This window comes from Mesorhizobium sp. (genome assembly GCF_004963255.1).
Lineage (GTDB): Bacteria > Pseudomonadota > Alphaproteobacteria > Rhizobiales > Rhizobiaceae > Mesorhizobium.
Window position 1 is genome coordinate 1 of sequence record NZ_SUGA01000002.1, and the last position, 80,759, is coordinate 80,759.

An 80,759-nucleotide genomic window follows, 5' to 3' on the forward strand; every position below is an offset into this window, starting at 1 on the left:
GCTGCCGCTCCGGGTCAAGCGTAAGGTCAAGTCCAGACACAAGCCGATCTCCGATCCCAATACAGGATCGGCAACCTCACAGATCGCGACCACTCCCGAAAGGTGGTCAGGAAACACCGCTTACAAGATTCAAGCTGATCTGCCCACTCTGCTGACAACGCCCCCAGTGCAGATAGTTCGTTGCTCCTGGTCTCGAGGGACCGCTCAAAGTCCAGAAGCTTGCTTTCAAAGTTCGAAACGGATTCGAGCGCGGTGGGGAGATTTGGGTCAAGCAAGTCGCCGATTGAAAATCCGGCCAAGGGATCAGCGGCGATCGGTGCAAGCTCAAAATCCGAAAAGGCCTGCCTCTCAGCTCGGACCCTGTCAAGCACCTTTTCATTAATAGCAACCGGAACGCCTGAATATACTTTAATCGCTTTCGTCGCCAAATCGAAGAAGTCTTTGACGGTTCCCAATAATGTTTTCCAGAAGCTAAGCTTGTTATCCGACACCTAGCTCTCTCTTATTTCGCCACAAGCACCGAGAGCCGCGCCTCTGCGTGCTGCATGACCCTTCGCATAGCTAAGACAGCTTCATCCAACGTCTCGAGACCGAGCAACTGCAATGACGTCTGATCACGATAGGCTTCCCACCATGCCCGAATGCCGGAGGACGGCAAATCCACTGGGCAGTTCTGACGTTCCGCACAGTAGACGACATTAGCCCGATCTTCCTCAGATCTCAGCTCTTCGACACCTACTACCTGCCGGGCAGCGCAGATTGAGTTGCCGTTCTTATCAGTCGCCACACGGGTAGTAGCTTTCCCAATGGACTGATCCAAGTTGAAGCTGATTTTCACCATTTCCAGGAAATACGTCCCATCTCTGTCCTCAACAGGAACGAGCAAGTAGCTCTGAGAGTCGCTTGAAAATTTCTCAAGGTCAAACTCTAAAAACCCCTTATCTCCGTAGTAAAAATTGACGCTATGCTCCGAGACCCAATCAACACCACCACATTTGCTATCAACCGGCCCAAGTATATAGTCGCACGATACCTCCACAACGTTTTCTTCTAGAATGCTCTCAACTATCTTCGAGGGGTTCCCACCTTTTAAAACGTCGTAGAGCCCGCTATATGTGAAGCACGTATCAGCATCTTCGGTAAGCGGGATTTCCATCTTTCGGAAAGCAGACACGATTTCAATCTTAGATTTCTCTATAGATTTCTGATCGACGTAACGGGAAATTGCGGACACAATCGACTGATACTGCAAGAAGTACCAGGCCTTATTCGCATAGTCGCGCTTCAACCCTTGCTCTCGCCTCATAAACTCTTCAGTTAATTCCATGGACATAAGAATGTCAAAAGATAGCGATGAAACCCCCGATATAAAAGAGTATTTTGCCTTGTTGTACGAGGCGCTTATACCGATAACATCCTCCATAACTCCGGAAACATCTCCTTTGATACTTTCAATTTCATGTTGAATTTGTCTAATATATTCGGCCTTTAACTCAGGAGGCGCCGAACTGATGCGGCTAAGGCCCCTCGCGATGGTCTGAACACGCGCTTGCGAAGCGGTGAGCTTCCGTCTCACTTCTCGATTGGGAAGTTCACGCATCTCGTCGATGAGACTGCGCTCCATCTTTTCCATTTGCTCGGACAGCAGCAGAATGCTTCTTTGCAGGCTTTCTTGATTCTTCAAAACCTGATCGAGCTTTAGGTTTATGGCATCGAAGTTGAGTTTGATCCACTCGGAATTATCGCCGCCACCGCCGAGCGAACGTAGGAAAGAAATTACTCCTAATGCCTCCTGAACTTGTGCCAAAGCAGGTTTTGCGCTCGCTAGCGCGAATATAATGAACCAGGCCAGCACCAAGCAGCGAAGACGCACCTCTGTTCCTCCAACATCTGCACCGTACACACCAACCCAACATTCGCAAGTGCTAACTTAAGGCTCTTCGGCTCCGATTGAACCTCGATCCCCAAACCATAGTCGCCACGGAAGCCAATACTGATCGACCGACAGCGGGGGTTCAAAGTTTCCCGGTTTGTCCACACCTGCTCAGAACATGTGGAAAAGTTTGAAGTCTTTGATCCGCAAGATTGTCGGTTCGGCCTGTCACGCCGGAGGTCGCGGGTTCGAGCCCCGTCACTCGCGCCATTTTTCCTTTGTGGGATCAATCGGAAAATCAGGCTTGTGCAGCGCGCTTTGAGGCGCATTCCGGCTGTGTGCCTTGAATACCATTCGGCTATGGCCGCTGGCCAATTTCGGACGGCAATTCAAGGCTCTAAAAGGCCTGACGCCGCGCGAACATCGCGGCAGGTATGCCAACCGAGGGCCTTCTCGGAACCATTCCAACCTTGTCCCGTTCAGCCCTCGGGTAAAACGGGAGAGATCAGATGGCCGTGAGATGTCGGATTTCCATCGACGATGAGAGGGATGTCGACGAGCTTGCCTTCCAGGAACTGCCGCGGGTCGGCGAAAGCGTGTCGATACCGGTCGAGGGAACGAACAGGGATCTCCGCGTGCTCCGCGTCGTGCATATGCCCGGCAGCGAGCAAGGCGCAACCACGATGCTGGAACTGACCAGCAGGATTCTGTAGCGCTATCCGAGCCCGATCGAGGAAATCATTCGCCCAGGACGACGCCGGAAGCGACAATCTGGGCCGTCCGTTCGGTGAGCTTCTGCCGCTTCACGAGCGTGGGTTTTTCGTAAAATTTCTTCATCCTGCCGTTCCGGCGTTGCAAACCAGGAGGATGAACGCGCTCGCTTCAGGAGCGTTCCGAATGGCAAAGGTCAAGAGCGTCCAGCAGTGCCGACCCTACGCCGACTTCCAATCGTGCCGGTTACCGAAGAGATATTCATCGACTTCAGCAATCGTGGCTATTTCACGAAGGGGTCTATCTACCTCCGCGCCGTCAAGAGATCTAATTGCCTTTAGTGCCGCCAAGCTGCGAGCAAGATAGCGATGTCTGTCGGTCCGTCCGAGCGAGTCAAAGTCACGGCCATCGAACTTGGCGTCGCTGCGTGCCATGGCTTCAATCACAGGATTGATGGGGATCATGGCCTAACCTTCAATTGTTCGATAGGCGTTATTGTCAGGTTTCCCGCCGTCCTTCACAATATAATCGACCTCCATGCACAATCGGCGATGCAATCATCTGCCGACCTTAGAATCGTGATCCAGCCAATAAAAAACGCAAGCGCCATAAAGTAGACCATTGCTTATCCATCAAAGTTGCGAGATATTCATTCTGCATTTTTGGAGGGGTGGATATGGCAAGTTGCAAAGATCGTAACGGTGACACTTGGGAAATATACCAAGCATCCGATGGGTGGCGGTGGCGTAGAACAGCGTCGAATGGACGTATAGTTGGAGCTTCCAGTCAAGGCTACAATAATAGGGCCGATTGTATCGACAATGCTCGCAGGAATGGGATGAGCTGCAATCCCACCTGACATGGCCGGCCACGCCCGAGGTCAATCTTTGACTTCAGGATCCATGCACTAGCGCCTTGACATCTTACAATGTCGGCATTGACGGCGCGGGTCACCGAAATGCTGGCGACCGCGCAGGCAAAACGCACCGCCGACGACTCGATGCCTTTCGCCAAACTGCCGCCAATCCGCCGTTGAAAGCATCGCCTGCCCCGTGGTCTCGACCACCGGGCCGGCATTGACCGTGCCAAAATGCTCGGAACGGTTTTTCGTGTGAAGCAACGCGCCTTCCTCGCCGAGCGTCACGATGATGGTATTTCCCCGTGTTCGCAAATCGCTAAGCTTCGTCGACAATCCATCGCTGGGGATATTTCCGTGACTCTGGTCGCTATCACGAAATCTAAGGCATATGGCAAAATAGTTGCCTGCGCGGATACTCGAATATCCGGAGGAAGTAAATTAACAGAAGCAGGGTCAAAACTATTTCCACTTTCTATTTCCATTTATAACTCGAAAATGTCAATCATATATAGAAGAGCATTTGGGTTTGCGTTTGCAGGATCGACCCTTGTAGCTCATTCCGTATTTTCATTCAGCTCATCAGCGCTACAGGGCCTTCGTATAAATAAAGGAGGCAAAGTACCAAGCCTCGAGGAAATAGCCAAATTTGTCGCGGTTTATGCTAAGGAATTCATCCAAGAAATTGGGGAAGTCGCTCCTGGTCAAGTGAATACCGAAATCACGATCTTCGGGTTTTGTCCCGTAACTGAGCGAGCTCGCCTATTCAAGGCCGCGCCCGAATTCCAGGCAGATCATTTTGATATGCAATTTGGAGAACTGGATTTCCAGACTGATGGAATTTGTCATTTGCTCGGATCGAAGGAGGCAGCTGCCGACTTCGTTGCGTTAGCGAAAGGCGGACGAGAGCCCGCTGAAGCAATTCAGGAAATAATTCGTTCCGAGAAATTCGCAGGAGTAGGCGGAAGCGTTCAAGTTCTAACGGTCGACGGTAGCGGGGCTAGACACCTACCCGTTTTGTATCGAACCGAGGGCGGTGGAGCAGTGCTGAAACTGCTTGGCAAGAGGATTGAAGATTATGGAAATTTGGGAGGTTGCGATTTCAGGAATGAGGCGTGGGGTGTTCTAGATGAATGATCAAGTCACACCACCAACTTGATGACCTTCCGAGACTTTCGATCGGCAATTGCCGGATTATCGCGTTATGCCCTCGCCAACAGCGCCTTGACCTCCTTGAGGGTCGGCATGGATGGCGCGGTGCCAGGTCGGGTCACCGAAATGCCGGCGACCGCGCAGGCAAAGCGCACGGCCTCCAGCGGCTCGACGCCTTTTGCCAAAGCGGCGGCAAGACCGCCGTTGAAGGCATCGCCCGCGCCCGTCGTCTCGACCACCGGGCCGGCATTGACGGCGCCGACATGCTCGGAACGGTCCTTGGTGTGCAGAAGCGCGCCCTTTTCTCCCAGCGTCACGATGACGGCCCCGACGCCCTTGACCAGCAGCGCGTCGGCGGCGCGTCGGGCGTCGTCGACCGACGATACCTTGATGCCGGTCAGCCCTTCGGCCTCGGTCTCGTTGGGCGTGACATAGTCGCAGAGCGTGTAGATGCGGTCCGGCAGGCTTGCCGCCGGCGCGGGATTGAGAATGGTCGTCACCCCTGCCCCGTGCGCGATTTCCAGCGCCCTCAAGGCCGCGTCGATCGGCTGTTCGAGCTGAGTGACGAAGACGCCGGCTGAGCCGATCAGGCCGGCATGCGCCTCGATGTCGTCGGGCGAGATCAGCATTGCCGCGCCCGGGCTGACGATGATGGCATTGTTGCCGGTGCCTTCCTCGACGAAGATATAGGCAGCACCCGTGTAGCTGTCCGGCGTGTCGATCACGGCGCTCTTGACGCCAGCATCCCTCCAGGTCTGCTTGGCCATGTCGGCAAAGGCATCGACGCCAAGCCTGGTCAGGAAGGTGATGTCGGCGCCAAGCTTGCCGGCCGCCACCGCCTGGTTCGAGCCCTTGCCCCCCGGCCCGAGCTTGAAGGAATTGCCGAGGATCGTCTCGCCCATGCGCGGCTGGCGATCGGCGCGATAGGCGGTGTCGGCGACGAACACACCGAGGATGACAACAGGCTTGCCGGCGGCCATGTCCTTACTCCGCATCCGGCGGCACGACACCCTTGCGGAAGGCAAAGCAGCCATAGAAGCGGCGCTCGCCGGTCTGGATAACGCAATAGGCCTTCTTGGAGCGCTCGTAGAAAGCGTAGCGCTCGATCGAGATCATCGGCCAGGGCTTGCCCTCGGCCGCGTCGATCTCCTTCTGGACCTCCTTCTGCACCGGCGGGATCTCGTTCGGCTTGCCCACGATCTCCATGCGCGCCGCGGCATCGTTGACGAACGTATCCAGCGGATAGAGTGACAGCACCGCCTTCACCACATCGGCCGCCGTCGCATCGATGCGCAAGAGCTTGCCGAGCACGGTCTGCCGCGCCACCGAATCGGACGGGAAATTGGTGTCGGCGATGATCAGATCGTCGCCATGGCCCATCGCCCGCAGCGCCTGGAGCACGTCGGCATTGAGCAGCGGATTGATCCCTTTGAGCATGGTTTCCTCCCGGAAGTCTGTGTGCGGTCTGGAGCAATTCCAGGAAAGGCGGTTTTCCGTCCGGAATTGCGTAAAGATCTAAAGTCGCTTGCCGGTTTCGGCGTCGAAAAGGTGGACCTGGTCGAGACGCGGCTTTAGCTTGAGCGTGTCGCCCGGCTTGAAGTCGTGGCGCTCGCGAAACAGCGCCACCATCTCGCCCTCGCCGAAGCGCACGAACACCAGGGTTTCCGAGCCGGTCGGCTCGACGACCGAGATCTTGGCCTCGACGCCGTCGGGATGGATCTCCAGATGCTCCGGTCGCACGCCGTAGACGACGGCCTGACCGTCCTCGCCGGCACTGTTGGCGGGCATCGGGAACGCCGTGCCGGCGATGTCGACGACCGGCTTCTCGCCCTTGCTCACGGTGCCCCCTTTCTTGACAGTACCCTTGAGCAGGTTCATCGCCGGCGAGCCGATAAAGCCGGCGACAAACAGATTGGCGGGCCGGTCAAATAATTCGAGCGGCGCACCGATCTGCTCGATGCGACCGTCGCGCATCACCACGATCTTGTCGGCCATGGTCATGGCCTCGATCTGGTCGTGGGTGACATAGATCGTCGTCGTCTTCAGCCGCTGGTGCAACTCCTTGATCTCGGTGCGCATCTGGACGCGCAGCTTGGCGTCGAGGTTGGAAAGCGGCTCGTCGAACAGAAACACTTGCGGATTGCGCACGATGGCGCGGCCCATGGCGACGCGCTGGCGCTGGCCGCCGGAAAGCTGACGCGGATAGCGCTTGAGATAGGGCGCGAGGTCGAGGATGTCGGCGGCGCGCTTGACGCGTTCGGCGACGACGGCCGGATCGGTACCGCGCAGCTTCAGCGCGAAGGCCATGTTCTGCTCCACCGTCTTGTGCGGATAGAGCGCGTAATTCTGGAACACCATCGCGATGTCGCGCTTGGCCGGCGGCAGGTTGTTGACGACGCGGTCGCCGATCGAGATCGTCCCGCCGGAAACCGTTTCCAGCCCGGCCACCATCCTCAGCAGCGTGGACTTGCCGCATCCTGAAGGGCCGACCAGCACGACGAACTGCCCGTCGGCAATGTCGACGCTGACCTCGTGCAGGACCTTGACGGTCCCGAACGCCTTGGCCACACTGCTGATCGCGACTTGAGCCATCGTCTCCCCTTTATCTTTTGCGGTGAAGCTAGCCATTGCCAGCGGCAACGGCAAGTCGGTATCTTATAGATAAAAAGCCAATCTTGTTGACAAGGTAATCGATTACGCGAATAGTGGCGAGTGCCAATCCGACGCAGGCCTGTTACCCTGAAATCGGAACTCCGGCGACGCAGGGTGGGTCCCACGTCCCCGTATGATCGAGGAGAACCGTAGACGTTTGCACGTCCGAGAAATTGGCATTTCAATTCAATCGCTGTTGTTCTGGGAGGAACCTGTAGATGAGAGTCGACCTGTACGAAAAACTGATGCGCGCCGGTGCGAGCCGCCGCGATGTGCTGAAGGGTGCTGCCTCGATGGCCGCGATCGCCGCTGCGTCCGGCGCCGGGCTCGGCGCGCTGACGAGGCCGGCCGCGGCCGACGATAGTCTGCGTGCGAAAATCCTGCAGATCCCGGGCGTCGGCAAAGGCCAGCCGACGGATGCCGACTTCCAGAAGGTCGGCGAGCTCTGCCTGGAAGCGACAAAGGCGAACGTCAAGGAAGGCGAGTTCGCCGGCGTCGAGCTCACCTTCATGGGCCTCAACAACCAGAACCTGCACAACGTGCTGTTCCGTGGTTTCCTGAAGCCGTGGGAGGCCTATACGGGCGCCAAGATCAGCTGGATCGACCTCGCCCAGGCCGACTACAACGCCCGCCTGCAGCAATCGATCGCCACGGGCACCGTCGACTTCGACATCATCGAGATGGGCGCGCCCTTCGAAGGCGATGTCTGCGGCAAGGGCCTCACCTCCGAGATGCCCGACTGGGTCAAGAAGCAGATCGACTTCGACGACCTGGTCAACTATCTCAAGCCGCCGGTCGGCACGTGGAACGGCAAGCAGTATCGCGTGACCATCGACGGCGATGCGCATAATTTCAACTACCGCACCGACGTGTTCTCCGACTCCGAGCTGGCGGCAGCCTGGAAGGCGGACAGTGGCGACAAGGCGGGCCTGACGGAGTGGGGCGTGCCCAAGACCTGGCAGCAGGTCCAGGCCGTAACCAAGTTCCTGAAGGGCAAGAAATTCAAGGGCCAGGACGTCTATGGCTATCTCGACGCGCCCAAGCCCTGGGGCGGTTTCGGCTTCTATTTCCTCGGCAGCCGCGCCACCGCCTATGCCAAGCACCCCGACGACAAGGCCTGGCTGTTCGACGCCGACACGATGAAGCCGCGCGTCAACAATCCGGCCTGGGTGCGCGCCATCCAGGACGTCATCAACGCCCTGCCGTCCGAGCCCGCCGACCAGATCAACGCCGATCCGAACACGACCGCCTTCCAGCAGTTCCTGGCCGGCACCGGCTCGATGATCCCCTGGTGGGGCGACGTCGGTTCGAACGTGAAGACCAATGACTCGTCGGTCATCGGCGATGTCACCGGCTTCTCGATCCTGCCCGGCTCAGACGATGTCTACAACTCCAAGACCGGCAAGTGGGACAAGCTCGCCAGCGGCCCGAACTATGCGCCGAACTGCGCCTATCTCGGCTGGGGCGTCTATGTCATGGCACGCGTCGATGCCGACGAGAAGAAGAAGAAGGCCGCATGGTCAGCCGCAGCCCATCTCGGCGGCAAGGACCTGTCGATCTGGACGGCGATGTATCCGTCGGGCTTCCAGCCCTACCGCAACTCCCATTTCAACATTCCCGAATGGGTTGCGGCGGGCTATGACGAAGCCTTCATCACCTCCTATCTCAAGTCGGAAGGCGATAGTTACAACCATCCGAACGCGGCGATCGAGCCCCGCATCCCCGGCATCTTCCAGTATTACTCCGCTGCCGAGGACATCCTGGCCAACACCTTCGCCGGCAAGATGAAGGCGCAAGAAGGTGCGGATGCCATCGCTGCCGCCTGGGAAAAGCTGACCGACCAGATCGGCCGCGAAAACCAGATCAAGCTCTACAAAGCCTCGCTCGGCATGTAGGCTGGCTTATAGACGTCGCGGCCCGATGGCACATCGTCGTCGGGCCGCATCTTTACCGGCCCGACCGGTTTGATGCGCTAGAGCAATTCCAGGAAAAGTGTGAGCGGTTTTCCGTCTGGAATTGCGAAAAACCTGGAAGGCGAGAGGCGTGGCTGAGCACACTTCGACCGCGAATGCGTGGCCGGCAAATCCGGCCGACCTGATCCCGCAAGGCCGCAAGCGCCTCGGCTGGGGCCTGCTGGCCGCAGCCACGCTCGGCTTGCTGGCGATCATTGTCGTGCAGATCCTCTACAAGACCGAGATGTCCACGATCGGCTTCGACACTTGGCGGCCGGTGATCTATGCCTATATCCTGTGGGGTGCAGCACTTGGTGCCTGGCAGGTGCTGACGCGCGGCGAGGACGGGCAGCGCGCGCTGTTCCTTTTGCCGGCGCTGCTCTTCACCATCGCCATGGTGATCTTCCCGACGCTGTTCGGCTTCTACATCGCCTTGACCGACTGGAACCTAAGTTCGTTTGCCGGACGCAGGTTCAACGGCCTCGACAATTTCTGGCAGATGCTGGCCGACCCCTATTACCGCAACGCGCTGTTCAACATGGTGCTCTATGTGCTTGCGGTGCTGGTCGAATATGTCATCGCCTTCGGCCTGGCGCTGCTGCTCAACGCGCAGATCAAGGCGCGAAAGTTCTTCCGCGTCGTCTTCCTGCTGCCGCTGATGCTGTCGCCGGTGGCGGTGTCCTGGATGGTCGGCAAGTCGCTGATGGAGTACCGGTTCGGCCCGGCGGCGACGCTGGCGCGCCATCTCGGCTGGGACAATCCCGCCTTCTTCTCCGACCCGATCACCGCCCGCATCTCGATCATGATGCTGGATGCCTGGACGTTCATCCCGTTCATGATGATCATGCTGCTTGCCGGCCTGCAGGCGATGTCGCGCGAGGTGCTGGAGGCCGCCCGCGTCGACGGCGCGACCGCGTGGCAGACCTTCTGGCAGGTGACCTTCCCGCTGATGCTGCCGGTGTCGGTGACGGCGGTGATCCTGCGCATCATCTTCAAGCTGAAGCTCGCCGACATCATCATCACCCTGACCTCAGGCGGCCCCGGCGGCGCCACCGATTCCGTATCGAGCTTCATCTATCGCGAATATCGCGATCGCTCGAATGTCGGCTACGGCACCATGCTCGCCATGGCCTATCTCGTCATCATCGTCGTGTTCGTGACCTGGCTTCTAAAATTCGCCAGTCGCTTCGTGCGCAACGTCAACTGAGCGGCATCATGAGCGTCCAGACCACCGACTACACCGTTTCCGAAATCCGCTCGCCGGCGGCCTTCATCACCAGCCGCGTCTTCATCTATGGCGCGCTCGTCTTCTGGGCATTCGTGTGCCTGTTCCCGATCTACTGGACGATCACCACCTCGTTCAAATCGGCGGTCGACGTCACGCAAGGCCATCTCATCCCCTTCGTCGACTTCACGCCGGACTGGAAGGGCTGGCGCTCGCTCGGCCTGTCGCCGGATTCGATCTTCCAGACCTCGACCGTGCGCGACGAATTCTTCAAGCGCTTCATGAACTCGGTCATCACCTCGGTCGGCGCATCGGCTCTCGCCATCATCATCGGCAGCCTCGCCGCCTATGGCCTTGTCCGTTACCGCTACAAATTCGCCTGGTTCAGGAACGAGGACATCTCCTTCTTCTTCCTGTCGCAGCTCATCCTGCCGCCAGTCGTGCTGGCGCTCCCCTTCCTGGTGCTCTACCGCGAAGTGGCGCTCCTCGACACCCGCATCGGTCTCGTGCTCCTCTACACGCTGATGGTGCTGCCGATCGTCATCTGGATCATGCGCGACCAGTTCAACTCCATTCCCGTCGAATTGGAGGAAGCGGCTTTGGTCGACGGGCTGTCGATCTGGGGCGCGTTCTTCCGCATCGTCATGCCGATCGCCCTGCCCGGCATGGTCGCCGCCTTCATCCTGGCGATGGTGCTGTGCTGGAACGAGTATTTCTTCGCCGCGCTTCTGACGTCGACCGACGCCAAGACCATCCCCGTAATGGTGGCGAGCCAGACCGGCTCGCAAGGCATCAACTGGTGGTCGATGGCAGCCCTGGCCACCGCCGCGATCGCGCCGCTGGCGATCATCGGCATCGCGCTCGAACGCTACCTGATCATGGGCATGACGGCCGGCTCGGTGAAGTAGCGGGACCTTTCCTTCCCCTTTGTGGGAGAAGGAGAAGGTGCCTATCGCACCAGGATTGCCCTCAAATGATCAAGGATCATAGCGACGCCGATCTTGCCGAGGCTCGCCGAGGCCTCCGCCGCGTCTTTCGTGTACCAGCCGGTGTTGTCGGCCAAATGCTTCTCGTCCACGGCCTCGGGGCATAAGGCCAGCATCAACGAGGTTTCGCCTTTGCCGGCATGGTCGAACGGGTATTTGCCGTTCATCGCGGCCGGCATCAGCGGGTGCACCTGCACCCAGTTGAAGACATTCTCGCCCTGCGCATGGCCGGCATAGTAGTCGGCCATGCTGTTCGACCCCCACCAGCCCTCGCCGCGCTCCTTTTCCAGGAAACGGAAGATCGCCTGGCGGCCGGCAGTCTTGAAGGCGAGGTCGGTCGGCATGCCGGCGACGAAATTCTCGGTCTGATGATGGATGATGGCGTGGATGTTGCGGAAGCCGATGCGCAACAGCCCGTAGAACAATTCCTCGGCGAATGGCGAAAGCACCGGACCACCGACCTGCACCGAGCCGCTGCCTTCCGGCGCCGCCACCGCATAGCTTGCCGCGCCGTAATAGAAGGGCGGCAGGATGACGAGGTCCCTCTCCTTCTCGATCAGCTCCACCGTCTTGATGACGGCCAAAGTGTCCATCCCGACCGCCATGTGCTCGCCATGGTATTCGAGCACGCCGAGCGGCAGCACGACCGGCCAGTTCTCCTTGATCGCCTTGCGGATCTGGTGCGGCAGCATCAGCTCGTAGCGCATGCCCTACTCCATATTGGTGTGCCTGGCGCGCATCGCTTCCGGCGTCGCATTGGTCAGCGCCTGGAGCCTCAGCACCATGATCTCGAACAAGAGGAACAGCGCGCCTTCGAACAGCGAGCCCATCGGCAGCACCGAGCTTCTTGCCGCGCCCTGGTCGCTGGCCATGGTCTGGGCGGGAATGACCAGCGTGAAGTCGGCAAGCTTCGCCGCGCTGCCTGTCGGTTCGGCCGTCAGGAGCAGCACCTTTGCGCCGGCATCGCGGGCAACCCGCATCAAGGTCAGCACCGTGGTGGTTTCGCCCGGCCCTGAACTCGCCAGGAAGACGTCGCCCTGCCCGAGCGGCGGCGTGGTCATGTCGCCGACCACCGAGGCCGGCAAGCCGAGATGATAGAGCCGCATGGCAAAACCCTTCACCTGCAGCGCCTCGCGGCCGCAGCCATAGACGGCGATCCTGCCGGCGCCGGCCAACATGGCGCAGGCCGCGTCGATCCGCGCTTCATCCGTGCGCGCCAGCACCGCGCCAAGCTCGTCTAGCGCGGTCGCGAACATGCCGGATCCGGCTTTGCTCATGGAATGGCTCACCCTGTCTGCGTGATGTCGCGTGTCTCTACAGATTCGGCGGCGCGCTGGCCGCGAAAGGCTTGTTTTTGTTCATGCTACCATTGCGAAAATCGCTGTCCAACGAGCCTCGGCACTTTTGCTGGGCCACCGGCGTGATAGTGTCATGTCAGACAAATCGCTCCGGGACATCGTCAGACATGAAGACACGGCACTTCGACCGCATCGGCAATGGCGGCATCACCTTCACCGAACTCGGCTTCGGCACCGCGCCGCTCGGCAATCTTTATCGCGCCATCTCCGACGAGGACGCCAATGCCACCCTGGAGGCGGCATGGAAGGCTGGCTGCCGTTACTTCGACACGGCGCCGCTTTACGGCCTCGGCCTGTCGGAAACCCGCCTCAACCCTTTCCTGCGCGGCAGGAAGCGCGACGACTATGTGCTGTCGAGCAAGGTCGGCCGCCTCATGCGCGTCGCCCCGCCGGACCAGCGCACCGGCATCGGCAAGTTCTTCGAGACGCCGTCGCGCCGCGAAGTCTACGACTATTCCTATGACGGCGTCATGCGCTCCTTCGAGGCCTCGCTGGAGCGTCTTGGCGTCGACCGCATCGACATCCTCTTCGTGCACGACGTCGACATCTTTACCCATGGCAGCAAGGAAGCCTCGGATGCCCGCATCGCGGAGTTCATGTCGTCCGGCTATTACGGGCTGCTTTCGCTCCGCGACCAGGGCGTGATCAAGGCTTTCGGCGGCGGCATCAATGAGTGGCAGGTCGCGCAGACGCTGGCCGAGCGCGGCGATTTCGACCTGTTCCTGCTCGCCGGCCGCTACACGCTGCTCGAACAGGAAGCGCTGCAGTCATTCTTGCCGCTTTGCCAGAAGCGCGGCATCGGCATCGTGCTGGGCGGCCCCTACAATTCCGGCGTGCTGGCAACCGGGCCGAAGCCCGGCGCCTTCTACAATTACAGTGAGGCGCCGAAGGAGATCCTCGATCGCGTGGCGCGCATCGAGGAAGTCTGCAAGCGCCATGGCGTGCGCCTGATCGAGGCGGCGCTGCAATTCCCGCTGCAGCATCCGTCGGTGATGTCGGTGATCCCGGGCGGCCAACGGCCTGCCGAAGTCGAAAGCAATCGCGCGCTGCTCGACACCAAGATACCGGCGGCGCTGTGGGCGGATTTGAAACAGGAAGGCCTAATGCGCGCCGACGCGCCGACGGCCTGAGCAATTCCAGGAGAAAGTGCCGGCTGCCTCTCAGCCGAAAAAAGAAAAGCCGGGCAAGCCCGGCTTTTCTGCGCTTAAAGAAAAGGTCTTAGTTGACCGCGTCCTTGAGGCCCTTGCCGGCCGAGAACTTCGGCACGGTGCGCGCCGGAATCTTCACTTCCGCGCCGGTCTGCGGATTGCGGCCGGTCGAAGCAGCGCGTTTTGACACGGTGAAATTTCCGAAGCCGACAAGCCGGACATCGCCGCCCTTCTTCAGTTCGCCTGTGATCACGGAGAACACCGCATCGACGGCGGACTGCGCATCAGCCTTCGAAATGCTTGCGGCATCGGCGACAGCGGACACCAGTTCGTTCTTGTTCATCAAAATTCCCTTCCATGAGAAAACCGGAACTTACGACTCATCCGGCAGGAAACGGACTTTAGAAAGAAGCGTTCAGGAACCCAAGCCGAAAACCGCGGAATTCCGGGCTTTTTTGCATTTTTTCATGGCTTTTTCACATGAAAAAGCCGGGCTCAAGGCCCGGCTTTCTCTTTGTGCACTGCACCTTAACATTTGTTAGTGCGCGAGCGACTTTCCAGCATCGTCGCCGCTGTCGACCGGGGCCGGCGCATTAACCGGCTCGACCCACTCGATCGGCTCCGGCATCCGGGTGAGCGCGTGCGCGAGCACCTCGCCGACCCGCGAGACCGGAACGATCTCCATGCCGTTCTTCACATTGTCCGGAATGTCCGCCAAATCCTTGACGTTCTCTTCCGGGATCAGCACCTTCTTGATGCCGCCGCGCAATGCCGCGAGCAGCTTCTCCTTAAGGCCACCGATCGGCAGGATACGACCACGCAGCGTGATCTCGCCGGTCATCGCCACATCGGCCCGGACCGGGATACCCGTCAGCACCGACACGATGGCCGTGGCCATCGCGGCACCGGCGGACGGGCCGTCCTTCGGGGTCGCGCCTTCCGGCAAGTGGACGTGGATGTCGCGCTTGTCGAACAGCGGTGGCTCGATGCCGAAATCGAGCGCCCTGGAGCGGACATAGGAAGCCGCCGCCGAGATCGATTCCTTCATCACGTCGCGCAGATTGCCCGTCACCGTCATGCGACCCTTGCCAGGCATCATGACGCCTTCGATCGTCAGCAGCTCGCCGCCGACTTCCGTCCAGGCAAGACCCGTGACCACGCCGACCTGATCGTCGGCCTCGACCTGGCCGAAGCGGAAGCGCGGCACACCAAGATAATCGGCGAGGTTTTCCGCCGTGATCTTCACCGTCTTCTTCTTCGTCCGCAGGATCTCGGTCACCGCCTTGCGCCCGAGCTTCATCAGCTCGCGCTCCAGGCTGCGCACGCCGGCTTCCCGCGTGTAGGTCTGGATGATGCCGCGGATCGCGTCCTCGCCGACCGAGAATTCGTTCGGCTGCAGGGCATGATCACGGATCACCTTTGGCATCAGGTGACGCTTGGCGATCTCGATCTTCTCGTCCTCGGTATAACCGGCGATGCGGATGATCTCCATGCGGTCCATCAGGGGCGCAGGGATGTTCAGCGTGTTCGCCGTCGTCACGAACATCACGCTCGACAGGTCGTATTCGACCTCGAGGTAATGGTCCATGAACGTCGAGTTCTGCTCCGGATCGAGCACCTCGAGCAGGGCCGATGACGGATCGCCGCGGAAGTCCTGGCCCATCTTGTCGATCTCGTCGAGCAGGAAGAGCGGGTTGGACTTCTTGGCCTTCTTCATCGACTGGATGACCTTGCCGGGCATCGAGCCGATATAGGTCCGCCGGTGACCGCGGATCTCGGCCTCGTCACGCACGCCGCCGAGCGCCATGCGGATGAACTCGCGTCCGGTCGCCTTGGCGATCGACTTGCCGAGCGAGGTCTTGCCGACGCCGGGCGGTCCGACGAGGCACAGGATCGGCCCCTTCAGCTTCTTCTGCCGGCTCTGCACGGCAAGATACTCGACGATGCGCTCCTTGACCTTGTCGAGGCCGAAATGGTCGGCGTCGAGCACGTCCTGCGCATAGTTGAGGTCCTGCTTGACCTTGGAGTTCTTGCCCCACGGGATCGACAGCAGCCAGTCGAGATAGTTGCGCACCACTGTCGATTCGGCCGACATCGGCGACATCGACCGCAGCTTCTTCAACTCGGCTTCCGCCTTCTCGCGGGCCTCCTTGGAGAGCTTGGTCTTCTTGATGCGCGCCTCGATCTCGGCGGCCTCGTCGCGGCCGTCCTCACCCTCACCGAGCTCCTTCTGGATCGCCTTCATCTGCTCGTTGAGGTAATATTCGCGCTGCGTCTTCTCCATCTGGCGCTTGACGCGCGAACGGATGCGCTTTTCCACCTGGAGCACGGAGATCTCGGCTTCCATGAAGCCCATCGCCTTCTCCAGACGCTCCTTCACGGAAAGCGTCGCGAGCATCTCCTGCTTCTCGGGGATCTTGATGGCGAGATGCGAGGCGACCGTATCGGCGAGCTTGGAATAGTCGTCGATCTGGCTGGCCGCACCCACCACTTCGGGCGAGATCTTCTTGTTCAGCTTGACGTAATTCTCGAAGTCGGTGACGACCGAGCGGGCAAGCGCCTCGATTTCGACCTCTTCCTCTTCCGGCTCGGCGAGCGCGGTGGCGCGGGCCTCATGGAAATCGGCGCGGTCGGTGAACGAGACGATCTTGGCGCGCGAGGCGCCCTCGACCAGAACCTTCACGGTGCCGTCGGGCAGCTTCAGGAGCTGCAGCACATTGGCGAGCGTGCCGATGTCGAAGATCGCATCGGGCTCAGGATCGTCGTCGGCTGCATTCATCTGGGTGGCGAGCAGGATCTGCTTCTCCTGACCCATCACCTCTTCCAGCGCCTTGATCGACTTTTCACGGCCCACGAAGAGCGGAACGATCATATGCGGGAACACGACGATATCGCGCAGTGGGAGGACTGCGAAAACGCCGTCGCCGGAAGCCTTGGATATCTTGGCCATTGTCCAACCTTTCATGTCGCGGCCGCTTATTTTAGCCAACCGCGAATCTCATATTAACGACCGAGTGTCGTTCCGCCTACCACCGTTTGTGACGGGAGTTTTACAGCACAGAATTCGGCGCCTCGGCCTTCTGCTGTTAGGTGGATGCAGCCGGGGCAAAGATCAAGGGTTAACACGGTCGCTCGACCTGTTCCATCGCATATCCGCGCCCCGTTGACAGCAAAACGGCGCCACGCGGGCGCCGTTCCATGAAAATGACGGATCCAGTGCCATTTCAGGCGCTGACATTGCCCTTCTTTTCCTTCTGCTCGGAATAGATGTAGAGCGGCCTTGCGTTGCCGGACACCACCTCTTCCGAAATCACCACTTCGCGCACGCCTTCCAGCGCCGGAAGCTCGAACATCGTATCGAGCAGGATCGCTTCCATGATGGAGCGCAGGCCGCGCGCGCCGGTCTTGCGCTCGATCGCGCGCTTGGCGATCGCCGACAGCGCGTTCTCGTGGAAGGTCAGATCGACATTCTCCATCTCGAACAGCCGCTGATACTGCTTGACCAGCGCGTTCTTCGGCTCGGTCAGGATCTGGATCAGCGCCGGCTCGTCGAGGTCTTCCAGCGTCGCCAGGACCGGCAGACGGCCGACGAATTCCGGGATCAGGCCGAATTTCAGCAGATCCTCGGGCTCGACCTGGCGGAACAGGTCGCCGGTGCGGCGATCCTCCGGCGAGGCCACGGTCGCGCCGAAGCCGATCGAGGTCTTGCGGCCGCGATCCGAGATGATCTTGTCGAGGCCCGCGAAGGCGCCGCCGCAGATAAACAGGATGTTGGCGGTGTCGACCTGCAGGAACTCCTGCTGCGGATGCTTGCGGCCACCCTGCGGCGGCACCGAAGCGACCGTGCCTTCCATGATCTTCAGAAGCGCCTGCTGCACGCCCTCGCCCGACACGTCGCGGGTGATCGAGGGATTGTCCGACTTGCGCGAGATCTTGTCGATTTCATCGATATAGACGATGCCGCGCTGGGCGCGCTCGACATTGTAGTCGGCCGACTGCAACAGCTTCAGGATGATGTTCTCGACGTCCTCGCCGACATAGCCTGCCTCGGTCAGCGTCGTGGCGTCGGCCATGGTGAAGGGCACGTCGATGATGCGGGCGAGCGTCTGGGCAAGCAGCGTCTTGCCGCAGCCGGTCGGGCCGATCAAAAGGATGTTCGACTTCGCCAGCTCGACATCGTTGTTCTTGCCGGCATGCGCGAGGCGCTTGTAGTGGTTGTGCACCGCCACCGACAGCACGCGCTTGGCGTAGGGCTGGCCGATGACATAGTCGTCGAGGACCTTGAGGATCTCCTGCGGGGTCGGCACGCCCTCGCGCGACTTCACCATCGAGGTCTTGTTCTCCTCGCGGATGATGTCCATGCAGAGCTCGACGCACTCGTCGCAGATGAAGACGGTCGGTCCGGCGATCAGCTTGCGGACTTCGTGCTGGCTCTTGCCGCAAAACGAGCAGTAAAGCGTGTTCTTTGAATCACCACCGCCGTTGCTGACCTTGCTCATTTTTCTGTCCTTTCACCAACGCCCGCCGATGGTCTGGCTTTCAGTGACGTCTCACCAATCTATCGCGGGAATCCGCCCCCGCCAGTGTCCCGGCTCACACAGCGCATTCCGTACGAAACACGAAATCAGAAAACGCAGCAATGATTCGCAGCAACCCCATGCAAAGCTAAGCCGTCGAAAATCAACATAGCCTTAACGTAGGCAATCCCAACGCCTGAGGGAACAGCCAAATGTGGCCGAAATGCCGCAAGCCGCGCCAAAAGCGCGTTATGCTGTCATTTGCTGCCGAAATCAGGCTGAAGCCGTGGCTGTCTCGGCGGCCTCGCGGCTCGAGATGACCTTGTCGATCAGACCGAAATCCCGGGCTTCGTCCGCGGTCATGAAATGGTCGCGGTCGAGCGTCCGCTCGATCTCCTCATAGCTCTTGCCGGTATGCTTGACATAGACCTCGTTCAAGCGGCGCTTCAGCTTGATGATGTCCTGCGCATGACGTTCGATGTCCGACGCCTGACCCTGGAAGCCGCCGGACGGCTGATGGACCATGATCCGGGCGTTCGGCGTGGCGAAACGCATGTCCTTGTGGCCGGCGGTCAGAAGCAGCGACCCCATCGAGGCGGCCTGGCCGATGCAGAGCGTCGACACGGCCGGCTTGATGAACTGCATGGTGTCGTAGATCGCCATGCCCGACGTGACGACTCCGCCCGGCGAATTGATGTAGAGGTTGATTTCCTTCTTGGGGTTCTCCGCCTCGAGGAACAAAAGCTGTGCACAAACCAGCGTCGCCATCCCGTCCTCGACCGGACCGGTGATGAAGATGATGCGTTCCTTCAAGAGGCGCGAGAAAATGTCATAGGCGCGCTCGCCGCGATTGGTCTGCTCGACCACCATCGGAACGAGGTTCATGTAGGTTTCAACGGGGTTCTTCATGGACTACCCTTGTTGGAGATGGATTTCCGGCACCTTGTTATACGAGCAATGGCGCGGAATCGTTCTGGATCGGTTACGACCTAAATAGGATGCCGGCTCACCCTAGCGCAAGGCCGCCTCTCCTAGCCATCTGGTTAAGTCGAGTAAAGCGCGGCAGGCCCGGGAAATACCGCCGATTTGATCGCGCGAGACGGCTTCGGTCCTGGTTGGCCGCACGAAGCCATCCGCAAGGTAGCAATTCCTTAACCGCGCCGCTTAACGAAAAGCCTTGAAATCACTGTCCGACCCCGGACCTTCCGCTACAGTCCTGCGTTGTGAAGGCGTCCTTTTTCAACGGGGAATGTCATGATCCGCAAACACTCCGTATCGCTGGCGGCGGTCGCGATGCTTGCCAGCGTCTCAGGAACCGCCGCCGGCAGCCGCGCGCTCGAATGCTACGAGCCGCTCCGCAGGCCGGCGCTCTACGACGCCGTCTACGAAGATGTGATGCTGAGCCCCGGCGGGCAGGTGGTCGATTACGACGCGCCGATCTTCGGCACCTATCAAAGCGTGGACCAGATCGCGCCGCCGCGCGTCACCTATGAGACCGTCCCGGCGGTTACGCGCACGCTCTACCACACGGTCAAGGTCGATAATGGCGGCTATGCCTGGGAGTGGCGCCTCATCCATGGCCGCAAGGTGCTGTGCAAGGTATGGCGCAAAGCCCGCTATGCGCGCGTCGCCGAAACGGTCGTGGTCCAGCCGGAGCGCGTCCGGCGCGTCGTTCAGCCGGCGGAGTATGAAGCGGTTGCCCACGAAGTGCTGGTGCGGCCGCAGCAAGTCCGCATCCGGGAAATCCCGCCTTCATACGGCACGGTGGCGCGCCGGGTGGTGGTGCGGGAAGGTTCCACCAGCTGGCGTCGGGTGCACATTCCCCGGCACTGCCCGGATTAGGCGGCACTTGCCTGCGGGTTGCGACCGGCGGGCTGCGTTGCCGCGTACCGACCGCGCCTGTGGCTTAGCCCAGGTCGATGTCGAGAATGGCCATCGAGAAATTATAGTCGCCGTCGTCCTCATCCTTGAAGACGATGCCGAGGAATTCGTCGCCGACATAGACCTCGGCCGAGTCTTCCTTGCGCGGGCGCGCCTTGACCTGCAGCTTGGGGTTCTGGAAGACGCGCTTGAAATAGGCGTCCAGCTTTCTGATTTCGTCAGGCTTCAAAAGTCTTCTCCGAAATGTCGGCCTTGTTCGTGGGAACGCGCTTCTGACACGCCAACGATGGCCATGTAAAGGCAAGCCGGCAGGATAACATGGGAGAACAGTCAAGCGGAACCGGCGGCCCGTTTGGCCGCCGCCGGTAAGCCTCGGTCAGATGTCGAAGCTGACCACGTGGTCCATGCTCTGCGACGGCAGGAGCTGGTCCATCTGCCGTGAAGGCTGGTCGCAGCCGGTCTCGCCGACGACGCGCGCGGGCACACCGGCGACCGTCTTGTTGTGCGGCACGGGCGAAAGCACGACCGAGCCGGCCGCGATCTTGGAGCAATGGCCGATCTCGATATTGCCGAGGATCTTTGCGCCGGCGCCGATCAGCACGCCGCGGCGGATCTTCGGATGGCGGTCGCCATTGGCCTTGCCGGTGCCGCCCAGCGTCACCCCATGCAGGATCGACACGTCATCCTCGATGACGGCCGTCTGGCCGACGACAAGACCCGTGGCATGGTCGAGGAAGATGCCCTTGCCGATGCGGGCGGCCGGATTGATGTCGGTCTGGAACACCGAGGACGAGCGGCTCTGCAGATAGAGCGCGAAATCCCTGCGGCCATGGTTCCACAGCCAATGCGCCAGCCGGTGCGTCTGGATAGCGTGAAAACCCTTGAAATAGAGGACCGGCATGATGAAGCGGTCGCAGGCCGGGTCTCGGTCGTAATAGGCCTGGATGTCGACGCGAACCGTCGTGCTCCACTCCGGATCGTCGTCCAGCATCGCCTTGAAGGTCTGGCGGATGAGATCGGAGCCGATGTCCTGATGCGCCAGGCGCTCGGCAAGCCGGTGGATCACCGCTTCTTCCAGGCTCTCCTGGTTGAGGATGGTCGAATAGAGGAAGGCCGCAAGCAACGGATCGCGGTTCACCGCCTCCATCGCCTCGTCGCGGATCGACCGCCAGATCGGATCGACCGGCTGCACCATGCTGGGGCGGGCAATCGTAATGCTGTTCATCGACGGTCTCCGGCCTTGCTCATTCTCGGGCGGCACATATAAGCGAAATCATAGCACGGTTGAACTCAATTTTCCTTAGTGCTTTGTCAAATGGACCTGGTTCACGCAGATTCAAGCGGCGATGGAAAATGAACCCTTGATCGACGAGGCGCTGAAAAGCGAGCTTACGGCGTTCTATAGCGCCGAAGATCGCCACTATCACGGCCTGTCCCACATCGAGGCGATGCTGGCGCTGGCAAGCGAATACCGAGGCCTGCTCGATGATCCGCAGGCCGTCGAAGCCGCGATCTGGTTTCACGACGCCATTTATGACAGCCGCGCCAAGGACAATGAGGCAAAAAGCGCCCAACTGGCCGAGAAAAGGCTCGCCGGCCGCGTCGATCCTGGTCGCCTCGCCCGCATAGCGGCAATGATCAACGCCACCGCCACCCACCAGTTGCCGCCTTTGCGCGACGAGGACGCACTCAGCGATGCCGCTCTTCTGCTCGACATGGATCTGGCGATCCTCGGCGCCGAACCTGCGGTCTTCGATGCCTATGAGCAGGCGGTCCGGCTGGAATATGGCTGGGTGGAGGAACCGATGTGGCGCGCTGGCCGCTCAGCCGTGCTGAAGAGCTTCCTCGCCCGCCCGCACATCTTCTATACGGCAGAATTCCAGAATCGGTTCGAGCCCAAGGCGAGACAGAACATCGAGCGATCACTCGCGGCACTGGAAAGCGGGACTGCCTAATCCGGAAAGGCTTCCATCCGTCGCGCATAGGCGCTGAATCCGGCGCGTCCATAGACCGATTGCGCGGCTGGATGATCATAAGTGTCGGTGTGGAGCCAAAGCCGTTCCGGCCGATGCGACCACGCCGCGCGCAACGCCTGGTCGAGCAGGAACGGCCCAAGCCGCTTGCCTTGAAAAACTGGGACCAGCCCGAAGTGGACGAGCTCGATTGCCGCTTCGCCGACATTGTTGAACTCGCAGAAGCCACCGGCCTCCCCATCGATGCGCAGCACGTGGATATGCGTGGCATCGTCGGCGAGCAGCGTTTCGAGTTCCGCTTCCGCCATCCGCAGCCGCTGGTCCCATTGCACCGGCCCGCCGACCGCGCGGTAGAGATCGAGATAGCCGGAAGGATCGAGCCTTTCGCGCGCCACGATGGCGCCGGGCAAAGGTGACGTACGCGGCGCGCCCTGGGGCGGCCCGGACATCTCCATGTAGGTGACGAGAAGATCGACCATTGTCAGGCGGGGAGCGAGCGCGCTCAGAGCGGGTATTCGGCGTAGAACTCGAGCACGCGCTGCTTGAAGCTCTTGTCGCCGACGGCGAGCATATGGTCGCGTCCCTCGATGTAGAACGCCCTGGCATTGGGCATCAGCGCGGCGAGCTCGTCCGGCGAGCCGCCGATATCGTCCTTGGTGCCGACCGCGATCAGCGTCGGCTGGGCGATGCGCGCCATGTCGTCCTCGCTGAGCAGCTCGCGCGAAGTTGCGATGCACGCCGCGAGAGCGCGCCTGTCGCTGCGGGTCTGGTCTGCAAAGGCGCGGAAGGAGCGGCCGCGCGGATGCGTGTTTTGCGAAGGGTCTTCCGCCAACAGCGCCGCCGCGATCGGGTCCCAGTCGCCGACGCCGTCGACCATGCCGATGCCGAGGCCGCCGAACACCAGCGTCGCGACCTTCTGCGGGTCGGAGAGCGCCAGGAAGGCCGAAACCCGCGCGCCCATCGAATAGCCCATGACATGGGCGCGTTCGATGCCGAGGTGATCGAGCAGCGCGGCCGCATCGGAAGCCATCTTGGCCGGCGTGTAATCGGCCTCGTCATAACTCTTCGACGACGAGCCATGGCCGCGATTGTCGAAGGCAATCGCCCGGTAGCCCGCGTCGTTCAGCGTCTTGAACCAGCCCGGCGAGACCCAGTTGACATAGTGGCTGGAGGCAAAGCCATGGATCATCAGCACGGGGTCGCCCTGCCCCGAGGCCGGCTGGCGATCGAGATAGGCGAGTTCGAAACCGTCATGCGAAAGGAATTGCATCGGCAGAAACTGCTTTTCAGTTGGATCCGGCGCCGATGGCCGGATGGCGCAAAAGATCGCCTTCCTTGATGCCGTCCCTGGCGGCCGTGCCTGCCTTCAGCTCAAGCACGAAGCGCACGGGCTGTCCGGGTGAGATGATCGCCTCGGACTCGGGCTCGCCGCGCTTGATCGCCTTGATCCGGCCGTCCTCGCCGACAAACACGAGGTCGAGAGCCATCGGCGTGTTCTTCATCCAGAAATCCACCACATCGGTTCTGTCGAAGACGAACAACATGCCGTGATCGTCTGCCATCGTCCGGCGAAACATCAGGCCCGCCTCCCGCTCCGCGGAAGTGTCGGCGATCTCGACGGAGAAGGAACGCTCGCCCGAACCGGTCGCAACCACCAGCGGCGTCCGGTCGATGGGCAGCAGCATCGCATCCGCCGAACTCGGCTTCGCGGCCATGAAACAGGCGGCGAAAACGATCGCGGCGCAGAGCGCGCCCGCAGTCAGCCAATTGCGATGAGCCATGGGGTACCTCGTCCAGACGCTCGTCCTAAACCATGATCCGCGGAAGTGGAACCGGTTTTCGGACAGGATGATCGTGGCGTGGCGGCTCCGCGGCTGAGACGAACGACCAACACTCAATGCTCTCCAACGTCGCCTTTGATTGCCAACGGCTATCCCCAACAGAGAGAGCTTTGGCTCAACGGCTGAATTGTCCGGTCCACAATTGGGTCGTGGACGGCTTTCAGCCAGTCACCGATCCGGGAAAGATCCCCGTCCACCCGCATTTGACCGGCGGCCTGAAGGCAGTCGATAGCGGCGAGATAGTTGGGATCGGTGCTGCGCAAGGCGTTTAGCTTCCGCGAGGCGGCGATCGTTACTTCGATTGTCACATCTCCCCGTTCGCCTGCTAAAACCCCGGCACGAAACCACGGTTTCCCAGCGATGAGATCAAATCGGATGCCTTGGAAAAGGCCAGCGGCCAGTTCTGCTCCGTCACTGTAGCGTTCCACCAACGACACGTTCATCTCTTGCGGCAGCGGGGCAGTTGAAGCCTGCTCGCACATCAATGTGCCAATCATTTTGAACCAAGCCATGGTTCCAAGATGGAGCTTTGGCTTGGTCATCACTTCACCTCGAGCACAATCTTGCCTTGGATATGGCCCTTCGATGCCCGCTCGTGCGCTTTTCGCGCATCGGCAAGGGAATAGATGCTGTCGACAATGACCCGGATCGTCCCGTCATCGAGCAACCGCCCGACTTCCGACAACTGGCTCCCGCTCGAACGGACCTGAGTTGCAGAGACCGTAACGCCCAGCTTCTCCGCATCCTCGCCACCGGCAAAGCCCAGAGGGAATACGGGGAACAGGGCTCCACCCCGCTTCAGCACCTGCAGGAAGCGATTGCTGGCGGGCCCGCCCACGGCGTCGATGACAAGGTCGATATCCCGCACCGTGTCCTCCGGGGGAGCCTTTGTGTAGTCGATAAACTCGTCGGCGCCGAGATTGCGCAGAAGAGCCTCGTGCCTGGTTGACGCGACCGCGATGACATGAGCGCCTTTGAGCTTCGCGACCTGCACCGCGAAATGACCGACGCCGCCGGCGGCGCCATTCACGAGGACTGTCCTGCCGTCGAGCGGCACGGGCGCATGCCGACTGGGCTGGAGCGGGTTTGGCTCATCGTGGCCCAGTTCGACCATGAACTGCCATGCCGTGAGCAACGACATCGGCGCTCCGGCAGCGTGCACATGGTCAATTCCGGCCGGCTTGAGAGCGAGGTCCGCCGCCGGGACGCTGATGAACTCGGCGTAAGCTCTGCTGCCTCCCGCCATGCCGGACGGGAAGCGCACCATCGAGTAGACTTCGTCTCCGACGGAAAAACCCTTCACATCGCTGGCGATGGCGACGACGACGCCAGAGATGTCGGTTCCCAGGATCAAGGGGAATGACACTTGCGGCCGCCACTCGGGAGGCAGCGTCTTATACCCGTCGCGCAGATACCAATCGGGGGGATTGAGGCCGACCGCGTGGACACGCACAAGCACCTCGCCCGGCCCCACCTCCGGCTTCGGGGCGACCTCGTAAACCAGCACCTCGGGGCCACCGAACATATGCTGACGTATCGCTTTCATCATCTGGCTCATCGAGATTCTCCAAAGGCCGGCGTCGGCTGCTACACCGGCTAGTTAATCTCGTGAACGCAAGTTGTTAATTGCTGCGATTTTCGCTTTAATAATGCCATGAAGGAACAAATGTCGTTGGAGCGACTGACCGGCCTGATCGCGTTCGCGCGCGCTGGATCTATGGGCAGCTACACCGCCGCAGCGCGCTCCCTGTCGATCTCTCCCTCGGCCGTCAGCAAAAGCGTGCAGCGCCTCGAACGGCATCTTGGCATCTCGCTCTTCACCCGCACGACCCGCACACTGACGCTCACGCCGGAGGGGCGCGAACTGCATGAACGCGCGCTGCGGCTGCTACGCGATGTGGAAGAGATCGAGCAAGTCGCGATGACGGCGCGCTCGGAGCCGTCGGGCACCTTGCGGGTTGCCGCGTCCCTGCCGATCGGCGTTCACGTGATCGCACCCGCATTGCCGGCGTTTCGCAGAAGTCACCCAAAGGTGGCGGTCGATCTACGGCTCAATGACCAGATGGTGGATATCATCGAGGAAGGGATCGATGTCACCGTCCGGATCGGTGAACTTCCGGACACGCGCCTGTTGTCGCGGAAGCTGGCGCCGCATCGGCTCTGTTGCTTCGCATCGCCAGCCTATCTGGCAAGGCGTGGCACTCCGATGCATCCGAGCGAGCTCGAGGGACACGATCTCGTCAATCTCCGCTACCAGAGCACCGGCCAGACCTTCCGCTGGCCCTTTCGGGTCGGAGGCCAAGAGATTGAAATCGTTCCAACTGCCGGCATTGTCGTCGACGTCAGCGATGCTTTGATCGCGGCACTCGCGGCCGGCGGCGGCATTGGTATGAGCGCGTCATTCCTCACGGCATCCCATGTGGCGCGCGGCGAACTCGTTCCAGTGCTTTCCGCCTTCGCGGTGGAGCGCCATAACATCACGGCGCTCTGGCCCGAAAGCCGCCGCGCCAATCCCGCCTTGCGTGCATTCTTGATGCAACTGCGGGAAGCCTTTCAGGAACGAATGAACGCCGGCGCCGGTCTGTCGTTTTGAGGTCGGCGCCCAGATCCCGGCCTTGCTGCTAATGCGAGACCGACAAGGTGCCCATATCGGGGTGGATTTCGGCGGCCATAAGGCCTTTGTCGCCACGTCCGAAGCGCACCAGCACGACCTGGCCGGGCCGGAGCTCGGTTATGCCGTAGCGCCGCAAGGTTTCCATGTGGACGAAGATATCTTCGGTTCCCTCGCCCCGCGTCAGGAAGCCGAAACCCTTGGTGCGATTGAACCACTTGACCAACGCCCGCTCGAGGCCGCTCTCCGGGCTCACGGTAACATGGGTGCGCTGTTCCTGCTCTGCCGGATGGACGGCCGTCGAAGCATCCATGGACAGGACGCGGAAAGCCTGCAATCCGCGCTCGCCCTGTTTCACCAGGCAGACGACCCGCGCACCCTCGAGCGCCGTCTGGAAGCCGTCCTTTCGAAGACAAGTCACATGGAGGAGGATGTCACCCGAGACGCCGTCGTCCGGAAGGATGAAGCCGTAGCCCTTGGCCACGTCGAACCATTTGATAGCCCCGGCGATTTCGACAAGCTCGGCGGAGTCGCCGCCATTGTCCCGCTTCAAGGCGTCGTCAAGGCTTCCGTCCCGCCTCGTGAAAGAGGCTTTTTCCCCCATAAGAATGCCCCCTTTTTCAAATCGACTGCAACTGATTCTTGCCGAGAGATTAACACTGCGGCTTCCGGGGTGTGCAAGGGCTGACGTGCCTTTTTTCACCGTTCAGCACCGGAAAGGCTGAATTGTTGTTTGCCGGCGCTTCCCGAAGACGAATGGCGAGGCCCTAAAAACCGATCCCGCCGCCGCTATTGTCGGACGATTGCCCTTTCGCCGGGTGGCCCCTATGGTGCCTCACAACCCCAACAAGCCGAGGAAGCCGCCATGCGCTATCTGCACACAATGGTCCGCGTCGCCGATATCGACCAATCGCTCGATTTCTACTGCAACAAGCTCGGCCTGAAGGAGGTCCGCCGCTACGAAAACGAGCAGGGCCGCTACACGCTGATCTTCCTCGCCGCGCCCGAAGACGAGCAGAGTGGCATCAACGAGAAGGCGCCGCTGGTCGAGCTGACCTACAATTGGGACCCGGAGGACTACAAGGGCGGCCGCAATTTCGGCCACCTCGCCTATGAGGTCGACGACATCTACGCCACCTGCCAGAAGTTGATGGACAATGGCGTGACCATCAACCGTCCGCCGCGCGACGGCAACATGGCCTTCATCCGCTCGCCGGACGGCATCTCGATCGAGCTCTTGCAGAAAGGTCCGGCCAAGGCAAAGGCCGAACCTTGGGCGTCGATGGCGAATACGGGCGTCTGGTAAAACCCGGCGATCCGCGCCGATTTGACCGCCGCCGCTGGCGTTTCGCCAGATGCTGCCTATCTACCGGGAATTGGCGCCAGCCTCATTCAGGCTGGCGTTTCTTCATGCGCCAGGGGAATTTCATGCCGACCAGCCGCGCCGATGTCGCCACCGAACATGCCAGCCGCTATCTGCAGCAGCTCTGCAAGCACTGGTCGCACAAATTCCCGGTCGAGTTCGACCCGCGCCACGGCGCTATCCAGCTCTCGATCGGCCGCACCGTCATGGACGCCGACGATCAGGCGCTGCACATTGCTCTGGCCGCCGACGATGAAGCTTCGCTGGACCGGTTGGAGAGCGTGGTCGCCGACCATATCAAGCGCTTCGCCTTCCGCGAGGAATTGACTTTCGACTGGCAAAAGGCCGCCTGACAATCGGCGATCAGCCGTTGGCCTTACCGGCCATCTCGAGTAACGCCAACACGCTGCGCCAGTTTCGCGCCGTGCCAGGCACCTTCAAGGTGCGCGGGATCAGATTGGCAAACACCGATCTGCCGAGCCCGTCCGGCGCGTGCAGGTAAAGCACGTCGCCCTTGATCTCGAAGCGCTCGGGGCCGGTGCATTTGTCGGCGAGCCGCTGCGTCTCCTCGGCCGTCGGCTCGCGCTCCAGCGCATAGGCATGCAGCTTGGTCGGCTCCCCGACGATCTCGGGATAGGGATTGTCCTTCACCAGCCGCTCGAACCAGCCGGCATCGCGCACCATGATGCGCGAATTGAAACCCCATTTCTTCTCGAAGGCCGCCTCGATCTCCTTGGTGAGCGCTGCCGCATCCCCTTTCTTCGCCCGGAACACGACATTGCCGCTCTGTACATAGGTCGCGACATCGGTGAAGCCGAGGCCCTCGAAGAAGGCTTTGAGCTCCGCCATCTTGACGATGCGGTTGCCACCGACATTGAAGCCGGAAAACAACGCGACGAAGACCGTGCCTTGTTTTTCGCTCATATGATGAAGCCCGCCAGGGTCTCGTTGTCGGTGATATCCTGATACTGCACGCCCTCGGCGTCGAAATTGGCCTTCAGCAGGTCGAAATTGCGCCGGTCCTTGGTCTCGATGCCGATCAGCACCGAGCCGAAATTGCGCGCCGACTTCTTCAGATATTCGAAGCGGGCGATGTCGTCGTCGGGACCGAGCATTTCGAGGAAATCGCGCAATGCGCCAGGCCGCTGCGGGAAGCGGATGATGAAATACTTCTTCAGCCCCTCGAAGCGCAGCGCCCGCTCCTTCACGTCCGGCAGCCGCTCGAAGTCGAAATTGCCGCCGGATACGACCGCGACGATGGTCTTGCCCCTGATCTCCTTGCGCGAAAAATCCTTCAGCGCGTCGATAGCCAGCGCGCCGGCCGGCTCCAGCACGACGCCCTCGACATTGAGCATCTCGATCATGGTGGCGCAGAGCCGGTTCTCCGGAACCAGCCGCACGGCGTCGGCGGTGAAGTCCTTGAGGTGGCGCAACGGCTCGCGGCCGATCTCCGCCACCGCGGCGCCGTCGACGAAATTATCGACCTTGGCGAGCTTCACCCGCTTGCCGCTGGCCAAGCTTTCACGCAGGCTCGGCGCGCCGGCAGGCTCGCAGAACACGAAACGCGGGTCGCGATGCTGGTCGGCGAAATAGTGGGTCACGCCGGCGGCAAGGCCGCCGCCGCCCACCGGCAGCATGACGATGTCGGGCACGCGCCCGCCCGGCATCTGCGCCGCGATCTCATAGGCGACCGTCGCCTGGCCCTCGATGATGTCTTTGTGGTCAAAGGGCGGCACCATATGCGCACCGGCGCTTTCGGTGAATTCGAAGGCGGCGCGGTAGCAATCGTCGAAGAAGTCGCCGACCAGCCTGATCTCGACGAAATCGCCGCCGAACAGCCGCGTCTTGTCGATCTTCTGCTGCGGCGTCGTCACCGGCATGAACACAACGCCCTTCTTGCCGAAATGGCGGCAGACAAAGGCAAAGCCCTGCGCATGGTTGCCGGCGGAGGCGCAGACGAACAGCTCGGCCTTGTTGCCGGCGGCAAGCGCCTTGCGGAAGAAATTGAAGGCGCCCCTGATCTTGTAGGAGCGCACCGGCGTCAGGTCCTCGCGCTTCAACAGCACGCGGGCGCCGGTCTTCTTCGACAGATAGTCGTTCTCCTGGAGCGGCGTTTCCGGAAAGATCTCGCGGATCGCTTCGGCGGCCATAGCGACGCGGGCGGAAAAGCTGTTCACTACAAGTCCCTCATTTTCGATCTCGCCGGCACGCGCCAGCACCCCTGCCGGTGCCCGCAACCTTCCTGCCGCCCTTTTGGCTTTCGCGCAACACCCCGATGGTCCTCGCCCGGCGCTGAGCGGATTTCCGCTGGACACGACTTACTTTAGCCGCACTTCGGCTGTCCGGGAGATTTCCGCGGAGGTGGACGGCCAATCGCGGCCGAAGTGGAATTGCAGCGGAAGTGTCGACGTGCGGTTGAAGACGATTTTCATCATTGCCCTTGCGCTGCTGACGGCAGGCTGCGCGGGTCCCCAGACGCAGGAAATCCTGGGCAGCGTGGTCGTGCCGACCCAGGCGACCGAGATCGCGGGCAACCATTCGATCTTCATCGCCACCACGCGCAAGCGGTCCGACGATCCGAACAAGGTCTTCGACGGCGAGCGCTCAGCGACGCTCAACTACGCCCGTGTCAACGTCACCGTTCCGCCGGTTCACCAGACCGGCCAGATCGAGCGCCGCTCGCGCGGCAAGTCGGACGATCCGACCAAGTATTTCATGGCCTCGGAAGTCGTCGGCTACGACACGCAGCCGAAATTCACCAGCGCCCTCAACGCCGACATCGACGCCCGCGGCGGACGTGTGATGGTCTTTGTCCATGGCTACAACACCGGCTTCGACGACGCCGTCTACAGGCTCACCCAGATCGTCCATGATTCCGGCTATCCCGGCACGCCGGTGCTGTTCTCCTGGGCGTCAGGCGCCAAGACCACCGATTATGTCTATGACAAGGAAAGTGCCGCCGCCGCCCGCGACCAGTTGGAAGTGACGCTCAGGATGCTGGCGCAGACCGGCGCCCGGCGCATCGACATCGTCGCCCATTCGATGGGAACCTGGGTGACGATGGAAACGCTGCGCCAGCTCGCCATCACCGGCGACCGCGACCTCAGCGGCAAGCTGGGCGACGTGGTGCTCGCATCGCCCGATATCGATGTCGACGTCTTCAAGAGCCAGATGCGCCGCTACGGCAAGCCGGACAAGCCCTTCATCCTGCTCCTGTCGGATGACGACCGGGCGCTCAGGCTCTCCGGCCTGATCGCCGGCTCGCGGCCGCGCGTCGGCGACTATCGGGACGCCGCCGACCTCGCCTCCTATGGCGTCACGGTGGTCGACCTTTCCAAGATGAAGGGCGGCGACAGCTTCAATCACACCAAGTTCGCCGACAATCCGATGATGGTGCAGATGATCGGTCAGCGGCTGCGCGAGGACGACGGCTTTGCCAGCGACCGCGACGTCACCGACCGCATTCGCCAACTGGCGGCGCAGTAGTCCCAACCGCGCAGTTTTGGCCTTGCACAGACTTTGAACTGGACCCGGCCGCCGTCTGGCTTTATCGGAATAGTCGGAGAGGTTTGCCGCCCTTGGGGGATCCCGGGTGATCTTGCTTGTTAGGATTGTGCTTGGACTTGCGTTTGCGCTTGCCGTCAGCGGCTGCGCCGGCCAGAGCGCGCACGACCTTCTCAATCGCAAGCCCGTTAGCGCGCCAGCCTCCGACATTGCCGCCACGCATGAGATCTTCGTCGCCACCACCCGCCAGCAGGCGACCAAGGACCCGCGCCAGGTGTTCGACGGCGACCGTTCGCTGACCACCAGTTACGCCCGCGTCGACGTCACCGTGCCGAAGATCCACCAGGTCGGCGCGATCGAGCGCGCCAAGGGCTCGGCCGACTCCAACCCCGCCAAGCAGTTCACGGCCACCGACGTCGTCCACTATGGCGACGCGCAGCAATTCGCCAAGGCGATCGGCGCCGACATCTCCATGCGCGGCGACCGCGCTTTGGTGTTCGTGCACGGTTTCAACAATGGTTTTGACGACGGCGTCTATCGCATCACGCAGATAGCGCATGACGCCAAATATCCGGGCACGCCGGTGCTGTTTTCCTGGGCATCGAGCGGCAAGACCACCGGCTACATCTACGACAAGGACAGTTCGACCGCAGCGCGCGACGACCTCGAGGCGACGCTGCGGATGCTCGCCAAAACACGCGTCAAGAGCATCGACATCATCGCCCATTCGATGGGCACCTGGCTGACGATGGAAGCGCTGCGCCAGCTCGCCATCACCGGCGACCGCGATCTGAACGGCAAGCTCGGCTATGTCGTTCTGGCGTCGCCGGACATCGACGTCGACGTCTTCAAGAAGCAGATGATCCGCTACGGCAAGCCCGACAAGCCCTTCGCCATCCTGCTTTCAGGCGACGACCGCGCGCTGAAGCTGTCGAGCTTCATCTCCGGCGACAAGCCGCGCGTCGGCGACTACGGCAATGCGGCCGATCTCGCGAGTTACGGCGTGGTTGTTGCGGATCTGACCAACACCAAAGGCGGCGACCGTTTGAACCATGCCAAATTCGCCGATAACCCGATCCTGGTGCAATTGCTTGGCGACCGGCTGCGCACGCCGGCAGCCCTGCGAGCGGGCGAACCTCAGGGAGCCGGGTTGGACAATATCGGCCAAGGGCTCGGCAAAGCCGTGGGATCGGTCGCCGAAGTGGTCATCACCACGCCGTTCAAAGTGCTGACCATAGCCACCGGCGGCGAATAGCGCCGGTCCCGCTCAGATAAAAAGATCGACCTTCTGGAAGGTCGTCACGTCGACAAGGCCGACATCCGATATCCTGAGCTCCGGAATGACCACCAGCGCAAGCAGCGAGTGCTGCATATAGGCGTTGTTGAGCGAGCAGCCGACCTTGCGCATGGCCGCGGTCAGTTGCTCGGCCTTCGCCGCGACGATCTCGGCGCGTTCGTCGGACATCAAGCCGGCGATCGGCATCTCGACCAGCGCCAGTTCCTTACCCTTGGAATAGAGCACCACGCCTCCCCCCACCTCGCCCGCCGGTTGACGGCCAAAGCCATGTCTTGCTTGTTGGTGCCGACGACGATGATGTGGTGCGCGTCATGCGCCACGCTCGACGCCATCGCGCAGTCCTCCACATAGCCGAAACCGGAGACGAAGGCGTTGGTGACGCCGCCCGTGCCGCGATGGCGCTCGACCAGGGCGATCTGACAGATGTCGTTGCGCCGATCCATGGCGACCAACCCGTCCTCGACCGGCAGGTCGGCTTCGAGAGCCCGCGTCGGCGCCTGGTTCTCGATCACGCCGATCACCCGCGCCCGCACCTCGTTGGCGCCCTGCGGGGCCGCAATGTCGAAATCCTTCGCCGCGAGCGTCTTGCCGAGCTTGACCGTATTCTTCGCGGATTTGGGATAGTCATAGGCCGGAATGTCGATCTCGAGCTTGCCGGCCTTGGCCAGCCTCACACCCCGACCATAGACCTCGTCAATCCGCATCTCGGCGAGATCGGACACGATCAACAGGTCGGCCAGCCTCCCCGGCGCGATCGAGCCGATCTCGCGCTCCAGCCTGAAATGCTGCGCGGTGTTGAGCGTCGCCATCTGGATCGCCGTCACCGGCTTCAGGCCCTGTTGGATGGCATGCCGCACCACCCGGTCCATATGGCCTTCGTGCACCAGCGTGCCGGAATGGCTGTCATCGGTGCACAAGATGAAGTTGCGCGGGTCGATGCCGCCTTCGGTCACCGCTTTGATCTGCGCCGCGACGTCGTACCAGGCCGACCCCAGCCGCAGCATCGCCTTCATGCCCTGGCGCACGCGCGCGATCGCGTCCTCGGCGCGCGTGCCTTCATGGTCGTCCTCCGCGCCACCGGCGACATAGCCGTGGAACGGCAGGCCTAGATCGGGCGACGCATAATGCCCTCCGACCGTCTTGCCGGCCTTGACGGTCTCGGCAATCTCGCCCGACATCACCGGATTGTTGGCGGCGACGCCGGGGAAATTCATCACCTCGCCAAGCCCGATGATGTTTTCCCATGTCATGGCCTCGGCCACGTCGGCGACCGTCAATTCGGCGCCGGCATGCTCCAGTCCCGGCGCCGACGGCACGCAAGACGGCATCTGCACATGCACGTTGATCGGCATCGCCACCGCCTCGTCATGCATCAGCCTGACTCCCGTTAGTCCGAGCACATTGGCGATCTCGTGCGGATCGATGAACATCGAGGTGGTGCCATGCGGGATCACCGCGCGGCAGAACTCCGTCACCGTCACCATGCCGCTTTCGACATGCATATGCGCATCGCAAAGGCCGGGCGCCAGATAGCGCCCGCCGGCATCGACGACCTTGGTCCCCGGCCCGATGGCATGGCTGGCATTCGGCCCACAATAGGCGAAGCGCCCGGCGGCGATGGCGATGTCCGTGCCGGGTATGATCTCGCCCGAATGGACATTCACCCAGCGCCCGTTGCGGATGACCAGATCCGCGGGCTTTCGGCCCATCGCGACATCGACCAGATGTGTCGCCACCTCCGTCCACGGCTTCGGCTTTACGGTGCTAGTCGGCTTGGCGTTCGTCATTGGCGAGTTCCTCTGCATGAGGCACTTTGGCAAATGTCGGTGCCTGGGGCCAGAGCATCAGGTCGTAAACCACTGTTGCAGAGATGCAATTCCGTTCAGCGACGAAAGGGGCTAGTCTTTCTCGAGGAGTCTTTCGGAACCGCCATTTCGGAGTGCTCGATGCGTCGACTGACGCTCGCCAGTGCCGGCTTTCTTGCCCTGCTGTCCGGGTCTGCCTTGGCGGCGGATCTGGGTGCTGATCTGCCGATGACCGCGCCTGGCTTCGACTGGACCGGCTATTATGCCGGCATGCAGGCCGGCTATGGCTGGGGTCGGTCCGACATCAGCGTCGACGGCGGTTCGGTTAAGCCCGACATCGACGGCGGTTTCGTCGGGGGCCACGTCGCGGGGCTCTGGCAGTTCGACCAGGCGGTGCTCGGCGCCGAGGCCGACCTCAACTACGCCTCGATCGACGGCGCAGCCGATGCGGGCCTGGCCAACACATTCGGCACCGACGTCAAGTGGTTTGGATCGGTCAATGCCAAGGCCGGCTACGCCATGGATCGCCTGCTGATCTATGGCATTGGCGGCGTCGCGTTCGCCGGCATCGAAACCTCGCAGACGGCGGGCACAAGCTTTGCCCGCACCCGTACCAGCACCGGCTGGACGCTCGGCGCCGGCGTCGACTATGCCTTGACCAATAATGTCGTTGTCGGCGCGCAATACCGCTACTACGATTTCGGCAAGGAGCATTTCGACGCTTCGGACACTTTCACCGAGCGCGATCAGGACGTGAAGCTCCAGACGCTGGGCGTGAATTTCAGCTATAAATTCTGAGGCTTGCCGCCGTGGCGCCGATGCGGAGGACCTCTCGCGCATCAATTTTTGCAAATTCAGGTGGCCGGCGCCCGCAGGGGGCGGGGGAATGGGTAGGGGCCTGATGGACGCCGGCCTCGGCGGATCGATCCGCCGCGGTGAACCCTAGCGTTCCTTTAGCAGATGGTAATTCCGCGATCGCGCCACTTTCCAACCGCCCTGCCCGCCTCGGCGATATAGCGGCATGCTTCGCTGATTGCTTGCGGACGCCCGGTCAGGATCGGTCCGAAGCCCTCTTTCCCTCAGGCATGGCGGCGAGGCACTCCTCCAGGCGCCGCAGCCGTGCCTTTTGCCAGCGCAGCGTATGCGCGACCTCATGCAGGTTCCATTTGGCCTTCGAATTGGCGGCCTCGATCAGCCCTCGTTCGAGCCGGTCGATCTCCCCGCGCAGCTGTCGCGCTTCCGCCTCCCTGAGCCCCCTGATCCAGCCCGCCCCACGCATGGTCCCACCATCAAAACCGGCCCTATGCTTGCACAAAAAGGCTAATGAGATCGGTTTGCGGGACTTGGCATTTTAAACATCACTAATGTTAAATCTACGCGATGGATCGCCCGCGCAAACTGCGCACGATCGGAAACATCGCTTGACGGCTCATATCAGGCATCTGAAAAGGACACGCCTGCGGACGTGGCGGAATTGGTAGACGCAAGGGACTTAAAATCCCTCGATCTCTGATCGTACGGGTTCGATTCCCGTCGTCCGCACCAACCTTCGCTCTTCGATGTGTCCTCCGAAGCCTTGGCGGAGGAGCTTCGGCGACAGGCCACCAACGCCGAAGCATCGTAGCCGAAGACAGGCTCAAGCCTTGATCGGGTTGAGCTTCAAGTGCTGGATCAGGATGATCGTCTTGGCGTCGACGATGCGGCCGTCGGCGATGGCGGCCAGCGCCTCGTCTAAAGGTATTTCCAGAACCTCGATGTCCTCGCCCTCCTCCGGCGCGCCGCCGCCGTCGGAAATGCGATCGGCCGGCGAATAGCGCGCGGTGAAGAACCAGAGCCGTTCCGTCACGCTGCCAGGGCTCATGAATGGCGCGAACAGTCGTTCGATGTCCTTCAACCGGTAACCCAGTTCCTCCTCCGCTTCCTTGCGAATGGCGGTTTCGGGATCGTTTTCGTCGAGCAGCCCGGCGCAGGCCTCGATCAGCGGCTCGCGGTGACCTACGGCGTAAGCCGGGAAGCGGAACTGCCGCACCAGGAGCACGGTCGAGCGCTGCGGATCGAACGGCAGGATCACCGCGCCGTCGCCGCGATCATAGGTCTGGCGGATCTGCGTCTCCCACCGCCCGTCGCGGCGGCGATAGTCGAGCACTGTCTTCTTCAGCACCGCCCAGTCGTCCGAAAGGACCTCTTCGGAACGGATGCGAATGCGATCTTCCATGATGATCTCCTTGGTGGCGGCAAAGGGGTAGCGACGAAAGCGCCTCTACGCAATCCGGGAAACCGGCTGGTCCAGCGGCAGTTTCACCGGCTCGTGTCTGGCGTGACGCGCCGCGACTGCCTAGATAGCGGTATCTCTCCAGGAGCCCGTTCATGACGTCATCGCTTTTCCAGCCGATCACCCTCGGCGACCTCACCTTCCCCAATCGCATCGCGGTCGCCCCCATGTGCCAGTATTCGGCCGAGGACGGCTCCGCCAGCGACTGGCATCTCCATCACTGGATGAACCTGGCAATGTCGGGCGCCGGCATGGTCACCGTCGAGATGACCGATGTCGAGCGGCGCGGGCGCATCACGCATGGCTGCCTCGGCCTCTATTCGGACGACAACGAGGCGGCCGCCAAGCGCACGCTCGACGCCGCCAGGCGCGTCGCCGCGCCCGGCACGAAGTTCGGCGTCCAGCTTGCCCATGCCGGTCGCAAGGCCTCCAACCGCAGACCCTGGGAAGGCGGCGGTCCGCTGCAGCCCGGCGAAGATCCCTGGCAGACGGTTTCTGCCTCGGCCATTGCCTATGACACGGGCTGGAATGTGCCGCACGCGTTGGAGGATGAGGAGATTCTTGAGCTCATCGCGCGTTTTGCGCAGTCGGCCGTGCGCGCCGAACGCGCCGGCTTCGATTTCGCCGAACTGCACGCCGCGCATGGCTATCTGATCTTCCAGTTCCTCTCGCCGCTCTCCAACCAGCGGACGGACCGCTGGGGCGGGTCGCTCGAAAACCGCATGCGCTTCGCGGTCGAAATCGCCAGGGCGGTCAGGAAGGCCGCCCCGTCCATGATGCTGGGCGCGCGCCTTTCGGTGAAGGAATGGGTCGACGGCGGTTTCGACGTCGAGGACGCGATCGAGGTGGCCAAGGCGCTGAAGGCCGAGGGCGTCGCCTATATCTGCTGCTCCAGCGGCGGCAATTCGCCCCTGCAGCAGGTGCCGCCCGGCCCCGGCTACCAGGTGCATCTGGCCGAAGCCGTGCGCAAGGGCGCCGGCATTCCGACGCGCGCCGTGGGGCTGATCGACGATCCGAGCCAGGCCGAGGCGATCGTCGCCGGTGGCCGTGCCGACATGGTGGCGCTGGCCCGCGCCTTCCTCGCCGACCCGCGCTGGGGCTGGCGCGCGGCGGCGGCGTTCGGCGAGGAAATCCATCCGGCGCCCCAGCTGGCGCGTTCGGTGACGACAATGCGGCATTGGATGAAGGCCGCCGGCTAGAGTAATTCCGGGAAAAGTGCGACGCGATTTTCCGTCCGGAATCGCGTTTAAGCGAAACCAGAAGTCAGCGGGGTCCTGAGACGTTTGGGCGCAGGATACTCGCCACAACTGCAACCAATTTGGCCGCTTTACGTTGGCGGCCATGATAGACAGCAAACCTTTTGAGAAGCCGGTGGTGGTCGAGCTCGGCCATGTCGGCAAATACCGCCAGATCAGCAGCACCCGCGAGGCCGCCGAGTGCCTGATGACCGTTTGGCCGCTCAATCGCGGCGAGCGCCATCGTGATGCTCTCGACACTTGCCTCAAAGCGCTGGAAGGGTATCGTTCGCCAGCGGACGCACGTCGCGCCCTTATCGAGGCGGCCAGGGAATCGGAAGTGCTGGTCCCCGAAGACAGGCTGCCCGACGGAAAGCTGCACTGAGCAATTCCAGGAAAACTGTGATCGGTTTTCCGTCTGGAATTGCGTAGAAACAAAGAGCGTTTCGCCGTTTCCGTGAAACGGTGAAACGTGCTAGCACGGTTCTTAACCGGAGGATTTCATGGCGAAGCTGACTTACAAGATCGTCGAGCATGATGGCGGCTGGGCCTACAAGGTCGGCTCCACGTTTTCCGAGACTTTCCGTACTCACCAGGAGGCGCTGCGCGCCGCAGAAATCGCCTCGTCCGAGCAGCAGGTCGCCGGAACCACGGACGGCATCCAGTATGAGGATGCCGAAGGAAAGTGGCACGATGAGCTTGCCGACGGCCGCGACCGGCCGCAGACCGAAGTATCGGACTAGACACTCCAGGAAAAGTGTGTGGTCGGGGAAAAGTGTGTGGTCGGGCTCGGCGCCTTCGGCGCAGCCTTCGTTCGGGGTCGCGTAAAAAGCGCAGTATGGGGCGCCTCGCCGTTTCCGTGAAACGGTGAAACGCCCGGACTAAGAACTGAGGGGCCTCCGCGACCGGCAAAGCCCGAGGCTTCATACCGGCCACCGGCGACTATGCGACTCTATTTGCCGCAGTAATTATCGTTGACGTTCTGTTGTGAATTGGCGTCCGGCCCCGGCGTGGTGTCCGCGCACGGTCCTATGGCTCCTGTGCTGTTGCCGGAGGTGCTCAGCCCTGAGCCCCCATTGATGCTGCCGGTCCTATAGGGGTCTACTTGCTCGCTCGCGGCGGGACGATGGTCGCGGTGCCACCACCACCAGTCATCTGATGACTGCGCCGTGGCCGCGCCGCCCATGGCCAGCACCAGCGCCGAAGCTGCGATAAGTCTTGTAAGCATCGGATTTCTCCATTCTCTCGATCGCAAAACATGTGGGGCCGAAGCCCCACAGCGATACGACCGAAACCCTGCGGCGGGGCCTAAAGTTCCACCGGAAATTGCGGGTAGGACGGAATGCCCGACACATTTATGTGACGTTTCGTGAACGGCCGTGGGCTGCAGCGCGGGGCGTTAGCCGAAATCATCTCGCGCTGGCGAAACCACGCGCGGCGACACGTTGGATAAAGGCCGCGACCCGTTCGGGCTCCACGAATTGCGGCATGTGGCCGAGACCTTCGACCCGTTCAAAGTCGAGGCCGCTGATCTTGTCCAGCATCGGTTCGCCATGAACGGTCTCGCCGATCACACGATCGTCCGTGCCGAACAGAATGCCAGCCGGCATCGCTATGTCGCGATAACGCCGTTCGATTTGGCCAAGGTCCCGTTCCACGGCCACGACATCGGTGGATGTGGCGAAATAATGGGACGGGCGCAACCCGAGCCATCCGCCGCCGGCGATCATGTAGTCCGCGGGAACCGCTTGCGGCGCGAAGATGAATCTCAGCGTCGGCTGCGCGTAACGAAGGCTAAGCGGTATCGCCGCCATATAGGCCAGGACCCGGCGCAGCAGCGGCGATGGAACATAGAGCAGGTCGAACCGCCGACCTATCCTCGCTTCGAGATGCGTCAGCGGCGACAGCAGCGCGACGCCGGAAATCGCCGTCGGATGCTCGGTAGCGAGCGCAAGCGCAACGGCGCCGCCCAGCGAATGGCCGACGATCAAAGGTCGTTCCAACCGCAGTTCCTCGATGAAGCGCCGCACGATGTCCGCCTGTTCGGGCAGCCGGCCGGTCGCGCTCCTTGCCCGAACCGAATAGCCCGAGCCCGGCCGGTCGAGCGCGATCAGGCGGTAGCCGGTGCCGAAGCGTCCGAACAGCGTATGACGGAAATGGTGAAGTTGGGCGCCCAACCCATGCAGGAAAACGATCGGCCTGCCCTCGCCTTCTTCCACATAATGAATGCGGTTGCCGTCGATCTCGATGAACTTTCCGCAAGCCGGCACCAGCCTTTCAGCCTTCGCCGCGATCCGCCATGTCGCGAGCATCAGGGCAAGCACGACAAGGGCGGCCGCGGCGAGCAAGCCAGCGAGCAGCCACAGGACAATCAATATCAGCATGGTTTCATCCGCTCCCGACCGACCGCACCATATCCGCAACGGCCGCCGCCACAAGCGCATCCGGCTTCCGCATTGCGGCCAGCCTCAGCGCGCGTTATCTCAGGGGAGCTTTTGCGCCGGAGTCCGCCATGCCTGAAATCGTCACCGCCGCCATGCTCGTCATCGGCGACGAAATCCTCTCCGGCCGCACCAAAGACAAGAATATCGGCCATCTCGCCGACATCATGACGGCGATCGGCATCGATCTGAAAGAGGTGCGCATCGTCCCCGACGAGGAGGACGAGATCGTTGCGGCGGTGAATGCCGTGCGCGCCCGTTATACCTACGTCTTCACCACCGGCGGCATCGGCCCCACGCATGACGACATCACCGCCGACTCGATCGCCAAGGCTTTCGGCGTGCCCTGCGAGTATGACGCCAAGGCTTACGCCCTGCTCGAGGCGAGCTATGCCGGGCGCGGCATCGAATTCACCGAAGCGCGCAAGCGCATGGCGCGCATGCCGCGCGGCGCCGACCATATCGACAATCCCGTCTCCGTCGCGCCGGGCTTCCGCATCGGCAACGTCCATGTCATGGCGGGCGTGCCGTCGATCTTCCAGGCCATGCTCGACAATGTCGTGCCGACGCTCAGGGCCGGCACCAAAATGCTGTCGGCCACGGTGCACTGCCCCTTTGGCGAGGGCCTGATCGGGGGGCCGCTGGCCGATATCCAGAAGACGCATCCCGACACCATCATCGGCTCCTATCCCAAATATGGTGACGGCAAGTTCTGGACCGAGCTCGTCGTGCGCGCCCGCAGCGAGGAAGCCCTCGAGGCCGCGCGCAAGGATGTCGAGGCGATGGTGGCGGGCTTCGCCAAGGCGGGCTGACCGGCCTTCGGCTGGAACCAGTCAACGCGCTGAGGCGTTCCCTTGCTGCCACGCGTAGCGCAAACAATTGAGGGACCGGCCATGCGCTTCAAGACAATTGTCGCCATTTTGCAGAACGAGCAGGACGCCGAGCGTGTTCTCGATTGCGCCCTTCCGCTTGCCGAAAGGTTCGAGAGCCATCTCGTGGGCATCCATGCCGAGGCGTTGCCCGTTCCCTACACGTCGGCCACCGGCTTCCCGGACACCGAATTCCTGCAGGTCTCGGCCGAGATGAACAAGGAGCGCGCCGACAAGCTGCAGGCCTATTTCCTAAAGCGGACCGAGGAATCCGGCCTGTCCTTCGAATGGCGAAGCCTGGAAAGCTTCTCCGGCGACAGCGCGCTGACCGGCATAACGAGCGTGCGCGCCGCCGATCTGATCATCGCAGCGCAGCGCGATACCGGCGGCGACCCGAGCGCCGATGTCGACACGCTGGTCTACGATGCCGGCCGGCCGGTGCTGGTCGTGCCCCATGCCGGGCCGCTGGTCACGACCTTCAGACGTGTGCTGCTTGCCTGGAACGGCAGCAAGGAAGCGGCCCGCGCTGCCTTCGATGCCCTGCCCTTCATCGCCGAGGCCGACAAGACGGACATTCTCGTCATCGACCCGCCGGAGACGCTTGATGAATCTCCGGAAGCCGCCGGCGCCGAGATCGCAGCTGCGCTGTCGCGTCACGGCGCCAATGTCAGCGTCTGCGTGCAGAAATCCGGCGGCACTTCGATCGATGACATGATTCAGGCTAGGATCGCCGAATCCGGCGCCGATCTTCTGGTGCTCGGCGCCTACAGCCACTCCTGGCTGCGCCAGCTTCTGTTCGGCGGCGTTACCCGCACGGTGCTGCGTACGACGAATGTGGCGGCCTTCCTTTCGCGTTGAGCATCCCTCGGAAGCGGGGGCAAGGTTCAGGGCGACGCCTGCGCAAGTCTGACGAGCGTCGCTTGAACCCGTTTGAGCGCGGCGCATTTTAAGTCCACAGCCGTTGCCGGCCCCTGCTCTTGCCAAGCCTGGCGCTTTCCGGCTAATTCCGCCTGCATTCCAGTGTTTCTGCGCGCCAACGGCGCGCCTTGCGGAGTGCGTGAGCCATGTCCCTTCCCGAAAAAGCCTTTCCCGTCTCCTGGGACCAGTTCCACCGTGACGCCCGCGCGCTTTCGTGGCGGCTTTCCGGCGCCAGCAAGGGCCAATGGAAAGCGATCGTCTGCATCACGCGCGGCGGCCTGGTGCCGGCGGCGATCATCGCACGCGAGCTCGGCATCCGCATCATCGAGACGGTGTGCGTGGCTTCCTATCATGACTACACCAGCCAGGGTCAGCTTCAGGTTCTCAAGGAGATTTCGCCGCCGCTGCTTGCCAACGACGGCGCCGGCGTGCTGATCATCGACGACCTGACCGATACCGGCAAGACGGCCGGGATCGTGCGCGCCATGATGCCGAAGGCGCATTTCGCGACCGTCTATGCCAAACCGAAGGGCCGCCCGCTGGTCGATACATTCGTCACCGAGGTCAGCCAGGACACCTGGATCTACTTTCCCTGGGACATGGGCTTCACATACCAGAAGCCGATCGCGGACGATCATGTCGGCTGAATGGCCGTCATATTTTCCAGAGAATCCACCTCAAAAAGAGCGGCGTGTTGTCGAACCAATGAGCATGTCTACTTTGTAAGATTGACCTTTTCTGGTGGCATTTTCCCACGGAGTGAAGTTTTTTACCTTTAAAGCTCATAATCCGCCGTAAGATTCGTGAGGTGGCAAACGATTCTGGAGGCTGGGGCAGCTTTCTTCGATGTTGACGAGGCCGACAACGCACAACCAGATGGCCGAAAGGGTCCGGCGGCTCTTCGGCAAGGCGCCCTGCCGCCTGCAGGTTGCCGCTCTGCCCTGGCGTGAAGGCAAAGACGGCGTCGAGATCATGCTGATCACCAGCCGTGATACCGGGCGCTGGGTGCTGCCCAAGGGCTGGCCTGAGGCCAGGGAACCGCTTTGCAAGGCGGCCGCCCGTGAAGCAGGCGAGGAAGCCGGCTTGCGCGGCACCATCTCGCACCTTGAAGCCGGCCGTTATTTCTATGCCAAGGTCCTCGCCTCCGGCGAGGAAGTGCCCTGCGAAGTCCTGGTGTTTCCGCTGCATGTCGACCGCATCGCGGACCGCTGGAAAGAGAAGCGCGCCCGGACCCGCAAATGGGTTGGCGCCATCGAAGCAGTCCAAATGGTCCATGAACCGGACCTTTGCCAGATCATTGCCGGTTTTTGCGCCGCGCCGCACACTTTCATCTGATTGTCAGACGCGACCGAAATCATCGGAACTCAGCCGAGTCCAGCGATCGCCCATCAATCCGCCGATAAAGATGTCGCCGGCGCGGACCGCTTCCGCAACCTCGGCGATGCGTGAGCGCACCATCGTGCCGCCGGCATAGCGGAAGAAGAGACGGTTGTAGCCGAAGAGGTGCGGCAGGAACCTGCTTTGTGTCTGCCCGGTTATGCCCACGCAGCCCATCTCCCGGGCAGCCGCGATAAGGCCGTCCAGCGTCGCGCCCCAGTGGGGTCCGGGCGCCTGGATCTGCAACAGGTTCGCGATGCCGCCAGCCTGCCCGTAGAAGGCATGACAACCGACCATCTTGCCTGCTTCGTCGTAAGTCCCGCCGAAATGAAGTGGCCCGTCGGCCTGCTTTTCGGCCGCCAGCGCGAGCAGCCGCGCCAGTTCGCCATCCTTCCAGCTCGGTCGAAGAGCATAATCGGACATCAGGGCCGGCAGCCGCCCCGCAAACCGCGCGGCATCGATCCGCTCATGGTGGATCCGTCGCGGCGACGAAGGCTGGACCGGGGGCTCGAGCCGTCTTCCTGCGAGAGCATCGAACGCCCGCCCGCAGGGGCCGACCGGCAGCCGAGCCAGCCCGGGCCATTTACGCTGCAGCAAGGCAGCGGCCATGGCGCCCGGCTGAAAAACACAGGTCCATTCCAGACAATGCACCGGCAAGAGCTGATATTTCATCGGACGCGCGAAGGCCAAGGATGTCCGGTTGGCCGAATCGGTCAGATATAGATCGAACTCGCCCTGATGCAGGGCACGCAGCAATTGCGGCCCGGCCCAGCCGTGATCGGTGCTGGAATCGGTCATGAAGGGACCGATGATGGCGGCGTTCAATGCCCTTCCATTGAGCTCATAGCGGGCTTTCAGAACGCCCATGAACCCGCCGAGACCGCCCTGCGGGTTTATCTGGACAAGTGCCTTGTTCTCACCGCCGTCAAGATAGAGCTTTCTCATATAGTCCGCCGTCTGCGCGACCGCGTGATCGCGAAGGCGGCGACGGCGGAACTTCGTCAGGAAGAGTGCCGCGACCCGCTCGAGATCTTCGGCGGCGAGCGGCCGCACCGAGCCATGGTCGGGCACCGACGGCGCCGGCGTCTTTCTCGAACCCGCATTTGCGGAGACCAAATCCATCATGAATGCCTATGCAAGGTCCTCTGTCGGCGGGTGAGACCCTACAATTTCCAAAGAAATCTCCTTACGACCGGCATGCCTGTAGAAATCTTCAGGAGAGCTGCGCATGCCAGATCCGACTTGTCTTTCTGAAGGTATACGCCGACAACTGTTTAAAACAATGTATCCCTCGCGGCGTTGCTGATGAAATGAATAAAACTTTAAGTATATGGAGACGAATTTGAACGCCGCATTACCTCACTCAAGCCGCATGACGAGAGCGCGGTTGCAGACCTTGGATTGATCTGGCTGCCGCAGCGGAGCCGGACAATCGACGGCCCGGCCGGAGCCGGGCCGCCCTTTCCTCAGGCGACGAGGCCCTTGGTCAGTTCGAGCGCCTGCCGCTCGAACAGCCGCCGGTAGATGCCGCCATTGAGGCGGATCAGGTCGTCATGCGACCCCTCTTCGGCGATACGGCCGCGATCGAAGACCAGCAGGCGGTCGAGCGCCCGGACCGTCGAGAGCCGGTGCGCGATGACAAGGGTCGTGCGCCCCACCATCAGCCGCTCCATCGCCCTCTGGATCAGCACTTCCGATTCCGAATCGAGGCTCGATGTCGCCTCGTCCAGGATCAGGATGCGCGAATCCGCCAGGAAGGCTCGCGCGATCGCCACGCGCTGCCGCTCACCGCCAGAAAGCTTCACGCCGCGCTCGCCGACCAGGGTTCCGTAGCCCTTGGGCAGGTTGGTGATGAAATCATGCGCGCTGGCGAGTTTCGCCGCATGCTCGATCTCGGCCTGGCTGGCGCCGGGCCTGGCATAGGCGATGTTCTCGGCAAGCGAGCGGTGGAACAGGATCGGCTCCTGCTGGACGATGGCGATCTGGCTGCGCAGCGATGCCTGCTCGACCTGCGAGATGTCCTGCCCGTCAATCAGGATCCGTCCGGCATTCACGTCATAGAGCCGCTGGATCAGCTTGACGAAGGTCGTCTTGCCCGAGCCCGAATGCCCGACCAGTCCAATGCGCTCGCCAGCCGCGATGTCGACCGAGAAATCGCGGTAGAGCGGCAGAAGATGGTTGCCGTAGTGGAACGTCACCTTGTCGAAGGCGACGCGCCCATCGGTGATCCGGATCGGCCGAGCTCCGGGCCGGTCCTCGATGCCGAGCGGCTCGGACTGGAAGTCGACCAGTTCCTCCATGTCGTTGACCGAGCGCTGCAGGTTGCGGATATGCGTGCCGATGTCGCGCAGATAGCCCTGCAGCACGAAGAACGAGGTCAGCACGAAGGCGACGTCGCCGGCGCTCGCCTGGCCCCAGGCCCACAAGATGAGGGCAAGGCCGATGACTGCCGCCCGCATGACCAGCAGCAGCGCCCCTTGCGTGGTGCCGTTGGCGGTGCCGCGCATCCAGGTGCGGCCGGTGCGCAGCCGCCATTTGGCGACCACGCGCGCCAGCCGCGCTTCCTCGCGGGCCTCCGCGCCAAAGCCTTTGACGACCGCATTGCAGCTCACCGCGTCCGCCAGCGCGCCGCCCAGCCGCGTGTCCCAGCTGTTGGCGAGCCGCGCGGCGGGCGCGACATAGCCGAGCGACAGCATCGCGGTGACGGCGATGAACAGCACCGAGCCGGCCGCCACGACAGCTCCCATCAGCGGCCAGAACCAGCCGAGCAGCAGCGTCGATCCGACGAGCATGACGACCGATGGCAGCAGCGCGATCAGGATCGTGTCGTTGAGCAGGTCCAGCGCCCACATGCCGCGCGTGATCTTGCGCACCGTCGATCCGGCAAAGCTGTTGGCGTGCCAGTCCGTCGAGAAGCGCTGCACCCGATGGAAGGCGTCGGCGGCAATGTCCGACATCATCTTCAGCGTCAGCTCGACGATCCAAAGGAAGGCGACATTGCGCAGCATGACGCCTGCCAGCGCCAACGCCATCAGGATCGAGAACGCCGTCATCGCCGCGTTCCAGGCGACTTCATCGGTCCCGGCGCCGCTTGCGACCGCGTCGACCAGGCGGCCGGAATAGAAGGGCGTCAGCACATCGGCCAGCGTCGAGAGCAGGAATGCGCCCATGATGAGCGAAAGCCGCCACGGCTGGCGCTGCCAGTGGCTGAACGTGAAGCCGAGCACGCTGCGAAAGGCGCCGGCGCGCAGATCGATCTTGAAACGAGCCATGATGTCATCCGGGCGCAAACGAGCCCGGTCCCGGTAAAATCAAATTGGAAAACCCGCATCCGCGCCCTGCGGCGCCTCAAAAGAGCGGGAGGTTCAGTATGGTAGGCCGCCTGCCCTGAGGCGGCGACCGGCAGCGGCCAATGCCTGCGCTGCGTCCGGCCCTCCGAAAAACCTTCGGAAAGCCCGAGCAGACTTACGCTTCGCGGCCTCGCATAACGATATCAAATCCTGCCATACGGTCCTCCCGGAAGGGAATCGCGGAGAGGTTCTTATAGGGAGGCATCGGCCGATCGCCAAGCCGGACCGTCGCCAAAACGACATCTGGTCCAAGCACTGAGACGAATTTGCAACAACGGCGGGTTGCGCGGGCTGGCGCATGCCGCGCAGAAACGGCTGAATCGATTTCAGTCAGGCGCGCTTGAAGCCGTCGGCTTGCCCGCTATTCGATCCAGCCGCATGTAGCGTCCGTCCGTCGACGCCTTGAATCCGAACTTCTCGTAGAGGCTGTGGGCGTCGTCGGTCGACAGGCTCCAATGCGTCACCGTGCTGACTTCGGGATGATCGATCAGCGCCTGGACGAGCAGCTTGCCGATCCCCCGCCCGCGATGCTGTGGCCAGATGATGACGTCGGCGACATAGGCAAAGACCGTGTAGTCGGTGATCGCGCGGGCGAAGCCGACCTGCTCGCCATCGAGATAGGCGCCGGCGCAGAGCGAGTTGTCGAAGGCCCGGCGGTGGGCCTCGTCGGTCCGCGACGCGCCCCAATAGCTTTGCATGAGCTGATCGGACGTTGCCCGGAAATCGATCCGCAACAGGTCGAAGCTGATTTCTATGTCTTGCATGCGCTGCGCTGCCGCAATCTCGCCGGAGATCAACCGCGATCCCGGAACCGGTTGGTGATTGGATAGCGGCGGTCGCGGCCGAAATTCTTCCGCGTGATCTTCACGCCGGGCGCCGCCTGCCGGCGCTTGTATTCGGCGATGTAGAGCAGGTGCTCGACACGGGTCACCGTCGCCCGGTCATGGCCGCGTGCGACGATGTCGTCGACGCTCATCTCGTTCTCGACCAGGCATTCCAGGATGTCGTCCAGCACCGGATAGGGCGGCAGCGAATCCTGGTCTGTCTGGTTCTCGCGCAGTTCCGCCGACGGCGCCTTGTCGATGATGTTCTTCGGAATGACCTCGCCGGAAGGACCGAGCGCGCCCGGCGGCACATGGGAATTGCGCCAGCGCGACAGCGCGTAGACCTGCATCTTGTAGAGATCCTTGATCGGATTGAAGCCGCCATTCATGTCGCCGTAAAGCGTGGCGTAGCCGACCGACATCTCGCTCTTGTTGCCGGTGGTGACGACCATCGAACCGAATTTGTTCGAGATCGCCATCAGGATGGTGCCGCGCGCGCGGCTTTGCAGGTTTTCCTCGGTGATGCCTTCCTGGGTGCCCTCGAAGAGTTGGGTCAGCGCATGCCTGAAGCCTTCGACCGGCTCGGAGATCGGCACGATGTCATAACGACAACCGAGCGCGCGCGCGCAGTCTTCCGCGTCCTTCAGCGAATCTTTCGACGTGTAGCGGTAGGGCATCATAACAGTGCGCAACCGCTCCTCGCCCAGCGCATCGACGGCCAAGGCCGCGCAGATCGCCGAGTCGATGCCGCCGGAGAGGCCAAGCACGACGTTCTTGAAGCCGTTCTTGTTGACGTAGTCGCGCAGGCCGAGCATGCAGGCGCGATAGTCCGCCTCTTCCCGGTCGGGGATCTTCGACATCGGGCCTTCCGAACAGACCCAGCTATCGGAATTATTTCCATTTTGCGCGCCTGCGGCGACGCGGCTTCTTTTCCAGGTGGTGACGTCGAGCGCCTCCTCGAACTGGCTCATCTGGAAGGCAAGCGTCTTGTCGGAACCTATGGCGAAAGACGCCCCGTCGAAGATCAGCTCGTCCTGGCCGCCAAGCTGGTTGGCGTAGATGATCGGCAAGCCGGTTTCGATGACCTGGCGGATGACGACCTGGTGGCGCACGTCGATCTTGGCGCGGTAATAGGGCGAACCGTTCGGCACCAGCAGGATCTCGGCTCCGCTTTCGGCCAGCGTCTCACAGACCGCTATGTCGCCCCAGATGTCCTCGCAGATCGGGATGCCGATCCGCACGCCGCGGAAATTGACCGGCCCCTGCAGTTCAGGTCCGGCCTGGAAGACGCGCTTCTCGTCGAACTCGCCGTAGTTGGGCAGATCGAGCTTGTAGCGCTCGGCGATAATCTTGCCACCGTCGGCGACGACGATGGAATTATGCGTGCCGGTCTTGCGCTTCAGCGGCGTGCCGATGATGACGCCGGGTCCGCCATCGGCAGTATCCTGCGCGAAATCATCGGCCGCTTTCTCGCAGGCCTTGAGGAAGGAAGGCTTCAGCACCAGGTCTTCCGGCGGATAACCGGCGAGGAAGAGCTCGGTGTAGAGCACCAGGTCGGCACCCTGTCGCGCCGCGTCCGCCCTCGCCTCACGCGCTTTTGCCAGATTGCCGGCGACGTCGCCGACAGTCGGATTCAGCTGGGCGACGGCGATGCGCAGGATATCGGGAGCGGTCTTGGTCATGGAATGGATGTAGCGTGGCAGAAATCGCCCGGCAATGGCGATCGCTTGTGCCAATTAGGATCGATCGACCGATGTCGATCGTATCCCGACTAATCGGCGAAGCCGATTATGTCCTGATCGATCGCAGATCGTATCCTGATCGATCGGCGTCGGCCCGATCGTATCCTGATCGCCTAATCGCCCATATACTCGCGCAACGCCTCCGCCGACCGGTTCTCGCCGATCGACATCGCCAGGATGCGCGAGATGTGGCGGCGCGGCAGGCCGGTCTCGGCCGACCATTGGTTGATCTGCGCCTGGATTTTTTCGAGGTCCCGCTTCGAGGTTGGATTCTCGGCTATGTCGAGACCGGCATCGCGCAAGGCCGCCGCCATGTCGGCGGAAACGACGAACGTGTCCCATTCCAGCCAGCGCAGGAAATACTGGCCCGTGTTGCCGCCGAGCCGGCTGCCATGCTTGGCCAGATAGGCGGTCAGGCCGATCTGATCGTCGGCCGGCCAGGCGGCAATGAATTTGCCGAAGCTGCCATGCTCCTTCGAGACGCGGTCGACGAAGGCGGCATTGTCGCGCACCGATCTGATCTTCTGCGGGTTGCGCACGATGCGGCTGTCGGATGCCAGCTCGTGCCAGAAGTCGTCCGGCTGGAACAGAAGCCGCTTCGGCTCGAAGCCGAGGAACGCTTCCTCGAAACCCGGCCATTTCTGCTCGATGACCCGCCATACGAAGCCGGCGGCGAAGATCCGCTCGGCCATGGTGGAGAGAATGCGATCGTCGGGGACTTTCGCCACCGCCTTGTTGTCGGGCGCAGGGCCAAGCAGCGGCGCCAGCACCGCCTCCCCGCCCTTGCGCTTTGCCGCCCGTGCATGGATTTTCTGGAAATCGAGCATCTTTGCCCTCGCCTGTCCGCCGCAATCTAGCACTTCACGTGCGGCCCGGCAGCCTCTACGTCTATCGATGCCCGGGCGAAGGAGAAGGCAGATGAACAAGATCGTCGAAGACATGGCGAACCGCTTGCTCAAGCGCAAACCGGATGGTTTCGGTCCGCTCGAGAGCCGCGTGCTTCAATCGACGCTCGAGCGCACCACCATCACGCGCGACACCAACAAGGCCGTCGCCTTCCACGAGACCTATGGCGACCGCGTCGCCGACGCGATCGCCAGGATCGGCGGCTCCTGGACCTTCATCCTCGGCTTCCTGGCGTTTCTCTCCCTCTGGATCCTAGTCAACGCCTGGCTGCTGACGCGCGACGCCTTCGACCCCTACCCCTTCATTTTCCTCAACCTCGTGCTGTCGATGCTGGCGGCGATCCAGGCGCCGGTGATCATGATGTCGCAGAACCGCCAGGCCGAGCGCGACCGCATCGACGCGGCGCATGACTATGAGGTCAATCTGAAGGCGGAGATCGAGATCATGGCCCTGCATGAAAAGCTCGACGAGCTGCGCCACAGCGAGATCATCGGCATGCGAGACGAGATCCTGCGCATGGCCGAACAGATCAGGCGCATCGACGAGAAACTGTCGGCGCGGCCCGTCACAGAATGAACGGGACCATCCATCATCTCATCGAGCAATACGGGCTGATCGCGGTCTTCCTGGGCTGCGTCGCCGAAGGCGAAAGTGCCGCGATCCTTGGCGGTTTCTTCGCTCATCAGCACGTCTTCGTGCTGTGGCAGACTTTCCTAGCCGCCTTCCTCGGCGCCTTCGCCGGCGACACGTTCTTCTTCACCCTCGGCCGCAGCTTCGCCGAGCATCGCTATGTGAGGAGGTTGCGCAGGCGGCCGGGCTTCAGCCGCGCCTACCGCCTGCTCAACACCCATCCCAACATCTTCGTGCTGACCAACCGCTACATCTACGGCATGCGGCTGGTCGGCGGTATCGCTGCAGGCCTGTCGACCGTGCCAATGTCGCGCTTCGTCATCCTGAATGCCATCTCTTCCGCCGTCTGGGCGGCTCTGTTCAGCGCTATCGGCTATGTCTTCGGCCTGGGCGCGGAGCGCATGGTGGGCCAGGCGTTCGAGCGGCATGAGCGCCTGCTCATTGCCCTTGGCGTCGGCGTCGGCGTCGCAATCATTGCCTGGCTGGTCGGCCATCATTTTGCCGGACGCGAACGCGCCAAGGAAGATCGGGCAGGATCCTGATCCGCCAGGATCAGATCGGCGCGCCGGTGAGGCGCTCGATCAAGGCGATTCCCCAGACGCCGCCGGCGATCACGATCGAAATCAGCACCGCCAGTGACCCGCAATCCTTGGCGAGTTGGATTTCGATGTGGAATTCGCGCGAGATCGCGTCGCAGGCCGCCTCGATGCCGGTGTTGAGCACTTCGACCATGATCAACAGCAGAACCGCGCCGATCAAAAGGGCATAACCGCGCCAGGAGACCGAGATGAACCAGCCGGCCGGCAGGGCAAGCGCCAGCAACAGCAGCTCCTGCTGAAATGCCTTTTCATGCGCGGCCAACTTGCGGAAGGCCCGAACCGAATTGATGAAAGCGTCGATCAGCCGCTGCATGCCCAGCCCCGTTTCGAGTCACCGTGAGGGGATATCGCAACGGCCGGATCAAGGGAATAAGCCAGCCGCCGCAAATTCACCCGTCGGCGACCTTTATCGACGGCGTCGATTTCTCGAACTGCGGCAGCCCGTCCTCGATCGAATAGTAATCGCCCTTGTCGCCGACGAAGATGTGGCTTTCCGCCGTGAGGCCGCTCGGCCTCTCGAAGGATCCGGCCATGATGGAAATCGTATCCAGTTCATTGTGCTTCCAGAAGAGCAGCGAGCCGCAGGTCCGGCAGAAGCCGCGTTTCGCCACATCCGAAGCACCGTACCAGCTGAGCGCGTCGGCCCCTTCTATGACGATATCGGCATCCCTTGAGGCGGTAGCCGCGACGAAATGGCCGGTCTGCCGGCGACATTGCGAGCAATGGCAGTAGACGACGCCGCGCAACGGGCCACTCGTCCTGAAACGCACCGCCCCGCACAGGCACGATCCGCTGTGGTTGTCGTCCATTTCCGGCCTCCTTCGACCATCTGCCCGATCCATTACCGGACAGAATTTCAGGTTTGAAATGGCTGGGCGCAGGCAAATGCGACACCGAAGCGACGCGTTTCAAAAGCTGCGCCTCACACGACTCTACATCCTGAGGTAGCAGAGACATCGGGGAAATGCAGGCTATTAAGGAAACTTTAGCGCAACTGCATCTATGTTTCCCACAAGCGGAGGTCGTGAGGGGACGCGCATTCGCAATTCCGATTCAAATCCCCGAGTTAGCGACTCCCGGCGGTGGCAGGTCTCCGGTCGCACTGAAGGGGCAGTGAAGACGATATGCAACCGGCAGCCATCCCGCCTGACAGGAATACCGACATCGCCAGCACGGTCGTGGCGACGATGCGCCAGCTCGGCGTGCTCGGCCTGCCGCGCAACTACGAAATTTTCTATGAGGCGCTGAACGGTAGCAACCATGAGCTCAGCCTTGCCGTTGTCGGGCTGAGCAATCGCCCGACCCAGGAGGACCTCGACGGCATCGGGCGCACCTTCTTCCCCCAGCATCACGGACCGGCCATCGTCGAGCATGCCCGCGAGATGGTCGCCAAGGAGCTCGAGGACATCGCCGCGCTGTTGCGTAGCGAGCGCTCGCATATCGAGAAATACGGCCGTCTCCTCGACGAGACCTCGAGCGGCCTGAGCAATCGCAGCCTGCTTTCGCAGGAACTCCTGCATAAGATCGCCAGCGCAATGTCGGCCGCCACCAGCTCGACGATCGATCATGGCCGCCAGATCGCCAGCACGCTCAGCGAAAAGACGGCCGAGCTTGAAAGCGTCAAGTCGAAGCTCGAGGAATACAAGCGGCTTGCCGACACCGACCCGCTCACGCAACTGTGGAATCGACGCGCCTTCGACAAGGAGATCGCCCGGATCTACAACAGCAATCGCGGCATTCTGTTCAACGCCTTGATCCTTGCCGATATCGATCATTTCAAGGACATAAACGATCGTTACGGCCATCCGGTCGGCGACAGGATCCTGCAGATCATCGCCGAGATCTTCCAGTCCAGCGTGCGTTCCGACATGTTCGTCGCGCGCACCGGCGGCGAGGAATTCGCGTTTATCGTTGAAGGCGCCAGCGAGGACGCCACATACGAGATCGCCGAGCGCATCCGCGCGCTGATCGAGCAGACCCCATTCACCAGCAGCCAGACCGGCATGAATTACGGCACCGTCACCGTATCGCTGGGCATCTGCATGGCCTCGGAGGCGGAAAACCCCGAGGACCTCTACACCAAGGCGGACCGGGCGCTTTACCGCTCCAAGGTCGGCGGCCGCAACCGTGTGACAAGGCATTCGGCCACTGGCGGACGAGCCGGCAAAGGCTGGCTGCTTTACAAGAAAGACTGACATCACCCTTTCCAGAAGAATTTTTGTGGACTATATTTTCCACAGAAATGAATGGGTGCGCTTATGCAACGTCCAGTCGCGGCCGCGGCGGCGGCCGAAAACGCCGTCATCACCAAGGCCACGCTGCGCGCGGCCGATCTGCTCGACATCACCGCCAGGACGCTCGCTTTGGTGATCGGTGTGTCGGAGGCAACGGTCTCGCGCATGCGCAAACAGGAGTTCCTGCTTGAACGCGGCACCAAGCCGTTCGAGCTGGCGGTGCTGTTCGTCCGCCTGTTCCGCTCGCTCGACGCCATCGTCGGCGGCGACGAGACTGTGGCGCGGGCATGGCTGAGGAATCCCAACATCAGCCTCGACGGCACGCCGCTCGAGAAAATCCTGACCATTGCCGGACTTGTCGATGTCATTGCCTACCTGGACTCCCGGCGCGCTCTCGTCTGAGGCCGTCAGGCTCGAAGGCAAATACTGGCGCATGGTGGAGGCGCAGCACCGCGTGTCGACCCTGAAGCTGGTCGACACGCTCGACGAGCAGTCGCTGCTCGAGGACCTCGTCGAGGACACCAAGCCACATATCCCACTGGAATGCCGCCACCTCCATTATCTGCTGGCGACGCCTTTCCGCTACGGCTCCGTCTATCCATACGGCTCGCGCTTCCGCCGCGCGGGCAAGACGAAAGGCGTCTACTACGCGGCCGAGACAGTGCTGACGGCGGTGGCGGAGATGGCCTTCTACCGCTTGCTGTTCTTTGCGGAGTCGCCGGCGACGCCATGGCCGAACGATGCGGCGGAATACACTGCCTTCGCCGCCGCGATCAAATGCGAGCGCGCGATCGACCTGACGCGGCCGCCGCTCGATCGCGACGTAAAGGCCTGGACGCTGCCCACCGATTACACCGCCTGTCAGGCGATCGCCGATGTCGCGCGCGAAGCCGAGATACAGGCGATCCGCTATCGCTCGGTGCGCGATCCCAAGGGCGCCAACATCGCCTTGTTGACGTGCAAGGGCTTTGCCAAGGCCAGGCCGCTGGAGCCACAGACCTGGCGTATCCGGATCGGCTCTTTCGGCCTGCAGGCGATCTGCGAATTCCCCGAAAGGCGGCTGGAATTCTCACGCACCGCTTTTGCCGATCCGCGACTGGCCGGCATGCGTTGGGAACGCGGCCACTGAACTCGGAAAACTCTCTCGAGATTCAGGACGGGCCGGCAGATAGCTAAGCCAAAATATTGACCGCCCGCGCCGCCACCAGGGCGATCGTCAAGAGCGAGATCATCGCTTCGGCCATCATCAGGAGCTTTGCGCGCTGCGTGAGCGGCAAGGTGTCGGTCGGCGAGAAGGCGGTGGCGTTGGTGAAAGCCAGGAAGAAATAGTCCACAAAGCCCGGCAGCCAGCCTTGTATCTCGCGATCTGGCAGCGTCATTTGCGGGAACAGGAAGTCGGCCTGCGCGCGCTTGACCAGGCCACAGGTCGGCGGCCCGCCCCTATCCGTGCTCCAGAACCACAGCGCAAAGACGATCACATTTGTGACCCAGATGTTGAGGGCATCGACAAGCAGCGTGGTGCCGGCGCCGGCGCGCCCTTCCAGCAGCGCTCGCACCAGGAAAACCAACGATCCGCAATTCATGATGCTGATGACGCCGGTCATCACCAATGCCGTGCGGCGGATGTAGAGGCGCAATTGGCCGACCGCGTACCAATGCTCATGGTCGACTGCCTTGCGCGTCTGCATCTGCGTCCAGGCTGTCGCCACCGACAAGGGCACCAGCAGTGCCGCCTCGACGGTCGGTGCCAGCCAGCGCGGACCGAAGGACAAATTGTTGATGACCAGAAGCTGAAGACAGATGATGACGAGAACCGCCGCGCGCGCCGACCAGAAGTCGAGAGCGCGATGATGGATGACGGCGTGCTGGTGACGCATGGAGACACCTGTATGGCTAAACCGCGGCGCCTTGGGAGGCGGACCGGCTCAACCAACATTCAGCCGGCCACGGTTCTGCCCGAAGCGCCGGCGACGGGTTCCATCGCAATCTTGGTTTTACAATGTTGCGGCAGCATACATTTTCGTAAGCTTTTGCTATCGGACTGTTCAGAAATCCGCCGGTGTGGTTTTAGGCCCGCATGTCGAGAACCAGCGAATCCGTTGATCTTTGGACGGCGGCAGCCGCCGCGGAAGGCAATCCGCCTTCGATCTGGAACGGACTGATCCGGCATCCATGGCGATTGCTGGCGCTTTTGTGCCTCACGCAGATCGCTTGCTGGACCGTCATGCCGGCGCTCGTCAACGTGGGGCCGCCATACGACGTCGTCGAGGGGTTCATGTGGGGCCGCGAGTGGGTTCTGCTGACCTACAAACACCCACAACTGCCCTGCTGGCTGCTTGAGATCAGCCATCTCCTGACCGGCTCGTTCCGCTGGCCGCAATATATGCTTTCGCAACTGCTGGTCTCGACGACCTTCGTCCTGGTCTACCTTCTCGCGCGCGACATCATGGGTTCGACCCGCGCTCTCGCCGCGGTGTTGCTGATGCCCTCGATCTACTTCTTTGGCTGGCCGACCCCGCAATTCAACCACGACTATGCGCAGATGCCTTTCTGGGCCGGCATCTCATGGCTATTGTGGCGCGCGGCGCGCGACGGACGGCCCGGCTGGTGGCTCGCCCTCGGCGTCGTCTCCGGCCTGGGACTCTACGCCAAGTTCTCGACGGCTTTGCTGCTGGTTTTCGGCGGCATCTGGCTCTTGTACGATAGCCGTGCCCGGAGCCGGCTCGCCACCCCATGGCCGTGGCTTGGCCTTGCGGTTTTCCTTGGCATCGCGGCGCCGCTGGCGGTCGAGCTTTTCCGACTCGATTTCCTGCCGCTGACCTACGCCGCGCACCGCAACGAATGGGTCCTCGCCCACCGCGCCCGGCTTTACTATATCGGCGTCCAGCTTGCCGGGCTTTCCGCTGTTCCCGTCGTTCTTGCTCTGTCCGGCCTGCTGCGGCGGCGAGCAAGCCCCGCGCAGGAGCCCTTGCAGACTCAGCCGGCTCCCGAGCGACGCGCTATTATCTACCTGGCATGGATGGGTCTGGGGCCAGCACTCCTCATCATGATCGCCTCGCTGCTCACAGGCACCGGCGAGTCCTGGGGCGCGACGATGTACAATCTCGTGGGCGTCCTGGCGATCGCGCTCCTGGGCCACCGGCTGGGAGCGACGGAATTACGCCGGTTGACGGTGCTGGCCCTGCTATGCGTGGTCGCCGTATCGAGCGCCTACGCCGTCACCCGCTGGACCGGCTGCAACGTCCGCGGTCGCCTGCAGCCGATGTGCTGGCCGGCGCAATCGATTTCACGGACGGCCGAGACGATCTGGCATGAGGCGGTGCCCGGGCCGTTGGGCATTGTCGGCGGCGAAGACGGCGTGGCCCGGCTCGCCGGGCTGGAGGCCGCGGACCAGCCTTCCATCTTCACGATGCTCGACAGGCGTCTCGCGCCATGGATCACCGACCAGCGCCTGCGGGATCAGGGAATGCTGCTGGTATGGCCAAAAGGCTGGCCACTCACGCCGCAGCAATTGGCCTGGACCGACGGCCTGCCGGTCAAAACGGTGTCTTTCGACTGGTCGCTCAGGGCGCCGCCCCTGGAGATCAACTTTGCCGTCATTCCACCCGGCGGATCGAGTTTCCCGGGAGACCCGCCCGGGCCACCCGACCCGGAATGACCGGCTAAAGCATGTCTCCCGAAAGTGGGAACCGGTTTCGGGACAAAGACATGCATAAAATCAAAAACCTAAAGCGGTATGGAGCGAATCTGAAAGATCGCGACGCGCTTTAGGCTTGATCCGCCCGCCTGAATTGAAAAGGCGCCGGTTTCGCCGGCGCCTGCAATGATCAAATGCCGGGGCGCTGCTCAGGCATTGGCAACCTGCTTGTGCTGGATCGGATGGCTCTTCTTGAGCAGGTCCGAGACCAGGAAGGCGAGCTCGATCGCCTGGTCCGCATTAAGGCGCGGATCGCAATGGGTATGATAGCGGTCGTGCAGGTCCTCGGCCGTGATGGCGCGGGCCCCGCCGGTGCATTCGGTGACGTTCTTGCCGGTCATCTCGACATGGATGCCACCCGGATGCGTGCCTTCGGCGCGATGTACCTCGAAGAAGGTCTGCACTTCCTTGAGAATTCGGTCGAACGGCCGCGTCTTGTAGCCGGCCGCCTCGATGGTGTTGCCATGCATCGGATCGGACGACCACACGACGCTGCGGCCTTCCTTCTTCACCGCCCGCACCAGCTTTGGCAGGTGCTCGGCAACCTTGTCGGAGCCGAAGCGCGCAATCAGCGTCAATCGTCCAGGCTCATTCTCGGGATTGAGTAGGTCGATCAATTCCAGCAAACCATCCGGCGTCAGCGAAGGTCCGCATTTCAGGCCAAGCGGGTTCTTGATGCCGCGGCAATATTCGACATGGGCATGGTCGGGCTGGCGGGTGCGATCGCCGATCCAGATCATGTGGCCCGACGTCGCGTACCAGTCGCCGGAGGTGGAATCGACACGCGTCAGGGCTTCCTCGTAACCGAGCAGCAGTGCCTCGTGGCTGGTGTAGAAATCGGTCTCGCGCAGCGCGAAATTGGTTTCCGACGTGATGCCGACCGCGCGCATGAATTCCATCGTCTCGGTTATGCGGTTGGCGAGCGATTCATATTTCTCGCCCTGGGGGCTGTCGGCGACGAAGCCCAGCATCCAGCGATGCACGTTCTCCAGGCTGGCGTAGCCGCCCTGCGCGAAGGCGCGCAGAAGGTTGAGCGTCGCGGCCGACTGGCGGTAGGCCATCTCCTGCCGGGCGGGATCCGGGATGCGCGACCTGGCGTCGAACTCAATGCCGTTGATGATGTCGCCGCGATAGCTCGGCAATGTCACCCCGCCCTTGGTCTCGTTGTCCGAGGAACGCGGCTTGGCGAACTGGCCGGCGACGCGGCCGACCTTCACCACCGGCTGTGCGCCGGCAAAGGTGAGCACCACCGACATCTGCAGGAAGACGCGGAAGAAGTCGCGGATGTTGTCGGCGCCATGCTCGGCAAAGCTCTCGGCGCAGTCGCCGCCTTGCAGCAGGAAGGCTTCGCCGGCGGCGACCGCCGCCAGCTGCTTCTTCAGCTTGCGCGCCTCACCGGCAAAAACCAGCGGCGGGAATGTGGCGAGCTGGGCTTCCGTCGCCTTCAGCGCGGCAAGGTCCGGATAGGCCGGAACCTGCTTGATCGGCTTCTCTCTCCACGAATTCGGCGACCATTTCGTCATCGCTGCACCCAATACTCTTCTCGGCGAGCGCCCGTGCCCGCTATTTTCGCCCCAACAGAGGTCGCGGCTCCTTACACGAAGCCGACTGGCTATTCTAGCCGGGTTTTTCAGCGGTGGCGAATGGTCGGGGTGCTGCTACGCAGCCTTGTCGACGAGCCGCGCCAGCTGCGTCATCACCACGGCGGAGCCCGCCAGACGCTTCTCCGCGTTCGGCCAGTCGCGAATAAAGACGACGCTGTGGTCGGCCCTGATCTTGGCCAGCGAGCCCTGCTCGCCGATGAACTTGACCAGCCCCACCGGATTGGGGAATTCGCGCTTGCGGAAATGGATGACGACGCCCTTCGGCCCTGCGTCGAGCTTCTCGACATTGGCCTTGCGGCAGAGCGCCTTGATGAAGACGATCTTCAACAGATGCGTCACCTCTTCCGGCAGCGGCCCGAACCGGTCGATCAGTTCGGCCCCAAAACCGTCGATCTCCTCGGTGGTTTCGAGGTCGCCGAGGCGCCGGTAAAGCGCCATGCGGAGCTGCAGATCGGGCACATAGCTTTCCGGGATCATCACGGCCGTGCCGACCGCGATCTGCGGCGACCAGCCACCGTCCTGAACTTCACCGGTGTCCTTCACCTCGGCCACCGCCTCCTCCAGCATCTGCTGGTAAAGCTCGAAACCGACCTCCTTGATATGCCCCGACTGCTCTTCGCCGAGAAGATTGCCGGCGCCGCGGATATCGAGGTCGTGGCTGGCGAGCTGGAAGCCGGCGCCGAGCGTGTCGAGCGACTGCAGCACCTTCAGGCGGCGCTCGGCCGTATCGGTCAGCTTGCGGTTGGCCGGCAGCGTGAACAGCGCGTAGGCGCGCACCTTCGAGCGGCCGACGCGGCCGCGCAACTGGTAGAGCTGTGCCAGGCCGAACATGTCGGCGCGATGGATGATCAGCGTGTTGGCGGTCGGGATGTCGAGGCCGGATTCGACAATGGTGGTCGACAGGAGCACATCGTACTGCCCGTCATAGAAGGCGTTCATGATGTCGTCGAGCTCGCCCGGCGGCATCTGGCCATGCGCCACCGCCACCTTCAGCTCCGGCACGGATTCCTTCAGGAAATCATGGATTTCGGCCAGGTCGCTGATGCGCGGCACGACATAGAAGGAATGACCGCCGCGATAGCGCTCGCGCAGCAGCGTCTCGCGGATGACCAGCGGATCGAAGGGCGAGATGAAGGTGCGCACCGCCATGCGGTCGACCGGCGGCGTGGCGATCAGCGACAGCTCGCGCACGCCGGTCAGCGCCAGCTGCAGCGTGCGCGGGATCGGCGTCGCCGACAGCGTGAGCACATGCACGTCGTTCTTGAGCTCCTTCAGCCGCTCCTTATGCTTGACGCCGAAATGCTGCTCCTCGTCGATGATCAGAAGTCCGAGATTCTTGAACGAGATCGAGCTGCCGAGCAGCGCATGCGTGCCGACGACGATGTCGATCGTGCCCTCGGCAATGCCTTTCTTGGTTTCGGCCAGCTCCTTGGAGCCGACCAGGCGCGAGGCCTGGGCGATGCGGATCGGCAGGCCTGAGAAGCGCTGCGAGAAGGTCTTGAAATGCTGGCGCGACAAAAGCGTCGTCGGCACCACGACCGCCACCTGGAACCCTTCCATCGCCGCGATGAAGGCGGCGCGCAACGCCACCTCCGTCTTGCCGAAGCCGACGTCGCCGCAGACCAGCCGGTCCATCGGCTTGCCGGCGCCGAGATCGTCCCTGACGGCATCGATCGCGGTCTGCTGGTCGTCGGTCTCCTCATAAGGGAAGCGCGCGGCGAACTCGCCATAGAGCCCTTCCGCCGGGATCATGGCGGGTGCGGCGCGCATCTGCCGCTCGGCGGCGATGCGGATCAATTGCCCGGCCATGTCGAGCAGGCGCCGCTTCAGCCGCGCCTTGCGCGCCTGCCAGGCGCCGCCGCCCAACTTGTCGAGCGTCGCCTCGGCCGAATCCGAGCCGTAGCGCGACAGAAGCTCAATGTTTTCGACCGGCAGGAACAGGCGGTCGTCGCCGGCATAGTGGATTTCGAGACAGTCATGCGGCGCGCCGACAGCCTCGATGGTGCGCAGGCCGATGAAGCGGCCGATACCATGATCGGCATGGACGACGATGTCGCCGGCGGACAGCGACGAGGCCTCGGCGATAAAATCGGAAGCCTTCTTCTTGCGCTTCGAACGACGGATCAGCCTGTCGCCGAGGATGTCCTGCTCGGCGACGACGACCAGACCGTCGGTCTCGAAACCGGCTTCGAGCGGCAACACGGCAAGACCCGCCTGCCCCGGCTCGAGCTTTTCGACCTCGGCAAGCGTCGCCACGGTCTTCAGATTACCGAGATGATGTTCGGCCAGGATCTGGCCGAGCCGGTCGAGCGAGCCCTCCGTCCAGCCGGCGACGATGACCCGGCGACGCGCGGCGCGCTCATCGGCAATGTGCTTCACCACCACGTCGAACACGTTGATGTTCGGGTCGGCGCGCTCCTCGGCGAAGCTGCGGCCGTGCCGCGAGCCGGCATGGAAGACCTTTTTGCCTCCGACATCCGGGGCATCGAACACCGTAAAGTCGATATCTTCGCGCGGACCGAGCGAAGCCTTGAGATTGTCAGGCGACAGGTAAAGCAGGTCCGGCGCCACCGGCTTGTAGGGCACGGCATCCTTGAGCGCGGTGTCGGCCTGTTTCCGGCGCGCCTCGTAATGGTCGAGGATCAGCGTGTGCCGCTCGGCCAGCGCCTCATGCGCCAGATGGTCGAAAACCACGGGCGCATCGGGCAGATAGTCGAACACGGTCTCCAGCCGCTCGTAGAAGAAGGGCAGCCAGTGTTCCATGCCGGCGAAGCGCCGGCCTTCGCTGACCGCCGCATAGAGCGCGTCGTCGCGCGACGGCGCGCCGAAAGCCTCGATATAGGAGCGGCGGAAGCGGCTGATCGTCTCCGGCGTCAGCGCCACCTCGCTCATCGCTTGCAGCGACATCGACTTGCGCTGCCCGGTGGTGCGCTGGGTGGCGACGTCGAACACGCGGATCGATTCCAGCGTGTCGCCGAAGAAGTCGAGCCTGAGCGCCTCGCTCCAGCCGGGCGCGAAGAGGTCGAGAATGCCGCCGCGCACAGCGAATTCGCCGAGCCCGCGCACCGTCGGCACGCGCTCGAAGCCGGAAATCTCCAGCCGCGCGATCAGCGCGTTCATGTCGATCTGGTTGCCGGGCCTGGCGTGGAAGGTCTGCGCCTCGATCAATTCGGCCGGCGGGATACGCTGCAGCAGCGCGTTCGCGGTGGTCAGGATCACGGCGCGATGCGGCTTCTTCGCCAGCGCGATCATGGCGGAAAGCGCGTCGAGCCGCCGCGCCGCGGCATCGGCGCCGGGCGAAACGCGATCGTAAGGCAGGCAGTCCCAGGCCGGCAGTTCCAGCACCGGCAGGCCCGGCGCGGCAAAGGCGAGGGCTTCGATGATCGCCGGCAGCCGCTGGCCGTCGCGCGCGACGAACAGCACCGGCTTGTCGGGCGCGATCTCCTGCGCCGTCTGGACCAGGGCGAAGGCTTCGTAGCCGTCGGCGACGCCATCGACGATGAACTGGCCGGCGCGGCCCTTGGGCAGGCCGATGGAAGGAATGAGGCTCATGGATAGGCGTTTTTCAAAATGTCATGGTCCGGCGCGACGCCATGATTTTCCGCAGCACCGCGCAATCGATATCGGGCGGAACCGGGTGCTCGCCGGTGACCATCGGCAGGAAATCGGTGTCGGAAATTTCGAGAAGCCTCTCATATTGGTCGATTTCATCGCCGGTCAAGGCGCCGATCTCGGCGTCGGCGAAGGAGCCGAGGATCAGGTCCATCTCGCGCATGCCGCGATGCCAGGAGCGGAACAGGAGCTTGCGGCGCCGGGCATCCAACCCCTCGCTTGATCGCTGTGTTCCGGTCATGGCACGCTATCCCTGTTCGAAGCGGCGCATATAGCGTGGATAGAGACCGGTGTCAGCCTTGCGCTGCCGCCGTCGCGACATAAGCTGACACGATGCGTCCCACCATCCTCGATCCGTTGTTCGTCCCGATCACTTCGCTCGCCGGCGTCGGCCCGAAGGTCGGCTTGCTGATCGAGCGTGTCGTGCCGGCCGATCTCGGCGATCGCGCCGCGCGCGCCGCCGATCTTCTGTTCTTGCTGCCCAACAGCGTGATCGACCGCCGCAACCGGCCCGGCATCGCGCTGTCGGCCGAGGGCCAGATCGTCACGCTGGAAGTGAGGGTGGATCGCCACCAGCCGCCCCCGCGCGGGAACAGGTCGGTGCCGTACCGCGTCTACGCCCATGACGACACCGGCGAGGTCGCGCTGACCTTCTTCCATGCCCATGCCGCCTATCTGCAGAAGATGCTCCCCGAAGGAGAGCGTGTGGTGATCTCCGGCCGTATGGAGTGGTTCAACGGCCGCCCGACCATGGTCCATCCGGACCATATCGCGCCAATCGACGAGGCCGAGGGCCTGCCGCTGGTCGAACCGGTCTACCCGCTGACCGCCGGCCTGTCTGCCAAGGTGCTGCGCCGCGCCATCGGCCAGGCGCTGGGCCGCCTGCCGCAACTGCCGGAGTGGCAGGATGACGCCTTCATGCGCCGCCATACCTTCCCGTCCTTCGGCGACGCGCTCGCCCGCGTCCATCACCCGAAGGACCCGATCGACGTTGCCGTCGAGGGTTCGGCCTGGCGTCGGCTTGCCTATGACGAGCTGCTGGCCGGCCAGGTGTCGCTGGCGCTGGTGCGGGCCAGAATCCGCCGCCTCTCGGGCCGGCCGCTCATCGGCGACGACCGCATCGTCGAGAAGCTGCGCGCCGCCCTGCCCTACAGACTGACCCCCAGCCAGGAATTCGCGCTCGGCGAGATCAACGCCGACCTTGCCGATCCCGAACGCATGCTGCGCCTGCTGCAAGGCGATGTCGGCTCCGGCAAGACGGTGGTGGCGCTGCTCGCCATGGCGCGCGCCGTCGAGGCCGGCGGCCAGGCGGCGCTGATGGCGCCGACCGAAATCCTGGCGCGCCAGCACCTGGCGACCATCTCGCCACTGGCCGAGAAAGTCGGCTTGCGCCTCGCCATCCTCACGGGGCGCGAGAAGGGCCGCGAGCGCACCGAGACGCTTGCAGGCCTTGCCAACGGCACGATCGACATCGTCGTCGGCACGCATGCGCTGTTCCAGGAAACGGTGACATTCCACGACCTGGCGCTGGCAGTCATCGACGAGCAGCATCGGTTCGGCGTCCACCAGCGCCTGGCCATCACCGCCAAGGGCGATGCGCCCGACATGCTGGTGATGACGGCAACACCCATCCCGCGCACGCTTGTGCTGACCGCCTTCGGCGACATGGATGTCTCGAAGCTCACCGAGAAACCCGCCGGGCGCCAGCCGATCCGCACCGTGACCCTGCCGATGGAGCGGCTGGACGAATTGGTCGGCCGCATGCGTGATGCGGTTGCGGAGGGGCAAAAAATCTACTGGATCTGCCCGCTGGTGGAGGAATCCGAAGAGATCAAGCTGATCTCGGCGGAGGACCGCTTTGCCTCGCTGAAACCGCTCTTCGGCGACCGGATAGGCCTTGTGCATGGCCGCATGAAGGGCGCGGAGAAAGACGAGGCGATGCGCGCCTTCAAGGACGGTGAGACACGCATCCTGATCGCCACCACCGTCATCGAGGTCGGCGTCGACGTGCCTGATGCGACCATCATGGTGATCGAGCATGCCGAGCGCTTCGGCCTTGCGCAGTTGCACCAGTTGCGCGGCCGCGTCGGGCGCGGCGACAAGCCCTCCTCCTGCGTGCTGCTTTACAAAGAGCCGCTCGGAGAGACCGCGAAGCGCCGGCTTTCGGTGATGCGCGAGACCGAGGACGGCTTCCGCATTGCCGAGGAAGACCTGAAACTGCGCGGCGAAGGCGAATTGCTCGGCACCCGCCAGTCCGGCACGCCCGGCTTCCAGGTCGCGCGGATCGAATTCCATGCCGACCTCCTGGAAGCGGCACGCGACGACGCGCGGCTGATCCTGTCGCGCGACCCGGAACTGCAGTCCCAACGCGGCGAGGCGCTGCGCTTGTTGCTTTACCTGTTTGGCCGCGACGAGGCGGTACGGCTGCTGCGCGCCGGCTGAGCGCCAAGCGGCGGGTTGGCGAGACCACCTTCGACGGGTTCGCCATTCAGCGTCACCAGCTTGGCCTTGACTTCAGGCGCCACCATGCCTGCCGAGACGATGAGCTTGGCGCCGTCCTCGATCGACATGTCGAGCAGCACGATCTCGGATTTGTGCACATACATCAGGAATCCGGTGGTCGGGTTCGGCGTGCACGGCATGAACACCGCAATCAGCGGATCGCCTTCCTGGTCGAGCTTCTGGTTGATCTCGGTTTCCTTCTCGCTGGCGACGAAGACCAGCGACCAGACTCCCTTGCGCGGATATTCGACCAGCCCGACTTGGCGGAACATGTCGCCCTTGTTCGACAGCACCGTCTCGAAAATCTGCTTCAGCGAGCCATAGATGCCGCGCACCAGCGGCATGCGACCCAGCAGCCGCTCGCCGAAATTGACGATGGCGCGGCCGACGATGTTGGCGGTCAGGAAACCAATCAGCGTGATCAGCACCAGCGCCACGATCAGCCCGAAGCCCGGAACCGGGAACGGCAGATAGGTGTCGGGATTGTAGCGGGCCGGGATGTAGGGCTTCACCCAGGAATCGACCCAGCCGATCAGCGACCAGGCGATATAGGCGGTGATCGCCAGCGGCGCGCAGACAACGAAGCCGGTCAGGAAATAATTCCTCAGCCGGGTCATGCCAGAAGTCTTCAGGGCGTCGGACATAGGGCTCACCGCGGCGCATGTTGCAGCGCGAGATTAATGAACCGCGAGGCGGTTTGGAACTGCGAAGTTTTTAAAGAGCGCGCTTATGCAGCTGCATCCAAAGGCACGATCTTCTCGAGTTCCGACGCTATTTTCCTCGCTTCGGTCTCCAACTCGTAAGCCTTCTGGAAATTCATCCAGAACTCAGGCGTGGTGTTGAAGAACCTGGCGAGACGAAGCGCAGTATCCGGGGTAAGACCAACCTCTTCCTTGACGATGCGCTCGATCCGCGTGCGCGGGAGGTTCAGCTTCTTCGCCAGCGCGCCGGCGCTCATGCCGAGCGGCACCAGATATTCCTCGCGCAGGAATTCTCCGGGATGAACAGGGCGTGCAAACTTGAGCATAGCTCAGTATCCTCAAAGGGTTAGGGCGAGTGCCCTTCTCCAGACATGTATCATGCAATGATACAAAGAAACCAGAGCTGTCCGTGTTCCAAACGGAAGCTGCTTCCGTTCACGATTAGCCGAAACCTTCTTTTCCTTCGTCATCCACGGGCGAAGCAAGGAGCGAAGCGACGCGCGCAGACCCGAGGATCCATTCCGTGACGTTAGCCGGAGGGTGCAAGCCATCAGAATAGGCATCTGATCATCCAACCGTTATTCTTCGTGCATGACAGGCTATGTCTACATGACTGCGAGCAAGAAGCGCGGGACCATCTACACCGGTGTCACAAACGACCTCAGCCGTAGGATGCCGGAGCACAGGTCCGGCGGAGGCTCGCGCTTTACCGGGCGTTACGGCGTGCAGCGTCTGGTCTGGTACGAGGAATATTTCGACATCCGCGACGCGATCCAGCGCGAAAAATCGCTGAAACGCTGGCCGCGCCAATGGAAAATCGAACTGATCGAGAAGACCAATCCGGAGTGGTTCGAGCTCTTCCGTGGCATCGGGTGGTAGCGCCAAATTCTGGACGGCTTGATCCGCTCAAACGTCACGGAATGGATCCTCGGGTCTGCGCAGAGCTTCGCTCCTGCTCCGCCCGTGGATGACGAAAGACGGCCGCTGGCGATCGCACTTCGAAGTGCTGTCACCAACCGACGAACCCATAACGCAATCCACGACCTGCCGGTAGTGGCGACAGCTACTCCACCGTCACCGATTTCGCCAGATTGCGCGGCTGGTCGACGTCGGTGCCCATGAACACCGCGGTGAAATAGGCGAGCATCTGAATCGGCAGCGCGTAGATGATCGGCGCGATGATCTCCGGCACCTCTGGCAGGATGATCGTCTCCATCGTCTTGATGCCGGCCTGCGCCGCTCCCCTGGCGTCGGTGATCAGGATGATCTTGCCGCCGCGCGCCGCCACTTCCTGCATGTTCGAGACCGTCTTTTCGAAGATGCGGTCATGCGGGGCGATCACGATCACCGGCATGTTCTCGTCGATCAGCGCGATCGGCCCGTGCTTCAGCTCGCCGCCGGCATAGCCCTCGGCGTGGATATAGGAGATCTCCTTGAGCTTCAGCGCCCCTTCCATGGCCAGCGGGAAATTGGTGTCACGGCCGAGATAGAGCACATCCTTGTAGCGCGACAGCTCGCGCGAGATGCGCTCGATCTGCTCGTCGAGCTTCAGCACCTGAGTGGCGAAACGGGGCGCTTCCGAAAGCTCGCGCACCAGCTGCTTTTCCTGATCTGGCGAGATCGTGCCGCGCGCCACGCCCGCGCGCACCGCAAGCGCAGCCAGCACCGAAAGCTGGCAGGTGAACGCCTTGGTTGAGGCAACGCCGATCTCCGGGCCGGCAAGGGTCGGCAGCACGACGTCGGATTCGCGCGCCATGGTCGATTCGCGCACATTGACGACCGCGCCGATCTTCATGCCGGCCTGGCGGCAATAGCGCAGCGAGGCAAGCGTGTCGGCGGTCTCGCCCGACTGCGAGATGAAGAAGGCCGCGTCATTGGCCGAAAGCGGCATTTCACGGTAGCGGAACTCCGAGGCGACATCGATATCGACAGGGAGACGCGCGTAGCGCTCGAACCAGTATTTCGAGATCAGCCCGGCGAGATAGGCGGTACCGCAGGCCGACAGCGCCAGCCGGCCGATCCTGGCGAAGTCGAACGGCAGGTCGAGCGGCTTCGACTTGCCGGAAACGAAATCGACGTAATGCGCCAGCGTGTGCGAGATCACCTCCGGCTGCTCATGGATTTCCTTTTCCATGAAATGCCGGCGGTTGCCCTTGTCGACCATGAAGCTGGTCGACAGCGACTGCTGGCGCTTGCGGTCGACCTTGTTGCCGTCGATGTCGTAGATGGTCACGCCTTCGCGGCGCACCACTGCCCAGTCGCCGTCCTCGAGATAGGTGATCGAGTTGGTGAAAGGCGCCAGCGCGATCGCGTCCGAGCCCAAAAACATCTCGCCATCGCCATGGCCGACGGCCAGAGGCGGACCGTTGCGGGCACCGACGATCAAGTCCTCGTCGCCTTTGAACATGATCGCCAGCGCGAACGCGCCGGACAGCCGCTTCAGCGCCGCATGCGCGGCCTCCACCGGCTTCAGCCTCCTCGCGAGCTCGCGCGCCACCAGATGCGCCACGACCTCGGTATCGGTCTGCGAAGCGAATTTGTAGCCGTCGCGGGTGAGCTCGTCGCGCAATTCGGCGAAATTCTCGATGATGCCGTTGTGGACGATGGCCACACCGTTGGAAAAATGCGGATGCGCGTTGGTCTCATTGGGCACGCCATGCGTCGCCCAGCGCGTGTGGCCGATGCCGATCGTCCCGTCGAGCGGCTCGTCCTTCAGGCGGCGTTCGAGGTTGATGAGCTTGCCTTCGGCGCGGCGGCGTCCGAGCTCACCCTTCTCGATGGTGGCGACACCGGCCGAGTCGTAGCCGCGATATTCAAGCCGCTTCAGCGCATCGACGATGAGCGGCGCGACCTGCGAATGGCCGACGATTCCAACGATACCGCACATGGCGCTCACCCCCGATCCCAGCGGACAACCCGGCGCTATCTAGGGGTTGCCAGCTTGCCGCGAAAGTCACTTTGCGTTTCGTTCCGTGTTAACCGGAACGGTCTTTTGCTCCATGCACTATGACATGCCGCGCTTGCAATCCGGTTACCTGAACCGCTCGTGTTTTCAAGGCCCTGGTTTCCACTCGCTCATATCTGATCGAGTTGCGGTTGCTTTCCCGAAGGAAGCGCGGAAGATCATTCCGCCGCCGCCTTCTTCCTTGCCGCTGCGGCCGAGGCGAAGCGCTCGCGCAATTCCTTGCCCTTGCCGGGGATCGTCTTCTGACGGGCGCGGCCGAAGGCCAGCGCGTCGTCCGGCACGCTCTCGGTGATCACGCTGCCCGAGGCGATATAGCCGCCCTTGCCGATCGAGACCGGCGCCACCAGCGAGGAATTCGAGCCGACAAAGGCGCCCTCGCCGATATCGGTGAAGAATTTCGAGTAGCCGTCATAGTTGCAGGTGATGGTGCCGGCGCCGATATTGGCCCCGGCCCCGACGCGCGCGTCGCCGATATAGGTCAGGTGGTTGACCTTGGCGCCTTCTTCCACTGTCGACTGCTTGACTTCGCAGAAATTGCCCACCTTGGCCTTTTTCCTGAGGTCGGCACCAGGCCGCAGCCGCGCGAACGGCCCGACCTCGCAATTCTCCGCGATGGCAGCGCCCGTCATATGGCTAAAAGCATGGATCGTGGCGCCGGTGGAAATCTTGACGCCCAGGCCAAACCACACATTCGGCTCGACGATCGTGTCGGCGCCGATCTCGGTGTCGTGCGAGAAATAAACGGTTTCGGGCGCGATCAGCGTAACGCCGGACAGCATTGCCTCGCGCCGCCGGCGCGCCTGCCAGATCGCTTCCGCCTCGGCAAGCTCGGCCCGGTTGTTGATGCCGAGCGCGCTCTCGAAACTCGCCTCCGTGGCCACCACGTCGAGCCCCTCCGCGCCGGCGATTTGGACGATGTCGGTCAGGTAGAACTCGCCCTTGGCGTTGTCGTTGCCGACTTTGTCCAGCAGCCGCAACGCATGCTTGCCCGCCACCGCCATCATACCGGCATTGCAGAAGCCGATTTTCTTCTCCTCCTCCGAGCAGTCCTTTTCCTCGCGGATGGCGACCAAGTGGCCATCTTTCTCGATCAGCCGGCCATAGCCGGCCGGGCTTGGCGGCCGAAAGCCGATGACAGCCACCGCGGCGCCCTCGGCGAGCTTCCGCCGCGCCGCAGTCAGCGCTTGCGCATCGATCAGAGGCGTATCGCCGAACATGACGAGGATGTCGTCATAACCCTTTGATATCGCTTCGCGGGCGGCAAGAACGGCATGCGCTGTGCCGAGCCGCTTCTCCTGCACGAAAGTCTCCGCCTTCGGCGCGAATTTCTCCGCCGCCTTGCGCATCTCGTCGGCGCCGTGGCCGATCACCAGCGCCAGACCGGTAGTCCCAGCCGCCTCGGCGGCCTTCACGACATGCGCGACCATCGGCAGGCCGGCAATGGCATGCAGCACCTTCGGCATGGCGCTTTTCATGCGCGTGCCCTCGCCGGCGGCGAGGATGACGGACAGGCAGGATCTCTGGCTCATGGATGGGCAACCGTATGAAAGGGCTTGAATCAATGCATGTTAGCAGCCGAGTGATGCTGCACCAATGCGGTTAAATTCCGGTGAGACGGCGGAGCGAAGCCTCCAGGCGCGGATGTCCGGTTCCAGATACAAAAGCACCGCCGCGGTGGCGTCAGCCGGTTACATAGGTCAGGAAATATCCCCGGCCTGCTGGGAGTGCTGTGTCAGCATCGGCGGAGGCTGCGCGAGCGTGTCGTCGGCTCTCTGTTGGCGGGGGCGACTCGAACGCTCAACGCCTCGAAAGCGGGATAGCGAATTCTCGTGAAGGCAAGGTCAAGCTGCGTTTCCGTTCCATATCGGCGGAGACTGGGAGAGATGGATACCATGCGCGTGGCGCGTCTGGAAGTTGGCAGGACATGGACGCGGGGCGGCCCGCGTGCAGGCGTATGGCCGAGCACACAGCGCCACCTCGCAGCGATCCTGGCTTGCGACGTGGTCGGCTACTCGCGCCTGATGGAGCGCGACGAGCGTGGCACGCTCGAGCGGCTCAAGACCTACCGCAAGGATCTCCTCGAACCGCTGATCTCCGAGCACCACGGTCGGATCGTCAAGCTCACCGGCGACGGTATGCTGTGCGAGTTCGCGAGCGTCGTTAACGCGGTGACCTCGGCGATGGCGATCCAGCAGGCCTTGGCGGAGCACGAGTCCGAGACGCCCGAAGAAGAGCGGATTCGCTTCCGCATCGGCGTCAATCTCGGGGACGTGGTCTGCGAGGAGGACGGTGACATCTACGGCGACGGGGTCAATATCGCCGCCCGCCTCGAAAGCGTCGCCGATCCAGGCACCGTGGTCGTCTCGGGTACCGCCTACGACCACCTTCAGGGCAAGCTCGACTGCGGCTTCACGCCGCTTGGCGACCTGCGTCTCAAGAACATCGAGCGGCCCGTGCGCGCTTACCGCGTCGAGGCCGACGCAAGCGCTGCACCGCCTCCCCTGCCCGAGAAACCCTCGATCGCGGTTCTGCCCTTCACCAACATGAGCGGCGACCCCGACCAGGAATACTTCGCCGACGGCCTGGTGGAAGACATCATCACGGGATTGAGCCGGGTGGACTCCTTCTTCGTGATCGCCCGAAACTCGTCCTTCACCTACAAGGGCCGGGCGGTGGACCTGCGCCAGGTCGGGCGCGAGCTGGGCGTCCGCTACGTGCTTGAAGGCAGCATCCGCCGAGCAGGTTCGCGGGTTCGCATCAGTGGGCAGTTGGTGGACGCGATCAGCGGGCACCATGTCTGGGCCGACCGCTTCGAGGGCGATATGTGCGACATCTTCGACCTGCAGGACAAGGTGACCGAGAGCGTCGTCGGCGCTGTCGAGCCGAGCATCCGGCTGGAGGAAATCAAGCAGGCGCGCATGAAGCCGACCGACTACATGAGCGCCTACGACCTCTACCTTCGCGCGCTGCCGCGCTTCTACAGCATGACCCGCGAAGGCTTTGCCGACGTGCGTCGGCTCACCAACGAGGCGCTCAGCATTGACCCTGGCTTCAACTTGGCGAAGGCACTCGGCGCCTATATCCGCAGCATCTCCGTGAGCCAGTGCTGGCACGAGCCCGACGATACCAGAGTCGCCACGCGCATGGCGCGCGAGGTACTGGCGGAAGCGCGCGACGACCCCACGAGCCTGCGCTTCGCCGCGCAGGTGATTGCCTACAGCGCGAAGGACTACGAGATGGCGCTGGCCACTATCGAACGATCCCTGCGGCTCAATCCCAATTCGGCGCAGGGCCATACGAGCTGCGGCTGGGTCAACGCACATTCCGGCCGCCCGCTCGTCGCAATCGAGCATTTTCATAGGGCAATGCGGCTGAGCCCGGTCGATCCCGAGAAGGGCATCGCGCTCTCGGGCATCGGCATGAGCTACCTGATGCTCGAGCGCTACGAGGAAGCGCTGGCATGGGGTGAACGCGCGCTGCACGAGATGCCGAACTACGGCTCCTCGCACCGGGTGGTGATCATGGCGCTGGTCAAACTCAATCGGTTGTATGAGGCGCGGGCGGCGGCGCAGCGGCTGATGGAGGCGTTCCCGACCTACACGCTCACCCTGCAAAGACAGATCAACCCATGGCAGGACAAGGTGTTCGGCGAGCGTTACGTCGAGGCCTTGGGCGTCGCCGGCGTGCCGGAGTGATCGTCGCGCACAAAATGGCAGCGGCTACCCCAGCCGTCCCAGCACCGGAAAGTTCTCAAGCAGCCAGTAGGACGCGCTCTGCACGCCGCCCGTGAGGAAAAACACGCCGGCAACGACCAGCAGCGCGCCGATGCCCTTCTCGACGCGGCCGAGATGGACGCGGAATTTGCCGAGGAAGCGCATAAAGGCGCCGGAAAACAGCGCTGCGATCAGAAACGGGATGCCGAGCCCGAGCGAATAGGCGGCGAGCAGCAGCGCGCCCTCGCCCACCGTTTCGCGCCCGCCGGCCAAAGTCAGGATCGGCCCCAGCACCGGGCCGATGCAGGGCGTCCAGCCGAAGGCGAAGGCGAGGCCCATGACATAGGCGGCGACCATGTTTGCGGGCTTGCCCTGCGACTGGAAGCGCGCCTCGCGCGACAGCAGCGGAATGCGCAGGATGCCCAGAAAATTCAGTCCCATGATGATGATGAGCGCGCCTGCCGCCATCGCCAGCGGTTCCTGCCAGACCCGCAGCAGCCTGCCGATGGTCGAGGCGCCGGCGCCGAGCGCGACGAACACCGTGGAGAAGCCGAGCACGAAGGCGAGCGAGGCATAGAGCAGCGCGCCGCGCGTGCCTTCCCGCGCCGTCACGCTGTGATTGCCACGGAAATCGTCGACCGACACGCCGGCCATGTAACAGAGATAGGGCGGCACCAGCGGCAGCACGCAAGGCGACAGGAACGAGATCGCCCCCGCCCCGACCGCGCTGACATAGCCGATGTCCAGTGCCATCCCATGAGTCCCGGTTGTGCTGGCGTCGATATAGCGATGCGAGCGTGCGCCTGCCAATCACCATTATGTGGCACGTCGCCGCTTCGCCAAAGGAAGAAACGGGCTCCACAACGCGTTGACCGAATGAGCGCGCGACTGCCGCGCGCTTGTTCAGGGAGATTTATCATGAAAATGATCGCAATCGGGTTTGCCGCCCTTCTGCTCGGCACCGCCGCGTCCCAGGCCGCCGAGGCCTGGAAGGAAGCCGAAGTGGGCGGCACCAAGATCTACACCGACGCCAAGGGCATGACCCTCTACACTTTCGACAAGGACGAGAAGGGCAAGTCCAACTGCTATGATAAATGCGCCGCCAACTGGCCGCCGCTGAAAGCCAAGGCGAGCGCGACGACCGAAGGCGAATGGTCTGTCGTCAAGCGCACCGACGGCACCCATATGTGGGCCTATGACGGCAAGCCGGTCTACACCTTCATCAAGGACAAGAAGGCCGGCGACATGACTGGCGAAGGCGTCGCCGGAGCCTGGCACGTCGTCAAGGCAGATTGAGCTCGCCTCGGTGGGCGATCCGGCTGCCGGGTTCGTTGATCCGGCAGCCAGTCATCTTTCCGCCGGTCGTCGCCGGTTCGGGGCGCGCACGCCTCCATCGCCAAAAAAGTGATCTTTGCCATACACTCTAAGAGTGTATCGTCGGCGGCCGCTTCCCAAATTGGCCGCTTCCCCTTGACCGATTGCAAAAGCACGGCCATGTGAGCGACGAAAAGAGTGGGATTTCGTCGTGCGTCGCGGAGTTCTTCCGCCACCTCACAGCTGATTAAAGAGACCTCATGGACGTCGTCGTCGTCGAATCGCCGGCCAAGGCGAAGACAATCAACAAATATCTGGGCAAGAACTATAAGGTTCTGGCCTCGTTCGGCCATGTCCGCGATCTGCCGGCCAAGGACGGCTCGGTGCGCCCGGACGAGGACTTTGCCATGTCCTGGTCGGTCGACACCGCGTCCGGCAAGCGCCTCGCCGACATCGCCAAGGCGGTCAAGGACGCTGACGGCCTGATCCTCGCCACCGACCCGGATCGCGAGGGTGAGGCGATTTCATGGCATGTGCTGGAAGTCCTGAAGCAGAAGCGCGCGCTGAAGGACAAGCCGGTCAGCCGCGTCGTCTTCAACGCCATCACCAAGGCCTCGGTGCTCGATGCGATGGCCAATCCGCGCCAGATCGACGCGCCGCTGGTCGACGCCTACCTCGCCCGCAGGGCGCTCGACTATCTCGTCGGCTTCACGCTGTCGCCGGTGCTGTGGCGCAAGCTGCCGGGCGCCCGTTCCGCCGGCCGCGTGCAGTCGGTGGCGCTGCGCCTGGTCTGCGACCGCGAATCCGAGATCGAGCGCTTCATCCGCGAGGAATACTGGCAGATCGCCGCCATCCTCAAAACGCCGCGCAACGACAGTTTCGAGGCGCGGCTGACCGCCTTTGCGGGCAAGAAGCTGCAAAAGCTCGACATCGCCAACAAGGCGCAGGCCGACGACATCAAGGCGATGCTGGAAGGCGCGACCTTCAAGGCATTGTCGGTCGAGGCCAAGCCCACCAAGCGCAATCCGGGCCCGCCCTTCACCACCTCGACGCTGCAGCAGGCCGCCTCATCCGGGCTTGGCTTCTCCGCGACGCGCACCATGCAGGTGGCGCAAAAACTCTATGAAGGCATGGATATCGGCGGCGAGACCGCCGGCCTCATCACCTATATGCGAACTGACGGCGTGCAGATGGCGCCGGAGGCGATCGAGGCCGCCCGCAACGCCATCGTCAGCGAATTCGGCGCGAAATACCTGCCGGAGAAGCCGCGTTTCTACACCACCAAGGCTAAGAACGCCCAGGAAGCCCACGAGGCGATCCGCCCGACCGATTTCCGGCGCACGCCGGCTTCCGTCCGGCAATATCTGGATGCCGACCAGGCTCGCCTCTACGAGCTGATCTGGAAGCGCGCCATCGCCAGCCAGATGCAGCCGGCCGAGATCGAGCGCACCACGGTCGAGATCGAGGCCGTCAACGGCGCCCGCACGGCGGAGCTGCGCGCGATCGGCTCGGTCGTCCGCTTCGACGGCTTCATCGCCGCCTATACCGACCAGAAGGACGAGGACGCGGAGGACGAGGAGAGCCGCCGCCTGCCCGAGATCCGTTCCGGCGAGCAGCTTGCCCGCCAGGCGATCAACGCCACCCAGCACACCACCGAACCGCCGCCGCGCTATTCCGAAGCGTCGCTGATCAAGAAGCTGGAGGAGCTCGGCATCGGCCGGCCATCGACCTACACCGCGATCCTGAAGACGCTCGAGGACCGCGATTACGTCACCATCGACCGGCGCAAGCTGGTGCCGCAGGCCAAGGGCCGGCTGCTCTCGGCCTTCCTCGAAAGCTTCTTCGAGCGTTACGTCGAATATGACTTCACCGCCTCGCTCGAAGAGAAGCTCGACGAGATTTCCGACGGCAAGCTCGCCTGGAAGGACGTTCTGCGCGACTTCTGGAAGGATTTCTCCGGCGCCGTCGACGACATCAAGGAATTGCGCGTCACCGACGTGCTCGATGCGCTCAACGAAGAACTCGCGCCGCTTGTCTTCCCTGAGCGCGAGGACGGCTCCAACCCGCGCATCTGCCCGAAATGCGGCACCGGGAACCTCTCGCTGAAGCTCGGCAAGTTCGGCGCCTTCGTCGGCTGCTCGAACTATCCGGAATGCTCCTACACCCGCCAGCTCGGCGACGCCGCCAACCCCAATGGCGAGAACGGCAATGGCGAGGACGGCGTCAAGCTGCTCGGCAAGGATCCGTACACGGCCGAGGAGATCACGCTGAGGAGCGGCCGTTTCGGCCCCTATATCCAGCGCGGCGATGGCAAGGAGGCCAAGCGTTCGAGCCTGCCCAAGGGCTGGACGCCCGAGTCGATCGACCATGAGAAGGCGCTGGCGCTGCTGGCGCTGCCGCGCGATGTCGGAAAACATCCCGAAACCGGCAAGATGATCTCGGCCGGTCTCGGACGCTATGGCCCGTTCGTTCTGCATGACGGCACCTATGCCAATCTGGAGAGCATCGAGGACGTGTTCTCGATCGGCCTGAACCGCGCCGTGTCGGTGATCGCCGAGAAGCAGCAGAAGGGCAAGGGCGGCCGCAACGGCGCCACGCCGGCGGCGCTGAAAGAGCTTGGCGACCATCCCGACGGCAGCGGCAAGATCACGGTACGCGACGGTCGCTACGGGCCCTATGTCAATTACGGCAAGGTCAATGCGACGCTGCCCAAGGGCAAGGACCCGCAATCGGTAACGATGGAAGAAGCGCTCGCTTTAATCGCAGAAAAGGAAGCCAAGGGCGGAGGCGGCAAAAAGCCCTTCCGCAGGGCGACGAAGAAGGGGTAGCAGGACGTGGCGCGCAGGATCTCCGGAAGAAGCCACGGCGATCCGCGCCACGCCGACACGAGGGCCAAGGTCAAGGACGACTATCGGCCCTCGCGCGACGAGATCCTGCGCTACATCGCCGAAAATCCCGACCGCTCCGGCAAGCGCGAGATCGCCAAGGCGTTTGCGCTGCGCGGCGAGGATCGCGTCTGGCTGAAAGACATGCTGCGCGATCTCCAGGATGAAGGTCTGCTCAACAAGGAGCGCAAGCGCCTGACCCGCGCCGGCGCAGTGCCTCACGTCGCCGTGCTCGACATTTTCGGCCGCGACGACGACGGCGTGCTCCTTGCCAATCCGAGCGAATATACCGGCGCCGGTTCACCGCCCGTCATTGCCATCCGCATTTCGCGCGGTGCCGGCGGGCCGGCGCCCGGCATCGGCGACCGCGTGCTTGCGAAAACCTTCCCGACCGACGATCCGTCAGGCCCTGCCTATACCGGCCGGGTGATGAAGATCTTCGAGAAGCGCAGCGACGCGGTGCTCGGCGTCTTCCGCGTGCTGAAGGACGGCACGTTCCGCATCGAGCCCGTCGAACGCCGCCAGCCGGAGCTGATCGTCGACAAGGAATTCCAGAATGGCGCCCGCAACGGCGATCTCGTCGAGGTCGAGCCGGCGCGGGCATCCCGTTACGGGCTGCCCAGGGCAAAAGTGCTGGCGGTGCTGGGATCCTTGAGCAGCGAGAAGGCGGTCTCGATGATCGCCATCCACGCCCATGACATTCCCCATGTCTTTCCGGCGGACGTGATTGCCGAGGCCGAGGCGGTGAAGCCGGCCACGCTCGATCACCGCGAGGATTGGCGCGACCTGCCGTTGGTGACCATCGATCCGGCCGACGCCAAGGACCATGACGACGCCGTCTTCGCCACGCCCGACACGGACGAGAAGAACCCGGGCGGCGTCGTCGTCACCGTGGCGATCGCCGATGTCGCGGCCTATGTGCGTTATGGAAAGCCGCTCGACCGCGAAGCCCTGAAGCGCGGCAATTCGGTCTATTTCCCGGACCGGGTCGTGCCGATGCTGCCCGAACGCATCTCGAACGATCTGTGCTCACTGCGCGAAGGCGAGGACCGGCCGGCGATCGCCGTGCGCATCACCTTCTCCTCGGAAGGCCGCAAGCTGCGCCATTCCTTCCACCGTGTGATGATGAAGTCGGCGGCCAAGCTCGCCTACCCGCAGGCGCAGGCCGCTATAGACGGCGTGCCCGACGACAAGACCCGGCCGCTCCTCGACAGCGTCCTGAAGCCGCTCTGGGACGCCTATGCCGTGCTGAAGCGCGGCCGCGACGCCCGCCAGCCGCTGGAGCTCGACCTGCCGGAACGCAAGATCCTGCTGAAGCCGGACGGCACCGTCGACCGGGTCGTGGTGCCGGAGCGTCTCGACGCGCATAAGCTCATCGAGGAGTTCATGATCCAGGCCAATGTCGCGGCCGCCGAGACCCTCGAGGGCAAGAAAGAGCCCCTCGTCTACCGCATCCACGACGCGCCGTCGCTCGCCAAGCAGGAATCGCTGCGTGAGTTCCTGCAAACGCTCAGCCTGTCCCTGGCGCGCGGCGCGCAGATGCGGCCAAGCCAGTTCAACGGCATTCTGGAACGGGTGCGCGGCGCCGACAACGAGGCGTTGGTCAACGAAGTGGTGCTGCGCTCGCAGAGCCAGGCCGAGTATTCGCCGAAGAACATCGGTCATTTCGGCCTCAACCTCCGTCGCTATGCGCATTTCACCTCGCCGATCCGCCGCTATGCCGATCTGATCGTCCACCGGGGGCTGATCTCGGCGCTTGGACTTGGGCCTGGCGGGTTGACGCAGCAGGAGGCGGACCGGCTGGAAGAGGTCGCCGCGCTGATCTCGGCCACGGAACGCCGCGCCATGGCCGCCGAGCGCGATACGGTCGACCGGCTGATCGCCGCCTATCTCGCGGAGCGCGTCAACGACACGTTCGACGCGCGCATCTCCGGCGTCACCAAGGCGGGGCTGTTTGTCCAATTGCCGCAGTATGGCGCCGACGGCTTTATTCCGGTGTCAACTCTGGGCGGCGACTACTATATCTACGACGAAACCGCCCGATCGCTGTTCGGCGAACGCACCGGCAAAGGCTATCAGCTTGCCGACCGCGTCGAAGTCCGGCTGGTCGAAGTCGCGCCGATGGCCGGCGCGATGCGTTTCGAGATGCTGACCGACCCGAAGCCCCTGCCCGGCTCGAGGCGGTCGTTCCACAAGACCAAGGGCCGCGCCCGCGCGTCGCAACCGCGCGTCGGTCCGCGCGGCAGGAGAAGATGATGCCAGGCGATTCGCATGTGGAAGAACAGGTTTTCGGTGGCGAGCATCACTCTGGCCGTGTCGCCCGTCCGCTGTGGACGGCGATCAAGCGCGGCCGTCTCGGCCGTTGCCCGCGTTGCGGCGAAGGCAAGCTGTTTTACGCCTTCACCAAGACCGTCAACACGTGCAGCGTCTGTGGCGAGGAGATCCATCACCATCGCGCGGACGACCTGCCTGCCTATCTGGTCATCGTCATTGTCGGCCACATCGTGGTTGGCTCCTTCATGGCAGTGGAGGCGACCACCACACTGTCAAACTTACAGCACGCGCTGATCTGGGTGCCGCTGACCATCATTCTCGCGCTCGCACTTTTGCAACCGGTCAAGGGCGCCGTCATCGGCCTGCAATGGGCGCTTTATATGCACGGCTTCGGCGACGAGAAGGATGAATTCGAGAGCCATTCGTAAGCCAGGTGGCACCGCTGTCCGCCCTGGTTCAAAGGCCGCGACGCGCAAGCCACTTTCACATCAGGGAAGTTTCCGCTAGGTCGGGCGCATGGAAGGAATGACCAAGGCGGATGTCGACAAGCTCGATAAGGGCCTGGCCGTGCGCAGCGGCCGCGCGTTGCGTCCGCGTGATGCCGCGACCCTTATTCTGCTTGATCGCCATGGCAAGGATGTCCTGGTGCTGATGGGCAGGCGACACGCCAGGCATGCCTTCATGCCCGGAAAATTCGTCTTCCCCGGCGGCCGCACCGATCCCGCGGACAGCCGCATTGCCGTCGGCTCCCCTTTGCGCGGCGAAGAAGAGAAAAAGCTGGCCGCCGGCCCCGGCCGCGCCAGTCCGGCGCGGGCGCGGGCAATCGCCCTGTCGGCGATTCGCGAGACCTATGAGGAAGCCGGCCTGCTGATCGGCTGCAAGGGCGCCTTCTCGACCACGAAGCGCGACTGGCAGGGTTTCGCCGAACATGGCGTCATCCCGTCGCTGGACGTGCTCCGCTTCATCGCCCGCGCCATCACCCCGCCCAATCGCGTGCGCCGTTTCGACACGCGTTTCTTCAGCGCCTGGCGCCACGACGTTGCCGTCGAATTGCCCGGCGGCGGCCCGACCAACGAGCTGGAGGAACTCGTCTGGCTGCCGCTCGCCGATGCCCGCAAGGCCGATATACCCGACATTACCGGCATGATCCTGGAAGAACTGGAAAGGCGGCTTGCCGACGATCCCTTGCTGCGGCCGGGGGGCGAGGTGCCGTTCTTCCGGCTCGTCCGCAACCGCTTCGTCCGCGAAGTCCTTTAGAAGCAGAGCATTTTGATCTTATGACGGTCGATACCCAACAACAGGGCGACGAACGCGTACATTGGCTGCCGATGGTCGCGGCGATCTCCTCGATCAGCGTCGTCGGCATCGCCATCGGCCTTGGCATGCCGCT

Annotated in this window: 79 protein-coding genes, 1 tRNA gene and 2 pseudogenes; 37 read left to right on the top strand and 45 right to left on the bottom strand. The window is 62.8% G+C overall.

All coding sequences use genetic code 11. The features are described 5' to 3' along the window. Positions 1–26: 26 nt before the first annotated feature. Together E5X34_RS02840 and E5X34_RS02845 are read right to left on the bottom strand one after the other, a co-directional pair. Positions 27–491, bottom strand: coding sequence for a hypothetical protein (locus E5X34_RS02840; RefSeq protein WP_292560807.1), 465 nt, complete (start codon positions 489–491; stop codon positions 27–29). 11 nt (positions 492–502) lie between these two features. Further along, positions 503–1,873 (bottom strand): hypothetical protein, encoded by a 1,371-nt coding sequence (locus tag E5X34_RS02845; protein WP_292560810.1) that lies wholly within the window; start codon positions 1,871–1,873, stop codon positions 503–505. Positions 1,874–2,382: 509 nt separating this feature from the next. Between E5X34_RS02845 and E5X34_RS02850 the strand changes: the two genes are divergently transcribed. Further along, positions 2,383–2,586, top strand: a complete 204-nt coding sequence (locus tag E5X34_RS02850) for a hypothetical protein (RefSeq protein WP_126060562.1) — start codon at positions 2,383–2,385, stop codon at positions 2,584–2,586. Positions 2,587–2,611: 25 nt separating this feature from the next. On the opposite strand, the gene E5X34_RS02855 is transcribed toward E5X34_RS02850, so the two are convergent. After that, positions 2,612–2,710, bottom strand: a complete 99-nt coding sequence (locus E5X34_RS02855; protein WP_189341582.1) for a putative RiPP precursor — start codon at positions 2,708–2,710, stop codon at positions 2,612–2,614. A gap of 95 nt (positions 2,711–2,805) precedes the next feature. Further along, positions 2,806–3,048: a hypothetical protein gene (locus E5X34_RS02860; RefSeq protein ID WP_292560813.1), complete on the bottom strand. Its 243-nt coding sequence runs from the start codon at positions 3,046–3,048 to the stop codon at positions 2,806–2,808. Positions 3,049–3,260: 212 nt separating this feature from the next. Between E5X34_RS02860 and E5X34_RS02865 the strand changes: the two genes are divergently transcribed. After that, entirely contained in the window at positions 3,261–3,443 is a 183-nt protein-coding gene (locus E5X34_RS02865) for a DUF1508 domain-containing protein (RefSeq protein ID WP_292560815.1), read from the top strand. A gap of 64 nt (positions 3,444–3,507) precedes the next feature. Here E5X34_RS02865 and E5X34_RS02870 read toward each other — a convergent pair. Continuing rightward, positions 3,508–3,737 (bottom strand): annotated as a pseudogene (locus E5X34_RS02870) (PfkB family carbohydrate kinase); the annotation flags it as partial. Positions 3,738–3,797: 60 nt separating this feature from the next. On the opposite strand from E5X34_RS02870, the gene E5X34_RS02875 reads away from it, so the two are divergent. Then, positions 3,798–4,577 carry a hypothetical protein gene (locus E5X34_RS02875; protein ID WP_292560818.1) on the top strand — a complete coding sequence of 260 codons (780 nt, stop codon included), beginning with the start codon at positions 3,798–3,800 and terminating at the stop codon, positions 4,575–4,577. A 65-nt stretch (positions 4,578–4,642) separates the two neighbouring features. Here the strand turns inward: E5X34_RS02875 and rbsK are convergent, their stop codons facing one another. The 3 genes from rbsK to ugpC form a co-directional block, all read right to left on the bottom strand. Next, positions 4,643–5,572 carry a ribokinase gene (gene rbsK, locus E5X34_RS02880; RefSeq protein ID WP_292560821.1) on the bottom strand — a complete coding sequence of 310 codons (930 nt, stop codon included), beginning with the start codon at positions 5,570–5,572 and terminating at the stop codon, positions 4,643–4,645. Between the two features lie 4 nt (positions 5,573–5,576). Beyond that, entirely contained in the window at positions 5,577–6,029 is a 453-nt protein-coding gene (locus E5X34_RS02885; RefSeq protein WP_292071540.1) for an RbsD/FucU family protein, read from the bottom strand. A gap of 78 nt (positions 6,030–6,107) precedes the next feature. Beyond that, positions 6,108–7,184 carry a sn-glycerol-3-phosphate ABC transporter ATP-binding protein UgpC gene (gene ugpC, locus E5X34_RS02890; RefSeq protein WP_292560824.1) on the bottom strand — a complete coding sequence of 359 codons (1,077 nt, stop codon included), beginning with the start codon at positions 7,182–7,184 and terminating at the stop codon, positions 6,108–6,110. Between the two features lie 278 nt (positions 7,185–7,462). On the opposite strand from ugpC, the gene E5X34_RS02895 reads away from it, so the two are divergent. The 3 genes from E5X34_RS02895 (at position 7,463) to E5X34_RS02905 (ending at position 11,329) form a co-directional block, all read left to right on the top strand. Further along, entirely contained in the window at positions 7,463–9,139 is a 1,677-nt protein-coding gene (locus E5X34_RS02895; protein ID WP_292560827.1) for a sugar ABC transporter substrate-binding protein, read from the top strand. A 148-nt stretch (positions 9,140–9,287) separates the two neighbouring features. Next, positions 9,288–10,403: a sugar ABC transporter permease gene (locus E5X34_RS02900; protein WP_292560830.1), complete on the top strand. Its 1,116-nt coding sequence runs from the start codon at positions 9,288–9,290 to the stop codon at positions 10,401–10,403. Positions 10,404–10,411: 8 nt separating this feature from the next. Then, on the top strand, positions 10,412–11,329 hold the full coding sequence (locus E5X34_RS02905; RefSeq protein ID WP_042644446.1) for a carbohydrate ABC transporter permease: 918 nt from the start codon (positions 10,412–10,414) through the stop codon (positions 11,327–11,329). A gap of 41 nt (positions 11,330–11,370) precedes the next feature. Here the strand turns inward: E5X34_RS02905 and E5X34_RS02910 are convergent, their stop codons facing one another. Further along, positions 11,371–12,114, bottom strand: coding sequence for a creatininase family protein (locus E5X34_RS02910; RefSeq protein ID WP_292560833.1), 744 nt, complete (start codon positions 12,112–12,114; stop codon positions 11,371–11,373). Positions 12,115–12,117: 3 nt separating this feature from the next. Beyond that, complete coding sequence (locus tag E5X34_RS02915) at positions 12,118–12,684, bottom strand: SIS domain-containing protein (protein WP_292560836.1); 567 nt, start codon at positions 12,682–12,684, stop codon at positions 12,118–12,120. Between the two features lie 188 nt (positions 12,685–12,872). On the opposite strand from E5X34_RS02915, the gene E5X34_RS02920 reads away from it, so the two are divergent. Continuing rightward, a complete protein-coding gene (locus E5X34_RS02920) occupies positions 12,873–13,895 on the top strand; it encodes an aldo/keto reductase (RefSeq protein WP_292560838.1) in 1,023 nt (340 codons plus the stop codon). An 88-nt stretch (positions 13,896–13,983) separates the two neighbouring features. On the opposite strand, the gene hupB is transcribed toward E5X34_RS02920, so the two are convergent. The 4 genes from hupB to clpP form a co-directional block, all read right to left on the bottom strand. Further along, positions 13,984–14,256, bottom strand: coding sequence for a DNA-binding protein HupB (gene hupB, locus E5X34_RS02925; RefSeq protein ID WP_040969493.1), 273 nt, complete (start codon positions 14,254–14,256; stop codon positions 13,984–13,986). 195 nt (positions 14,257–14,451) lie between these two features. Further along, positions 14,452–16,863 carry an endopeptidase La gene (gene lon / locus E5X34_RS02930; RefSeq protein ID WP_112127684.1) on the bottom strand — a complete coding sequence of 804 codons (2,412 nt, stop codon included), beginning with the start codon at positions 16,861–16,863 and terminating at the stop codon, positions 14,452–14,454. 274 nt (positions 16,864–17,137) lie between these two features. Then, positions 17,138–18,412, bottom strand: coding sequence for an ATP-dependent Clp protease ATP-binding subunit ClpX (gene clpX / locus E5X34_RS02935; protein WP_040981372.1), 1,275 nt, complete (start codon positions 18,410–18,412; stop codon positions 17,138–17,140). A gap of 291 nt (positions 18,413–18,703) precedes the next feature. After that, positions 18,704–19,339, bottom strand: a complete 636-nt coding sequence (clpP, locus tag E5X34_RS02940; RefSeq protein WP_126082438.1) for an ATP-dependent Clp endopeptidase proteolytic subunit ClpP — start codon at positions 19,337–19,339, stop codon at positions 18,704–18,706. A gap of 345 nt (positions 19,340–19,684) precedes the next feature. Between clpP and E5X34_RS02945 the strand changes: the two genes are divergently transcribed. Next, positions 19,685–20,272 carry a hypothetical protein gene (locus tag E5X34_RS02945; RefSeq protein ID WP_292560840.1) on the top strand — a complete coding sequence of 196 codons (588 nt, stop codon included), beginning with the start codon at positions 19,685–19,687 and terminating at the stop codon, positions 20,270–20,272. Positions 20,273–20,336: 64 nt separating this feature from the next. Here the strand turns inward: E5X34_RS02945 and E5X34_RS02950 are convergent, their stop codons facing one another. Both E5X34_RS02950 and cysE read right to left on the bottom strand, forming a co-directional pair. Beyond that, positions 20,337–20,540, bottom strand: a complete 204-nt coding sequence (locus E5X34_RS02950; RefSeq protein WP_042644432.1) for a DUF3126 family protein — start codon at positions 20,538–20,540, stop codon at positions 20,337–20,339. A 147-nt stretch (positions 20,541–20,687) separates the two neighbouring features. Beyond that, the gene (cysE, locus tag E5X34_RS02955; protein WP_042644430.1) at positions 20,688–21,536 is read right to left on the bottom strand and encodes a serine O-acetyltransferase; all 849 of its coding nucleotides are present in this window, start codon (positions 21,534–21,536) and stop codon (positions 20,688–20,690) included. Positions 21,537–21,657: 121 nt separating this feature from the next. Here cysE and E5X34_RS02960 point away from each other — a divergent pair, with 121 nt between their 5' ends. Beyond that, a complete protein-coding gene (locus E5X34_RS02960; RefSeq protein WP_292560843.1) occupies positions 21,658–22,266 on the top strand; it encodes a hypothetical protein in 609 nt (202 codons plus the stop codon). Here the strand turns inward: E5X34_RS02960 and E5X34_RS02965 are convergent. From E5X34_RS02965 to E5X34_RS02985, 5 genes are all read right to left on the bottom strand, one after another. Beyond that, complete coding sequence (locus tag E5X34_RS02965; RefSeq protein ID WP_292560845.1) at positions 22,263–22,763, bottom strand: GNAT family N-acetyltransferase; 501 nt, start codon at positions 22,761–22,763, stop codon at positions 22,263–22,265. The two genes, E5X34_RS02960 and E5X34_RS02965, sit on opposite strands and share 4 nt — an antisense overlap. 23 nt (positions 22,764–22,786) lie before the next feature. Further along, positions 22,787–23,554 carry an alpha/beta hydrolase gene (locus tag E5X34_RS02970; protein WP_292560848.1) on the bottom strand — a complete coding sequence of 256 codons (768 nt, stop codon included), beginning with the start codon at positions 23,552–23,554 and terminating at the stop codon, positions 22,787–22,789. A gap of 16 nt (positions 23,555–23,570) precedes the next feature. Beyond that, positions 23,571–24,065, bottom strand: coding sequence for a DUF192 domain-containing protein (locus E5X34_RS02975; RefSeq protein WP_292560850.1), 495 nt, complete (start codon positions 24,063–24,065; stop codon positions 23,571–23,573). Between the two features lie 149 nt (positions 24,066–24,214). Further along, positions 24,215–24,667: a hypothetical protein gene (locus tag E5X34_RS02980; protein WP_292560853.1), complete on the bottom strand. Its 453-nt coding sequence runs from the start codon at positions 24,665–24,667 to the stop codon at positions 24,215–24,217. Then, entirely contained in the window at positions 24,667–25,683 is a 1,017-nt protein-coding gene (locus E5X34_RS02985; protein WP_292560856.1) for an NADP-dependent oxidoreductase, read from the bottom strand. The genes E5X34_RS02980 and E5X34_RS02985 overlap by 1 nt, the downstream gene beginning before the upstream one ends. A gap of 96 nt (positions 25,684–25,779) precedes the next feature. On the opposite strand from E5X34_RS02985, the gene E5X34_RS02990 reads away from it, so the two are divergent. After that, positions 25,780–26,718, top strand: a complete 939-nt coding sequence (locus tag E5X34_RS02990; protein ID WP_292560859.1) for a LysR family transcriptional regulator — start codon at positions 25,780–25,782, stop codon at positions 26,716–26,718. A 28-nt stretch (positions 26,719–26,746) separates the two neighbouring features. Here E5X34_RS02990 and E5X34_RS02995 read toward each other — a convergent pair whose 3' ends face one another. Next, on the bottom strand, positions 26,747–27,340 hold the full coding sequence (locus E5X34_RS02995) for a cold-shock protein (protein ID WP_126064639.1): 594 nt from the start codon (positions 27,338–27,340) through the stop codon (positions 26,747–26,749). A 261-nt stretch (positions 27,341–27,601) separates the two neighbouring features. Here E5X34_RS02995 and gloA point away from each other — a divergent pair, with 261 nt between their 5' ends. Further along, positions 27,602–28,042: a lactoylglutathione lyase gene (gene gloA / locus E5X34_RS03000; RefSeq protein ID WP_040982345.1), complete on the top strand. Its 441-nt coding sequence runs from the start codon at positions 27,602–27,604 to the stop codon at positions 28,040–28,042. A gap of 122 nt (positions 28,043–28,164) precedes the next feature. Then, complete coding sequence (locus E5X34_RS03005; protein WP_292560862.1) at positions 28,165–28,452, top strand: DUF2218 domain-containing protein; 288 nt, start codon at positions 28,165–28,167, stop codon at positions 28,450–28,452. 10 nt (positions 28,453–28,462) lie between these two features. Here the strand turns inward: E5X34_RS03005 and E5X34_RS03010 are convergent, their stop codons facing one another. Continuing rightward, entirely contained in the window at positions 28,463–29,023 is a 561-nt protein-coding gene (locus tag E5X34_RS03010; protein WP_292560865.1) for a DUF1697 domain-containing protein, read from the bottom strand. Continuing rightward, positions 29,020–30,276, bottom strand: a complete 1,257-nt coding sequence (gene ilvA, locus E5X34_RS03015) for a threonine ammonia-lyase IlvA (protein WP_292560869.1) — start codon at positions 30,274–30,276, stop codon at positions 29,020–29,022. The genes E5X34_RS03010 and ilvA overlap by 4 nt, the downstream gene beginning before the upstream one ends. Before the next feature lie 232 nt (positions 30,277–30,508). Between ilvA and E5X34_RS03020 the strand changes: the two genes are divergently transcribed. Together E5X34_RS03020 and E5X34_RS03025 are read left to right on the top strand one after the other, a co-directional pair. Next, positions 30,509–31,585, top strand: a complete 1,077-nt coding sequence (locus E5X34_RS03020; RefSeq protein ID WP_292560872.1) for an alpha/beta hydrolase — start codon at positions 30,509–30,511, stop codon at positions 31,583–31,585. A 112-nt stretch (positions 31,586–31,697) separates the two neighbouring features. Further along, the gene (locus tag E5X34_RS03025; protein ID WP_292561625.1) at positions 31,698–32,858 is read left to right on the top strand and encodes an alpha/beta hydrolase; all 1,161 of its coding nucleotides are present in this window, start codon (positions 31,698–31,700) and stop codon (positions 32,856–32,858) included. 12 nt (positions 32,859–32,870) lie between these two features. Here the strand turns inward: E5X34_RS03025 and ade are convergent. Next, a pseudogene (ade, locus tag E5X34_RS03030) lies at positions 32,871–34,687 on the bottom strand (adenine deaminase). 159 nt (positions 34,688–34,846) lie between these two features. Here ade and E5X34_RS03035 point away from each other — a divergent pair. Next, entirely contained in the window at positions 34,847–35,503 is a 657-nt protein-coding gene (locus tag E5X34_RS03035) for an outer membrane protein (RefSeq protein ID WP_292560875.1), read from the top strand. Between the two features lie 253 nt (positions 35,504–35,756). On the opposite strand, the gene E5X34_RS03040 is transcribed toward E5X34_RS03035, so the two are convergent. After that, the gene (locus E5X34_RS03040; protein WP_292317202.1) at positions 35,757–35,984 is read right to left on the bottom strand and encodes a hypothetical protein; all 228 of its coding nucleotides are present in this window, start codon (positions 35,982–35,984) and stop codon (positions 35,757–35,759) included. Positions 35,985–36,164: 180 nt separating this feature from the next. On the opposite strand from E5X34_RS03040, the gene E5X34_RS03045 reads away from it, so the two are divergent. After that, a tRNA-Leu gene (locus E5X34_RS03045) sits at positions 36,165–36,250 on the top strand. A 91-nt stretch (positions 36,251–36,341) separates the two neighbouring features. On the opposite strand, the gene E5X34_RS03050 is transcribed toward E5X34_RS03045, so the two are convergent. After that, entirely contained in the window at positions 36,342–36,920 is a 579-nt protein-coding gene (locus E5X34_RS03050) for an NUDIX domain-containing protein (RefSeq protein WP_042644414.1), read from the bottom strand. Positions 36,921–37,072: 152 nt separating this feature from the next. Between E5X34_RS03050 and E5X34_RS03055 the strand changes: the two genes are divergently transcribed. From E5X34_RS03055 to E5X34_RS03065, 3 genes are all read left to right on the top strand, one after another. Then, entirely contained in the window at positions 37,073–38,176 is a 1,104-nt protein-coding gene (locus E5X34_RS03055; protein ID WP_292560879.1) for an NADH:flavin oxidoreductase/NADH oxidase, read from the top strand. Between the two features lie 142 nt (positions 38,177–38,318). Next, on the top strand, positions 38,319–38,597 hold the full coding sequence (locus E5X34_RS03060) for a DUF982 domain-containing protein (protein WP_112127664.1): 279 nt from the start codon (positions 38,319–38,321) through the stop codon (positions 38,595–38,597). 118 nt (positions 38,598–38,715) lie between these two features. Beyond that, positions 38,716–38,955, top strand: coding sequence for a DUF2188 domain-containing protein (locus tag E5X34_RS03065; RefSeq protein WP_042644408.1), 240 nt, complete (start codon positions 38,716–38,718; stop codon positions 38,953–38,955). Positions 38,956–39,164: 209 nt separating this feature from the next. Here E5X34_RS03065 and E5X34_RS03070 read toward each other — a convergent pair whose 3' ends face one another. Continuing rightward, on the bottom strand, positions 39,165–39,440 hold the full coding sequence (locus tag E5X34_RS03070) for a hypothetical protein (RefSeq protein WP_292560882.1): 276 nt from the start codon (positions 39,438–39,440) through the stop codon (positions 39,165–39,167). Between the two features lie 181 nt (positions 39,441–39,621). Next, positions 39,622–40,596, bottom strand: coding sequence for an alpha/beta fold hydrolase (locus tag E5X34_RS03075; protein ID WP_292560885.1), 975 nt, complete (start codon positions 40,594–40,596; stop codon positions 39,622–39,624). Between the two features lie 128 nt (positions 40,597–40,724). Between E5X34_RS03075 and E5X34_RS03080 the strand changes: the two genes are divergently transcribed. The 4 genes from E5X34_RS03080 to E5X34_RS03095 all read left to right on the top strand — a co-directional run bounded on the left by E5X34_RS03080 (position 40,725) and on the right by E5X34_RS03095 (position 43,775). Then, positions 40,725–41,465, top strand: coding sequence for a competence/damage-inducible protein A (locus tag E5X34_RS03080; RefSeq protein WP_292560888.1), 741 nt, complete (start codon positions 40,725–40,727; stop codon positions 41,463–41,465). Between the two features lie 81 nt (positions 41,466–41,546). Beyond that, positions 41,547–42,380 carry a universal stress protein gene (locus E5X34_RS03085; protein ID WP_292560891.1) on the top strand — a complete coding sequence of 278 codons (834 nt, stop codon included), beginning with the start codon at positions 41,547–41,549 and terminating at the stop codon, positions 42,378–42,380. 206 nt (positions 42,381–42,586) lie between these two features. Beyond that, positions 42,587–43,087: a xanthine phosphoribosyltransferase gene (gpt, locus tag E5X34_RS03090; RefSeq protein WP_292560894.1), complete on the top strand. Its 501-nt coding sequence runs from the start codon at positions 42,587–42,589 to the stop codon at positions 43,085–43,087. Between the two features lie 199 nt (positions 43,088–43,286). Continuing rightward, complete coding sequence (locus tag E5X34_RS03095) at positions 43,287–43,775, top strand: NUDIX hydrolase (RefSeq protein WP_292560897.1); 489 nt, start codon at positions 43,287–43,289, stop codon at positions 43,773–43,775. A gap of 3 nt (positions 43,776–43,778) precedes the next feature. On the opposite strand, the gene E5X34_RS03100 is transcribed toward E5X34_RS03095, so the two are convergent. The 5 genes from E5X34_RS03100 to E5X34_RS03120 form a co-directional block, all read right to left on the bottom strand. Continuing rightward, complete coding sequence (locus E5X34_RS03100) at positions 43,779–44,942, bottom strand: hypothetical protein (RefSeq protein WP_292560900.1); 1,164 nt, start codon at positions 44,940–44,942, stop codon at positions 43,779–43,781. Positions 44,943–45,283: 341 nt separating this feature from the next. Beyond that, the gene (locus tag E5X34_RS03105; RefSeq protein ID WP_292560903.1) at positions 45,284–47,089 is read right to left on the bottom strand and encodes an ABC transporter ATP-binding protein; all 1,806 of its coding nucleotides are present in this window, start codon (positions 47,087–47,089) and stop codon (positions 45,284–45,286) included. A 404-nt stretch (positions 47,090–47,493) separates the two neighbouring features. Then, positions 47,494–47,931 carry a GNAT family N-acetyltransferase gene (locus E5X34_RS03110; RefSeq protein WP_292560906.1) on the bottom strand — a complete coding sequence of 146 codons (438 nt, stop codon included), beginning with the start codon at positions 47,929–47,931 and terminating at the stop codon, positions 47,494–47,496. A 29-nt stretch (positions 47,932–47,960) separates the two neighbouring features. Beyond that, on the bottom strand, positions 47,961–49,673 hold the full coding sequence (locus tag E5X34_RS03115; RefSeq protein WP_292560908.1) for an NAD+ synthase: 1,713 nt from the start codon (positions 49,671–49,673) through the stop codon (positions 47,961–47,963). A 173-nt stretch (positions 49,674–49,846) separates the two neighbouring features. Next, entirely contained in the window at positions 49,847–50,560 is a 714-nt protein-coding gene (locus E5X34_RS03120) for a DNA-3-methyladenine glycosylase I (protein WP_042644388.1), read from the bottom strand. Between the two features lie 91 nt (positions 50,561–50,651). On the opposite strand from E5X34_RS03120, the gene E5X34_RS03125 reads away from it, so the two are divergent. Further along, positions 50,652–51,215 (top strand): DUF1003 domain-containing protein, encoded by a 564-nt coding sequence (locus tag E5X34_RS03125; RefSeq protein ID WP_292560914.1) that lies wholly within the window; start codon positions 50,652–50,654, stop codon positions 51,213–51,215. After that, complete coding sequence (locus tag E5X34_RS03130; protein WP_292560916.1) at positions 51,212–51,811, top strand: DedA family protein; 600 nt, start codon at positions 51,212–51,214, stop codon at positions 51,809–51,811. The genes E5X34_RS03125 and E5X34_RS03130 overlap by 4 nt, the downstream gene beginning before the upstream one ends. Before the next feature lie 10 nt (positions 51,812–51,821). On the opposite strand, the gene E5X34_RS03135 is transcribed toward E5X34_RS03130, so the two are convergent. Together E5X34_RS03135 and E5X34_RS03140 are read right to left on the bottom strand one after the other, a co-directional pair. Then, positions 51,822–52,181, bottom strand: coding sequence for a diacylglycerol kinase (locus tag E5X34_RS03135; protein WP_126060526.1), 360 nt, complete (start codon positions 52,179–52,181; stop codon positions 51,822–51,824). A gap of 76 nt (positions 52,182–52,257) precedes the next feature. Next, positions 52,258–52,677, bottom strand: coding sequence for a GFA family protein (locus tag E5X34_RS03140; RefSeq protein ID WP_095815206.1), 420 nt, complete (start codon positions 52,675–52,677; stop codon positions 52,258–52,260). A gap of 315 nt (positions 52,678–52,992) precedes the next feature. On the opposite strand from E5X34_RS03140, the gene E5X34_RS03145 reads away from it, so the two are divergent. From E5X34_RS03145 to E5X34_RS03155, 3 genes are all read left to right on the top strand, one after another. Then, positions 52,993–54,063: a GGDEF domain-containing protein gene (locus E5X34_RS03145; RefSeq protein ID WP_292560921.1), complete on the top strand. Its 1,071-nt coding sequence runs from the start codon at positions 52,993–52,995 to the stop codon at positions 54,061–54,063. A 63-nt stretch (positions 54,064–54,126) separates the two neighbouring features. Beyond that, a complete protein-coding gene (locus E5X34_RS03150) occupies positions 54,127–54,504 on the top strand; it encodes an antitoxin Xre/MbcA/ParS toxin-binding domain-containing protein (RefSeq protein WP_292560924.1) in 378 nt (125 codons plus the stop codon). Then, a complete protein-coding gene (locus E5X34_RS03155; protein WP_292560927.1) occupies positions 54,464–55,231 on the top strand; it encodes an RES family NAD+ phosphorylase in 768 nt (255 codons plus the stop codon). The genes E5X34_RS03150 and E5X34_RS03155 overlap by 41 nt, the downstream gene beginning before the upstream one ends. A gap of 43 nt (positions 55,232–55,274) precedes the next feature. Here E5X34_RS03155 and E5X34_RS03160 read toward each other — a convergent pair whose 3' ends face one another. Continuing rightward, complete coding sequence (locus E5X34_RS03160) at positions 55,275–55,979, bottom strand: hypothetical protein (RefSeq protein ID WP_292560929.1); 705 nt, start codon at positions 55,977–55,979, stop codon at positions 55,275–55,277. Between the two features lie 347 nt (positions 55,980–56,326). Between E5X34_RS03160 and E5X34_RS03165 the strand changes: the two genes are divergently transcribed. After that, entirely contained in the window at positions 56,327–57,760 is a 1,434-nt protein-coding gene (locus tag E5X34_RS03165; RefSeq protein WP_292560932.1) for a glycosyltransferase family 39 protein, read from the top strand. Between the two features lie 188 nt (positions 57,761–57,948). Here E5X34_RS03165 and E5X34_RS03170 read toward each other — a convergent pair whose 3' ends face one another. The 3 genes from E5X34_RS03170 to E5X34_RS03180 form a co-directional block, all read right to left on the bottom strand. Further along, positions 57,949–59,322, bottom strand: coding sequence for a class II 3-deoxy-7-phosphoheptulonate synthase (locus E5X34_RS03170; RefSeq protein WP_126082404.1), 1,374 nt, complete (start codon positions 59,320–59,322; stop codon positions 57,949–57,951). Between the two features lie 135 nt (positions 59,323–59,457). Beyond that, complete coding sequence (gene mfd, locus E5X34_RS03175; protein WP_292560936.1) at positions 59,458–62,955, bottom strand: transcription-repair coupling factor; 3,498 nt, start codon at positions 62,953–62,955, stop codon at positions 59,458–59,460. Positions 62,956–62,968: 13 nt separating this feature from the next. Then, positions 62,969–63,256 (bottom strand): succinate dehydrogenase assembly factor 2, encoded by a 288-nt coding sequence (locus E5X34_RS03180; RefSeq protein ID WP_127306816.1) that lies wholly within the window; start codon positions 63,254–63,256, stop codon positions 62,969–62,971. 92 nt (positions 63,257–63,348) lie between these two features. Between E5X34_RS03180 and recG the strand changes: the two genes are divergently transcribed. Then, entirely contained in the window at positions 63,349–65,457 is a 2,109-nt protein-coding gene (gene recG, locus E5X34_RS03185) for an ATP-dependent DNA helicase RecG (protein ID WP_292560938.1), read from the top strand. Here the strand turns inward: recG and E5X34_RS03190 are convergent. Both E5X34_RS03190 and E5X34_RS03195 read right to left on the bottom strand, forming a co-directional pair. Next, positions 65,409–66,161 (bottom strand): DUF502 domain-containing protein, encoded by a 753-nt coding sequence (locus E5X34_RS03190; RefSeq protein ID WP_095815218.1) that lies wholly within the window; start codon positions 66,159–66,161, stop codon positions 65,409–65,411. The two genes, recG and E5X34_RS03190, sit on opposite strands and share 49 nt — an antisense overlap. An 83-nt stretch (positions 66,162–66,244) precedes the next feature. Then, positions 66,245–66,544, bottom strand: a complete 300-nt coding sequence (locus tag E5X34_RS03195; protein WP_292560941.1) for a HigA family addiction module antitoxin — start codon at positions 66,542–66,544, stop codon at positions 66,245–66,247. Positions 66,545–66,809: 265 nt separating this feature from the next. On the opposite strand from E5X34_RS03195, the gene E5X34_RS03200 reads away from it, so the two are divergent. Continuing rightward, positions 66,810–67,097 carry a GIY-YIG nuclease family protein gene (locus tag E5X34_RS03200; RefSeq protein WP_127306819.1) on the top strand — a complete coding sequence of 96 codons (288 nt, stop codon included), beginning with the start codon at positions 66,810–66,812 and terminating at the stop codon, positions 67,095–67,097. 184 nt (positions 67,098–67,281) lie between these two features. Here E5X34_RS03200 and glmS read toward each other — a convergent pair whose 3' ends face one another. Both glmS and glmU read right to left on the bottom strand, forming a co-directional pair. Then, positions 67,282–69,105 (bottom strand): glutamine--fructose-6-phosphate transaminase (isomerizing), encoded by a 1,824-nt coding sequence (gene glmS / locus E5X34_RS03205; RefSeq protein WP_292560944.1) that lies wholly within the window; start codon positions 69,103–69,105, stop codon positions 67,282–67,284. 236 nt (positions 69,106–69,341) lie between these two features. Beyond that, on the bottom strand, positions 69,342–70,712 hold the full coding sequence (gene glmU / locus E5X34_RS03210; RefSeq protein WP_292560947.1) for a bifunctional UDP-N-acetylglucosamine diphosphorylase/glucosamine-1-phosphate N-acetyltransferase GlmU: 1,371 nt from the start codon (positions 70,710–70,712) through the stop codon (positions 69,342–69,344). A 354-nt stretch (positions 70,713–71,066) separates the two neighbouring features. Between glmU and E5X34_RS03215 the strand changes: the two genes are divergently transcribed. Beyond that, entirely contained in the window at positions 71,067–72,878 is a 1,812-nt protein-coding gene (locus tag E5X34_RS03215) for an adenylate/guanylate cyclase domain-containing protein (RefSeq protein WP_292560950.1), read from the top strand. A gap of 24 nt (positions 72,879–72,902) precedes the next feature. Here the strand turns inward: E5X34_RS03215 and E5X34_RS03220 are convergent, their stop codons facing one another. Beyond that, positions 72,903–73,649 (bottom strand): cytochrome c biogenesis CcdA family protein, encoded by a 747-nt coding sequence (locus tag E5X34_RS03220; protein WP_292560953.1) that lies wholly within the window; start codon positions 73,647–73,649, stop codon positions 72,903–72,905. 165 nt (positions 73,650–73,814) lie between these two features. On the opposite strand from E5X34_RS03220, the gene E5X34_RS03225 reads away from it, so the two are divergent. From E5X34_RS03225 to E5X34_RS03245, 5 genes are all read left to right on the top strand, one after another. Next, positions 73,815–74,192 carry a hypothetical protein gene (locus E5X34_RS03225; protein WP_292560956.1) on the top strand — a complete coding sequence of 126 codons (378 nt, stop codon included), beginning with the start codon at positions 73,815–73,817 and terminating at the stop codon, positions 74,190–74,192. Positions 74,193–74,470: 278 nt separating this feature from the next. Beyond that, the gene (gene topA / locus E5X34_RS03230) at positions 74,471–77,038 is read left to right on the top strand and encodes a type I DNA topoisomerase (RefSeq protein WP_292560959.1); all 2,568 of its coding nucleotides are present in this window, start codon (positions 74,471–74,473) and stop codon (positions 77,036–77,038) included. A gap of 6 nt (positions 77,039–77,044) precedes the next feature. After that, entirely contained in the window at positions 77,045–79,351 is a 2,307-nt protein-coding gene (gene rnr, locus E5X34_RS03235; RefSeq protein ID WP_292560962.1) for a ribonuclease R, read from the top strand. Then, positions 79,351–79,797, top strand: coding sequence for a DUF983 domain-containing protein (locus E5X34_RS03240; protein WP_292560965.1), 447 nt, complete (start codon positions 79,351–79,353; stop codon positions 79,795–79,797). Before rnr ends, E5X34_RS03240 begins: the two co-directional genes overlap by 1 nt. A gap of 88 nt (positions 79,798–79,885) precedes the next feature. Next, positions 79,886–80,626, top strand: a complete 741-nt coding sequence (locus E5X34_RS03245; protein WP_292560968.1) for an NUDIX domain-containing protein — start codon at positions 79,886–79,888, stop codon at positions 80,624–80,626. Positions 80,627–80,759: the final 133 nt, after the last annotated feature.

Coding starts and splice junctions, on each gene's coding strand:
- glmS (WP_292560944.1), bottom strand. CDS start 69,105: ATGTGCGGTATCGTTGGAATCGTCGGCCATTCGCAGGTCGCGCCGCTC.
- E5X34_RS03105 (WP_292560903.1), bottom strand. CDS start 47,089: ATGGCTCGTTTCAAGATCGATCTGCGCGCCGGCGCCTTTCGCAGCGTG.
- E5X34_RS03035 (WP_292560875.1), top strand. CDS start 34,847: ATGCGTCGACTGACGCTCGCCAGTGCCGGCTTTCTTGCCCTGCTGTCC.
- E5X34_RS02975 (WP_292560850.1), bottom strand. CDS start 24,065: ATGGCTCATCGCAATTGGCTGACTGCGGGCGCGCTCTGCGCCGCGATC.
- E5X34_RS03110 (WP_292560906.1), bottom strand. CDS start 47,931: ATGCAAGACATAGAAATCAGCTTCGACCTGTTGCGGATCGATTTCCGG.
- E5X34_RS03180 (WP_127306816.1), bottom strand. CDS start 63,256: ATGACCGGAACACAGCGATCAAGCGAGGGGTTGGATGCCCGGCGCCGC.
- gpt (WP_292560894.1), top strand. CDS start 42,587: ATGTCCCTTCCCGAAAAAGCCTTTCCCGTCTCCTGGGACCAGTTCCAC.
- E5X34_RS02995 (WP_126064639.1), bottom strand. CDS start 27,340: ATGGGGGAAAAAGCCTCTTTCACGAGGCGGGACGGAAGCCTTGACGAC.
- E5X34_RS03055 (WP_292560879.1), top strand. CDS start 37,073: ATGACGTCATCGCTTTTCCAGCCGATCACCCTCGGCGACCTCACCTTC.
- E5X34_RS03120 (WP_042644388.1), bottom strand. CDS start 50,560: ATGCTCGATTTCCAGAAAATCCATGCACGGGCGGCAAAGCGCAAGGGC.
- E5X34_RS02885 (WP_292071540.1), bottom strand. CDS start 6,029: ATGCTCAAAGGGATCAATCCGCTGCTCAATGCCGACGTGCTCCAGGCG.
- E5X34_RS02990 (WP_292560859.1), top strand. CDS start 25,780: ATGAAGGAACAAATGTCGTTGGAGCGACTGACCGGCCTGATCGCGTTC.
- E5X34_RS02905 (WP_042644446.1), top strand. CDS start 10,412: ATGAGCGTCCAGACCACCGACTACACCGTTTCCGAAATCCGCTCGCCG.
- E5X34_RS03060 (WP_112127664.1), top strand. CDS start 38,319: ATGATAGACAGCAAACCTTTTGAGAAGCCGGTGGTGGTCGAGCTCGGC.
- E5X34_RS03225 (WP_292560956.1), top strand. CDS start 73,815: ATGAAAATGATCGCAATCGGGTTTGCCGCCCTTCTGCTCGGCACCGCC.
- E5X34_RS03010 (WP_292560865.1), bottom strand. CDS start 29,023: ATGAGCGAAAAACAAGGCACGGTCTTCGTCGCGTTGTTTTCCGGCTTC.
- E5X34_RS03150 (WP_292560924.1), top strand. CDS start 54,127: ATGCAACGTCCAGTCGCGGCCGCGGCGGCGGCCGAAAACGCCGTCATC.
- E5X34_RS02915 (WP_292560836.1), bottom strand. CDS start 12,684: ATGAGCAAAGCCGGATCCGGCATGTTCGCGACCGCGCTAGACGAGCTT.
- E5X34_RS02920 (WP_292560838.1), top strand. CDS start 12,873: ATGAAGACACGGCACTTCGACCGCATCGGCAATGGCGGCATCACCTTC.
- E5X34_RS02855 (WP_189341582.1), bottom strand. CDS start 2,710: ATGAAGAAATTTTACGAAAAACCCACGCTCGTGAAGCGGCAGAAGCTC.
- E5X34_RS03115 (WP_292560908.1), bottom strand. CDS start 49,673: ATGACCAAGACCGCTCCCGATATCCTGCGCATCGCCGTCGCCCAGCTG.
- E5X34_RS03050 (WP_042644414.1), bottom strand. CDS start 36,920: ATGGAAGATCGCATTCGCATCCGTTCCGAAGAGGTCCTTTCGGACGAC.
- E5X34_RS02895 (WP_292560827.1), top strand. CDS start 7,463: ATGAGAGTCGACCTGTACGAAAAACTGATGCGCGCCGGTGCGAGCCGC.
- E5X34_RS02985 (WP_292560856.1), bottom strand. CDS start 25,683: ATGAGCCAGATGATGAAAGCGATACGTCAGCATATGTTCGGTGGCCCC.
- E5X34_RS03065 (WP_042644408.1), top strand. CDS start 38,716: ATGGCGAAGCTGACTTACAAGATCGTCGAGCATGATGGCGGCTGGGCC.
- E5X34_RS03130 (WP_292560916.1), top strand. CDS start 51,212: ATGAACGGGACCATCCATCATCTCATCGAGCAATACGGGCTGATCGCG.
- E5X34_RS03195 (WP_292560941.1), bottom strand. CDS start 66,544: ATGCTCAAGTTTGCACGCCCTGTTCATCCCGGAGAATTCCTGCGCGAG.
- E5X34_RS03135 (WP_126060526.1), bottom strand. CDS start 52,181: ATGCAGCGGCTGATCGACGCTTTCATCAATTCGGTTCGGGCCTTCCGC.
- E5X34_RS03095 (WP_292560897.1), top strand. CDS start 43,287: ATGTTGACGAGGCCGACAACGCACAACCAGATGGCCGAAAGGGTCCGG.
- E5X34_RS03005 (WP_292560862.1), top strand. CDS start 28,165: ATGCCGACCAGCCGCGCCGATGTCGCCACCGAACATGCCAGCCGCTAT.
- E5X34_RS03080 (WP_292560888.1), top strand. CDS start 40,725: ATGCCTGAAATCGTCACCGCCGCCATGCTCGTCATCGGCGACGAAATC.
- E5X34_RS03215 (WP_292560950.1), top strand. CDS start 71,067: ATGGATACCATGCGCGTGGCGCGTCTGGAAGTTGGCAGGACATGGACG.
- E5X34_RS03125 (WP_292560914.1), top strand. CDS start 50,652: ATGAACAAGATCGTCGAAGACATGGCGAACCGCTTGCTCAAGCGCAAA.
- E5X34_RS03070 (WP_292560882.1), bottom strand. CDS start 39,440: ATGCTTACAAGACTTATCGCAGCTTCGGCGCTGGTGCTGGCCATGGGC.
- E5X34_RS02980 (WP_292560853.1), bottom strand. CDS start 24,667: ATGACCAAGCCAAAGCTCCATCTTGGAACCATGGCTTGGTTCAAAATG.
- E5X34_RS03240 (WP_292560965.1), top strand. CDS start 79,351: ATGCCAGGCGATTCGCATGTGGAAGAACAGGTTTTCGGTGGCGAGCAT.
- E5X34_RS02850 (WP_126060562.1), top strand. CDS start 2,383: ATGGCCGTGAGATGTCGGATTTCCATCGACGATGAGAGGGATGTCGAC.
- E5X34_RS03220 (WP_292560953.1), bottom strand. CDS start 73,649: ATGGCACTGGACATCGGCTATGTCAGCGCGGTCGGGGCGGGGGCGATC.
- E5X34_RS03155 (WP_292560927.1), top strand. CDS start 54,464: ATGTCATTGCCTACCTGGACTCCCGGCGCGCTCTCGTCTGAGGCCGTC.
- E5X34_RS03160 (WP_292560929.1), bottom strand. CDS start 55,979: ATGCGTCACCAGCACGCCGTCATCCATCATCGCGCTCTCGACTTCTGG.
- clpX (WP_040981372.1), bottom strand. CDS start 18,412: ATGAGCAAGGTCAGCAACGGCGGTGGTGATTCAAAGAACACGCTTTAC.
- E5X34_RS03140 (WP_095815206.1), bottom strand. CDS start 52,677: ATGGACGACAACCACAGCGGATCGTGCCTGTGCGGGGCGGTGCGTTTC.
- gloA (WP_040982345.1), top strand. CDS start 27,602: ATGCGCTATCTGCACACAATGGTCCGCGTCGCCGATATCGACCAATCG.
- E5X34_RS03245 (WP_292560968.1), top strand. CDS start 79,886: ATGGAAGGAATGACCAAGGCGGATGTCGACAAGCTCGATAAGGGCCTG.
- E5X34_RS03040 (WP_292317202.1), bottom strand. CDS start 35,984: ATGCGTGGGGCGGGCTGGATCAGGGGGCTCAGGGAGGCGGAAGCGCGA.
- hupB (WP_040969493.1), bottom strand. CDS start 14,256: ATGAACAAGAACGAACTGGTGTCCGCTGTCGCCGATGCCGCAAGCATT.
- topA (WP_292560959.1), top strand. CDS start 74,471: ATGGACGTCGTCGTCGTCGAATCGCCGGCCAAGGCGAAGACAATCAAC.
- E5X34_RS02865 (WP_292560815.1), top strand. CDS start 3,261: ATGGCAAGTTGCAAAGATCGTAACGGTGACACTTGGGAAATATACCAA.
- recG (WP_292560938.1), top strand. CDS start 63,349: ATGCGTCCCACCATCCTCGATCCGTTGTTCGTCCCGATCACTTCGCTC.
- E5X34_RS02970 (WP_292560848.1), bottom strand. CDS start 23,554: ATGCAATTCCTTTCGCATGACGGTTTCGAACTCGCCTATCTCGATCGC.
- E5X34_RS03170 (WP_126082404.1), bottom strand. CDS start 59,322: ATGACGAAATGGTCGCCGAATTCGTGGAGAGAGAAGCCGATCAAGCAG.
- mfd (WP_292560936.1), bottom strand. CDS start 62,955: ATGAGCCTCATTCCTTCCATCGGCCTGCCCAAGGGCCGCGCCGGCCAG.
- E5X34_RS03085 (WP_292560891.1), top strand. CDS start 41,547: ATGCGCTTCAAGACAATTGTCGCCATTTTGCAGAACGAGCAGGACGCC.
- glmU (WP_292560947.1), bottom strand. CDS start 70,712: ATGAGCCAGAGATCCTGCCTGTCCGTCATCCTCGCCGCCGGCGAGGGC.
- E5X34_RS02965 (WP_292560845.1), bottom strand. CDS start 22,763: ATGGTCGATCTTCTCGTCACCTACATGGAGATGTCCGGGCCGCCCCAG.
- E5X34_RS02960 (WP_292560843.1), top strand. CDS start 21,658: ATGGAAAATGAACCCTTGATCGACGAGGCGCTGAAAAGCGAGCTTACG.
- clpP (WP_126082438.1), bottom strand. CDS start 19,339: ATGAAGAACCCCGTTGAAACCTACATGAACCTCGTTCCGATGGTGGTC.
- E5X34_RS02910 (WP_292560833.1), bottom strand. CDS start 12,114: ATGCGCTACGAGCTGATGCTGCCGCACCAGATCCGCAAGGCGATCAAG.
- E5X34_RS03200 (WP_127306819.1), top strand. CDS start 66,810: ATGACAGGCTATGTCTACATGACTGCGAGCAAGAAGCGCGGGACCATC.
- lon (WP_112127684.1), bottom strand. CDS start 16,863: ATGGCCAAGATATCCAAGGCTTCCGGCGACGGCGTTTTCGCAGTCCTC.
- rbsK (WP_292560821.1), bottom strand. CDS start 5,572: ATGGCCGCCGGCAAGCCTGTTGTCATCCTCGGTGTGTTCGTCGCCGAC.
- cysE (WP_042644430.1), bottom strand. CDS start 21,536: ATGAACAGCATTACGATTGCCCGCCCCAGCATGGTGCAGCCGGTCGAT.
- E5X34_RS03100 (WP_292560900.1), bottom strand. CDS start 44,942: ATGATGGATTTGGTCTCCGCAAATGCGGGTTCGAGAAAGACGCCGGCG.
- E5X34_RS03165 (WP_292560932.1), top strand. CDS start 56,327: ATGCCGGCGCTCGTCAACGTGGGGCCGCCATACGACGTCGTCGAGGGG.
- E5X34_RS03145 (WP_292560921.1), top strand. CDS start 52,993: ATGCAACCGGCAGCCATCCCGCCTGACAGGAATACCGACATCGCCAGC.
- E5X34_RS02860 (WP_292560813.1), bottom strand. CDS start 3,048: ATGATCCCCATCAATCCTGTGATTGAAGCCATGGCACGCAGCGACGCC.
- E5X34_RS02945 (WP_292560840.1), top strand. CDS start 19,685: ATGATCCGCAAACACTCCGTATCGCTGGCGGCGGTCGCGATGCTTGCC.
- E5X34_RS03075 (WP_292560885.1), bottom strand. CDS start 40,596: ATGCTGATATTGATTGTCCTGTGGCTGCTCGCTGGCTTGCTCGCCGCG.
- ugpC (WP_292560824.1), bottom strand. CDS start 7,184: ATGGCTCAAGTCGCGATCAGCAGTGTGGCCAAGGCGTTCGGGACCGTC.
- E5X34_RS03190 (WP_095815218.1), bottom strand. CDS start 66,161: ATGTCCGACGCCCTGAAGACTTCTGGCATGACCCGGCTGAGGAATTAT.